The 113100-nt window shown below is 70.3% G+C and carries 94 protein-coding genes, 1 tRNA gene and 2 pseudogenes; 57 read left to right on the top strand and 40 right to left on the bottom strand.

Features of this window, described 5'->3' with window-relative positions:
* Window positions 1-94, bottom strand: a pseudogene (locus tag Q8W71_RS13645) (IS5/IS1182 family transposase); the annotation flags it as partial.
* An 882-nt stretch (window positions 95-976) separates the two neighbouring features.
* On the opposite strand from Q8W71_RS13645, the gene Q8W71_RS13655 reads away from it, so the two are divergent.
* Both Q8W71_RS13655 and Q8W71_RS13660 read left to right on the top strand, forming a co-directional pair.
* Window positions 977-2209 (top strand): MFS transporter, encoded by a 1233-nt coding sequence (locus Q8W71_RS13655; protein WP_305525926.1) that lies wholly within the window; start codon window positions 977-979, stop codon window positions 2207-2209.
* 38 nt (window positions 2210-2247) lie between these two features.
* Window positions 2248-2868, top strand: coding sequence for a glutathione S-transferase family protein (locus tag Q8W71_RS13660; RefSeq protein ID WP_305525927.1), 621 nt, complete (start codon window positions 2248-2250; stop codon window positions 2866-2868).
* A gap of 24 nt (window positions 2869-2892) precedes the next feature.
* Here the strand turns inward: Q8W71_RS13660 and Q8W71_RS13665 are convergent, their stop codons facing one another.
* The 4 genes from Q8W71_RS13665 to Q8W71_RS13680 form a co-directional block, all read right to left on the bottom strand.
* Window positions 2893-4968: a GSCFA domain-containing protein gene (locus Q8W71_RS13665; RefSeq protein ID WP_305525928.1), complete on the bottom strand. Its 2076-nt coding sequence runs from the start codon at window positions 4966-4968 to the stop codon at window positions 2893-2895.
* Between the two features lie 322 nt (window positions 4969-5290).
* Entirely contained in the window at window positions 5291-6205 is a 915-nt protein-coding gene (locus Q8W71_RS13670) for a bestrophin family protein (RefSeq protein ID WP_305525929.1), read from the bottom strand.
* Window positions 6206-6280: 75 nt separating this feature from the next.
* A complete protein-coding gene (locus tag Q8W71_RS13675) occupies window positions 6281-7198 on the bottom strand; it encodes an ROK family protein (RefSeq protein WP_305525930.1) in 918 nt (305 codons plus the stop codon).
* Window positions 7198-8580: a dicarboxylate/amino acid:cation symporter gene (locus Q8W71_RS13680; RefSeq protein WP_305525931.1), complete on the bottom strand. Its 1383-nt coding sequence runs from the start codon at window positions 8578-8580 to the stop codon at window positions 7198-7200. The genes Q8W71_RS13675 and Q8W71_RS13680 overlap by 1 nt, the downstream gene beginning before the upstream one ends.
* Window positions 8581-8835: 255 nt before the next feature.
* On the opposite strand from Q8W71_RS13680, the gene Q8W71_RS13685 reads away from it, so the two are divergent.
* A complete protein-coding gene (locus Q8W71_RS13685) occupies window positions 8836-9261 on the top strand; it encodes a L,D-transpeptidase (protein WP_305525932.1) in 426 nt (141 codons plus the stop codon).
* A 350-nt stretch (window positions 9262-9611) separates the two neighbouring features.
* On the opposite strand, the gene Q8W71_RS13690 is transcribed toward Q8W71_RS13685, so the two are convergent.
* Window positions 9612-11066, bottom strand: a complete 1455-nt coding sequence (locus Q8W71_RS13690; protein ID WP_305525933.1) for a LysM peptidoglycan-binding domain-containing protein — start codon at window positions 11064-11066, stop codon at window positions 9612-9614.
* A gap of 199 nt (window positions 11067-11265) precedes the next feature.
* On the opposite strand from Q8W71_RS13690, the gene Q8W71_RS13695 reads away from it, so the two are divergent.
* The gene (locus Q8W71_RS13695; protein ID WP_305525934.1) at window positions 11266-11856 is read left to right on the top strand and encodes an LOG family protein; all 591 of its coding nucleotides are present in this window, start codon (window positions 11266-11268) and stop codon (window positions 11854-11856) included.
* 34 nt (window positions 11857-11890) lie between these two features.
* On the opposite strand, the gene Q8W71_RS13700 is transcribed toward Q8W71_RS13695, so the two are convergent.
* Window positions 11891-13108 (bottom strand): ABC transporter substrate-binding protein, encoded by a 1218-nt coding sequence (locus Q8W71_RS13700; RefSeq protein ID WP_305525935.1) that lies wholly within the window; start codon window positions 13106-13108, stop codon window positions 11891-11893.
* A gap of 238 nt (window positions 13109-13346) precedes the next feature.
* On the opposite strand from Q8W71_RS13700, the gene hspQ reads away from it, so the two are divergent.
* The gene (hspQ, locus tag Q8W71_RS13705; RefSeq protein ID WP_305525936.1) at window positions 13347-13685 is read left to right on the top strand and encodes a heat shock protein HspQ; all 339 of its coding nucleotides are present in this window, start codon (window positions 13347-13349) and stop codon (window positions 13683-13685) included.
* A 547-nt stretch (window positions 13686-14232) separates the two neighbouring features.
* Here the strand turns inward: hspQ and Q8W71_RS13710 are convergent.
* Entirely contained in the window at window positions 14233-14577 is a 345-nt protein-coding gene (locus Q8W71_RS13710) for a hypothetical protein (RefSeq protein WP_305525937.1), read from the bottom strand.
* A 299-nt stretch (window positions 14578-14876) separates the two neighbouring features.
* Window positions 14877-15908, bottom strand: a complete 1032-nt coding sequence (locus tag Q8W71_RS13715) for an AMP-binding protein (RefSeq protein WP_305525938.1) — start codon at window positions 15906-15908, stop codon at window positions 14877-14879.
* 470 nt (window positions 15909-16378) lie between these two features.
* Here Q8W71_RS13715 and Q8W71_RS13720 point away from each other — a divergent pair, with 470 nt between their 5' ends.
* Window positions 16379-17149, top strand: coding sequence for an invasion associated locus B family protein (locus Q8W71_RS13720; RefSeq protein ID WP_305525939.1), 771 nt, complete (start codon window positions 16379-16381; stop codon window positions 17147-17149).
* Window positions 17150-17534: 385 nt separating this feature from the next.
* Here the strand turns inward: Q8W71_RS13720 and Q8W71_RS13725 are convergent, their stop codons facing one another.
* The 3 genes from Q8W71_RS13725 to Q8W71_RS13735 form a co-directional block, all read right to left on the bottom strand.
* Window positions 17535-17960: a VOC family protein gene (locus Q8W71_RS13725; RefSeq protein WP_305525940.1), complete on the bottom strand. Its 426-nt coding sequence runs from the start codon at window positions 17958-17960 to the stop codon at window positions 17535-17537.
* Window positions 17961-18055: 95 nt separating this feature from the next.
* Window positions 18056-19270, bottom strand: a complete 1215-nt coding sequence (locus tag Q8W71_RS13730; protein WP_305525941.1) for an FAD-dependent monooxygenase — start codon at window positions 19268-19270, stop codon at window positions 18056-18058.
* Between the two features lie 223 nt (window positions 19271-19493).
* Window positions 19494-19730, bottom strand: coding sequence for a hypothetical protein (locus Q8W71_RS13735; RefSeq protein ID WP_305525942.1), 237 nt, complete (start codon window positions 19728-19730; stop codon window positions 19494-19496).
* Between the two features lie 161 nt (window positions 19731-19891).
* Between Q8W71_RS13735 and Q8W71_RS13740 the strand changes: the two genes are divergently transcribed.
* Entirely contained in the window at window positions 19892-20149 is a 258-nt protein-coding gene (locus tag Q8W71_RS13740) for a hypothetical protein (protein ID WP_305525943.1), read from the top strand.
* A 67-nt stretch (window positions 20150-20216) separates the two neighbouring features.
* Here Q8W71_RS13740 and Q8W71_RS13745 read toward each other — a convergent pair whose 3' ends face one another.
* Window positions 20217-21125 carry an alpha/beta fold hydrolase gene (locus Q8W71_RS13745; protein ID WP_305525944.1) on the bottom strand — a complete coding sequence of 303 codons (909 nt, stop codon included), beginning with the start codon at window positions 21123-21125 and terminating at the stop codon, window positions 20217-20219.
* Window positions 21126-21660: 535 nt separating this feature from the next.
* On the opposite strand from Q8W71_RS13745, the gene Q8W71_RS13750 reads away from it, so the two are divergent.
* The 4 genes from Q8W71_RS13750 (at window position 21661) to Q8W71_RS13765 (ending at window position 25926) form a co-directional block, all read left to right on the top strand.
* Window positions 21661-22326, top strand: coding sequence for a Fic family protein (locus tag Q8W71_RS13750; RefSeq protein WP_305525945.1), 666 nt, complete (start codon window positions 21661-21663; stop codon window positions 22324-22326).
* 325 nt (window positions 22327-22651) lie between these two features.
* A complete protein-coding gene (recG, locus tag Q8W71_RS13755) occupies window positions 22652-24826 on the top strand; it encodes an ATP-dependent DNA helicase RecG (protein WP_305525946.1) in 2175 nt (724 codons plus the stop codon).
* A gap of 314 nt (window positions 24827-25140) precedes the next feature.
* Complete coding sequence (locus Q8W71_RS13760; protein ID WP_305525947.1) at window positions 25141-25458, top strand: hypothetical protein; 318 nt, start codon at window positions 25141-25143, stop codon at window positions 25456-25458.
* A gap of 240 nt (window positions 25459-25698) precedes the next feature.
* Window positions 25699-25926: a hypothetical protein gene (locus Q8W71_RS13765; protein WP_305525948.1), complete on the top strand. Its 228-nt coding sequence runs from the start codon at window positions 25699-25701 to the stop codon at window positions 25924-25926.
* A 30-nt stretch (window positions 25927-25956) separates the two neighbouring features.
* Here the strand turns inward: Q8W71_RS13765 and Q8W71_RS13770 are convergent, their stop codons facing one another.
* The gene (locus Q8W71_RS13770) at window positions 25957-26793 is read right to left on the bottom strand and encodes a DUF502 domain-containing protein (protein WP_305525949.1); all 837 of its coding nucleotides are present in this window, start codon (window positions 26791-26793) and stop codon (window positions 25957-25959) included.
* A 524-nt stretch (window positions 26794-27317) separates the two neighbouring features.
* Between Q8W71_RS13770 and Q8W71_RS13775 the strand changes: the two genes are divergently transcribed.
* Complete coding sequence (locus Q8W71_RS13775; RefSeq protein ID WP_370875409.1) at window positions 27318-29444, top strand: TonB-dependent siderophore receptor; 2127 nt, start codon at window positions 27318-27320, stop codon at window positions 29442-29444.
* Window positions 29445-29453: 9 nt separating this feature from the next.
* Here Q8W71_RS13775 and Q8W71_RS13780 read toward each other — a convergent pair whose 3' ends face one another.
* From Q8W71_RS13780 to Q8W71_RS13790, 3 genes are all read right to left on the bottom strand, one after another.
* Window positions 29454-30674, bottom strand: a complete 1221-nt coding sequence (locus Q8W71_RS13780) for a PepSY-associated TM helix domain-containing protein (RefSeq protein ID WP_305525951.1) — start codon at window positions 30672-30674, stop codon at window positions 29454-29456.
* 166 nt (window positions 30675-30840) lie between these two features.
* On the bottom strand, window positions 30841-31212 hold the full coding sequence (locus tag Q8W71_RS13785; protein WP_305525952.1) for a hypothetical protein: 372 nt from the start codon (window positions 31210-31212) through the stop codon (window positions 30841-30843).
* A gap of 69 nt (window positions 31213-31281) precedes the next feature.
* Window positions 31282-31458 (bottom strand): hypothetical protein, encoded by a 177-nt coding sequence (locus tag Q8W71_RS13790; protein WP_305525953.1) that lies wholly within the window; start codon window positions 31456-31458, stop codon window positions 31282-31284.
* Between the two features lie 155 nt (window positions 31459-31613).
* Here Q8W71_RS13790 and Q8W71_RS13795 point away from each other — a divergent pair, with 155 nt between their 5' ends.
* The 3 genes from Q8W71_RS13795 to Q8W71_RS13805 all read left to right on the top strand — a co-directional run bounded on the left by Q8W71_RS13795 (window position 31614) and on the right by Q8W71_RS13805 (window position 32749).
* The gene (locus Q8W71_RS13795) at window positions 31614-31994 is read left to right on the top strand and encodes an NADPH-dependent FMN reductase family protein (RefSeq protein ID WP_305525954.1); all 381 of its coding nucleotides are present in this window, start codon (window positions 31614-31616) and stop codon (window positions 31992-31994) included.
* Window positions 31995-32162: 168 nt separating this feature from the next.
* Window positions 32163-32238, top strand: a tRNA-Ile gene (locus Q8W71_RS13800).
* A gap of 61 nt (window positions 32239-32299) precedes the next feature.
* The gene (locus tag Q8W71_RS13805) at window positions 32300-32749 is read left to right on the top strand and encodes a hypothetical protein (RefSeq protein WP_305525955.1); all 450 of its coding nucleotides are present in this window, start codon (window positions 32300-32302) and stop codon (window positions 32747-32749) included.
* 1 nt (window position 32750) lies between these two features.
* Here Q8W71_RS13805 and Q8W71_RS13810 read toward each other — a convergent pair whose 3' ends face one another.
* A complete protein-coding gene (locus Q8W71_RS13810) occupies window positions 32751-33212 on the bottom strand; it encodes a hypothetical protein (RefSeq protein WP_305525956.1) in 462 nt (153 codons plus the stop codon).
* Between the two features lie 52 nt (window positions 33213-33264).
* On the opposite strand from Q8W71_RS13810, the gene Q8W71_RS13815 reads away from it, so the two are divergent.
* Window positions 33265-34116 carry a hypothetical protein gene (locus Q8W71_RS13815; protein ID WP_305525957.1) on the top strand — a complete coding sequence of 284 codons (852 nt, stop codon included), beginning with the start codon at window positions 33265-33267 and terminating at the stop codon, window positions 34114-34116.
* Between the two features lie 2 nt (window positions 34117-34118).
* Window positions 34119-34427 (top strand): phage baseplate plug family protein, encoded by a 309-nt coding sequence (locus Q8W71_RS13820; protein WP_305525958.1) that lies wholly within the window; start codon window positions 34119-34121, stop codon window positions 34425-34427.
* A 372-nt stretch (window positions 34428-34799) separates the two neighbouring features.
* Here Q8W71_RS13820 and Q8W71_RS13825 read toward each other — a convergent pair whose 3' ends face one another.
* On the bottom strand, window positions 34800-35258 hold the full coding sequence (locus tag Q8W71_RS13825) for a hypothetical protein (protein WP_305525959.1): 459 nt from the start codon (window positions 35256-35258) through the stop codon (window positions 34800-34802).
* A gap of 339 nt (window positions 35259-35597) precedes the next feature.
* On the opposite strand from Q8W71_RS13825, the gene Q8W71_RS13830 reads away from it, so the two are divergent.
* The 14 genes from Q8W71_RS13830 (at window position 35598) to Q8W71_RS13895 (ending at window position 46637) form a co-directional block, all read left to right on the top strand.
* Window positions 35598-35915, top strand: a complete 318-nt coding sequence (locus Q8W71_RS13830) for a hypothetical protein (RefSeq protein ID WP_305525960.1) — start codon at window positions 35598-35600, stop codon at window positions 35913-35915.
* A complete protein-coding gene (locus Q8W71_RS13835; RefSeq protein ID WP_305525961.1) occupies window positions 35912-36259 on the top strand; it encodes a hypothetical protein in 348 nt (115 codons plus the stop codon). The genes Q8W71_RS13830 and Q8W71_RS13835 overlap by 4 nt, the downstream gene beginning before the upstream one ends.
* Before the next feature lie 480 nt (window positions 36260-36739).
* Window positions 36740-37606 carry a baseplate hub protein gene (locus Q8W71_RS13840; RefSeq protein ID WP_305525962.1) on the top strand — a complete coding sequence of 289 codons (867 nt, stop codon included), beginning with the start codon at window positions 36740-36742 and terminating at the stop codon, window positions 37604-37606.
* Window positions 37603-38280: a hypothetical protein gene (locus Q8W71_RS13845; protein WP_305525963.1), complete on the top strand. Its 678-nt coding sequence runs from the start codon at window positions 37603-37605 to the stop codon at window positions 38278-38280. The genes Q8W71_RS13840 and Q8W71_RS13845 overlap by 4 nt, the downstream gene beginning before the upstream one ends.
* A 3-nt stretch (window positions 38281-38283) precedes the next feature.
* Complete coding sequence (locus Q8W71_RS13850; protein WP_305525964.1) at window positions 38284-38637, top strand: hypothetical protein; 354 nt, start codon at window positions 38284-38286, stop codon at window positions 38635-38637.
* Window positions 38638-38643: 6 nt separating this feature from the next.
* Complete coding sequence (locus tag Q8W71_RS13855; protein ID WP_305525965.1) at window positions 38644-40077, top strand: baseplate J/gp47 family protein; 1434 nt, start codon at window positions 38644-38646, stop codon at window positions 40075-40077.
* A 3-nt stretch (window positions 40078-40080) separates the two neighbouring features.
* On the top strand, window positions 40081-40959 hold the full coding sequence (locus Q8W71_RS13860; protein ID WP_305525966.1) for a DUF2612 domain-containing protein: 879 nt from the start codon (window positions 40081-40083) through the stop codon (window positions 40957-40959).
* A 10-nt stretch (window positions 40960-40969) separates the two neighbouring features.
* On the top strand, window positions 40970-43096 hold the full coding sequence (locus Q8W71_RS13865; RefSeq protein ID WP_305525967.1) for a glycine-rich domain-containing protein: 2127 nt from the start codon (window positions 40970-40972) through the stop codon (window positions 43094-43096).
* A complete protein-coding gene (locus Q8W71_RS13870; RefSeq protein WP_305525968.1) occupies window positions 43096-44103 on the top strand; it encodes a hypothetical protein in 1008 nt (335 codons plus the stop codon). The genes Q8W71_RS13865 and Q8W71_RS13870 overlap by 1 nt, the downstream gene beginning before the upstream one ends.
* Before the next feature lie 9 nt (window positions 44104-44112).
* Window positions 44113-44520, top strand: coding sequence for a hypothetical protein (locus Q8W71_RS13875; RefSeq protein ID WP_305525969.1), 408 nt, complete (start codon window positions 44113-44115; stop codon window positions 44518-44520).
* Window positions 44521-44600: 80 nt separating this feature from the next.
* On the top strand, window positions 44601-45152 hold the full coding sequence (locus tag Q8W71_RS13880; RefSeq protein ID WP_305525970.1) for a hypothetical protein: 552 nt from the start codon (window positions 44601-44603) through the stop codon (window positions 45150-45152).
* 5 nt (window positions 45153-45157) lie between these two features.
* Window positions 45158-45607, top strand: a complete 450-nt coding sequence (locus Q8W71_RS13885; protein WP_305525971.1) for a hypothetical protein — start codon at window positions 45158-45160, stop codon at window positions 45605-45607.
* 4 nt (window positions 45608-45611) lie between these two features.
* Window positions 45612-46349: a hypothetical protein gene (locus Q8W71_RS13890; RefSeq protein ID WP_305525972.1), complete on the top strand. Its 738-nt coding sequence runs from the start codon at window positions 45612-45614 to the stop codon at window positions 46347-46349.
* A gap of 3 nt (window positions 46350-46352) precedes the next feature.
* Window positions 46353-46637, top strand: a complete 285-nt coding sequence (locus Q8W71_RS13895; RefSeq protein ID WP_305525973.1) for a hypothetical protein — start codon at window positions 46353-46355, stop codon at window positions 46635-46637.
* 504 nt (window positions 46638-47141) lie between these two features.
* Here the strand turns inward: Q8W71_RS13895 and Q8W71_RS13900 are convergent.
* A complete protein-coding gene (locus tag Q8W71_RS13900) occupies window positions 47142-47414 on the bottom strand; it encodes a hypothetical protein (protein WP_305525974.1) in 273 nt (90 codons plus the stop codon).
* Window positions 47415-47532: 118 nt separating this feature from the next.
* Between Q8W71_RS13900 and Q8W71_RS13905 the strand changes: the two genes are divergently transcribed.
* On the top strand, window positions 47533-47769 hold the full coding sequence (locus tag Q8W71_RS13905; protein WP_305525975.1) for a helix-turn-helix domain-containing protein: 237 nt from the start codon (window positions 47533-47535) through the stop codon (window positions 47767-47769).
* Window positions 47770-48870: 1101 nt separating this feature from the next.
* Here Q8W71_RS13905 and Q8W71_RS13910 read toward each other — a convergent pair.
* Window positions 48871-50817, bottom strand: coding sequence for an OPT family oligopeptide transporter (locus tag Q8W71_RS13910; RefSeq protein ID WP_305525976.1), 1947 nt, complete (start codon window positions 50815-50817; stop codon window positions 48871-48873).
* 272 nt (window positions 50818-51089) lie between these two features.
* On the opposite strand from Q8W71_RS13910, the gene Q8W71_RS13915 reads away from it, so the two are divergent.
* The 3 genes from Q8W71_RS13915 (at window position 51090) to Q8W71_RS13925 (ending at window position 55184) form a co-directional block, all read left to right on the top strand.
* Window positions 51090-53789, top strand: coding sequence for a YadA family autotransporter adhesin (locus Q8W71_RS13915; RefSeq protein WP_305525977.1), 2700 nt, complete (start codon window positions 51090-51092; stop codon window positions 53787-53789).
* 89 nt (window positions 53790-53878) lie between these two features.
* Window positions 53879-54718 carry a hypothetical protein gene (locus Q8W71_RS13920; protein WP_305525978.1) on the top strand — a complete coding sequence of 280 codons (840 nt, stop codon included), beginning with the start codon at window positions 53879-53881 and terminating at the stop codon, window positions 54716-54718.
* Window positions 54719-54875: 157 nt separating this feature from the next.
* On the top strand, window positions 54876-55184 hold the full coding sequence (locus Q8W71_RS13925; protein WP_305525979.1) for a GCG_CRPN prefix-to-repeats domain-containing protein: 309 nt from the start codon (window positions 54876-54878) through the stop codon (window positions 55182-55184).
* 209 nt (window positions 55185-55393) lie between these two features.
* On the opposite strand, the gene Q8W71_RS13930 is transcribed toward Q8W71_RS13925, so the two are convergent.
* Entirely contained in the window at window positions 55394-55660 is a 267-nt protein-coding gene (locus Q8W71_RS13930; RefSeq protein WP_305525980.1) for a hypothetical protein, read from the bottom strand.
* Window positions 55661-55900: 240 nt separating this feature from the next.
* On the opposite strand from Q8W71_RS13930, the gene Q8W71_RS13935 reads away from it, so the two are divergent.
* Window positions 55901-56110 (top strand): hypothetical protein, encoded by a 210-nt coding sequence (locus Q8W71_RS13935; protein WP_305525981.1) that lies wholly within the window; start codon window positions 55901-55903, stop codon window positions 56108-56110.
* Window positions 56111-56156: 46 nt separating this feature from the next.
* On the opposite strand, the gene Q8W71_RS13940 is transcribed toward Q8W71_RS13935, so the two are convergent.
* Complete coding sequence (locus Q8W71_RS13940) at window positions 56157-56393, bottom strand: hypothetical protein (RefSeq protein WP_305525982.1); 237 nt, start codon at window positions 56391-56393, stop codon at window positions 56157-56159.
* Between the two features lie 171 nt (window positions 56394-56564).
* A complete protein-coding gene (locus tag Q8W71_RS13945) occupies window positions 56565-56765 on the bottom strand; it encodes a hypothetical protein (protein ID WP_305525983.1) in 201 nt (66 codons plus the stop codon).
* A gap of 629 nt (window positions 56766-57394) precedes the next feature.
* On the opposite strand from Q8W71_RS13945, the gene Q8W71_RS13950 reads away from it, so the two are divergent.
* The 5 genes and pseudogenes from Q8W71_RS13950 to Q8W71_RS13970 form a co-directional block, all read left to right on the top strand.
* Window positions 57395-58855, top strand: a complete 1461-nt coding sequence (locus Q8W71_RS13950; RefSeq protein WP_305525984.1) for an efflux RND transporter periplasmic adaptor subunit — start codon at window positions 57395-57397, stop codon at window positions 58853-58855.
* Window positions 58856-58895: 40 nt separating this feature from the next.
* Window positions 58896-62090 (top strand): efflux RND transporter permease subunit, encoded by a 3195-nt coding sequence (locus Q8W71_RS13955; RefSeq protein ID WP_305525985.1) that lies wholly within the window; start codon window positions 58896-58898, stop codon window positions 62088-62090.
* Window positions 62091-62190: 100 nt separating this feature from the next.
* Entirely contained in the window at window positions 62191-62709 is a 519-nt protein-coding gene (locus Q8W71_RS13960) for a MarR family winged helix-turn-helix transcriptional regulator (RefSeq protein ID WP_305525986.1), read from the top strand.
* Window positions 62699-63463 (top strand): DNA alkylation repair protein, encoded by a 765-nt coding sequence (locus Q8W71_RS13965; protein WP_305525987.1) that lies wholly within the window; start codon window positions 62699-62701, stop codon window positions 63461-63463. The genes Q8W71_RS13960 and Q8W71_RS13965 overlap by 11 nt, the downstream gene beginning before the upstream one ends.
* Window positions 63464-63961: 498 nt before the next feature.
* Window positions 63962-64153 (top strand): annotated as a pseudogene (locus Q8W71_RS13970) (IS630 transposase-related protein); the annotation flags it as partial.
* A gap of 154 nt (window positions 64154-64307) precedes the next feature.
* On the opposite strand, the gene Q8W71_RS13975 reads toward Q8W71_RS13970, so the two are convergent.
* Window positions 64308-65096 (bottom strand): response regulator transcription factor, encoded by a 789-nt coding sequence (locus Q8W71_RS13975; RefSeq protein WP_305525988.1) that lies wholly within the window; start codon window positions 65094-65096, stop codon window positions 64308-64310.
* Between the two features lie 1060 nt (window positions 65097-66156).
* On the opposite strand from Q8W71_RS13975, the gene Q8W71_RS13980 reads away from it, so the two are divergent.
* The 4 genes from Q8W71_RS13980 (at window position 66157) to Q8W71_RS13995 (ending at window position 73450) form a co-directional block, all read left to right on the top strand.
* Window positions 66157-67563, top strand: coding sequence for an exopolysaccharide biosynthesis polyprenyl glycosylphosphotransferase (locus Q8W71_RS13980; RefSeq protein WP_305525989.1), 1407 nt, complete (start codon window positions 66157-66159; stop codon window positions 67561-67563).
* A 179-nt stretch (window positions 67564-67742) separates the two neighbouring features.
* Window positions 67743-69017, top strand: coding sequence for a glycosyltransferase (locus tag Q8W71_RS13985; RefSeq protein ID WP_305525990.1), 1275 nt, complete (start codon window positions 67743-67745; stop codon window positions 69015-69017).
* Between the two features lie 692 nt (window positions 69018-69709).
* Complete coding sequence (locus Q8W71_RS13990; RefSeq protein ID WP_305525991.1) at window positions 69710-70066, top strand: hypothetical protein; 357 nt, start codon at window positions 69710-69712, stop codon at window positions 70064-70066.
* 588 nt (window positions 70067-70654) lie between these two features.
* Window positions 70655-73450: a glycoside hydrolase family 9 protein gene (locus Q8W71_RS13995; RefSeq protein WP_305525992.1), complete on the top strand. Its 2796-nt coding sequence runs from the start codon at window positions 70655-70657 to the stop codon at window positions 73448-73450.
* A 400-nt stretch (window positions 73451-73850) separates the two neighbouring features.
* Here Q8W71_RS13995 and Q8W71_RS14000 read toward each other — a convergent pair whose 3' ends face one another.
* Complete coding sequence (locus Q8W71_RS14000) at window positions 73851-75206, bottom strand: O-antigen ligase family protein (protein ID WP_305525993.1); 1356 nt, start codon at window positions 75204-75206, stop codon at window positions 73851-73853.
* A gap of 335 nt (window positions 75207-75541) precedes the next feature.
* On the opposite strand from Q8W71_RS14000, the gene Q8W71_RS14005 reads away from it, so the two are divergent.
* A complete protein-coding gene (locus tag Q8W71_RS14005) occupies window positions 75542-76888 on the top strand; it encodes an oligosaccharide flippase family protein (protein WP_305525994.1) in 1347 nt (448 codons plus the stop codon).
* Between the two features lie 7 nt (window positions 76889-76895).
* Window positions 76896-77897, top strand: coding sequence for a glycosyltransferase family 2 protein (locus tag Q8W71_RS14010; RefSeq protein WP_305525995.1), 1002 nt, complete (start codon window positions 76896-76898; stop codon window positions 77895-77897).
* 67 nt (window positions 77898-77964) lie between these two features.
* Here the strand turns inward: Q8W71_RS14010 and Q8W71_RS14015 are convergent, their stop codons facing one another.
* From Q8W71_RS14015 to Q8W71_RS14025, 3 genes are all read right to left on the bottom strand, one after another.
* On the bottom strand, window positions 77965-79227 hold the full coding sequence (locus Q8W71_RS14015; protein ID WP_305525996.1) for a glycosyltransferase family 4 protein: 1263 nt from the start codon (window positions 79225-79227) through the stop codon (window positions 77965-77967).
* 172 nt (window positions 79228-79399) lie between these two features.
* A complete protein-coding gene (locus Q8W71_RS14020; protein ID WP_305525997.1) occupies window positions 79400-80200 on the bottom strand; it encodes a hypothetical protein in 801 nt (266 codons plus the stop codon).
* Window positions 80201-80522: 322 nt separating this feature from the next.
* The gene (locus tag Q8W71_RS14025) at window positions 80523-81728 is read right to left on the bottom strand and encodes a glycosyltransferase family 2 protein (RefSeq protein WP_305525998.1); all 1206 of its coding nucleotides are present in this window, start codon (window positions 81726-81728) and stop codon (window positions 80523-80525) included.
* 341 nt (window positions 81729-82069) lie between these two features.
* Between Q8W71_RS14025 and Q8W71_RS14030 the strand changes: the two genes are divergently transcribed.
* Complete coding sequence (locus Q8W71_RS14030; RefSeq protein ID WP_305525999.1) at window positions 82070-82885, top strand: WecB/TagA/CpsF family glycosyltransferase; 816 nt, start codon at window positions 82070-82072, stop codon at window positions 82883-82885.
* Between the two features lie 208 nt (window positions 82886-83093).
* Window positions 83094-84326: a glycosyltransferase family 4 protein gene (locus Q8W71_RS14035; protein WP_305526000.1), complete on the top strand. Its 1233-nt coding sequence runs from the start codon at window positions 83094-83096 to the stop codon at window positions 84324-84326.
* 591 nt (window positions 84327-84917) lie between these two features.
* Here the strand turns inward: Q8W71_RS14035 and Q8W71_RS14040 are convergent.
* A complete protein-coding gene (locus Q8W71_RS14040) occupies window positions 84918-89513 on the bottom strand; it encodes a MupA/Atu3671 family FMN-dependent luciferase-like monooxygenase (protein ID WP_305526020.1) in 4596 nt (1531 codons plus the stop codon).
* Between the two features lie 304 nt (window positions 89514-89817).
* Here Q8W71_RS14040 and Q8W71_RS14045 point away from each other — a divergent pair, with 304 nt between their 5' ends.
* The 4 genes from Q8W71_RS14045 to Q8W71_RS14060 all read left to right on the top strand — a co-directional run bounded on the left by Q8W71_RS14045 (window position 89818) and on the right by Q8W71_RS14060 (window position 100778).
* Window positions 89818-96234 carry a type I polyketide synthase gene (locus tag Q8W71_RS14045; RefSeq protein ID WP_305526001.1) on the top strand — a complete coding sequence of 2139 codons (6417 nt, stop codon included), beginning with the start codon at window positions 89818-89820 and terminating at the stop codon, window positions 96232-96234.
* A 375-nt stretch (window positions 96235-96609) separates the two neighbouring features.
* The gene (locus tag Q8W71_RS14050) at window positions 96610-97908 is read left to right on the top strand and encodes a polysaccharide biosynthesis/export family protein (RefSeq protein ID WP_305526002.1); all 1299 of its coding nucleotides are present in this window, start codon (window positions 96610-96612) and stop codon (window positions 97906-97908) included.
* Window positions 97909-98063: 155 nt separating this feature from the next.
* Window positions 98064-99788, top strand: a complete 1725-nt coding sequence (locus tag Q8W71_RS14055) for a hypothetical protein (protein ID WP_305526003.1) — start codon at window positions 98064-98066, stop codon at window positions 99786-99788.
* A 165-nt stretch (window positions 99789-99953) separates the two neighbouring features.
* Complete coding sequence (locus Q8W71_RS14060; RefSeq protein WP_305526004.1) at window positions 99954-100778, top strand: polysaccharide deacetylase family protein; 825 nt, start codon at window positions 99954-99956, stop codon at window positions 100776-100778.
* Window positions 100779-101574: 796 nt separating this feature from the next.
* Here Q8W71_RS14060 and Q8W71_RS14065 read toward each other — a convergent pair.
* The 7 genes from Q8W71_RS14065 to Q8W71_RS14095 form a co-directional block, all read right to left on the bottom strand.
* Window positions 101575-101793, bottom strand: a complete 219-nt coding sequence (locus tag Q8W71_RS14065) for a DUF6894 family protein (RefSeq protein ID WP_305526005.1) — start codon at window positions 101791-101793, stop codon at window positions 101575-101577.
* 1067 nt (window positions 101794-102860) lie between these two features.
* Window positions 102861-103181, bottom strand: a complete 321-nt coding sequence (locus Q8W71_RS14070; RefSeq protein WP_305526006.1) for a hypothetical protein — start codon at window positions 103179-103181, stop codon at window positions 102861-102863.
* A gap of 337 nt (window positions 103182-103518) precedes the next feature.
* A complete protein-coding gene (locus tag Q8W71_RS14075; protein WP_305526007.1) occupies window positions 103519-104535 on the bottom strand; it encodes a CsgG/HfaB family protein in 1017 nt (338 codons plus the stop codon).
* Between the two features lie 83 nt (window positions 104536-104618).
* Complete coding sequence (locus Q8W71_RS14080) at window positions 104619-105065, bottom strand: curli assembly protein CsgF (RefSeq protein ID WP_305526008.1); 447 nt, start codon at window positions 105063-105065, stop codon at window positions 104619-104621.
* Between the two features lie 54 nt (window positions 105066-105119).
* Complete coding sequence (locus tag Q8W71_RS14085) at window positions 105120-105836, bottom strand: hypothetical protein (RefSeq protein WP_305526009.1); 717 nt, start codon at window positions 105834-105836, stop codon at window positions 105120-105122.
* A gap of 11 nt (window positions 105837-105847) precedes the next feature.
* Entirely contained in the window at window positions 105848-106276 is a 429-nt protein-coding gene (gene csgH / locus Q8W71_RS14090; protein WP_305526010.1) for a curli-like amyloid fiber formation chaperone CsgH, read from the bottom strand.
* A gap of 19 nt (window positions 106277-106295) precedes the next feature.
* Entirely contained in the window at window positions 106296-106814 is a 519-nt protein-coding gene (locus tag Q8W71_RS14095) for a helix-turn-helix transcriptional regulator (protein WP_305526011.1), read from the bottom strand.
* A 754-nt stretch (window positions 106815-107568) separates the two neighbouring features.
* On the opposite strand from Q8W71_RS14095, the gene Q8W71_RS14100 reads away from it, so the two are divergent.
* The 3 genes from Q8W71_RS14100 (at window position 107569) to Q8W71_RS14110 (ending at window position 110669) form a co-directional block, all read left to right on the top strand.
* Window positions 107569-108630: a hypothetical protein gene (locus Q8W71_RS14100; RefSeq protein ID WP_305526012.1), complete on the top strand. Its 1062-nt coding sequence runs from the start codon at window positions 107569-107571 to the stop codon at window positions 108628-108630.
* A gap of 483 nt (window positions 108631-109113) precedes the next feature.
* Window positions 109114-109575, top strand: coding sequence for a hypothetical protein (locus Q8W71_RS14105; RefSeq protein WP_305526013.1), 462 nt, complete (start codon window positions 109114-109116; stop codon window positions 109573-109575).
* Between the two features lie 236 nt (window positions 109576-109811).
* Window positions 109812-110669, top strand: a complete 858-nt coding sequence (locus tag Q8W71_RS14110) for a lytic transglycosylase domain-containing protein (RefSeq protein ID WP_370875410.1) — start codon at window positions 109812-109814, stop codon at window positions 110667-110669.
* A gap of 24 nt (window positions 110670-110693) precedes the next feature.
* On the opposite strand, the gene Q8W71_RS14115 is transcribed toward Q8W71_RS14110, so the two are convergent.
* Window positions 110694-111230 (bottom strand): hypothetical protein, encoded by a 537-nt coding sequence (locus Q8W71_RS14115; protein WP_305526015.1) that lies wholly within the window; start codon window positions 111228-111230, stop codon window positions 110694-110696.
* Between the two features lie 207 nt (window positions 111231-111437).
* On the opposite strand from Q8W71_RS14115, the gene Q8W71_RS14120 reads away from it, so the two are divergent.
* Window positions 111438-111839, top strand: coding sequence for a hypothetical protein (locus tag Q8W71_RS14120; RefSeq protein ID WP_305526016.1), 402 nt, complete (start codon window positions 111438-111440; stop codon window positions 111837-111839).
* 104 nt (window positions 111840-111943) lie between these two features.
* Here the strand turns inward: Q8W71_RS14120 and Q8W71_RS14125 are convergent, their stop codons facing one another.
* On the bottom strand, window positions 111944-112252 hold the full coding sequence (locus Q8W71_RS14125) for a hypothetical protein (RefSeq protein WP_305526017.1): 309 nt from the start codon (window positions 112250-112252) through the stop codon (window positions 111944-111946).
* A 48-nt stretch (window positions 112253-112300) separates the two neighbouring features.
* Window positions 112301-113067, bottom strand: a protein-coding gene (locus Q8W71_RS32900; RefSeq protein ID WP_370875408.1) for an IS5 family transposase whose coding sequence is annotated in 2 segments (ribosomal slippage) — window positions 112301-112719 and window positions 112719-113067 — 768 coding nt in all. Because the reading frame shifts where the segments join, the coding sequence is not laid out codon by codon here.
* Window positions 113068-113100: the final 33 nt, after the last annotated feature.

A 113100-nucleotide genomic window follows, 5' to 3' on the forward strand; every position in this document is an offset into this window, starting at 1 on the left:
ATCGTGGGCCGCGCTGCCCGGCCCGGCCGCCAGGGATCAGATCCCGCAGGCGCTCCCACTGGTCGTCGCGCAGGCCATCCGGGTCGTGGCTCATCCAGGCCGATCTCCAAAATCAGCCTTGAATCACAACCTCATGCCTCGCAAAACCCGCCCCCTCAGAAATCGTCACTACGCCCTAGAGCCGTGCACGATTGCAACGCGATCGGGAACGGCTCTAGTCGTGGTGGAAAGGCCCACCCTGCACTAACTCTCGACCCGGACCACCCCGTGGGGGCCGATCAGGACGCGACCAGCAGAAGGCACGCTGCGCCGAGCTTGAGCGCGAGGGGCCAGGGCAACGGCCCGATCACCCGCGCGACGACGTAGAGGGCCGGCAGGACGAAGATCAGGTGGATCATGGGCGGCTACATGGGCCGGTCGCCGCCCTGCGGCAAAGCCTCGGGCCGCGGTGTCCGCACGGCCCCGGCAGGCCTTTTGGAGGACCAGCCGGACGGCGGGCCGTCCGATGCTCGCCGAGGCGGCCGGGTCCCCGGGTGCGGTGGACCGGCACCGCCCCGCCGGGGAGCATGGCTCCACGTTCTTGGGCGCCCTCCGGCGACCGATTGTCCTCGACCGGCGCGCAGGCCCCGCCCCGGGTGCCGGCATTCGCGTCCGGTCGATCCCCGGCCGTGTCCGCTTCGGAGGATCGCGGCGCTCGCCCAGAGCGGCCGGGACGGCGCGTTGCGGAACGTCCGCTTGCCGGCGGCGGGTTGACTTCCGCTCTCCACACCGAGCCGAAGGTGCCGGACGGCGGGCGCGTGGCCGCGGGTGGGACGCTCTGCCGGCGCTCCGCGGGCCCGGCTCAGGGCGACGGCGCTCCCGGGAGGGGACGGGTTGCCGCACTCCGCCCCCTGCCCCTGCGCACCCGGCCGGCGCGGTGGGTCCGTCGCGATTTCATCCGGGACACAACTGGAGCCTGCACTAGGTACGGCCTCGCATGAGCACTCCCGACGCGCCGTCGCGCGGCGGCCACCGGGCCCGCGGCGGGCCGGCGGCCCTGCTGTTCGCCACGATGTTCCCGCAGACCGCCCTGTCGATGCTGAGCCTCGCCCCGCCGGTGATGGCCGGGGCAGTGGCGCGCGACTACGGACTGCCGACGGAGATCGCCGGGGCCTATTCGGGCCTCGTCTACGCCTTCGTGCTGCTCGGCAACCTCGCCGCCGCGCCGCTGATCCAGCGCTTCGGGCCCCTGCGGCTGAGCTTCGCCTGCGTGGCCGGGGGCGCGCTGGGGCTCGCCCTGTTCGGCGTCGCCGGCGTCCCCGGGCTGCTCGCGGGCGCCGTGCTGATCGGGCTGTGCTACGGGCCGCTGACCCCCGCGAGCTCGCAGGCGATGGCCCACCAGGCCGGCTCGCCCTCCTTCGTGCTGATCGTGTCGATCCGCCAGACCAGCGTGCCGCTCGGCGGGGTGCTCGCGGGCTTCGTGGTTCCGCCGCTGCTGCCGCGGCTCGGCTGGGGGGAGACCTGCGTGGCGCTGGCCGTGGGCAGCCTCGCCGCCGCCCTGGTGTTCGCGGCGGCTTCGCCCTTGGTCCGGGCCGAGCGCCCCGCGGGCGGGTCGTTCCGCGGCCGCCGGATCCTCGACCCGCTGCGGCTCATCTTCCACCGGCCGGCGCTGCTGCGGCTGGCGCTCGCCTCGGCGATCTTCGGGGCGACCCAGCTCGTGCTGAGCGCCTTCCTCGTGGTCTACCTCGTTGGCAGCGTCGGGCACGACCTCGTCACCGCCGGGGTGCTGCTCTCGGCGAGCCAGATCGCCGGCATCCTCGGGCGCCCCGCCTGGGGCTACGTCGCGGACCGGACCCAGGCGTCCCGCCGGGTGCTCGTCGGCCTCAGCCTCTGCATGGCGGGAAGCTGCCTGTTCGCCGCCGCGCTCGCGGCCGTCGGCCCCTCGCCGCTGTCGATGCTGGCGGCGGTCGTGTTCGGCGCCACCGCCACCGGCTGGAACGGCGTGTTCCTGGCCGAGATCATGGGCGCGGTCGCCCCCGCCGAGGTCGGCGCGGCCACGAGCGGCGGGCTGCTGTTCACCTATGGCGGCATCGTCGTCGGGCCGGCCCTGTTCGGGGCGCTCGCCCACGCGGCGGGCTTCCCGGCGGCGTTCGCGGTGCTCGCCCTCTGCACCCTCGGCGCGGCGGTGCTGGTCGGCGCGGGCTCCGGCCCGCGGCGGGCCGCCGGCTGAGGCCTCCCGATCCCCCCATGAAACCCGAGGAGAGCACGATGATCGACCTCTACGCCTGGGACACGCCGAACGGACGCAAGATCAGCGTCGCCCTGGAGGAGATGGGCCTGCCCTACCGGGTGCACCCCGTCGACATCACGGCGGGCGCCCAGCACGAGCCCGCCTTCCTGGCGATCAGCCCCAACAACCGCATCCCGGCGATCGTCGACCCCGACGGGCCGGACGGCGCGGCGATCTCGGTGTTCGAGTCCGGCGCCATCCTGCTCTACCTCGCCGAGAAGACCGGCCGATTCCTGCCCGCGGACCGGCGCCAGCGCGTCGCCGTGCTGGAATGGCTGATGTGGCAGATGGGCGGCTTCGGGCCGATGCCGGGGCAGGTCCACCACTTCCTCGGCGTGGCCGAGGCCGACCGCGCCTACGGGCTGGAGCGCTACACGCAGGAGACGCGCCGGCTCTACGGGGTGCTCGACCGGCGGCTGGGCGGCGCCGAGTACGTGGCGGGCGCCCTGTCGATCGCGGATTTCGCGATCCTCGGCTGGGCGTGGCGGCACGAGCGCCACCGGGTCGATCTGGCCGACTTCCCCCACGTGCGACGCTGGTACGCGGCGCTGATGGCCCGGCCCGGCGTCGCCCGCGGCTTCGCCGTCCCCTTGCGCTGAGCGTGACTTGGTGTTGAGGCGCCCTCAGCGCGCGACGGCGTCGAGGGCCTCCTCGTCGCACAGGATCTTGGCCGCGCGCGCGAACTCCGCGCGCAGGGCCGCGTCGCCCGCGTGCGGCGGACGCTCGGCCGGGCCCCCCGCCATGTAGTGCCGGCCGAACACGCGCATCACGTGGGCGACGCCGCTGTCCGACACCGAGCGCAGGTCGTCCTGGAAGTACCGCCCGCCGTTCTGCCACGTGGTGATGATCTCGTAGGACGGGAAGTAGTCCACCTCCGCGTGCGCCCGGCAGACCTCGCCGACCGCGGCCCGCAGGGCGGACTTGCTGTAGGTGGTCGAGACCAGCACGTGCCGGTTCTCGTAGGTCGCCACCAGCGGCACCGGCGAGACGGTGAGCAGCATCTTGAGGCCGGGGTTGCGGGCGCGGACGAAGGCGATGAACGCCGACAGGTCCGCCTGCACCTCGGCGGCATTCATGTTGGCGAACCGGTACGGGGCCGGGTCCGGCGGCGCCGCGACGACGCCGGGCGCCACCGGGAACACCGCCCCGTCGCGGGTCGATTCCCAGATCTCCGTCAGGCCGACGGTGAAGATGAACAGGTCGCTCTCCTCGAACATCCGCCGCACGGCGGCGAGATGGCCCGGCAGCGCCCGGACCACGTCCGCCTCCGCCGCGTAGCCCGCGGGCTCGACCTGCGGCCGGAACGGATCGACCCAGCGCCCGTCGGGCCGCAGCCACGCGGTGTCGCGGGGCTGGAACTCGCCGTAGGCGCGCCGGGCGAGCTGGAGGAGCTGCCGGGCGCTGTAGAGGTTGCCGAACCGGGCGCTGAACAGCTCCGCCCCGTCCGGGCCCGGCTCGGTCACGTGGTAGTTGAAGCCCCGATCGATCAGGGTGCGGGCGATGTGCTGCGCGAAGCAGCTCCCGGCGGTGGCGATCCGGTCCCGGGGGGCGAGCCGGAACGCGGGGGCGGCCACGGGATCGAGGTCGGCCGGCGCCACCCCGGCGACCGCCCGGCGCCAGAACTGCCGGTCCGGCAGCCGCGCGTAGGGGTTGGCGCCGCGCGGGGCGGCCTTGGCGACCAGGGTCTCGAGGTCGCGGTAGCGGTCCGCCTGCGCGGTCAGCCGGTCCGCCCGGATCTCGGAGCGGGGATGGCCGCCGTACATGGCGAAGCTCCCGGCGACGAAGCCGTCGAGGTCGAGGAAGCGGCCGGGCAGGCCCGAGGTCTTGAAGACGTAGTCGCCCGCCACGCCGAGCCGCTCGGCGATCGCCGGGTAGACCGGCCAGATCGGGCCCGACAGCAGCGGGTCGGGCAGGAACCGCTCGGGCCCGCGCACGGCCGGCGCCAGCCCCGCGGCGGCGAGGACGCCCTCGGCCACGCGGGCGACCACCGCCAGATGGGGGTGGTTGATCGTGTGGCAGAACGGGGCGCGGGCCTTGGCCTCGGCCAGCAGCGCCGCCCCGTCGAGGCCCGCCCGGTCGCAGTCCTCGACGAAGTGCGCGTCGGCGCTCGCGGCGTAGGCGAAGTAGCCGAGCCGGTCGAACACCGCCTCGTGGAACAGGCCGACCGTCTGGGCGACCGTCAGGCCGCGCAGCCAGCCGTAGAGCATCAGGGCCGAGCTGTAATCGTGGAGCGGCGTCCGCACCGGCAGCTCGCCGGCCCGGGCGTAGACGAGGTCGGGATGGAAGCCCGCATACAGGAAGGTCGGCCAGCTCCGCACCTGGCCGGCCAGCCGCGGCGGGATGATCTCCGGGTTGTCCGCCAGCCCTGAGAACTCGGTCTGGAGCAGGATCAGGTCGCTGCGCGTGGCCGGCTCGTGGCTCGACAGGCCGAGATGGACCCCGTGGACCTCGGCGTCGGGCAGCATCGCGCTCAGGCACTGCGCCAGCATCGGGGCCTGGCAATTGCCGAGCACCGTGATCCGCCGCGACGGCTCGCGCGCCGGGCCGGCCACCTGGAGCCGTCCTTCCCGCCGCCCGAAACGCTCGAAATGCAGTCGTGCCGGCGCGCCGGAAGCCTTCACATCGGGATTGGCGGTCAGATACCGCGCGTCGTCGAAATTCTCGTCGGTCGCGAGCTCGAAGGGATCGCTGGAGATCATCGCGTCGATCCGATGTGCTGCTCAAAACCCCGACGCACGGTGTAATACGATCTCGGCATCGCGGCCTGAGCCATCCGGGCTGGCGTTCTCGCAATCATGGCCGGGTCGCGGCGCGCCGAGGATTGAGAAAACACGGTTGTCATCATTGCAAGATCCAACCCACGGTGGTTCGATCCTGGGGCGGTGTTATGCGCCGCCCCGGCCTGATCTTCAAGGAGCGGGCCCGCATGGCTCCTGAGCGCGCCGCTTTAGAATCCCCGTAGGTGCCTGCGACGGCAGGAGGTTTTGGCAATGCGTGCCTTCGGCACCGGCGCCGGGCGCGCTACCGCAGCCGGTGGCGCTCCGGCGCCAGCGGGTCCGGCACCGGCTCCCCGAGCGCGGCGTGGACGACCCGGTCGACCGCCCGCACCAGCGCGTCGAGCGGCAGGTCGTTCGGCTCCAGGCCGAACGGCTCCTCCAGCTCGTCGCCGAGCGCGTCGAGGCCGAAGAAGGTGTAGGCCACGAGGCCGACGATCACCGGCGTCCCCCAGCCGAGCGCCCCCGAGAGGCCGACCGGCAGCAGCAGGCAGTAGAGCCACGCCGTGCGGTAGACGAGCAGCGAGTAGGCGAACGGCACCGGCGTGTTCTCGATGCGCTCGCACACCGTGTGCATCTCCGACAGGCGCGCGATCTTCCGCTCCAGGATCGCGAACGCCACGTCGGTCAGCGCGCCCGCCCGGGCGAGCGCGGCCAGCTCCGCGGTCGTCGCCGTGAGCGCCGATTCCATCGGGCTCGGGCAATGGGCGGGGGGCGGCCCGTCGGGCAGGCGGGCGGCCACCGCCGCGGCCTCGTCCCCGCCGCGCAGGCGCGCCCGCAGGCCGTGGGCGAAAGCGGAGACGCCCCGCAGCGCCCGCGCCCGCGCGGCGGCCTGCGCCGGGTCCGGCAGCAGCGCCGTCAGCGCCCGCGCGAGGCCCCGCGCCTCGGAGATCACCGTCCCCCAGGCTTTGCGCGCCTCCCACCAGCGGTCGTAGCAGGCGTTGTTGCGGAAGCTGGAGAAGATCGACAGCGCGACCCCCACCACCGTGAACGGCGCCACCCCCGCCGCCACCGGGAACAGCGCCGGCCAGCGCCCCTCCGCCGCCACCACGAGGCAGGACACGGCGACGATCCCGGCGAGCTTCGGCGCCACCCGCGGCAGGATCGAGCCGCGCAGGGTGAACAGCAGCGTGAACAGCCCGGGCCGCGTGCGGACGATCATGTTTTTGGGACTTGGCGTGGCGGGTCGGGAAACGTCGGGTGGGCTTCGAGGCTCTGTCGGCCGGTCCGAAAAACATCAATCCGGCGGCCACAGCCACGCCGCGCCGCGCACCCCGGAGGCGTCGCCGTGCCGGCTCAGCCGCACCGGCGTGTCGGCCGCGTCGGCGAACAGGTGCGGGCGCATCGCCCCGGGGAGCGCCTCGGCCAGCCTCGGCAGCCGCGACAGGCCGCCCCCCAGCACGATCACGTCCGGGTCGAGCAGGTTGACGACCACCGCCGCCGCCCGGCCCAGCCGGTCGAGATGGTCGGCCAGCGTTTTTTTGGACCTGTCATCGCCCACTGCGGCTGCCGCGGCGATGGCCTCCGCGGTGAGGGTGTTCCCGGTGCGCCGGGCGTGGTCGGCGGCGAGCCCGGGACCCGAGACCCAGGCCTCGACGCAGCCGTGCCGGCCGCACCAGCAGGCCGGGCCGGGCCGCTCGTCGTCGCGGGGGGCCGGCAGCGGCCCGTGCCCCCACTCCCCGGCGATGCCGTTGCGGCCGGGCCAGACCCGGCCGTCGAGGGCGAGCCCCGAGCCGACGCCGGTGCCGAGGATCACCGCCCAGACCACGCGGCAGCCCGCGCCCGCCCCGTCCGCGGCCTCGGAGACCGCGAGGCAGTCGGCGTCGTTGGCGACCCGCACCGGCCGGTCGAGCCGGCGGCCGAGATCGGCGGCGAAGGGGTGGCCGTTCAGCCAATGCGAGTTGGCGTTGCGCACGCGGCCCGTGGCCGGGGAGAGGCTGCCCGGCATGCCGACGCCGACCCGGCAGGGGCCGCCGGCCTCGGCCTCCAGGCGCTGGACCAGCCCGGCCAGCGCCTCCAGGGTGGCGGGGTAGTCCCCCCGCGGCGCCGGGATCCGGGCCTCGGCGCGCGTCCCGCCGCCGGGATCGAGCACGATCCCGGCGATCTTGGTGCCGCCGAGGTCGATCCCGAGGCGCGGGGCCCCCGCCCGCCCCACTACTCGGCCGCGGCGACCTTCGGGGCGGCCGGGTCGTCGTCCATGGTCGGCGCGTGGTCGCTGATGTCGGTGCCGATCGAGACCGGGTGCGACATCACCTCGGCGAGCTTGCGCGTGTCGAGTTCGCCCTCCCAGCGGGAGACCACCACCGTGGCGACGCCGTTGCCGATCAGGTTGGTGAGCGCCCGGCACTCGGACATGAACTTGTCGACGCCGAGCACCAGGGTCATCGCCGCCACCGGCACCGGGGTGCCGGGGATGGCGGCGAGCGTCGCGGCGAGCGTGATGAAGCCCGCGCCGGTCACCCCCGAGGCGCCCTTCGAGGTCAGCATCGCCACGAGGAAGATCGTCGCGTACTGCCCCCAGGAGAGGTCCGCGCCCACCGCCTGCGCCAGGAACAGGGTGGTGAGCGTCATGTAGATGTTGGTGCCGTCGAGGTTGAACGAGTACCCGGTCGGGATGACGAGGCCGACCACCGAATCGGAGGCGCCGAGCCGCTTCATCTTGGTCATCATGTGCGGCAGCACCGTCTCGGAGGACGACGTGCCGAGCACGATCAGGAGCTCGTCCTTGATGTAGGCCAGGAACTTGAAGATCGAGAACCCGCACACCGCCGCGATGCCGCCGAGCACCACGAAGATGAACAGCAGCGAGGTGGTGTAGAACGTGCCCACCAGCCACGCGAGGTCGATGACCTTGCCGATGCCGTACTGGCCGACCGTGAACGCCATGGCGCCGAACGCGCCGATCGGCGCGAGCTTCACGATGATGCCGATGATGCGGAAGAACACCTGCCCCGCCGCGTCGATGCCGTGGGTGATGCCCTCCCCCGCCTTGCCCATGCCGGTGAGCACGCAGCCGGTCAGGATCGAGACCAGCAGCACCTGCAGCAGGTCGCCGTCGGCCAGCGCGTGGAAGAAGCTCTTCGGGATGATCGCCAGCAGGTGGGCGACGGTCGAGTCGTTGGCCGCCATCTTGGCGTAGCCCTCGACCGCCTTGCCGTCGAGCTTGGTCGGATCCGCGCCGAAGCCGGCGCCCGGCCGGACCACCTCGCCGACGATGATGCCGATGAGCAGCGCGAAGCTCGACACCACCTCGAAGTAGATCAGCGCCTTCAGGCCGACGCGGCCGACCTTCTTCAGGTCGCCGATCGAGGCGATGCCGTGCACGATGGTGCAGAAGATGATCGGCGCGATCATCATCTTGATCAGTGCGATGAAGCCGTCGCCGAGCCACTTCATCGACTTGCCCCAGTCGGGGCTGAGGTAGCCGAGCAGGATGCCGAGCGCGATCGCGATCAGCACCTGGATGTAGAGGACCCTGTACCACGGCTCCTTGTGGGCCGCGGCGCCGGTGCCGGTCGCCTGGATCGCCTGCGCCATATCTGATTACCTTGACTTGCGCGGGTCCCCGCGCTCCTCCCATTGCGCGGGACGCTAGCGGGAAACCCGGGCCGTCTCAACGCCGGCTCAGCAGTCCGGCCCCGCTCTCGCGTGACAAAAACCTGTCGATCTCGGGACGGATGTGCTTCCTCGGGCGTGGCAGGACGGCGACGCTGTCGGGGCGGCCGAATCGTGGACGCCGCCGGACCTTGGCGTCCGCCCGACAGCCCCACGTTCAGCGTCCGGAGGCCCCAAGTGCTCCGTCTCCACCGTGCCGGGACCGCCGTCCTCGGCGGGTTCCTGGCCTGCGCCGCCGCGGCGCCCGCCGACGCCCGCGTCGTCGCGCAGATCGACCAGTCGCGCCAGCGCATGCGGGTGTTCGTCAACGGCTACCCGGCCTACGACTGGCCGGTCTCCACCGCGCGGCGGGGCTACGTCACCCCGAACGGCGCCTTCCGGGTCGGGCTGATGGCGCCGATGTGGCGCTCGCGCAAGTATCACGGCTCGCCGATGCCGCACGCCATGTTCTTCCGCGGCGGCTACGCGATCCACGGCACCTACGCCGTCGGCAGCCTCGGCCGGCGGGCGAGCCACGGCTGCGTCCGCCTCGCCCCGGGCAACGCGCGGGAGCTGTTCGGGCTGGCGCGCGCCTACGGCGGCGCCTCGGTGATCATCCGCTGAGCAGGTTTCGCCGAAGTGGTCGCGGGCTCGGCGTCCCGAGCCTGCGAGCCCTCAAGGATCCGAGCGGGCGACGCGTTGGCGTGCCCACCGGGCACGACGCGGCGAGGCCAAGGGCGTTTCCGACCCTCGACCTCATCCTGAGGTGCCCGCGTCAGCGGGCCTCGAAGGAGACCTCCAGGGATCGCGCGGCCGGCTGGAGGGCTCCTTCGAGGCCCCTTGCCGAGGCAAGGGGCACCTCAGGATGAGGGGGGGTGGTGGGATCGGCCGCCGCAGACGCCGCCGCAAACGCCGAACTGTCGTGGACCGTGTGGCGCCCCTCGGTCGCGGCGCGAGCCCCGACGCCCGAAAGATCAGCCCCGCTTCTCGGGCAGCACGAAGACCTGGCCGGGATAGATGCGGTGGGGATTGCGGATCTGGTCGTGGTTGGCGTCGTAGATCACCGTGTAGCGCTCGCCGCGGCCGTAGATCCGCTTGCTGATCTGCCACAGGCTGTCGCCGCGGATGATGCGGGCGGTGCTGATCTCGGGCACGAACACCGCCCCCGTCTGCGCCTCCGCGGCCGGGCGCGCGGCGTCGCGGTCCGCCGCTCCCGCCCCTGATGTCGCTGCTGACGCTGCCCCTGGCCCGCGATCCGCCGACGCCCGCTCCCCCGACGCCCGGTTCTCCGGGGCGGGCTCCGGACGGGCCGGCGGCGCTCCCGGCGCGGCGGTGTTCGGGCGGCCGGGCTGGGCGGCCATCCCCGCGACCCGCGGCGCCTCGGCCGGGGCGGCCACCGCCTCCGGCATCGCGAACGGGACCTCGGCCCGGCCGGTCACGCCGCCGGTGGCGGGGTCGATCAGGTCGAGCCGCACCTGGTAGCGGCCGGGCGCGACCCCGCGGCCGATGGTGAAGGTCACCCGCCCGTCCGGGCCGGCCGTGGCCGGGGCGACCGGCGTGTCGTTCAGGTAGAGCCGCACCTGCGCCCCCGGCGGCGCCGCGCCGGTGACGTAGAGCCGCCCGCCGGGCTCCGCGTCGACGCTGACGACCCGCGCCGGGCCCTCCGGCGCGCCGGGCTTGCCGCGCGCCGCCTGCGCGCGGGCGTCGGGCCTGCCGTCCGGCTTGGCCTCGGATCCGGCGGCGGACGGCGCACCCGCCCTGGCGTCGGCCCGTGCGCCCGGCCCGGCCGCGTCCGGCGCGCCGGGCTGCGACAGCACCACGGTCGGCCGGTCCGGGTCGGACAGCGCCACCAGCGGGCGGGTGTCGCGTCCCGGCGCCACCGCCACCGCCACGCTCTGCCGGGAGCGGGTCTCGCGCCCGTCCGCGGTCCGGGCGCGCAGGACGATCTCGCTGGACCCCGTCGGCAGCGCGGGCGGCACGAGCGCGAACTGGCCGTCGGGGTCGGCGAGCGCCCGCGCCACCGATCTGCCGTCCACCAGCATCTCGACCACGGTGTTGGGCGCGCCGCGGCCGGCCACCACCGCGTCGCCGTTGGGCTCGACCCGGACGATGTCAAAGCGCGGCGCCTCCGCGTCCAGCGCCGCCCCGTCGCCGGGCTTGGCCGCCTTCGGCGCGCCCGGCTTGCCCGCGCCGGGGCTTGGCGCGGCGGGGCCGGGCGATGTGAGGCCTGGCGCTGTGGAACTTGGCGCTGTGGGGCTGGGCGCACCGGATCCAGGCGCGGGCGGCGGGGCGGCCCGCGTCTCGGCCGAGGGGCGCTCGGTCGCGCGCCGCAGCGCCTCGGGGCCGCCGTACAGGGCGAGCACGAGGCCGAGGCCGGCGGCGAGGCCGGCGAGCGCCAGCACCACACTGCGCCGCACGTGACTCGCCATCCTCCGGTCTCTCCCTGCACCCTCGGGCCGCCGAAAAACCGTCGACGACCGGGGCCATAATACCGTACATGGTCCGGGCACCAAGCCGTCCCGCCCAACCCGCCGGGGAAACCCGCGCAGCTTCAGCACTTTGGCGCCCGGTCCGCCGGGCCGGGCACCCCCGGGACGGCGCCAGCGGACGCGCGAGGGAGGGTGCCGGATGGCCCCGGTGAGGACGGTCTGTGTCTATTGCGGCTCCGGCTTCGGCGGGGATCCGGCGTTCCGCGCGGCGGCGCAGACGCTCGGCACCGCGCTCGCGGGGGCCGGGATGCGCCTCGTCTACGGCGGCGGCGATGTCGGGCTGATGGGCACCGTCGCCCGGGCGGCGCTCGCGGCCGGCGGCCACGTCACCGGCATCATCCCCGACTTCCTCCAGGCCCGCGAGCACATGCTCGACGACGTGCAGGAGACGATCGTCGTGCCCGACATGCACACCCGCAAGCGGCTGATGTTCGAGCGCTCCGACGCCTTCGTGACCCTGCCCGGGGGCATCGGCACCCTGGAGGAGCTGGTGGAGCAGCTCACCTGGGCGCAGCTCGGGCGGCACCGCAAGCCCGTGGTGCTGGTCTCGGTGGCCGATTTCTGGGCGCCGCTGATCGCCCTGTTCGCCCACATGCGCGACCACGGCTTCATCCGCGAGGGGCTCGACCTCAGCTACTTCGTGGCCCCCGACGCGGAGAGCGTGGTGCCGATGCTGCGCGAGACCGGCCGCGGGACGGACGGGGCCGAGGCGGTCGTGGCGCGGATGTGACGGCGGGCCGCGCGCCTCGCGCGCGGCGCTGCCGCTACTTGGCGATCATCGGGCAGCCGCCCTCGGCCAGGGGGCGGAAGGCCTGGTCGCCGGGGATGGTCTCCAGCACCTTGTACAGGTCCCACGGGCCCTTCGATTCGGACGGCGCCTTCGCCTCGAACAGGTACATCGGGTGGATCTTGCGCCCGTCGGCGCGGATCGTGCCCTGGCCGAACAGGGGATCGTCGGTGGGGATCTCCTTCATCTTGGCGACCACCGCCGCCCCGTCGGCCGCCGATTTCAGCGCCGTCACCGCCTTCAGGTAGTGCAGCACGCTGGCGTAGACGCCGGCCTGGTACGAGGTCGGCTTCTTGCCCGGCATGCGCTGCTCGAAGCGGGCGGCGAAGGCGCGGGTCGCGTCGTTCAGGTCCCAGTAGAACGAGGCGGTGAACTGGAGGCCCTGCGCCACGTCGAGGCCGAGCGCGTGGATGTCGGTGATGGCGATGAGCAGCGCCGCGATGGTCTGGCCGCCCTGGCGGATCCCGAACTCGTGCGCCTGCTTGATCGCGTTGGCCGCGTCGAGCCCGGCATCGGCGAGCCCGATCACCTGCGATCCCGAGGCCTGCGCCTGGAGCAGGAAGGAGGAGAAGTCCGGGTTCGGGAACGGGGTGCGCACCCCGCCGACCACCCGGCCGCCGTTCTTCTCCACCACCGCCCGCGTGTCGCGCTCCAGCGCCAGCCCGAAGGCGTAGTCGGCGGTGATGAAGTACCACGTCTTGCCGCCGCGCTTCAGGATCGCCCGGCCGGTGCCGTTGGCGAGCGCCACCGTGTCGTAGGTCCAGTGCACGGTGTTGGGGGTGCAGGCCGGGCCGGTGAGGTCGGCGGTGCCGCCGCCCGAGTTCACGAACGCCTTGTTCTTCTCCTTGGTGATCTGGGCGATGGCCAGCGCCACCGAGGAGGTCGGCACGTCGAAGATCGCGTCCACCCGGTCGCGGTCGTACCATTGCCGGGCCACCGAGGCGCCGACATCGGGCTTGTTCTGGTGGTCGGCGGCCACGACCTCGACCTTCAGCCCGTGCTGCTCCGGCTTGAAGTCCTCCACCGCCATGCGGGCGGCAACCACCGCGCCCTCGCCGGTGGAATCGAAGTAGACCCCGGAGCGGTCGTTCATCACCCCGATCTTCACCGGCACGAGGTCCGCCGCGAGGGCGGTGCCCGCGGCCAGCGCCCCGAGGGCTCCGAGCGCGCGCGCGACGAGGGGGCCGACCGGCATCGTGTTCCTCCCAGGCTGTCGCCCGGCGGCGTTGCGCCGCCGCTCGGGCCGGGGCCGCGCCCCGCACCGAGCTTATGCCGAGGCGGCGGCGCGGGGAAACGCCGGCGCGCGACGGCGCCGGCGATCCGTCACGCCCGGGGCCGCGTCGGCGGATGCGGCGCCCGGGCTCGCGCACCGGTTGCGCCGGGTGACAGCGCCGGCCATCGGGCCTATCTGTCCGCCCAGGACGGATCGGACCATGACGGACGTGAGATTGCGGACCGCGAAATTCGGGATCGGGGCGGTGGTGCGCCACCGGATCTACCCGTTCCGGGGCGTCGTGTTCGACGTGGATCCGGTCTTCGACAACACCGAGGCGTGGTGGCTGGCGATCCCCGAGGACGTGCGGCCGCGCAAGGACCAGCCGTTCTACCACCTGCTCGCCGAGAACGCCGAGACCGAGTACGTCGCCTACGTCTCGGAGCAGAACCTGCTGCCCGACACCTCCGGCGAGGCCCTGCGCCACGCCGGCATCGCCGAGATGTTCGTGCGCGACGCCGCCGGCACCTACCGGATGCGCGACCGCCCCCAGAACTGAGCGCACGCCGAGCGCATCCGGCGCGAGGGCACCGCGAGGATCGGGGACCGGGCGCCGTTCGCGCGTCCCCCCGCGATTCCCCTCCCCTTGTGGGTTTGCACGTTCACACGTCCAGGGACTGCCGCCCGCCCCGTCATCCCGGGGCTCGCCTCAGGCGAGAGCCCGGGATCCAGAGCCGCCGCGCGGGTCGAATGGAACGTGGCCGGCGCACTCCGAGACCGGTCGCGGGTCTGGATCCCGGGCTCCGCTCTCGCGGCCCCGGGATGACGGGGCGCGATCCAGACCCGGCTGTGTGAATCCAATGACCCTTGTGGGTGAGGGGTAGGGGGCCGGATCGAGCGATCCGGTGCCTTTCGAACCACCCCCACCTCCGGCTCCTCCCCACGAGAGGGAGGAGAGGCCGGGAGTCACGGTCCGTAGATCGATCTGTGACGGTCGCTGCCCCGGGCCGAAGCCGCCTCGGTCATCGGTTGAGCGGATTCGAAAAAATCTGCGCGGAAGAAACGCGCGCTCGCAGGCACGCCCGCGCGCGAAGCTCCGAGCGGGATCAGAGGTCGGGCTGGGCCGCGACGTAGGCGTTGAGGCGGGTTGCGAGGTCGACCGGGCCGCCGGCGCTGCGGTCGGCCGCGTCGGTGATCAGGATCACCGGGATGCCGCGGTCGCGCATCCGGGCGCGCAGCCGGGCGGCGCGGCGGGCGTAGCCGGGGTCGCGGCGGGCGCAGGCCTGGAGCAGCACGGCCGCCGGGCGGGCGATCACGGCGAGCACGTCGTCGGCCGCCTCCAGGGACGCGGTCACGCTGGCGTAGCCGAGGCTCGCGAGTTCACCGGACAGCGAATGGTCCACGGCCCGCACGCCGTCGTCCACCACCAGCACTTGTTGCAGCGCACCCATAAGCTTGAGCGGTACCCCATCACGCGCGGCTTGGAAAGATAGCCGTGCCACATTCCGTTTCGTAACCCGCGAGCGTCCGTTCGGATCCGCAGGTTCCGTCTTGCAGGCGCGAGACTAGGGATGCCGCCTGAGCGGCCGATGAACCCGTTTGGAGCCCCCGTTCAGGCGGCCGGACTTCGCCCGGGCGGGACCGGATCCGGGGCGTGGGCCGGGATCACCGCCTCCGGCGCCCGCCGAAGACTGGCGAGGCGGTCGCGGCGCGCCGGGTGCGGTGCGCCAAGCCCGGGCGGTCCGCCGGATCAGCGCGGCCGGGTGAGCACCGCGTCCTCGCCGTGGACGACCACGTCGAGCCGGCGGGGACCGGCACCGCGGTCCGGCCCAGCGGGGGGCGCGGCGGCGCGCGCGGCGGGGGCCCGGTGGACGAGATCGAGGGCCCGCACCGTCCAGGGCAGGACGAGGCCGTCGAGCGCCGCCTCGAACGGCGCCGGCACGACGAGCCGGGTCGGGACCGGCCGCGCCAGCGCCGCGCGGAGCGCCGCCGCGTCGAACGGGATCAGGCTTTCCAGGGTGGCGCCGGCCGCGAGCGCCGCGCCGAGGCCGGTGACGAGGCCGCGCAGGTCGTGGGGCGGCAGCAGCGTCAGGAGCCGCTCGCCCCCGGCCAGCGGCACGGGATCGAGATGGGCGGCGACCGCTTCGGCCAGGGCCTCGGCCGCGCGGTGCACCGGGCGGTCGGGCGCGCCCCCGGCGAAGGTGACGAGGCCGCGGCTCGCGGCCGGCTCGGCGCCGCCGCGCTCCAGGGCCAGGGCGTCGAGGCTGATCACCCCGTCCGGCACCCCGGGGCCGAACGCGGCGAGGTAGCGCAGGCCGAAATGGCGCAGGGCGGCGACCGTCAGCTCCTCCGCCGGCCGCCGCGCACCCCGCCGGCCCTCGGTGAGCACCGCCGCGAGGTCCGCCGCCTCGACCGCGGCCGAGAGGGCCGCCGCGTCCCAGGCCGCCGGCATCGGGCAGGGCAGATGGCCGGCCGCCTCGACGGCGCAGTGGGCGAGCGCCGCCTCGGCGCCGCCGGAGAACCACAGGCCGATCCGGCTGCCGGGGGGCAGGCGCCACGCGCCGAAGCCGCGGGCGAGCCGGCCGACGATCTCGGCCGCCGCCGCGTAGGTCCAGGTGATCGCCGGGCGCCCGCACCACGCGGCCCGGTCCCCGGCGTCGCGCAGGACGACCCGCTGCGGGTGCGCCTCCGCCCCCGCCAGCAGCGCCGCGCACAGGCCCGCCGGCCGGGGAGCCGGCACCATCGCCGGCACCGCGGCCGGATTCCCGGCCCTCTGCGCCACCGCGCCCACTCGACAACCCCCGCCGTCCCGCGGCCCGGCCGCGCCCGTGAGCGCCATCGTCGGCCGGGCATGGTTAACCGCCGGTTATGGGGACGCGCGCCGGCGGCCTCGCGCGCGGCGGTCTCGCACGCGGCCTTCTTGCATGCGGCCTGCTTGCGGGCGGCCTTCTTGCTTGCGGGCGGCCGTGCGGCGGCCTATCGGGGAGCGCCGCGGGCGCGAGGGTCGCCGCCCGCGCCGTCATGCCTTCGCCGCAATGGGCGGGGAAGGAGCCGCCCGGTGCCGAGACGGGTCTCTCCGACCCGCCGGGACCGGCGGCCGGACCGATCCGTCCGGGCCCCATCGCGGCATCCGCCGCGTCGGCGGGCTCCGGATCCCCCGGCGGCCCGGTCCCGGCGTTCAGCCGAGGTCCCGAGACCGAGGCGTCCTGAGACCGAGTTCACGAGACCGTTATTTCCAAGGGGTCAGAGCCGATGTCCTTCACCCGCCACGCGCCGCTCGCGCGCGCCGCCCTCCTCGGCCTCGCGGGCCTCGGCCTCGCCGCCGGTCCGGCGCTGGCCCAGGCCAAGAAGCCCGCCGCGCCCGCCCCGGCGGCGCCGGCGCCCGCCGCCCCGGCCGCGCAGCCGAACGGCCAGACGCCCGCCGCCCAGACCGGCCCGCAGATCGTCGCGGTGAAGTCCGAGCCGAGCCAGGCCGACTGGACCAAGGTCTGCGGCAAGGACCAGGGCACCGGCACCGACATCTGCTACACCACCCGCGACTTCGTCTCCGACCAGGGCCAGCCGGTGCTCGCGGTCGCCGTCTACGAGATGAAGAACCCCGCCCAGAAGCAGGAGGTGCGCGTGGTGCGCTACCTGCTGCCGCTCGGCCTGCTGCTCCAGCCCGGCATCCGCTTCAACGTCGACAACCAGGCGGCCACGCCGGGCCGCTTCGCCGTGTGCTTCCCGAACGGCTGCTTCGCCGAGGCCGGGGGCGTCGAGGCGGGCGTGGTCGCGGCGATGAAGAAGGGCACCACCCTCAACGTCTCCGTGCAGAACCAGACCCAGCGCGAGGTCACCTTCGCCGTGCCGCTCGCCGGCTTCGGCAAGGCGTTCGACGGCCCGGCCATCGATCCGAAGGTGCTCGAGGAGCAGCAGAAGAAGCTCCAGGCCGAGCTGGAGAAGCGCAGCGAGGACATGCGCAAGAAGCTGGAGACGCAGCAGGGCGGCGCCGCCCCCGCCCCCGCCGCTCCGGGCGCCAAGTAAGGGCCGCCAAGTAAGAGTCTTCGCGTCTTCCGCCGCGCGCGCCGCGGCGGATCCGCCTTCGGGGGCCGGGCCGCGAGGTCCGGCCCTCTCGCTGTTCGATCCTCTCGCCGTTCGGCCGGATCGCGGGCGCGGGCGACCGAGCGCTTCGACGGGAGGAGGGCTCATACCGTTTCCGGGTGAATCGTTCGGTGATCCGGCCTCGCGCCGTCATCGCGAGCCGCAGGCGAAGCGACCCAGGGCAGCGCGCGCTCCCAGACCGTGGCGCTGCTGGATTGCTTCGCTCCGCTCGCAAAGACGGCGAGAGTCGATCCCGAACCCTTCAGCCGAACGTCGTATCACCCGTCCGGGGCCGGAACCCGCGGCGCGCGAATCGGAGCGGCCGGCCTCACTCCGGAAGCGTCAGGGCCCCGTCCGGCCCCAGCGCGAAGCCGGGGTTCCAGGCGACCTCCCAGAGGAAGCCGTCCGGGTTGGCGAAGTGGCCGTGATAGCCGCCCCAGAACGCCTCCTGCGCCGGGGCGGTGATCCGGCCGCCCGCCGCCGCGGCGGCGGCGAGCACCGCGTCGACCTCGGCGCGGCTGCGGGTGTTGTGGGAGAGGGTGAAGCCCTGCACCGGCCCGGCCTGCGGGGCGACGCCCGCGTCGCGGGCGAGGTCGGCCCGCGAGTAGAGGGACAGGGCCAGCGGCCCGAGCTGGAAGAAGGCGGCGCCCGCCGCGGCGCGGACCTTCCGCGGCCAGCCGAGCGCCTCGTAGAAGGCGGCGGCGCGATCGAGGTCGCTCACGCCGAGGGTGACGAGACTGAGGCGCGGCTCCATCGCCCGGCTCCCTGTGAACCCGCGCCGCCCGACACCGCGGGGCGCATGCGGCGCCAACGCCCCCCGCGGACGCGGCGGCCGGTCCCGAATTAGAATCAGCGGCGGGCGCGCATCAGCTCCGGGGCGCCGAGGCGCGGCAGCACGCCCTCGCGCATCACGATCCGCCGCAGCGGGCCGATCTGCGCCATCGCCAGCAGGCCGAGGCCGCGCAGGGCGTCGACCGGCAGCAGGTCGGCGAGCAGGCTGCGGTTGAGCAGGTCGACCGCCGCGGTGCGCGCCGCCGCGTCGAGGCGGCGGCCGCTCGCGTAGGCGTCGAGCGTCCCCCGGCCGCCGGGGTCGCGCCCGTCCCGGGCCGCGCGCACCAGCGCGTCGCGCAGGGCGGCGGCGTCGCGCAGGCCGAGGTTCAGCCCCTGCGCCCCGATCGGCGGGAAGACGTGGGCGGCCTCGCCGATCAGCGCGAGGCGGGGCGCCACCGGGCGGCCGACCGCGAGGCCGCGCATCGGCACGAGGCCGCGCGGGCCGTCGATCCGCATGGCGCCCAGCATCGCCCGGGCCTGCCGCTCCACGGCGTCGGAGAGCGCGGCGTCGTCGAGGTCGGCGAGCCGCCGCGCCGCCCCCTCCCCCGTCACCCAGACGAGGCTGGAGCGGTGGCCGCCCGCCATCGGCACCAGGGTGAACGGGCCGGAGCGGGTGTGGAATTCGGTCGAGACGTCCCGGTGCGGGCGCTCGTGCGCGAGGATCGTGGTGATCGCCGCCTGCGGGTAGGCCCAGTCGCGCACCCGGACCCCGCTCGCCGCGCGCAGGGGCGAGCGCGCCCCGTCCGCCCCGACGATCAGTTCGGCCAGGACATGGCCGCCATCCACGAGTCCCAGTCTCGAAAAACGCTCGGCGGGCTCGGCGCCGGCGGCGTCGGACTCGACCAGCGTCAGGTTCTCCTGCGCCCGGGCGCGGGCGCGCAGGGTCTCGACGAGGCGGGCGCTCTCGACGTTCCAGCCGAAGGCGTCGAGGCCGATCTCGGCGGCGCGGAACCGGGCCGGGGGCGGCCGGAACAGGCTGCCGGTGTCGTCGACGATCTGCAGCTCGCAGAGCGGGCTCGCCTGCGGCGCGATGACGGGCCACGCGCCCAGGGCGTCGAGGAAGCGCACCGAGCCGTCGAGCAGCGCCACGGTGCGCCCGTCGGCCACGGGGGCGTGGCGGCCGACCAGCGCGGTGCGGATGCCGGCCTGCGCGCTGGCGAGCGCCGCCGCGAGCCCCGCCGCGCCCGCCCCCACCACCGCGACCGCGAAATGTTTTTCGTTTTCCTCCGCCACGCCGTCCCGCTCCGTCCGTTCCCCGCACCGGCCCTGGAAAGACGCGGGCGCGCACCGCCCTATCTGCGCCTCGGGCGCCGCGCGCCAAGCCCGCTTGGCGCGGGTGCGGCGCCGCGCACGCCCCGCCTTCGAGGCCGGGCGTAGGCGCGCCGGACCGGGCGGTGGTAGTCTCGCCCGAGTCCGATCGCTCTGTCCGAACGCGCCGTCCGGTCGCTCCGTGCGCTCACCGCGTGCGCACGACGATCACGGCCGCGAGACCGATCGCCACCAGCGCGAGCGGCACCATCACGACGAAGGCGAGTACCGGATGCTCGGGCCTCAAGGCAGTCTCCGCCCAGCCGCCGACCACGGTCACGAGCATGAGAGCCGCGAACGCCGCCGCGCCGCGCCAGTCGGTGAGGCGCCTCCGGCCGGGACGAAGGACGGTGAACCACGCTCGCCGATCGCGATCCTCGTCCACGCCCGACCTCATCCACGCCCGATGCCCATAGAGCGCGCCCCGCCGAGGTGGACACCGGCCCGGCGCGAGAGCGCGCGTCGGAACGAAGGTTTGGAGCCGTGCACGATGGCAACGCGATCGGGAACGGCTCCAGCGGTCACCCCTCGCGCCGGAGGTGGGCCATGAGCCGTCCCGAGCCAAGCTCCGGGGCGCGCGATCTCCGGGCGGTCCGATCGCTCTGGAAGACGCACAGGATCTGGCTCATCCTCTGGGGCGAGTTCCAGGTCGTGGCGACCTTCCCGCTCATCATGGGGCTGTTCGGCGGCACGGACCCGGACAGGATTCCCGATCTCGTGGCCTTCTGGCTGGGGGCCGCCACGCTCTCGACCCTGCTCTTCTATCCCTGGCTCGCGCACGATCGCGTCCGGCGCGCGCCGTAGCCCGTGGGCGCTGCGCTCTCTCGCGCGCGGGCCCGGATGCGTGCAAGCGGCTCGATCGGGCGCGGGATCACCCCAGGAACGCCGACAGCTCCGCGAACACCGCGTCCGGCGCCTCCTCCTGGAGCGTGTGGCCGCACGGGAGGGCCCGGCCTGACACGTCCCGCGCCTTCTCGCGCCACGTCTCCAGCACGTCGTAGGTGCGCCCGACTACGCCCTCGGCGCCCCACAGGGCGAGCAGCGGGACCGCGATGCGCGCGTCCGCATCCACCGCGTCGTGCTCCAGGTCGATCCCCGCGGCGGCCCGGTAATCCTCGCAGATCGCGTGGCGGCAGGCGGGGTCGGCGTAGCAGCGCAGGTACTCGGCGAAGAGCGCCTCGGAGGGCGAGCCCGGGGTCTTCGACTGCGTCGTGACGTGGTGGCGCAGGAAGTATTCCGGGTCGGCGCCGATCAGCCGCTCCGGCAGGGGCTCGGGCTGGATGAAGAAGAACCACCAGAAGTAGCGCGTGGCGAAGTCCTTGTCGGTGCGCGCGTACATCGTCGCGGTCGGCGCGATGTCGAGCACCACGATCCGCGCCACCGCGTCGGGGTGATCGAGGGCGAGGCGGTGGGCGACGCGGCCGCCGCGGTCGTGGCCGACCACGGCGAACCGGTCGTGGCCGAGCGCGCGCATCACGGCGGCCGCGTCGGCGGCCATCGCGCGCTTGGCGTAATGGGCGTGGCGCTCGCCCCCCGGGGGCTTGTCGGAATCGCCGTAGCCGCGCAGGTCCATCGCCACCACGCGGCGGGACTGCGCCAGCCGCGGGGCCACCGCGTGCCACGTCGACAGCGTCTGCGGATGGCCGTGCAGCAGCAGCACCGGCGGCCCGGACCCGCCGGCGCGCGCGTGGATCGTCACCCCCGGCGCGGTCTCGATCCGGTGCCGGTCGAAGCCGGGCAGGAAGTCGGTGGTCGCAGCGCCCGTCGAACCCGTGGCCATGACGTCCCTCCCGGCGATGGCAGCGGGGCAACGTGCCGGGCGCGCTGCGGTGCCGGTAGCGCGGCGGCGGGGGGCTGTGCCGATTCGCGTCGGGCGATGCGCCGACCTTCGCTGGCCGTGGCATAAGGGCAACAGGGAAAGTCCGCCCGGCCCGCGCGGCGGCGTAGCATCGTCGCGAACCCGAGCGTAGGGTCGCACCCTGCAGCGCGAGTCCGGGGAACAGCGGCCGCATCGCATCGCTTGTGCGCTCGACCCATCTCTCAAGGAGGAGAGAACCATGGCCGCTCGGAAATCCGTCCTCAAGTCGGCTCCGCGGCGTGAGAAGCTAGAACGACTCCTGGCCGCGTCGATATCCGCCGGGGTCTCCGACGACGTGCTTCAGGAGCAGCGCGTCAGTTTCGCTTACGGCAACGCACCTGAGGGCGCCAGGATCACGAAAGACTCGGCCCGCTTAGCGTCGCACAGCATCCGTGTTACGACGGATTGATCCTTGGCGAGGAGGGCGGCTGCTCCGCGCGGGCAGCCTCGACTGCACATGCTCGTTCTCGAAGAAGAAGATCGCGAACTCTACGATCGCATTCAAGAGAAGAATCTCATCAGGCAGTACGACCTTCTGACGAACTGTATCGAGATCGGCCTCAAGCAGGGCGCGAGACAGTTCGACAAATACATGCTTTGGGATTTAAATCACGTCGCGGTCGCCAACATTTCCCAGTTCGGCGGGCGGTTCCGGGAGGAGCCGATCTACGTATCGAGTCACATCCCGCCGCACTTTCGGGATGTCCCGCATTTGATGGATCAATTCATCAGCACGGTTCATGAAAACTGGTATCTGTGGACGAGCACGGAACTCGCCGCTTATGCCCTGTGGCGCATGAACTGGATACATCCGTTCATTGAAGGGAACGGCCGCACAGCCCGAGCCGCATGTTATTACCTCCTGTGTGTCCGGTCGGGAGGGCTTCTGGGCGGCAGGAAGATCGTGCCCGAAAGGATACGTGAGGATAGGCGGCCATACTACGCCGCTCTGAAGGCGGCGGATCAAGCTTGGGATGCGGGAAATCTGGATTTTTCGGAGCTGGAAAGCTACCTCGCTCACTTGGTCGAGGAGCAGTTGGAGGATATCGGGCTGCCCTACCAGGGCGCCGAGGCGCGAGAGCCGATGGCGGACGGATTGATTGTCGCCCCCGGGAGCGACTGACCCGAGCATCGTGTGCGAATCCATTCCTCCGAGATCGAACCGAAGCGACGTGTGCGATCGTCATGGGACCTGCCGCGTTCCCGTTCGCCGGGTCGTAGCGATGCGCGTGCCGCTGAATGGGCAGGAGCGTTCGGCCTTGGAAGCCGGCCTGCCGTGATCGCGTCGCCGTCGGTGTCCGGAGTGCCGGCCGTGAACGGGGACAGAGCTTCGCCGCGACGCATCCCGCCCGGCGCCGGGGCGGCTTATGACGGCTGGAAGGTCTAAGAGCCTCGCGCGAGACGCACCCGGAGGCATTCTCTGCCACCGGACGGACACCCAGACGCCGATGACAGACGCCCCGACCCCCGACATCGCGCCCGAGGACGCCGCGCGCCCGCCGCCGCTGCGCCCGAGCCTGCTCGACCCGCTCTTCGCCCCCGCCCGCACCCTGCCGGGGGTGGGGCCGAAGATGGCGCCGCTCATCGAGAAGCTGCTCGGCACGCCGGAGCGCGCGGCGCGGGTGGTCGACCTGCTGTTCCACCTGCCGCAGGGGGGTATCGCCCGGCGCATGGTCGGCTCGGTGAGCGAGGCGCCGGTGGGCGAGCCGGTGACGCTCGGCGTCACCGTCGTCGCCCACCGCCCGCCGAACCCGGGGGCCGGGCGCCGCCCGCACCGGGTGCTGGTGGAGGACGCCACCGGCGACATCTCGCTCGTCTTCTTCGGGATGCCGCGCGCCCGGGTGGAGAAGATGCTGCCGCTCGGCGCCCACCGCTACGTCACCGGCCGGATCGACCTGTGGGACGGCACACGGCAGATGATTCACCCGTCGCGGATCGTCGACGAGGCCGGCCTCGCGGAACTGCCCGCCGTCGAGCCGATCTACGGCTCGACCGAGGGGCTGACCTCCCGGGCGATCAGCAAGCTCGCCGCCGCCGCCCTCGACCGGCTGGCGCCGCTGCCCGAGTGGCAGGACCCGGCGTGGCTGGAGCGCAACCGCCTGCCGGCCTTCGCCGAGGCCCTGCGCGCCGAGCATCGCCCGGAGGAGGCGCCGCCGAGATCCGAGGATCCGCTCCAGCCCGCCCCGAGCACGCCGGCCCGGCGGCGGCTCGCCTACGACGAGCTGCTCGCCTCGCAACTGGCGCTGGCGCTGATGCGCGCCCGCCAGCGTCGCAAGGCCGGCCGGGTCAATGCCGGCGACGGCGCCCTGGTCCGGCAGATCGAGGCCGGGCTGCCGTTCGCGCTGACCGGTGCGCAGGCGCGGGCGGTGGCCGACATCCGCGGCGATCTCGCCGCGCCGCGCCGGATGCTGCGCCTGCTCCAGGGCGATGTCGGCTCGGGCAAGACCGCGGTGGCGCTGCTCGCCACGGCCTCGGCGGTGGAGGCGGGACGGCAGGCGGCTCTGATGGCGCCCACCGAGATCCTGGCGCGCCAGCATTTCGAGCGGTTGCAGCCGCTCGCCGGCCCGTTGCGCCTGCGCCTGATGACCGGGCGCGACCGCGCCTCCGAGCGCAAGGCGACGCTGGCGGCGCTCGCGGCCGGCGAGGTCGACGTGCTGGTGGGCACCCACGCCCTGTTCCAGGAGGCGGTGGCGTTCCGCGACCTCGGGCTCGCCGTGGTCGACGAGCAGCACCGCTTCGGCGTCCACCAGCGCCTCGCGCTCGGGGCCAAGGGCGAGGCGGTGGATTTCCTCGTCATGACCGCGACGCCGATCCCGCGCACCCTGGCACTGACCTTCTTCGGCGACATGGACGTCTCGACCCTCGACGAGAAGCCCGCGGGCCGGCAGCCGATCCGCACGCTCACCCTGTCCACGGACCGCATCGACGAGGTGGTGGCGGGCTTGGGCAGAGCGATGGCCGGGGGCGAGCGGGTCTACTGGATCTGCCCGCTGGTCGACGAGTCCGAGTTCATCGACCTCGCCGCCGCGGCCGAGCGGTTCGAGGACCTGCAACGGCATTTCGGCGAGGCGGTCGGGCTGATCCACGGCAAGATGCCGGGCCCGGAGAAGGACGCGGCCATGGCCCGGTTCGCGGCCGGGGCGACCAAGCTGCTGGTCTCCACCACCGTGGTCGAGGTCGGCGTCGATGTCCCGGAGGCCACGATCATGGTGATCGAGCACGCCGAGCGCTTCGGGCTCGCCCAGCTCCACCAGCTCCGCGGCCGGGTCGGGCGCGGCTCGAAGGCCTCGTCCTGCCTGCTGCTCTACCGCGGGCCGCTGGGGCAGGTCGCCCGCGCCCGGCTGGAGATGATGCGCGACACCGAGGACGGCTTCCGCATCGCCGAGGCCGACCTGAAGCTCCGGGGCGAGGGCGAGGTGCTGGGCACCCGGCAATCGGGGATGGCGGCGTTCCGGCTCGCGCGGATCGAGACCGACGGCGACCTGCTGGAGGCCGCCCGCGACGACGCGCGGATGATCGTCGAGCGCGATCCCGGCCTGAAGGGCCCGCGGGGGGAGGCGCTGCGGGCGCTGCTCTACCTGTTCGAGCGCGACGCCGCGATCCGCCTGATCGGCGCCGGATGAACGGTTTCGTTCAGAAAGGCGCCGATCCGTTCAGGAACGCGGGCCTCCGTTCAGGAACGGCCGCGGGCCGCCGCGCACGATTGTCGCGGTCGAAGACCGTGGTCCCGACGCGACAGCGCCGCCGACCGCCTGTAATGTTCTCGATTTATCAGATACTTGGTACTCGGGCCGCGATGCCGGACCGGTGCGCACCGCCGGGCGGACCGGGCCCGGGCAGGGTCCGTCACCTTGCATCCGACACAATCCTCCCTTAACTGGAGATGAACGAATGGCCCGGTAAGCCGGGTCGTCACGGACGAATCTGGAGGACGGACATGTCGAACGGACTGTTCCAGCACCTGCCGGGCTCTCACGAGATGGCCGGCTCCTACGCGCTCCCCAACGAGCCCTGGCTGATGCCGATCTCGGATCGGGTCGCCGCCGAGATCACCGCGGACGACGTGCAGAGCGCGGTGCGCAAGGCCGCCCGCCCGTTCTGGCTCGCCGCCAACGGCCTGTGCGTCGCGCTCGGCCTCGCGCTGATGGCCCAGGCGGCGACGGGCTTCATGGCGCCGACCCCCCGCGCCACCGTCTCGGTCGCCCAGGCGACCCCGCCGACCATCGCCCCGCAGACGGCCTCGCTCCAGCGCTGATCGCACACGGCTGCTGTTCCGGGTGCTCTTCGCGAGCCGTCCCGCCCACCCGGGCGGGGCGGCTTTTTCGTGCCTGGAGCATCGTCCCGAGAGGTGGTCACCGGCTTTCGGAACAGATGATGCAAGATCAAAGGGTTTCGACCGCCTGACCGGGTTAGCCGTGCACGGGCCCGGCGGGGGCGGGCACGGAGTTCGGATCGGCGCGTTGACGACTCGGGAACCTGTATCCGGGAGTCGACGATGCCCGACCGCAGCCTCTACACTGTCTCCGCCGCCTGCGGGGACGCCGCGCGCACGGCGACGCGGCGCGAGCGCAGCAGCGCCATGGTCCTGGCCGACCGCTGGGCCGAGGACGGATGCCGGAACGTCCGGATCGCCGATTCCGCCGGGATCGTCCGGGAGCGGGAGGCGTTCCGCGCGACGCTGCCGGGCATCCGCACCCTGAGGCCGCAGCCGGTCCTGCACTGAGCGCGAGGGGGAACCCGGCCCGGGGGCCGTTCAGGCGTCCTGCGGTGCCGGCCGGCGCGGCGAGCCCGCCGGCTCGTCCGGCCGTGCGCCGGCCTGCGGGCCGGTCTGCGGATCCAGGGGGCCCGCCTGCTGCGCGGCGCGCAGCGAGGCCGCCATCGCGTTGAGGCGCCCCTGCGGGTCCTCGGGCTGGATCACCCCAGCCGACATCACGAGCTTGGCCGCGTCGTCGACGCTGATGGCGATCTCCACCACCTCCGCCCGCGGCAGGTAGAAGAAGAAGCCCGTGGTCGGATTGGGCGCGCAGGGCAGGAACACGCCGACGAGGTCGTCGGCCGCCGCCCCGCGGGCGCGCAAGGGCGCCGCCACCTCCGGCGCCGCGGGCGCCGAGAGGAACACCACCGACCACGTCCCCTTCACCGGGAACTCGACCAGCCCGACCGTGCGGAACGAGGTGCCGTTGGCCGAGAACAGGGTCTCGAAGATCTGCCGCAGGCCCTTGTAGAGGCCGGAGATCACCGGCGTGCGGGCGAGCAGCACCTCCCCGAACTCGATCACCGAGCGGCCGACGAGGTTCGCCGTGAGGAAGCCGAGCAGCGTCACCGCCAGGAACGCGATGACGAGGCCGAGCCCGGGGATCGAGAACGGCAGGTAATGGTCCGGCAGGTAGCTCGCCGGCACCAGCGGCTTCACGAAGGAATCGATCAGCGCGATGAACCACCACGTGATGTAGGTGGTGATCGCCAGCGGTCCGGCCACGATGATGCCGGTGAGGAAGTAGGTGCGCAGCCGGCCCCGCGCGCTGACGCGGGTCTTCGGCGCGGCCGGGTCCGTGTCGGGGGCTGGCGTCTGCGGGAGGCTCGGCGCCACGGATACCCTCTCGGCCGCGGCGAGTGCGGCGCTCCAGTCCGTCCGGGGCCGGGCGGTGACCGGCCCGCCCCGACCCGCAGAGGTAGCGGCTGCGCTTGCCCGTCTCAAGGGCCGTCTCTTGGGCCATCGCGCGGCCCGTCTCATCACGACCCGTCGGCGCGGACGCCGGGTTCCGGCGGCCACGAGCGGACGCGGGGGACGGCGGCGCGGCTCGCCGGAGGACGCGCGTATCTCCGGTTGTATTATCACGGAAACGTAATCTGCCGATTTGAATTGTTCAAATCACAAGATGTGGTCTTTGCAGAACAGGCGCGCCCAATCGACGGGGATCATGGATGAAGATCTGCGCCGGCATTGCCCATGTGATGGCGGCCCGCGATGACGCGGGGGCCGCGCACGCCTCGCGCGGACCGATTGTCGAGACCCGCGTGATGACGACCCGCCGCAGCAGCCCGAGACCCCCCGCCCCGCGCAGCCCGACGGCGCGCCGCGGGCGCCGTCTCCGCGCCCCGCTGCTCGGTCCGATGCTCGGTCTTGGCGGCGCCCTGGCCGTGACGGGGCCCCAGGCGCAGCCCGTCCAGGTGGACGTGATCGTGCCGGCCACCGAGACGAACATCGTGCTGGAAGAACTCAGCGTCCTCGGCACCGGCCTTCCCGTCGAGACGGCGACGAGCCCGGTGATCGGCTACCGCGCCACCCGCTCGGCCACCGCGACGCGCACCGACACGCCCCTGCGCGACTCGCCGCAGACGATCAACGTCGTCCCCCGCGAGGTGATCACCGATCAGGCGGACCTGCGCCTGACCGACGCCGTGACCAACGTCAGCAACGTCACGCCCGGCTCGACCGTCCAGGGGCGCTCGCAGAACTACATCATCCGCGGGTTCGCGACGCAGATCTTCGCGGTCGACGGCGTGCTCATCAATCCGGCGATCACCTTCTACCCGGTCGAGCGCGACCTCGTGAACGCCGAGCGGGTCGAGGTGATCAAGGGCCCGGCCTCCGTGCTCTACGGCCGCGGCGACCCCGGCGGCGTCATCAACATCGTCACCCGCCGACCGACCTTGGAGCCCACCGCCGACGCGAGCCTGCTCGGCGGCAGCTTCGGCTTCCGGCGCTTCCAAGGCTCGGTATCGAGCGCGATCCCCGCGGTCGAGGGGCTCGCTGCGCGCGTCAGCTTCGCGGCGCAGGAGGACCCGACCTTCCGCAACATCGGCGACAACAGCAATCGGCGCGTCTTCGTCGCCCCGGCGGTGAGTTGGACACCGAGTGCCGACACCCGGGTCTACGTCAATTCCGAGTTCACCAGTCAGCGCACGCAGTACGACGAGGGCTTGGTGGCTTTCCAGGGCCGCGTGCCGCTGGACAACATCAGCCGCTACTACGGCGAGCCGTTCTCGCGCTACTACGGCGCGTTCAACGCGATCACGATGCGTGCCGAGCACGATGTCAACGAGAACCTGACCCTGCGTCAGGTCATCAACGGCCAGTGGGGCGAGTTCAACCTGTTCGCGGCCCGGGCCACCGGCGTGAACGCGGCCGGCACCCTGGTCGCGCGGCGCGACAGCGCGGTCGAATCGCGCTTCGCCGCGGTCGATACGCAGACGGAGGCGATCGCGAAGTTCGACACGTTCGGCTTCGGCCACACCGTGCTGACGGGTTTCGAGTACACCAACGGTTTCCGCCACCCCCTCTCCCTGCAGGGCAGCCTCGCTTCGATCAGCTTCCTCTATCCGGTCTACGGCGCAGTACCCGGCGCCCTCGGGCTCCAGGCCGACCTGAAGCAGCGGCTGGAGCTGTTCGGCTTCTACGTGCAGGACCAGATCGTGCTGGCCCCGGGTCTCCAGCTCGTGTTGGGTGCCCGGTTCGACCTCGGCACCCAGTACTATTTCAGCCGCCAGCCGAACTCGCGTACCCAGCCTCCCGAGCAGAGCCTGTTCGGCGCCTCGCCGCGGGTCGGCCTGATCTATCGGCCGATCGAGCCGCTGACCTTCTACGCGAGCTACGCCACCTCGTTCGTGCCGCAGACCGCGAACGTGCTGAACGTCGTCAACCCGGCTCCGGAGACGGGCGAGCAAGTGGAGGTCGGCACCCGCATCGACCTCAACCCCGGCCTGACCCTGAGCGGGGCGGCGTTCCGGATCACCCGCAACAACGTCGCCGGCACCGATCCGGCCAACACGGGCTTCTCGGTCATCACCGGCCAGCAGCGCTCCGAGGGCGTCGAGGCGGATCTGGCCGGCGAGATCCTGCCGGGCTGGAAGGTGATCGGTGGCGTCGGCTACCTCGACGCGCGGATCACGAAGGACACCACCTTCGCCGTCGGCAACCGGCTGGTCGGGGTGCCGGCCTTCAGCGGCTCCGTCTGGACGACCTACGATTTCCGGGAGGGGCCGCTGCGCGGCCTCGGGCTCGGCGCCGGCGTCACCCATGTCGGGTCGCGCTTCGGCGACCTCAGCAACAGCTACCGCGTCGGGGCCTACAACCGGGTGGACGCGGCCGTGTACTACGACATCGACGCCCACTGGCGCTTCGCGGTGAACATGCGGAACCTCACCAACGCGCGCTACATCGAGCAGCCGTTCAACCAGTTCAACAACACCCCCGGCGCGCCGTTCACGGTGCTCGCGACGGTGACCGCGCGAATGTGAGCCGGGCCCTCACGCCTGGAGGCCGGGCTTCGAGAGACTGGGCCCGCCCGCGGGGCTTCGCCCCGCAGCCCCGCCGAAGGGACCCGTCCCTTCGGGATTCCGTGACCGCGGGGCTGCCCGGCCGCGGCGGGCGCGACGGCGCAGGACGTAGAGCGTGAGGCCGGTCGCCGCGAAGCCCGGCATCAGCAGGGCGGCGAGGCAGAACAGCAGGGCGGCCGCATCGCCGAAGAAGCGGCCGCGGTGGACCTCCAGCATGTTGTCGGCGATCTGCCGCCCGAGCGGCTTGTCGGCGTGGCGGTCGACCGCGTGGGGCGCCCCCGTCGCGGCGTCGAAGGTCGCGTCGTTGCGGCCGACCCCGTCGCGCGCCTGCCAGCGGATCCGGATCGGCCCGGTCTCCGGCACGGTCAGCGTCGCGAGCGCCGCCTCCCGGCCCTCCCCCGCCCGGAAGGCGGCCCAGGCCCGGTCGAGGGCGGGCGCCGGCCGGGGAGCGCCCGCCCCCCGCTCCGTCCGGGGGCCGTCAGGGCGCATCCGCGTCGTCTGGCCGGTGAGCAGCCACGTGGCGCCGGCCTTGTACGCCTCGTAGGACCACGTCAGCCCCGAGAGCACGATCACGAGGTAGACCGGCGCGAGCCACGTGCCGAGCACCGCGTGCAGCGACCACCACCGCGCCCGCCCCGGCCGGGCGAGCGCGGGCCTCAGCCAGATCCGCCACGTGTGGATCCGCGGCCAGCGCAGGTACAGGCCGGTGGCGAGGAAGGCGAGCAGCGCCAGCGCGCAGGCGCCGGTCACCGTCCGCCCCCACCCGTCTCCCCCGCCGGGGACCAGCAGCCAGCGATGCAGGTCCCGCACCGCGGAAAACCCCGCCTCCCCCCGCACCGGGCCGAGCGGCGCGCCGTCGTAGGGGTCGAGGTAGAGGGCGGGCGGGCGCGCCCCGGTCGCCGGGTCCCGGGCGAAGCGGGCGCGGGGGCTCCCCTCCGGCGCGGCGGCGAAGGTCAGGGCGTCGACCCGCAGGCCGGGCGCCGCCGCCGCGAGCCGCGCCAGCAGCGCCTCCGGCCCCAGCGGTTCCGCCGCCCGCGCGGGCACCGTCGCCCGGTCGCGGTTGGCGAGCGCGGTCAGCGCCTCCTCGTAGCTCAGGAGCGCCCCGGTCGCGCCCACCACCGCGAGCACGAGGCCGGCGGTGAGGCCGAGCGCCCAGTGCAGGCGGAACAGGATCGCGCGGAATCCGGGCATCGGGGCGTCGTTCGCGGGGGCGTCGTTCGGGGGCGGGACCGGCGAGGCCGGCCGCCACCGGTACGCACCCGGCCGGAACTTCTCAACCCCCGCCGAGGATAGACGGCATCTTGAGAACGACGGTGTCTGTATCGGGATGTATTACAATTCTCAGGTGTGCCGCGGCTCAGGCGTCGGCGATCCGCCCCCGCCCGCCGCGCCGGACGCCGAGGATCCGCATCAGGCCGGACACGCCGCCCGCCCGCGGCTCGGCGGCGTCGGGCGCGTCCGGCCCGTCATCCGCGCCCGCCCCGTCATCCGCGCCCGCCCCGGCCATCTCCCCGGCGCAGGCGCGCAGGGCCTCGTCGACCAGGGGCGGCCAGGGCTCGCCCTCCGCCCGCAGCAGCCGCGCGGCCCCGACCAGGGCGTCGACCTGCGCGTCGGGGACGGGGCGGCCCACCGTCTGGGCGTAGCGCACCCGGGCGGCCAGCGCCGCGGCGAGGCGCCGGACCTGCACCAGCTTCGTGCGGTGCGCCGCGGGGGCGCCTGCGTCCGACATCGATCGGGGCCTCCGTCGGTTCCGGAGCCCCACGGTGCCGCCTCGCGCGCCGGGGCGCAACCGGCCCCGCTACCGGCCGACCCCGCCGCGCGGTCCCGGCGCGGCCGGCGCGCCGCCGGGGTCGGGGCTCGCCGGCCGGGCGAGCGTGCGCGTCCCCCCCGGGGCCGTCCCGGGCGTGTGCCAGTGCGCGGCGGCGACGCTGGCGAGGATGAGCGCGAGAGCGGCGGGGAACGACCAGCGGATCATGCGCCGGCAACGGACCGGTCCCGCCACGGTTCCGGCGGCACGGCGCCCCGCGCCGGTCGGCGCCGGATGCTGGCGCGCGGGCGGGACCCGGGTTAGATGCCCGTCCCCGCCCCGCGCCCCGCGCCGCGGCGGTGCTCGGACCCGGAGGCTCCGCGATGCGCGTACTGCTGGTGGGCTACGAGCCGGAGGCGGTCGACTTCTCGGACCCCGCCTTTCCGCCCGGCCTCGACGCCGCGAAGATCCAGGCCGGGATCGCGGCGACCCTCGCGGACATGCGCGGCCGCGGCTGGACGGCCGAGGCCTGCCTCGTCCGCCCCGACGCCGCGGCGGCACCGGCCGTGGCGGCGCGTCTCTCCGGCGCCACCTACGACTGCCTGGTGATCGGCGCGGGCATCCGGGCCTGGCCGCGCCACCTGCCGGTCTTCGAGGCGCTGATCAACGCGGCCCGGACGGCCGCGCCGACGGTCCCGATCGCCTTCAACACCCACCCGGAGGATACCGCCGACGCGGTCGCGCGCGTGCGCGGGGCCTCCTGAGACCGGCCCGGGACCGCCTCGGGGCCGACCCGACGAAGCACCGCGCAGGGCCCCTTGCGGCCCCCTCCCCCACCGGGTACTCACAGCGGGGTTTCTGTCGCCGGTTCTGTCGTCGGACGGGCTGATCCGAGACAGTCATTGACCTAAACCACTGAGGCGAAATACCTCGGGCCTGTAGCTCAATGGTTAGAGCCGACCGCTCATAACGGTCTGGTTGCAGGTTCGAGTCCTGCCGGGCCCACCACCTGACCCCATTTCCCCTGCGAAGATCCCGCACCTGGGACAGGGTGAGGGATGCGGCGGCCTTGCTGACGACACACGCGGGCGCCATCCGCCGGCTCAAGGCGGCCGGGACGCGCGATCAAAAAATGGTGGCTTTCGAGGCTGCCTATGAGGGCGCGGGCGTCAAAGCATACGGGAGCCGTCATCGATACGCTAACGAGGCGGAGCGCGCTTTCAATGCAGATGAAGCGTCAAAGAAAAATCCCGTCTCGGCGAAGCCCTCGACAATCGACTACAAGGACTTCCTCAATCGCAGGGCGCCCGATCACATCATGCAGCTCCCGGGCCAAGCCCAAGCCGCAGCCGCATCGATTTCGAACACGGCGTCGAGCAGTACGACAAGCAACGACTTCCGGATCAATGAAGTCAATGTTCACACCAAGGCAACGGATGCGGATGGCATCGCTCGCGACTTAGGCCCCGCTATGCGCCGGACTTTCACAACCGCCCAGGCGAACTACGGGCCGGCCTAGATTACTTGGGGCGCGTGATTACGGGCGGCCGGCCATCCGTGGTGAATTTGGCTTCGTACAAGCCGCCTTGGGTCTCCGCCCGGCATTCTACTGTGCCCGGCGGCTTGTAAGGGTTTGTGAAGCGGCAGGTGCCTACGGCAGCATTCCGATCTGTCTTGCCTTTGTACGAAAAAATTATGCCGTCTACAGGCTGCACCGCTGCGTCTGGATTCGGATTAATTTGAGACGAGCCGTCTCCACTGAAGGTAATCGCGGCCCCGCCGTCTGTGACGAAGTAAAAACCAACTCGGCCGTTGTCGTAAATCGTATTCAGCAACTTTCCTGCGCAAGAAGCCGTGCGATCTTTCCCGCCAATTATGAGAACGTCACAGTGACCATTCGCAAGCGCCATTGTTGGCAGCTTGGCGGCGGTCGCTGGGGCAGCCAGGGCGGGAACGGCTGAGAGCATTAAAATGGCGCGCATCTGCACAACCTAACGGGTGGGGCTATTGCGTCGAGGTGAACGGACGTAGAACATGGCCGATCTCGTCAACGTGCCCGACGCGCCCGGGGTGCCAGCGGTTCTCTTCGCGGCCACGGCCGGGCTTCCCATAGCCCTCGCGGTCGCCGATGCCGTAGGGCTGCCATTCCTTCCGTTCACACAGCAGCAGTGGGGCCTCTTCCGGAGCGGTGCGCCCGCGGTCGTTGCCGATACCGTGCTGGGCTTCGAATACAAGAGTGACTTCCTGCTCTCGGACTACCCTCTCGAAAGGGGTGGGTTCGAAACCTACGACAAGGTCAACGCGCCAGACGGCGTCCGCCTACGGTATGTGGCAGGCGGGTCGCTCGCGAGCCGCACCGCGCTCCTCCAGTCGTGTAAGGCAGTGGTCGGCACTCTTGATATCTTCGACGCAGTCACCCCGGAGTTTGTCCACCGGTCGGTCAACGTGATCCATATGGACTACCGGCGCACGTCTCGCGACGGGCTCGGCATGCTCCAAATTGATCTCATTTGCCAAGAGGTACGGATCAGCCGAGGGCGCACGACTACGACTGACCCGAGCGCGACAGGCGAGACCGGCGATACAGCCGCGCCTTCCGGGGCGGATCAGGTCAATGGAGGGCAGGTGCAGGCAACCGACGCGACCTCTGGCCAGATCAGCACGGTCGGCACGCAGGATTTCACGGGTGGCTACAACGTAAGCGGCTACGATGTGAACGCGATCGGCGCGAACACGACTGTGACAGGCGACGTAGGCGAGCTGACTGTAGCGGATGGGCTGAGCGGTCAAGCACTCCCTGAGGGCACGGTGCCAGCCACTACGTCGAGCATCAGCGGCCTATCGCCGGCCGGCCCAGACCAACCCGTGTACTTCAACCCGCTGTAGCCGTGCAGATCATCCCGCTTCAGCCCGTTCCAAATCAAGCCGTAGCAGTCACGCTCGGCGGGCAACCTTGCCAGATCAACGTCAGGCAAACGCTGTACGGTTTGACGCTCGACCTCTACGTCCGGGAGGCGCTGATCATCGGGGGCGCCCTGGTGCTGGACCGCAACCGCGTCGTCCGCTCGGCCTATCTCGGCTTCTCGGGAGATCTGATGACGTTCGACACGCAGGGCACCGACGACCCCGTATCTACCGGCCTCGGCTCACGCTTCCTTCTGGCTTACCTCACGGCGTCGGAGGTCATCGACGGCTAGGGGGGTTAAGATCCCAAAACGGAGTCAATGAAACTCTCTATTTTGGTTGAGGTCAGAACCGCAGATTTGTACAAGTTCTGTACGCCGTATTGATTTCTAAGATAAAACGGTTCCGCGTCTTCGGTCTTCGCCAATCTAAGAACGTATGAGTTTTTGCGTCTTGGGACGACAATTCCAAATGCCGCACCTATGGCCGGGGCGGCGCCGCTTGAGCTTTCATCCTCGACGCGCTCGACTTGAAGGCCGCGCCCATTAAGATGGGCAACATAAATATCATCGCCTCTTGATCTCCAAGTAAGGGACCCAGACTGCGTCAGCTCAATGAGCTTAGACACGAACTGAGCGTACTTGTCGTCGAGATCGGATGCCATGCTACGCTCCAAAGCGCTGATCTTCTGCGAGCCGGTTCATTTGCTCAATGAGCACAGTGATTGAGATGTAGATCGTGCGTGCCGCACTAGCATCAAGTTCCTTGCGAGAGCCAAACCAAGGGACAGCCTCAAAGCTTTGGATCTGCTTCGCAACGGACTTGGCTTTAGCTTTCGTCGGCCCCGCTGTTTTGTTCTCAATTGTCCTAACGTTCACTAGGCTTCTTGAGATAATTAGCTCAATATCGTTCTTGTTTTTCTGAAAATCCGCAAGAAGGTCCGATAAGTTTGAAGCTTCCTGCGTTAGCAAGTCAATGTAGCGGGGCAACATTGCCTTGCTAATAAGTTCGGCCCGGACATTTCTAAGCGTAATGTACGTGTACCCAGAAACGAAGAACGTTAGAACTGACAGCCAATCACCTAGAGTTGATACCCATCCGTTAAGCCATTGCAGGAATTCCATCCCCGTTCACTTCTTCCGAGCCGCCACTGTTTGTCTAAGATTGATCAACAGGTCGGTGCCCTAAATCGGTAAGGGCCATGACTAAAAGCTCGCGGATGGCTTGCGAGCGCGAAGGCTGGTCGGTTTGAGAGAGCCGCCAATCGTCTAGGGCGTCGAGCTGCGCTTGGTTAAGCCGCATCGGCAGAGGGATCGGGTACTGCTGCCCCTTCGGGCGCCCGCGCCTTTTCTTCTCTACCTGAGTTGACACGATGAGCATCGTTCCGGTATAGACGAAAAACGGGCCGAGGGGAAGGTGGCACTTCCGCAACGGCCCTGACCGGAACCACGGAGAGCAATCCGATGGCACAGGCTACTTGCGCCTATAGCACACCCGCGCCCGCACCGCTCTACCCCGTTTCGCGCTGGATCCCCGGCGCCCGTGCTCTCACCCGACAGGAAGCCGAGGGCTTGGTTGAGGCCCTGATCGGCCTTTTTGACCGTCACGACGGCGACGCGGATCTTGAGCCATCACTGGGCTCACTCGACGCCACCACCCACAGCGACTTCTCGGATCAGGAGGAATGGGCGGCGGGCGCTGACCGTGATTGCGAAGCCGGCGATGACAACGGGATCGCCGATGCGGAGGGCATGGACTGGGTCGCGCGGAGGGCCGCATGACTGAGTCATCTAACCGCCGCGGCTTCCTCCGCGGCCTCACAACGCTTCCGCTCATCGGGGGCGGCGTGACGCTCATCGGCAGCCCAACTGGGGCCGCCACCACCGGCACGACCGAGTGTCTGAAAACGTACATAACGTGGCTGCACTATGAGCAGCGCGCGGTGCACGACTACCTGTGGCCCGAAGCGGCAGGACGGGGGCAGTACATTCCCTTGGATAACCCCGGCGCGTCCTTCCATTTCCACGACTTGGCGGGCTTGAGAGACTGGCCGCGCGTCGGTCAGGAGGCGGCCTTCCGAGCCCCTGTAGTGCTCAGCACTGTCGGCTGCGACTGGCGAAAGTAGGCGCGGCCGCTCGGGTTCGGGCCGAAGTCGAGACGGACTCAACATCATTCAGAGATCCGGCGAGGTTCGCCGGTAGCGCGAGGCATCGTCCCGCGCGTGACCCGCCCGGCCAAGGCGGCAAGACGCGATCATCCTGGTTTCCGCTCTTCAGTGGCGCCCGGTGATCGTCTTTTCGATCCCCCGTCCTTCGCGTCCGGGTCTTGGCCGGCCGGGACGCCACTGGAGGCTATCATGGCTGCCAAAGGCGAGTCTGGGTCAGGCAGGCCTGGTTTGATCTGACATGGGTTAGGCACGGTTCGGCCAGGCGTGGCGAGGCAGGCAAGGCGGCGTAAGTCGTGATTTGGACTGTCCTGTTACGGCGAAGCATGCTCTGGCCGGCATGATGCGGCTTCGCACGGCGGGGCCCGACATGTCGTGGTGCGGCTGTTTCAAAAGGCGGGGGCATAGATTGTTGCCCCCGCCGCCTCTTGTGAGGCGCGGATGTCTCTCACGCAAAAACTTCTTAGAGTTGATATTTCTCTAGCTTCTGGCAACTTCCAGGGCGGTGGGAATAGCGCCAGCCTTACAGGGCTGCGAACGATCGCAAAAATAGTGAAGGCTGGGGGTGCCAGCATGGGCGGCGCTCAGATCACAGTCTTCGGCATGACCCTGAGCAAAATGAACCAGCTAACGCAGTACGGGTTAGCTGAGACGTTGATCGGCAAAAACACTGTGACCGTATTTGCAGGTGAAGACCCCAACGCGATGTCCATGGTCTTCAAGGGGACCATTTTAACGGCCTTTATGGACGGCAACTCGGCGCCACAGGTCGGCTTTCGGATAAATGCCGCTGCCGGCTTATTTGAGGCAGCTAAGCCCGCTGAACCAACAAGCATGAAGGGCAGTGCCGACGCCGCGCAGATGATGGAGCGGCAAGCAAAGGCGATGGGCCTTCAGTTTGAAAACAGCGGGATAGATACCAAATTGCAGAACCCCTACTTTTGGGGAGCGGCGCGGCATCAGGCGAAGTGCATCGCTAAAGCAGCGGGTATGGAGTGGATCATTGATTGCGACAAGCTCGCAATCTGGAAGCCGGGGCAGCCGCGAGAAGGGGACACTATAGAATATGCGCCGGGGAAAGGGCTGGTCGGCTACCCAACCTTCAACTCTAAGGGCGTTGTTTTGACGACCGAGTTTAACCCTACGCTCAAGTATGGCAGCAAGATCAAGGTTAAAAGTGACATCACGCCGGCCTGCGGCGAATGGGTGGTGTATCGCCTAGAGTATGACCTTGCCTCAATGCTCCCTAGGGGCCCGTGGTTTTGCGTCATTGATGCAGCCAGACCAGGACAGGTGCCGGTCGCATGAGCGATGAAGACGATCGGAATGGCTATGCCGGGCAACAGGGTCTTACGTCCGACAACTCTGAGCACAACCAGAACACGTTTATCTCGGAGCAGACGCTGGGCGAAGCGCGGTTCCACTTCGCTGCGAAGATAGTAGCTGTTCACGGTGGCGGCCTTGAAGGCTCGCCGACCGTCGATATCCAACCCCTCGTCAAGCAGATGGACGGTGTCGGTAAGGCGCAAAGCCATGGGACAATCTACGGGGTGAAGGTCCCCCGGGTCATGGCCGGCGACTCCATGATTATCGCCGATCCAGCCGCGGACGATGTGTGCTGGTTTTCAGTGGCGTGCCGCGATCACTCATCGGTGGCAGAGAACGACTGGAAAGAGGGCAACCCCGGGTCATTCCGGCGCAACAGCATGTCAGATGCCGTCTATCACGGCACGATGCACCCGAAACGCGTGAAGCCCAAGCAGTGGGTGATGTTCACCAAGGACGGGATGCAGTTTCAGGACCGCAACAGCAACAAGCTCGTCGGGTCCAAGGACGGCTGGAACATGAACGGTGTCGTTATTACCGACAAGGGCGAGATCAAGGCGCCGGGCAACGTCACCGCTGGGCAAGGGACAGCCGATCAAGTCACCTTGCAGGGGCACGCGCACGGGACCAGCGGCCCCCCCACCCCGGGGAGTTAGGCAATGGCGTCCACGCTCTTGCTCGACCAAGTTGGCTGGGACTTGTGCTTGGACGTGGCCGGGAACATCGCGTTGGCGACGGAGCCGTATGCCACCGCCCAAGACGCGGCGGCTTCCGTGCGCACATTCCAAGGTGAAGTGTACTACGATGTCGGCCGAGGCATCCCTTACTTCGATCAAATCCTAGGCCACCTCCCGCCGCTTTCCCTCGTGAAGGCATACGTCGAGGCGGCGGCGGCTTTGACCCCGAACGTCGTCGCGGCCCGCGCCTTCATCACCGGCTTCAAGGGCCGGAAGCTGACCGGGCAGGTTCAGATCACGGACACCGCCGGTCGGCTCACCGCCGCGGGCTTCTGAGGCAGCATGGCATCATCATCCGTGCCGGCGCCGTCCTTCGGGTCGGCGGGCTTTGTCGCACCACTGGAAAGCGAAATCCTCGCCGGCCGGCTTGCCGATTTCGTTAATGTATTCGGATCAAACCTCAATCTTGATCTGACGACGCCGCAAGGCCAACTTGCGACTTCAGAGACTGCCATCATTGGTGCGGTGCTAAATTTATTTTTGTATTACACAAGCCAAGTCGATCCCGCGTTCGCTCAAGGTCGGATGCAGGACGGCATCGGCCGCATCTACTTCATTGAGCGCAACCCCGCGCAGCCCACCGTCGTCACCTGCACGGTGATCGGGGCGCAGGGTGTCACCATCCCGGTCGGGGCCCAGGCGCAGGACCAGAGCGGCAACACCTACATCTGCACGCAGGCTGGAACCTTCGACGCCACCGGCACGATGAGTCTCACCTTCGCCAACACGCAGGTGGGCCCGATCCCCTGCCCCGCCGGCACGCTGGCGACGATCTATCAGGCCATCCCCGGCTGGGACACGATCACCAACCCGGGCAACGGGGCGCTGGGCAACCTCGTGGAGAGCCGGACGGATTTCGAGGCGCGACGGCGTCTCGCGGTCGCGCAGAACAGCCTGGGGTCAATCCCTTCGGTCCTCGGCGCGGTGCTGACCGTCTCCGGCGTCCTCGACGCCTTCGTGACCGACAACTCGTCCAACAACCCGCAGACGGTCGGTGGCGTCACGATCCCGCCGAATAACCTCTACGTGGCGGTGGCGGGCGGTGCGGCAGCCGACATCGGGCGCGCGATCTGGACCCGGAAGATGCCGGGCGCCCCCACCTACGGCAACACCAACGTACAGGTGCAGGATACCCAGAGCGGGTATGTCCCGCCCTATCCGACCTATTCGGTCAGCTTCACCAGACCGACCCCGGTCAGCATTTACTTCTCAGTGGTGATCGCCAACAGCTTGTTGGTGCCGGCCGACGCGGCGATCCAGATCCAGAACGCGATCATCGGTGCTTTCGCCGGGCTTGATGGAGGCCCCCGCGCTCGCATCGGCAGCACCGTGTTTGCCTCGCGCTTCTACGCGCCGATCATGGCGCTGGGCCGCTGGGCTAAGATCGTGGACGTGCTGATCGGCTCCGTGAACGCGCCGAGCGCGAGCTTCGTCGGCTCCATCGCCGGCAACGTGCTCACGGTCGCCTCAGCCACATCCGGCACGCTCGCGGTCGGGCAGTTCATTGACGACGCGACGGGCGCCATTGTCGAGGGTACGTCCATCATCGCGCTCGGCACCGGCGCGGGTGGAGCGGGAACCTACACCGTTTCATCCAACCAGACGGTCGGCACGGAGGCGATGATGTCGGCTGTGCCGAGCCTGTTCAAGGTGCCGGTGCAGATCAATCAGATCCCCGTCGTGGCGGCGGCCGACATCGCGGTTTCGCTCGCCTAAGCCATGAGCGGCGACACGAATAACTGGCCGTACCCGGCGCCTCCCGGCCCCGGGTCGAACGCCATCGGCGTCGGTGCGATCGGCGTCGCCCCGGTCGGCACGCTCCCCGCCTTCGATTGGCGCAAGACGATCCTCAGTCAGTACGCGGACAGCGACCGCATCACGGGTCTGATTGAGACGTTCTTTCAGGCGGTTGACCAGACCGCCAACTTCGACGCCTTCTACGACAACATCTGGAACCTACCGAGCGCGCAAGGCTACGGGCTGGATTGCTGGGGCCGCATCGTCGGCATCAACCGCGTCCTTCAGGTCACGACCGTTGCATGGTTCGGCTTCTCGGAGGCGCTGCCCGGGTCGCTCTCGTTCGGAGATGCGCGTTTCGCGGGCTACACGCCTTCGCTCGGATTTGCGGAGGCCGGCGATCAGCGCAGTTTCGATGAGGGCACTTTCGCTTTCCGAAAGCAATTCCAAGGTGTTGATCCGAACGCGGGCGCGGGGCCACTTTATCCGGGCGGGCAACTCACCAGCAACTACCGCCTATCCGACAAAGAGTATCTACGGATGATCTACGCCAAGGCGCGGGCCAACATCACAAACGGCTCAATCCCGGCGGTCAACCAGATCCTTATCAGTCTCTACCCCGGGCGCGGCAACGTCTACGTCCAAGAGGGTACGCCGCCGACGTTCTTCGGGTTCGCCGAGGCGCAGAACACGGCGCCTTTCGGCCAAGCCGTCTTCTACAACGGCCAGACTATCCCCTCAATGCAGTATCAGATCGTCTTCAAGTTTCAGCCATCGCCGGTTGATCTGGCGATCGTGCAGAACTCCGGCGTGCTGCCGAAGCCGACTGGCATAGCCGCCTCCATCTCCATCCAAGCTTGAGCTGAGAACGATGCAGGCCAGCCAACTCCCGGCGAAGCTGACGATTCCGTTCGCGAACGCGGCGGGTGCGGGCTTCATTCGCTCCGTGCCGACTGCCTCGCAGATCGGCATCAACAGCGGTGCGGCATCTTACACGGACGGATTCCCCCCAGTATGCTTTTCGCCCGTAGGGTCCGGCGGCATTCCGCCCGCTGGGCAGGACTTCAACGGGGTCCTTAACGCCATTACTGCTTGGACCCGCTGGCAAGCGGCCGGTGGCACTGTCCCCTTCGACTCCGCCTTTGCTCTCGCTGTGGGCGGCTATCCTAAGGGCGCCATCGTTCAGTCTACGGCCTCGGGTGTCCTCTGGCTCAACACCGCGGATGGGAACAGCACAGATCCGGACGGCGGCGGCGCGGCGAACTGGGTTCGGATCGCATCCACGACGACGGGTCGCCTCAACACCATCGTCCCCTTTACAACTGCCGGCACCTTCAGTTGGACGTGCCCCACGGGCGTCACGCTCGTCCGCGTGCGGTGCATTGGCGGCGGCGGCGGTTCCGGGACGACCGGCGGCGCCGGTGGCGCGGGTGGCAGGCGCTCTGAGGCTCACATGATACGACGCCTACTTGCAACGCTGCTCATCGCGGCGTTGCCGACGCTTGCCGTCGCACAGTCAGCCCCGAGCTGGATCAGCTACGGCTACGTCCCGACTGCGGGTGAGTTGCGGGCGGCATTCGCATCCAAGCAGGACACGCTCACCATAACGCCGCTCGCCCTGTCGGGCGGCACGATGCGCGGCAAGCTCACGACGGCGGCCCCCACTGTCAACGGAGCCATGTTCGCTCTTCTGCCGGGGATTGCTCCGACGACGCCGAACAATGGCGACGTGTGGGCGACTTCGGCGGCGTTCTTCGGCCAGATCAATGGGCAGACGATCCAGTTCGCCAGTCAAGGCAGCGTTGCGGCCGAGACGGCTCGCGCCCAGGCGGCTGAGAGCGCCAACGCAACTGCCATCTCCAATGAGGTGACGCGGGCGACGGGCGCCGAGGCGCTTCTTGTCCCGAAGTCGCGCCAGATCTTAGCGGGTACGGGTCTCGCCGGAGGCGGGGACCTCTCTGCGGATCGGACCGTCTCGCTCGGCTCCATCGCCTCCAGCACGATCCTCGCGAACCTGACCGGATCCAGCGCTGCCCCTGTCGGCAATACCCTCTCGGCCATCCTAGACAATGCGCTGGGCTCCGCACAGGGCACAGTCGCCTATCGAGGATCTACGGGATGGGCCGGGCTCGCTCCTGGCACCTCTGGGCAGGTGCTGACCACGGGCGGCACGGGCGCGAACCCATCCTGGGCGGCGACGAGCACCGGCAGCACGGCGCAGCCTGCGACCCGACAGACCGTCTCCACAGGGCCGGCTTCCTCAGGCCTCCCGTCGTTCCTGCCCGCTTCCTCCGGAAGCCTGTCGCTGACAGCGCAGAACGTGTCGTCCACGACGCCTCTGATCGCCACCGCGGCCCAAGGCTTCGGCTCGACCCCGAACGTCTCCTACACTTACACGTCCAATCCGACGTGGTCGTCTCTTGCCGCGTCCTCGACGGTCTACCTCTACGTCAACGCCTCCACCGGGGCGACGGGCTCGACCACCCTTCAGCCGATCTATCAGTACGGCGGAACGCCCTCGACCACGTCCGGTCAGTTCACGTTCGACTACTCACCCGGCGCGATGCAGGGGTATATGGGCAACGGCACCGCGGCCGTCGCCGCGCCGCTCGTCTTCGTGGGCGAGGCCACGACCAGCGCATCTGCCGTCACGGCGACCGTCGCCTACGCGTATAACGGCTACTACGACAGCGGGTACACCAACACCCTGGCGGCGAGCGCCACGCGCAACCACAACATTGGCCTCCCGCCGGACACCACAAAGTACATTGTCAAAAACATTACCGCCGACGTGGGTTGCTCGCCCGGTCAAGTCGTCGCCAATGGTATCGGGACAGCGAACGGCAACTTCACGCTGATCTCGATCTACACGACACGCACGGCTCTCAGCATCCCCAATCTCACAAATTGGCAAATCGTGAATGCGAGTAGTGGCGCGGTCGTCAATATGACGGCGGCGAACTGGGCCTACCGCTTCGTCGCTCAGAGAGGCTGGTGATGCGCGCGATCACCTTCCTCGCCGCCCTGCTGCTGGCCTCGCCCGTGGTGGCGCAGACGCAGGCTCAGCCGCCGGCCTTCGTGCCGGACTGGCAGCCGTCAATACAAGGCACCGGCATCCCAGGGCTTTCAGGCCAACCGATCATGCTGTTCACGCGGCCCGCGGACGGTCGGGCGGCGCTTCAGCCGACGCTCTGGCTGTTCCGGGACACCGGGGGCTTCAGCGGCGGAACGCCCTGGTACACCTACCCGACCCTCTGGGCGCTCTCGGTCTCGGGGAAGGATGTGTCCGGCTTCGAGTGGACGATCAAGGGCGAGCAGCACAACAAGTCCCGGTTGAGCCTCAGCGCGCAGAACGTCGCTGTCAACGGCACGATCTGGCGGGAGCCGACCGGCACCGGCGAGGCCACGGGGCCTTCGTGGGCCTTGAACGGCAACTGCGTGGACAAGACCGGCGAGAGCCCGCCCACGGGCGCCTGCATCGCGGCGGAATTGGATATCGGCGGCGCAGTCGGCCCCGACCCGAACCGGCAGCGGGTGATCGCGCATGGCGCGGCGAGCGGTCAGCCCGGTTCCCACGTCGGCTACGGCTACATGGTCTCCGGCACAGCCGACGTGACGATCGACCGGGCGTTCTCGACGGCGAACGTCGGGGCGAAGTTCGGGATCGGGCTCGATCTCGCGGGCGGTGTGTTCGGCGGCCCCGCCATCGCGCTCGCCAAGGGCCAGTGGCTCGCCTTTGATGCCGACGCGGACGGGCGCTTCGGTCGCTTCCTCGGCATGAACCCGGCGGACGGCATGTTCACCTACATGACGCCCGGGGGACCCATGCTGCGGTTCGCCGACGACGGTGCCGCCTACGTCGGTCGGCTGATCGAGACCATCCCGCACACCCCGACCGCGTCGACCGACCCGTGCGTGCCGGGCGAGCGGGCCTGGAACGCCGCTTTCGAGTTCCGCTGCATCGCCCCGAACCGCTGGCGCCGCGCTGCCTTAAGCGATTGGTGAGGCTGTCCCGTGGCGATCACCGCATCTTCTCCGGACGCCTTCTTCGAGAGCGACCCGTGGTCTTGGGACTTCACGGTCACGCAGGCTGACGGGACCACGCCGCTTGACCTGACAGGGCTTCGACTCCTCGCGCGGTTCTGCGATCAAGCCGAGAACGCGGTTGCCGTGTGCGACAGCGCTGCCGCCAACGGCACCCTCGTGATCCCGACGCCCTCCAACGGCGGATGCACCTTCACCATCCCCGTCGCGGGTCGGACCTACAAGGTGCCGCGGCTCAATCAGTTCACGTTCAACGACAGCTACAAGCCGCAGATCATCGGCGTGCTGCGGTGCTTCAATGCACAAGGCGTCGAACTGCCCGCCATCTGTGAGATCACCTTCACGGTGAGGGCCACGCCTGGATACGTGCCCACATGAGCGGCGGCATCCTTCCCCGCTACACCGTCACCGCACGTCAGCGCCCACAGGTGTCCGTGGCTGCGCTAGGACGGCCCGTGGTGGCGTCCGTGATGGTTCAGGGGCAACAGGGGCCTCCGGGGCCACAAGGCCTCCAGGGGATTCCCGGCTACGCCAAGCGCTTCGGCACGGTCGATTACACCGACAACGACGCCGGGACGCCCCTCGCGCTGCCGGCCGGGGTGTGGATGCGCCTGATCCGCAACCTCACCCCCTCTCCGGCGAACTTCAACCTGCCGTCCGGTCCGTTCGAGGGCTTCGCGTTCTGGGACAATGCCGCCGGCCTCTTGCGCGCCCGCGCCCGCGGCGATGCCCTGCTGATGAAGTTCACCTTCACGGTGGTGCCGGACCAGCAGGCGGGCGGCCTGCGGTTCGCGGTGCGCCCAGGCGACGATCCCGCCTTCGACTTCGGGCCAGAGCCCATCGTGCTCACCACCGATGCTGGCGAGGCGCAGACCGGCTCGGAAACCTTCTTCGTCCAGTGCCGCCCCCGTTTCGTGGACCAGGGCGCTCAGATCTACATCATGGCGACCACCGGGGGCACGCTGATGCAGTTCTCTCCCGAGATCACGCCGCTGGACTTCGCGGTGTAGCCCCCATGCCGAAGCCGATCGGGTTTCACGCCGCGACGGGCACGCTCGTCATCATGGAGAACGGTGAGTTCCCCGCGGGCTCGCTGATCGCGCACGTGCACGAGACTTGGACCGATCGGATCCAGATCGACACCATCGCAGGCCGGGGTGCTCAGACGGTCCTATGGCAGGACGTGACCAGCCTTGACGGCATGTTCACTCCGGCCAGCATGGCCGACGCGCTCGCCTACCTTAGGGGCGAGTTCGCGAAGCGGCCGGCGCTCAGACCGATCCTCGCACCCTATCCCCTGGCCGGGGCCGCCAGCTTCGCCATCAACCATGGCCTCCCCTACGCGCCGAGCACGACAGTCGTCAGTTCGGATGGCGCTGAAGTCGATACCGATGTCGCGCACGCACCGGGCCTCACGACCCTGACCTTCGCTCAGCCCTTCACCGGCACCCTCTACCTCGGATGAGCCCATGACCCGGAAAATCGGCAACGGTCTCGACCTTCAGAACCAGCGCATCCAGAACCTCGGCACGGGCTCTCAGCCGACAGATGCCGTCAACCTCGCGCAGCTTCAGAGCGCGTTGGCGGGGCTATCCTGGCACGGAGCCGCCCGAGCGGCTTCTACCGGCAACATCAGCGTCTCGGCACCCGGCGCGTCCATTGATGGCGTGACGCTGGCGGTCGGCAACCGCGTCCTGCTGAAGAACCAGACGACTGGATCCGAGAACGGCATCTATGTCTGGAACGGTGCCTCGTCTCCGCTCACGCGGGCGACTGATGGCACGACCGGCAACCTGAACGCGGGCGCCGCCTTCTACGTGGATGAAGGTACGGTCAACGCGGACACGGCCTACACCGTCACCACCGACGACCCGATCACGGTCGGCACGACTGCCATCGTCTTCGCCAAGTTCGGGGCCGGCATCGCCTACACGGCCGGCACGGGCCTCACCCTGACCGGCACGCAGTTCGCGATCGACACCGCGGTGGTGGCCCGCAAGTTCGCGACCAACGTCGGCGACGGGTCTTCGACCACGATCACGGTCTCGCACAACCTCGGCACGCTGGACGTGACGGCGCAGCTCTACCTCGCGAGCACGGGGGAGACCGTGGAGACCGACACGGTTCGGTCCAGCACGAGCGCCGTGGCCTTCACCTTCGCGACTGCCCCGGCGGCCGGCGCCTACCGCGCGGTCATCACGGGCTGAGCCATGGCCCGCAAGTTTGCCGGCAAGGCAGCGGCTGCCGCCACGGACCTGATGACCCGGGCAGACGTGCTGGCGCTCGCAGGGCGCCACGTCAAATTTACCGGCACGACCACGACGGCCTTTGCCATCAACCTCGGCGCCACGCAGGCGATGACGTTGACGGTCGCGCCTGTCACCCCAGGCGATGTCCTCGCTGCCGGGGAAGACATCAACGCCCAGCCAGTCGCGGCTCTTCCCAACGGCGTCAATATCGCCTGGGCCTACGTCTCGGCGAACAACCGGTGCTGATCGGCTTCACGTCGTCGGCGCTGATCCCCGTCGCGCAGACCGTGAGCTGGCGCGTCACCGCCTTCCGGTAGCCCCCCCTCCCACCCCGGATCCCCTATGACCGCAGCCGCATCGGCCGCGCCCTCCCGCGCGGGCGCCTTCGCCAACCTCGACCGCAAGGCGTTCTTCGCCGCGATCCGGCCGACGTTCGGATCCCTGGCCGCCGCGCAGGTGTCGGGCGCCGAGCGCCTGATCGACGCCTTCTTGGCGCACGCGGTGATCCTCGATCGCCGGCACCTCGCCTACACGCTCGGGACCAGCTTCCACGAGACTGGCCGCCGCATGCAGCCGGTCCGCGAGGCCTACGGCACGTCCACCGAGGACACGATCGCTGATAGGGGTCGTCGTCAGCCCGACGCGCGATGCCCGCGGACGGATGGGCGAGCATCATCCCCGCGGCGGCGGCCAAGCCGGCAAGGCCGATGCCGTAGGGACCGAGGCCTCGCGGATGGGGGCCGGCGACCATCAGGCGGCCCTCGCTTCGGCGCGCAAGGCGTCCCACTCGCGGCAGTCGGCCGCCCAGCGGGCGCGTCCGGTCTCGGACACGATCTTGATGGCGAACAGCGCCAGCGGCTTGCGTGGGTCGTAATCGACCGACCCGTCTTCGTGGACGGGTGCGATGCCCATGAAGCTCCCGGTCGGAATGATCTCGGCCAGCCCATCTGCTTCGAGCTTGCGGGCTCGATGGCCCAAGAACTTCGAAAACACGCTTTCGATCAGGGGCTCGCGCTGGGGCATCGTGGCTCTCCGGTTGACCTTGTTAGCTCTAAAGGCTAACGAATGAGGCGTCAACGCTGACTTAGCTTTTGAGGCTAATTTGCTCGCCCGTAGGCCTCAGGCCGTGTACGAAACGGCCATGATCGACGCCGCTCAGATGCGGGCGGCCCGCGGGCTGCTGAACTGGACGCAGAAGGAGCTTGCCGAGCGCTCGGGGGCTTCACTGGCGACGATCAAGAATGTCGAGGCCGCGGTGCGCGACACGCGAGGCAGCACCCTCCGCGCCATCCAAGAGGCCTTCGAAGCGGCCGGCGTCGTCTTCATGGAACCGGGCGACATGCGAACCGGAGGGAAGGGCGTCCGGCTGAAGGGGTAGCCCCACGCCTCCCCCGCCCCCTCCCGCAAACCCAAGCCTCCAACCCCAGACACCCCGTAATCCGGGGAGAGATCCCCTCCCCTGCCCTCTTTTGGGTGCGGGCGACGCTGAAAATTACTCAATCGCATCAGCGGGCACCCTTATCCCGCACCTGCGATCTAAGTGGCTGATCTTCCTCGGCAGGTTTCACTTCTGCCGGGCCCACCACCCTCTTCCCGCGACAGACCGCCTCGACCCGGCTCATCTCGCGCGAGCGCCGCGGGTCCAGCACACCCGAATCGGGCGCGCGCGTCGTGACACCGATCATGCCGAAAGATCGTCCGCGTCCGGGGGATCGCGCGCCGTTCCCGCCATGTTCGGGGGCGCCGCGCGGAAATTCTGCACTCCGTGCGCGGAACGGGATAGCGGGTGCGCGGAATGAGACGACAGACGGTCTCCGGGATTGCACCAACGCGGTTGTGAAGAGCTGAATGTACAACCGGCCTTCACCGAAACGGGCCGCCGCCGGACCGGCTGCGGCACGCTGAAGGACAGATCGGGCGTCGGGCCCGGCGACGGTGACGGATGCATGGCCCCTCCCATGCATCCGGCGCTGCCGTCGGATCCGTCGACCCGATCGTTCGTTCCGGGCCCGGCTGTCCCGCGGCGCCCGCAAAGCCCCCGCGCCCCCGCGAAATCCACGCTCGCCGCCGCGGCCCGTCCGGGAACGACGCCGCCGGACCGGCGCCCGTTGCGGGCGGCGCCGCGGATCGGCCCGACGGGTGCGCTCCCGCCGGAGCCGGTGCGCAGGCTGGCCCCGGGGGAGGTCCGGGCGCGCCGTCGCCCGCGCGAACCGGGCCCGGACGGCCCGTGTGTGGCCCCGTCGCGACAGGGGGCGCAATCCCGCTGTGGATGACGCCGCTTGCCCCCAAACCATCAAGGTTCGGGCGCGAACCTGGCTGGACCGCACCCGATACCGGCCGCCATGCTCGCTCTCCCCCACGCCCTCGTCCTCCGGCACCGCGAAGGCTTCGCCGTGCTCGCCTCCTCCGCCCTGTTCCTGGCCGGGGCGCTGACCCTCCTCGCCTTGACCGGCGGCTGAGACCGGCCGCGCCGCGTCCCTCACGCCGCGGCGCGGCGCGCGGCGCCGTAGAGGGCGGCGGCCAGCCCCGCGAACAGCACCAGGCCGCCGATCAGCGCGGGCCCCCGGACGCCGTCGCCCGCCAGCGCGAGCGGCGCGTCGGAGCCGGTGAGGTAGACGATCACCGCGAAGGCGACGCCCCACAGGCTCTCGCCGACGATCAGGCCGGTGGCGGTGAGCGTGCCCATCCGCAGGGCCCGCTCGGGATCGGCCCGGCGGCGGGCCCAGCGGGCGTAGAGCGTGCCGACCAGCGCGCCGGCCACCACCGGCAGCACCGCCTTCATCGGAAGGTAGATCCCGAGCGCGACGCCGAGCGGCGGCAGGCGCAGCCGCCCGAGCCGGCCGAGGGTCTCGTCCAGCGCGATCAGCGCGAGCGCCGCCCCCGCCCCCCAGCCCAGCATCCGCCAGTTGGCCTCCCCCGAGACGACGCCCCGGGCGAGCGCCGAGATCAGCCCCGCCTGCGGCGCGGCGAGCGCGTTCGGGCCCGCCCCGGGGGCGCCGACGAAGCCGAGCCCGCTGCCCAGCACGTCGAGCACCGGTGGCACGATGGCCGAGCCGAACAGCACGCCGATCACCAGCGCCGCCTGCTGCTTCCACGGGGTCGCGCCGACGAGCTGCCCGGTCTTGAGGTCCTGCATGTTGTCGTTGGCGATGGTGGCGACGCCGAACACGATCCCGGTCACGATCAGCGCGTAGGCCACCAGCGCCTGGGCGGTGCCCGCCTCCACCCCGCGGCCGAACAGGCCGACGAGCAGCGCCGCGCTCGCCAGCACCGACAGGATGCCGATGCCCGACACCGGCGAGTTGGACGAGCCGATCAGCCCGGCCATGTAGCCGGTCACCGCCGCCACGATCAGCCCGATCACCAGCACGAACAGCAGCGCGCCGATCACGAGCGCGACGCCGTGGCGCTCCAGCCCGGTGCCGGCGATCACGCTCCACAGCAGCCACGCGATCGGCGCGAGCATCGCGAGGGAGACGCCGACCACCGCGCCGAGCGGCAGGTCGCGCTCCTCCACCGCCAGCGCCGCGCCGGCCCGGCGCGCCCGCCCCGCCGCGAGCGCCGAGCGGATCCCGCCGAGCACGGGCCCCGCGATCCGCCCCAGCGTCCACAGGGCCGCGACGCCGATCACCCCGGCGCCGAAGAAGCGCACGTCGCCCGAGAACACCGCCCCGGCCCAGGCCTCGGCGCCGAGCTCCGGCCGGGGCTGCGCCGCGGAGAGCAGCGGCACCAGCCCGGCCCACGCGATCGCGAGCCCGAGCGCCATCGCCGCCCCGACCGAGGGGCCGACGAGGTGGCCGACGCCGAGCAGCGCGAAGGACAGGTTGCCGGAGATCCCCGTGGCGCCCCCGCCGACCCGGAACCAGAGCGCGGCGCTGTCGAGCACGATCCGGGTCTGCGCCAGCGCCGCGAAGCCGGCCGAGGCGAGGCCGTTCCACACGAGGATGCGCAGGCCCCGCGCGCTGTCCGCCTCGCCCGCCCGGCTGCCCGAGCCGAGCGCCAGCACCTCCGCCGCGGCGTGGCCCTCGGGATAGGGCAGGTCCGTGTCCACCACGAGGGCGCGGCGCAGGGGCACCGAGAACATCACGCCCAGGATCCCGCCGGTGGCGGTGATCCCGGCGGTGGTGAGCCACGGGAAGCCGTGCCACCAGCCGATCATCACCAGCCCCGGCAGCACGAAGATGATGGCGGCCAGCGTGCCCGCGGCGGAGGCGATCGTCTGGACGATGTTGTTCTCCAGCACCGTGGCACCGGGCAGGCGGCGCAGCACCGCCATGGAGATCACCGCGGCCGGGATCGAGGTCGCGAAGGTGAGGCCGACCTTGAGGCCGAGATAGACGTTGGCGGCGGTGAACAGCAGCGTGATCGCGCCGCCGAGCGCGACGGCGCGCAGCGTCAGCTCGGCGGGTCCGGGGGCGCTGGGCATGCGTGTCGCGCTCGGGCGGGAGGGCGGGGATCGGCCGGGGCCGGTCCGGCCCTAACGCGCCGGGGCGCCGACCGCCAGCGCCGCGCGCGCCCTCCCGCGCGGCGCCCGGGCTCCGGGCGCTCGCCCCGTTCCGTGCGGGGCGGGATGCCGGTCCGGGCGCCGGGGCCGCCACGACGCGTCCGTCCAACACCCCCCGCCCGACACCGCCCGTTAACCTTAACAGATCTACTCAATCACGGGTGGCACTTCGAACGGGTCCGTGCATGTCCGGCGTGAACAGGCGATCCCGCGACGGACGCATCCGGCGCCTCCTGACGGCGGGCATCTCGACGACGGTCGTCCTGGCCCATCTCGGGCCGCAGGCGGTCCGGGCGCAGGTCGCGCCGGTGGTCGTGACGGCGCCGACCCCGGTCACCCCGGGCGCGAGCCAGACGACGGACACCGCCCGGGCGACCTGCGCGCAGCAGCTCGAGAACCACGCGATCAACACGGCGCGCACCGGCGTGAACGGACAGATCACCGGCCTCGCGGCCTCGGGGACCGCGCTGGGCGCCCAGGGCCTGTCCCTGGTCGCGGCCGGCACCGCGCTGAAGAACGGACAAACCGGCACGGCCGGGGACGACCTCATCGTCGCGGGCGGCACCGCGGCCGCCAACGCCCTCGGCATCGTCGCGCAGAGCGCCGGGCTCGGCAACGCCCTCACCGCGCTCGACATCCGGGCGCGGCAGGCGGCCCTGCCCTCGTGCGAGCAGACCTTCACCGGCACCGTCACGGTCCAGGCCGGGGGCGCCGACATCACCGGGAACTCGGTGTTCCGCGACAACCTCGGCGTGACCCAGAACCTGAGCGTCCTCGGCACCACCCGCACGACCGGCCTCGACGTCGTCGACCCGGCCCGGATCGCCAACGTCACGGTCGGCGGGACGGACCTCGGCATCTCGCTCGGCGGCGGCGTCCTCTCGGGCGCCGGCGCCGTCCTCAAGGCCACGACCGGCGACGTGAACGCGGTCGCCATCGGCAACGGCGCGGTGGCGACGACCGGCACCTCGACCGCGATGGGCACCGCGGCCGCCGCGACCCAGGCGGGCGCCAGCGCGTTCGGCGCGAACGCCGCGGCCAATGCGGTGAACGCCACGGCGCTCGGCGCCGCCTCCGCCGCCTCGGGGATCAACGCCAGCGCCGTCGGGCAGAGCGCGGTGGCCTCCGGCGCCAACGCGAGCGCGCTCGGGCAGGCCGCGTCCGCGACCGGCCCGAACAGCACCGCCCTCGGGCAGCTCTCGGTGGCCTCGGCCGCCAACGCCAGCGCCGTGGGGCAGGCCGCCGCGGCCACCGGCGTCAACAGCAGCGCGCTGGGGCAGCTCTCGGTCGCGTCGGGGATCAACGCGAGCGCGGTCGGTCAGGCGGCCACCGCCTCCGGGGCGAATGCCAGCGCGCTGGGGCAGCTCTCGGTCGCGTCCGGACCCAACGCGAGCGCGGTCGGCCAGGGGGCCACCGCCACCGCCGCCAACACCCTCGCGCTCGGGCAGGCGGCCACCGCCTCCGGCGTGAACGCCAGCGCCCTGGGGCAACTCGCCGTCGCCTCGGGGACCAACGCGAGCGCGCTGGGCCAGAACGCCCTCGCCTCCGGGGCGAACGCGAGCGCGCTGGGCCAGGGCGCGCTGGCCTCCGCGTCCAGCGCGACCGCCCTCGGGCAGGGTGCGGCCGCCACCGGCACGAACGGCAGCGCGCTCGGCCAGGGCGCGCTCGCCTCCGGCGCCAACGCGACCGCCGCCGGCCAGGGCGCGGCGGCGAGCGGGACCAACGGCACGGCGCTCGGGCAGGCCGCCCGCGCGTCCGGCGCCAACGCGACCGCCACCGGCACCGCCGCCCAGGCCGCCGGCGACGCGAGCAGCGCGTTCGGACAATCCGCCGTGGCCGCGGGCGCCTATTCGAGCGCGCTCGGCGCGCAGGCCGAGGCGGTCGCGCTGTTCGCCACCGCCACCGGCGCGCAGGCCCGGGCGGTCAGCGTCGCCGCCACCGCCGGCGGGCAGGCCGCCGCCGCGGCCGGCGCCTACAGCAGCGCCTACGGCCAGAGCGCCTACGCCGCCGGCCGGAACAGCACGGCGCTCGGCCAGAACGCGGCGGCGCTCGCCGACGACGCCACGGCGCTCGGCCAGGGGGCGCGGGCCCTGTCGGTGGCCGCGACCGCGGGCGGCCGGGGGGCCACGGCGACGGGGACGGCGTCGAGCGCCTACGGCACGGAGGCCCTGGCCGGCGGCCCCGGGGCGACGGTGGTCGGCGCGCGGGCGACGGGCTACGGCTTCGACACGGCGATCGGCTACAACGCCACCGCGACGGCCGACTACGCGGTGGCGGTCGGCGTCGGGACGACGGTCTCGGCACCCCTTGGCGCGGCGATCGGCGCGGGGGCGAGCGTGCTGGCCGCCGAGGGCGTGGCGCTCGGCGCGAGCAGCCGCGCCGTCGCGCCCGGCTCGGTGGCGCTGGGCGCCAATTCCGTCGCGGGCGCCGCCAACGGCGGCTGGGCCGGCTTCGTGATCGGCCGCACCGCCATGACCAACACCGCCGAGGCGAGCGCCGTGGTGTCGGTCGGCGGCGGCCCGGGCAGCGCCACCCCCTACCGCCAGATCACCAACGTCGCCGACGGCGCGGTCACCCCCACCTCGACGGATGCCGTCAACGGCTCGCAGCTCTTCAAGACCGTGGCCGCCCTGAACGGGCAGATCCTCACGGCGCAGCGCGAGGCGCGCCGCGGGATCGCCGCCGCGGCGGCCACGGCGCCGACCCTGATGCCGTCCGCTCCGGGCAAGACGACGCTGACCGCCAAGGCCTCGGCCTACAAGGGCGAGTACGGCGCCGGCTTCACCATGGCCCACCGGCTCGACACCAACATGCCGACGATGATCTTCGGCAGCTACTCGAACGGCGGGGGCATCGACCACGTCGTGTCCGGCGGCGCCGGGATCGAGTTCTGACGCACCACCCCGCCTGTCCAGGCGGCCGACGCCCGGTTCCGGGCCCGGGAGGCCCGGCGGTGGCGCCGGCTCCATCGGAGGATCGAACGATGCACGACTCCCGTCCCGGCCGGGGCCCGATGCCCGCTCCGGGAACCCTCGCCGGGCTGATCGGGTACGGCGTGCTCGCCAGCCTCGTCGGCGGTCTCGTCGGGGGCTTCGCGCCCTGGCAGTCCCTGCCGGCGCGCGCCGTGACGGGTTCGGCCGCCCAGATCCCGGCCATCCAGATCCCTGCCGCCCAGACGCCTGCCGCCCACTCCCCGGCCACCGAGGTCTCGGTCGCCCAGATCCCGGCCGTCCAAGCCCCTGTCGTCCAAGTGCCAGCCGTCCAAGCTCCTGCCCTGCAAGTCCCGGCGCCAGCCGTCGCGGCGGTGCCCGTCGCGGCGGAGCGCGCCGAGGCCGTGCGCCCGGCGGTCCCGCCGGCGCCCCGGGCCCCGACGGCCGAGGCCGGCGCCGCCGTGAACGCCTTCGAGCCCGTCATCCACGCGCGCAAGGCGGGGATCGGGACCTGCATGGGCAGCGTCGTCGCCCAGTCGCGGCGGGTGATCGACGCCCAGCACGCCGCCCTCTCGATCTGGAACACGCGGGAGCCGGATCGCGGCACCTTCCAGTCCATCCTGGCGCTGCGCTACGAGAACGCGCTCGCGCCGAACGGGGCGGCGATCCTCACCGCCGCGCCGGACGGGGCGAGCCGGTGCGGCGGCACCGTCGTCCAGGTCTACCCGACGGCCCGCTCCTGCGGCGCGATCCAGGCCGAGCTGGTCAAGTCCGGCACCACGGCCGCCGCCCTTCTGGACCTGCCGCTGCTCGCCGCCGCCGACGGCACGCGGGAATTGCTGCTGCCGACCGCGGGCGGCGGCTGCGTGATCGTCGCCACCAGCCTGGAGTGAGGCCGATCTGGCGCGAGGCCGGCTCGACAGCGAGGCCGGGGCACCCCGCGCCCGTCGATCGGCTGAAGGGCGCCCTCAGCACCGGTTCAGCGCGCCGGCCGCATCCTCCCCGCATCGGTCCGGCGCAGCGGGCCGCGGGACCTGAGGAGATCGTGTCATGGTGCGCATCACGGTGTTCGGCGCGGCCGCGGTGATCGCGGCGGGATTTGCGGCCACGGCGGCGAGCGCCGCCCCGTTCGGCCCCGGCCCGGCCCCGGCGGGCGCCCGCGTCGAGCGCGTCGCGGGCGGCTGCGGCCCCGGCTTCCACCCCAATCCCTGGGGCCATTGCCGGCCGAACGCGCGGGGCTGGGGCTACGGCTGGGGCGGCCCGCGCGGTCCATACGGCGGGCGGCCCGATCACGGCTACGGCCCCGAGCGGGGCCCCGGCGGCTACGACGGCCCGCGCCGGTTCCACGGCGGGTACTGAGTCCCGCGGCGGCGATCCCGCACGCGCCGGACGCCGCCGCGGCGCGGGGCCGGGGCGGCGTCTCGGATGGGAAAGCGGCCCGGTTCCCGCCGGGCCGCCGCTACGGCCCCAGCAGCACGCCGGCCGAGCCGACCGCCGCGACCGCGACCCCGACCGCCAGGGCGGCGATCATCGCGTAGGAGAGGCTTTTCAGCTTCACGGTGCTCGCCTCAGCAGCGGTTGCCGCCGGCGGTCTGGCCGTACTGCTTGACCGGGAAGTTCTGCTGGCGGGCGTTGCCCTCGGCGGCCGAGCTCATCGGGCAGGTCGCCGGGTTGCGGTCGGACAGCCCGCCGAACGGAGCACCGAACGAGCCGGTGGTCTCGACGTCGTAGGGGCCGTAGCCCGTCCAGGCGGGACCGGTGAAGGCCATGGCGGACGAGATCGGGGCGACACCGAGGACGAGGGCGGTGACGACGGCGGCGATACGGGTCTTCATGGTCTGGTCCTCACTCCTTCGCAGTACAGTCCGGGTCGTTCGGCCTGTCTCCTCTTGCGTGACCTTAATATGGGCGCTCATGTCCGGCCGTGACGTGATGCTCCGCACGCGGCAGGCGGGATTAAAGCGGGCGGCGGAGTCGGCGCGCGGCCGGCGGGCGCGGCGCCGCCTGAAAAGCGTTGAGGCCGCGCCCCGTCCGGGCTACGGACCGTGTCTCAGGGGACAGGCGCAGCCGCACGGATGACCGATGACGTATCTGCCCTGCTCCTCGCGCTGGCGACCGAGAACGCCGAACTGCGCGAGCAGCTCGCCTCCGCCCAGGACATGCTGATGGAGACGGCGATCGACGCGGGGCACCTGCACGCCCGGATCGGGGCGCTGGAGGCCGAGCGCGACGCGTGGAAGGTCGAGGCCGAGCGGCTGGCGGGGCCGGCGTCCCGGATCGCCTGACAGGTCTTCCCGATCGGAGCGGGGCGCGTACCGGCCGGCCCGCGCGTCAGCGGAGCCGCTCCAGTCCGGACGGCGGGGCGGGGAGATGGTGGCGCGACGACCAGACGATGCCGCGCACGGCGCTGGTCAGGACCGCCACGCCGGGATGGCCGCCGAGGAAGCGCGCGGTCAGCTCGGTCGCGTGCGCGACGGCCGCCTTGACCGAGGGCGCGTCGAACCGGTCGAGGCTCGTATCCATGCCCCCTCGCGGCCGGCGCCGGGCGATCCGCAGGGTGTAGTCCATCGTGTCGGGCCGGGGCCGGAGTAGAACGCGCGCTCTTTGCGGGGAACAGGTCCGCAGCGCCATGCGGCATGACTGCCGACGCCTCGGTTTCGCGTTGGAAAGATCCTGGGGATGTTCAGGGGACGGCCCGAACGGCGCGCCGGTATCCCGGAACGACGCTGGCCCGGCCCGTCAGGCCGCGGGCCGCCCGGCGCGCTCCCGCTCCGCCTCCTCCGCCGTCACCGCCTCGACGGCGGCGATGGCGTTCTCCAGTTCGGCGATCTGGCGGATGGTGCTGTGGGCCGGCAGGGCGTCGACCCGGGCGGCTTCGAGGATGAGGTCGCGCTGGCGCGCCTTGAGACGGTTCAGGAGGATGTCGAGGGTGTCGGTCATGGCGCGTCTGTAGTCGCGGGCGGGCACGCCCGGCAACCGACCGGCGCCGCGCCGCCCCGGCCGCCGCTGTCGCAGGTCGTCCTCGGGCGGGGCGCGGAAACCGGGCGCGCGGCAGGCCGGTCGATCGTCCCCGGCCTCGAGCCCGGGCTCGGCCAAGACCGGAGCGTCTTCCGGCCGCCGCGACCGAGTGTTGTCGGATGCGCACGCCCGAAGAGTTCCGCATTGATCAGCGGCGGCCGGCGCTTCTTTCGTGTCGAAAACCTGCCTAGGATGGCAGGGGCAGATTCGGCGCAGTCGCCCGGCGGGTCGGCGGCGTCGGTGCTGATCTCGCGGTCTCGGGTCATTCTCTGCCCTGGAGGCGAGACTTGATCCTTCGTCAGGGGGGCACGGCTTGGTCTTGGGGGGCGACTTGATGAGGCCGGTGCTCGCGCGTCCCCTGATCGCGCGTCCCCGCGCCGTGACGCTCTCCGCCGGGACTCGCCGCATCGTCGTCTCGTCCGATGCCGGCCGCCGCGCCGCCCCGCCGCCGGTCGGCGATCCGGGCGCGGCCAGGCCCGCGCCCGCCTGAGCGGGCCGCCGGACCCGCCGCTCCTTCCGCCCGTGCGCCTCCTTCCAGCTCAGGCCCGTCCATGCCCTTCCCACGACGCGTCGACGCCGGGCTCCCCGGCCTGCCGCTGCGCCCCGCGCGCCCCGGGGCCGATCTCCCCGCGGTCCCGGCCGCGCTCTTCGCCGCCCCTCTGGCCGCCCCTCTGGCCGCCCCTCTCGCCGCCGCCCTGCTCGCCGTCCTGGCCGGGTGCGGCGAGAAGAACGCCTACGTCCCGCCCCCGCCGCCGACCGTCTCGGTGGCCCAGCCGCTCGTGCAGCCGGTCACCCGCTATTTCGAGCTGACCGGCAACACCAAGGCCTTCGCCGCCGTCGATCTCGAAGCGCGGGTCCAGGGCTTCCTGGAGGGCATCACCTACCGGGACGGCTCGGCGGTGACGAAGGGCACGCCGCTCTTCTCGATCCAGCGCAACACCTACCAGGCGCAACTCGAGCAGGCCCAGGGCGCCCTGGAGGCCCAGGAGGCGGCCCGCACCAACGCCCAGACCGAGTACGGGCGCCAGTCCACCCTGGGGAAGCAGGAATTCGCCTCGCAGGCCCGCGTGGACGACGCCAAGACGAAGCTCGATCAGGCGACCGCCGCGGTGACGGAGGCGCAGGCCAACCTCGACCTGGCCAAGATCAACCTCGGCTACACGACGGTGCTCGCGCCCTTCGACGGCATCGTGACCAACCACCTCGCCGATGTCGGCGCGCTGGTGGGCACCGGCGGGCCGACCAAGCTCGCCTCGATCGTGCAGCTCAACCCGATCTACGTCTACTTCAACATCAGCGAGCAGCAGGTGCTGGAGGTCAAGCGGAGCCTCGCCGAGCACGGGGCCACGCTCGGCAACCTCTCGCAGATCCCGGTCGAGATCGGGCTCCAGAGCGAGACCGGCTACCCGCACCGGGGCAAGCTCGACTACGTGGCGCCGCAGGTCGATCCGGCGACCGGGACGCTGATGGTCCGGGGGATCTTCGAGAACGGCACCCGGGCGCTGCTGCCCGGCCTGTTCGTGCGCGTGCGCGTGCCGGTGGCCCGCCCGGCCCAGGGGCTGCTGGTGCGCGACGAGGCAATCGGCACCAACCAGCAGGGCCACTACGTCCTCGTCGTCGGCGCCGACAACGTGGTCGCCCAGCGCCGCGTCACGCCGGGCCAGCGCCAGGGGCGCTACCGGGTGATCGAGGCCGGCCTCCAGCCCGGCGAGTGGGTGGTGACCGACGGCGTCCAGCGCGCGATCCCGGGGGCGAAGGTCGCCCCGAACAGGACCGCGCCGGAGCCGGATGCCCCCACCGCGGCGGCGGCGGCCGCGTCGCCCGCCGCCCCGTCCGCGGCCCCGGCGCCCGCCGCCCCGTCCGCGGCTCCGGCCCCCGCGACTCCGGCCCCCGCGACTCCGACCCCCGCGACCCCGGCGCCTCAGGCCGCCCCCGCGGCGCCGACGGCCGCCCCGGCGCCGCCGGCCGACCCCCGCCACAGGACGCACGCGAAGCCGGCCGGACAGCACTGAGCCCGCCTCGCCCCGCCGCGCCCGAACCTCCAGGCCCGCCATGATCTCGCGCTTCTTCATCGAGCGGCCCGTCCTGGCCAACGTGCTCGCGCTCGTCATGGTGCTGATCGGCGCCGTGGCGCTGTACGGCCTGCCGGTGGCGCAGTACCCGAACGTCGTGCCGCCGACCGTGCAGGTCACGACCCGCTATCCGGGCGCCAGCGCGCGCACCGTCATCGACACCGTCGCCCTGCCGATCGAGCAGCAGGTCAACGGCGTCGAGAACATGCTCTACATGCAGTCGACGAGCGCCAGCGACGGCACCTACACCCTCACGGTCACCTTCGCGATCGGCACCGACGGCGACCAGGCGCAGGTGCTGGTCCAGAACCGCGTCGCCATCGCGATGTCCTCGCTGCCGCAGGCGGTGCAGGTCCAGGGCGTGACCACGCAGAAGAAGTCGACCGCGATCCTGCAATTCGTGACGCTGTCCTCGCCGGACTCGCGCTACGACAGCCTGTTCCTGTCGAACTTCGCGGTCATCAACATCCAGAACGAGCTCGCCCGGCTGAACGGCGTCGGCAACGTCAACGTGTTCGGCGCCGGGCAGTACGCGATGCGGATCTGGCTCGACCCGGACCTGTTGCAGGCGCGCGGGCTCACGCCCTCGGACGTGATCAACATCGTCCAGCAGCAGAGCCAGGAGGTCACCGCGGGCGCGGTCGGCATGCCGCCGGTGCCGAAGGGGCAGGCGTTCCAGTACACGCTCAACGTCAACGGCCGGCTCAACGACCCGTCGGAGTTCGAGCGGATCATCGTCAAGGCCGAGGGGCAGGACGGCGGCCGGATCACGCGGCTGTCCGACGTCGGCCGGGTCGAGCTCGGCGCGCAGACCTACAGCCAGTCCTTCACCCTGAACGGCCGGCCGGCGGCGGGCATCGGCATCTACCAGTTGCCGGAGGCGAACGCGATCTCGGTGGCCGAGGAGGTCCGCGCGCGCATGGCGGAGCTCGCCAAGAGCTTCCCCGAGGGCCTCGTCTACACCGTCCCGTTCGACACCACGGAGTTCGTGCAGGCCTCGATCCACGAGGTCTACATGACCCTGTTCGAGGCGGCGATCCTGGTGCTGATCGTGATCCTCGTCTTCCTCCAGGACTGGCGGGCGATGCTGGTGCCGGCCACCACCGTGCCGGTGACGATCATCGGCGCCTTCGCGGCGATGGCCGCCCTCGGCTTCACCGTGAACCTCTCGACGCTGTTCGCGATCGTGCTCGCCATCGGCATCGTGGTCGACGACGCGATCGTGATCGTCGAGGGCGTGGCCCACCACATCGAGCGCGGCCTCAGCCCGCGGGCGGCGGCCGAGAAGGCGATGGAGGAATTGTTCGGGCCGATCATCGGCATCACCCTGGTCCTGATGTCGGTGTTCATCCCCGCCGCCTTCCTGCCGGGCCTGACCGGGCAGCTCTACAAGCAGTTCGCCCTGGTGATCGCCGCCACCGCCCTGATCAGCGCGATCAACGCCGCCACCCTGAAGCCGACGCAGTGCGCCCTGTGGCTGCGCCGGCCGGTGCCGCCGGAGAAGCGCAACGTCTTCTACCGCGGCTTCAACCGGGTCTACGACGCGGCCGAGCGGCTCTACGCCCGGCTGATCGCCCGGATGGTCCACGTCAGCGGCCTGATGGTGGGCGTCGCGCTGGTGCTGATCGGCCTCGCCGGCTGGGGGCTGACCCGCCTGCCGACCGCCTTCCTGCCCACCGAGGACCAGGGCTACGTGCTGATCGGTGCGCAGCTCCCCGACGGCGCCTCGAAGGAGCGCACCGACGCGGTGCTCCAGCGGATCGTCGCGATGGCCAAGGCCACGCCGGGGGTCGACAACGTGCTGGCGATCAGCGGCATCTCGGTCCTCGACAACAGCGCGACGCTGCCCAATGCCGGCGTCGCCTACGTGGTGCTCAAGAACTGGGACCAGCGCAGCGCGTCGAACGGCGAGGATCTGCGCAGCCTCTACAACCGCTTCAACCAGAGCCTCAAGGCCATCGAGGAGGCCGACACCTACGTGCTGGTGCCGCCGCCGATCCAGGGCATCGGCAACGCCAGCGGCTTCACCATGCAGATCGAGCTGCGCAACGGCGATTTCGACTACCCGCTGCTCGAGAGCCTCGCCCGCACCATCGTGGCCAACGGCAACGCCCAGTCCGGCCTCCAGCGGCTCGACACCTCGTTCCGCTCCGGCGTGCCGCAGCTCTCGGTCGTCATCGACCGCATCAAGGCCGAGGCGCTCGGCGTGACCGTGGGGCAGGTGTTCTCGACGCTCTCGGACTACGTCGGCTCGTCCTACGTGACGCAGTTCAACAAGTTCGGCCGTACCTTCCAGGTCTACGTGCAGGCGGCGTCCGACTTCCGGGTGCGCCCGCAGGACATCGAGAACCTGATGGTCAAGGCGGGCAACGGCACCATGGTGCCGCTCGGCACGCTGGTCGACATCAAGAGCGCGGTCGGCCCGTCGCTGATCAGCCTCTACAACCTCTACCCGACGGCCACGATCGTCGGCGGGCCGGCGCCCGGCTTCAGCTCGGGGCAGGCGCTGGACCTGATGCAGCAGATCGCCGCCAAGGTGCTGCCGCCCGGCACCGGCTACGACTGGACGGCGATGTCCTACCAGGAGAAGGCGGTCGGCACGCAGATCTACCTCGTGTTCGCGCTGGCGATCGTGCTGGTCTACTTCGTGCTCGCCGGCCAGTACGAGAGCTGGATCCTGCCGCTGGCGGTGCTGCTCGGCGTGCCGCTGGCGCTGCTCGGCACGGTCTCCGCCCTGCTGGCGCTCGGGGTGGCCAACAACCTCTACACGCAGATCGGCCTGATCCTGCTCATCGCCCTGGCGAGCAAGAACGCGATCCTGATCGTCGAGGTGGCCCGCGAGCGGCGGGCGGAGGGCATGGCGATCCTCGACGCGGCGGTCGAGGCGGCGCGCCTGCGCTTCCGCCCGATCCTGATGACCTCCTTCGCCTTCATCCTCGGCGTGCTGCCGCTGGTGACCGCCTCGGGCGCGGGGGCGGCGGCGCGCAAGTCGATCGGCATCGCGGTGTTCAGCGGCATGCTCGCCTCGACCTGCCTGGCCGTGCTGTTCGTGCCCTCGTTCTACGTGGTGCTCCAGCGGCTGGAGGAGTGGCGCTCGGGCCGGAACCGGGCCGCCGGGTCACCGTCGGCCGGGTCGCCGTCGGCCGAGTCGTCCTCCGCCGCGGGCCCCGCCTGACCGCACGCCGCGCCTGACCGCGCGAGGCGGCACTCCGGCCCGGGATCGGCCCGCCCGACCCCGTTGATCGATCATGAGCTGCCATATAGTATGGCGCCTCATGATTGCGCTCGCCCAGAAATACGACGCGCTGCTGGCCCGATCGGGCGAGCAGCCGCGGGGCGTCGCCGAGGGCATGCGCACCTGTTTCGAGGTGCTCTCGCTGGCCGCGGCCATCGACCGGGACTGCGCCGCGCGCCTGGGCGAGCACGATCTGTCGGAAGGGAAGTTCGTCCTCCTGGTCCTGCTCGACGAGGCCCGGGACGGCCTGTCGCCGCATGAGCTGGCCGCGCGGGCGGGCGTGACGCGCGGCACCGTCACCGGGCTGCTCGACGGGCTGGTGCGATCGGGGCTCGTCCGGCGCATCGCGAACGCCGTCGACCGGCGCACGCTGACGGTGCGGCCGACCGCCAGCGGCACCGCGCTGACGCGGCAGCTCGTGGGCGCGCATGGCCGCTGGATCGGCGCGCTGTTCTCCGACCTGTCGGCGGCCGATCGCGACGCGCTGCGGAGCCTGCTCGCCAAGGTCTTCGCCCGCACCGGCGCCGGGACGCGGAGGGCGGTGCCGGATGACGCGTGAGCGCGAAGGCCGCCGCGCGGCGATCGATGCCGGCGCGATCGAGACCCGCACGCTCGCCGAGATCCTGGCGGTCGACTTCGGCACCTTGCTCGGGCAGGTCGTCCCCGCCCAGGCCGGCCTGGGCGATGGCGACCTCGTGCGGCTCGGCGCTCTCGGCATCTCGGCCCGCATGGCCGCCGTCGGGCGGATCCTGCTGGACCGGCTCGGGCCGCGAGCGATCGATGCGCTGGGCCGGCACCGGAGCGACACGGTGCGCGGCTGGGCGTGCTTCATGATCGGCGCCCGGGACTTGCCGTTGCCCGATCGGCTGGCGGCGATCCGTCCGTATGCCGACGACGACCATTTCGGCGTCCGGGAATGGGCGTGGCTCGCGGTCCGCCCCGCGGTCGCCGCCCGGATCGATGCGGCGATGCCGCTGCTCGGCGACTGGACGGCCGACCCGTCCGACCGCGTCCGCCGCTTCGCCTCCGAGGCGACCCGGCCGCGGGGCGTCTGGTGCGCGCACATCGCGGCCCTGAAGGCCGATCCGTCGCCGGGCCTCCCGCTGCTCGAACCCCTCCGCGCCGATCCATCCGCCTATGTCCAGGATTCGGTCGGGAACTGGCTCAACGACGCCGCGAAATCGCGGCCGGACTGGGTGCGCGGCCTCGTCGCGGCGTGGTGCGCGGGCGATCCGCCGCCCTCGACGAGACGGATCGCCCGGCGCGCGCTGCGCTCGATCGACGGATCCACCGCCGAGAAAGCGCGGACCTGACGCCCATGCGCCGCGAACGCGATGTGCCGGAACCCGCCCGACCGCCTCTCGAAGCCGGCGCACGCGCGGCGTCGCTCGCGGGCGTCGGCGGAGGACGGGGTGCCGTGACGGGCCCGGCATCGAACCGATCCCGCTCGGCGACGCCGGTCCCGGGATCGTGGACGGCACCGAGCAGCGTCGCGGGACCGGCGACAGGCGGAGCCGAGCATCCGGCCCGACGCGCGCGGTAGTCGGTGTTCGACGGAGCGGTGACCTGCGCGGCTTCACCGTCGCATCGAAGAGACGAAGCGAGGGCGTTCACACGCTCAGAGCGAGCGAGACTGAAAACGTCGGGCGAATGGAGCGGCCGCTCAACCCAGCCCTCATGCCGTGCCGGGTCGTCCAGATCGTCCACATCACCGGAGCTTCAGAGCGGCGACCGTTCGGGTTGGAGTCGAATTGTGGGTTCCCGCGGGCGCGGTGTCGTGATTCTCTGGGCGGCTTTCGCAGGAGAGCCGGATGCCCTCAGCCCTGTCGATCGATCTGCGTGAGCGCGTGGTGGCTGCGATCGAGGTGGGGACCTCGCGGCGTGCGGCGGCCAAGCGCTTCGGGGTGGGCGCCGCCAGTGCGATCCGCTGGCACGAGAAGGTCCGGGAGGGAGGGCGTATCGCGCCCAGGCCGATGGGCGGCGACCAGCGCTCACGGGCGATCGGCGAGGCCGACGGCCCCGGCAGGCGCCTCAGCCAACCGACCGCTCAGACCCGTCCACGGAGCGAGTCGATCGGGCGCAGCTCTGTGTTTGTATTCCTAGATTAAAATCTAATTCGAAACCTCAGATGCCGCACCTTTTCAACGCGGTCCCGGGTCAATCGCTGGAGAAATACTTGTTTGTCAGGTAAGCCACTTCGGTTCGATTCTTCGCCTTTAATTTCTTCATGATATTGCGCACATGAACCTTCACCGTGCTCTCGCACATGTTCAGCTCGTAGGCGATGATCTTGTTCGGCGTCCCCTTGCGCAAGGCCCGTGCGACACTCAACTGACGCGGAGAGAAAAATTCATCCTGCGCAGGCTCTTCGGTGACCTGGACGGCCGGTTTGACCAGAGCATTGAGCATGCAATTGGCCGGCATGTAGGTTCCGCCGGCGCTGATCAGGCGCAAAGCCTGGACAACGACGTTGAGCGAACTCGTCGTCGGTATGTAGCCGCGAACGCCGAGCTGAAAAACTTTCAAGATATACGTCGCATTCTCACTGTCGGCCATGACAATGATGGATACGCTGCCGATCCGCGTCCGAAGGGTATGGATATCGCGCTTGATCTGCTCCAGCTCTGAATTGTGCAAATGGCAATCGGCATACGAGAGCACGATCGTCGACGTTTCCGGGACGACGGTGGCCGATAAGACATGCTCAACACTGGGATAAACCAAAAACTTCGAAGTTCTGTCCGCCGACTGAAGTGACGCGATGACGCACTGGCCGATGAGAGGTCGGCGATCGATCAATATGGTCGTGCCCGCATCGTTGTCCGCCGACACGGGGGCTTCTTGACGTGTCACGTCGTTCGAAGCGTCGTCTGATCTTGAGCGAGCATCTAAGATATACTTGCTGTCCGGCAAAATACGTCCGCTCGCCTGCAACCCGTTCATCATTAGACGACACCCCTCCGTCGATCGTGACGCGGCGTTGGATCGGTTGTGCACCCCGTTACTAATTTGGGTTAATTACTGGCTAGGTCCACTGTCCTGCCGCCGCCCACCAGCAAGGGAGGTATTTTGTTAACCAAAAATTAACGATTTGCAAAGGGGAGCCGCTACCTCTTTCGGGTTAATCTGTTTGTCGGACACGTCCATCGCGAAACCAGGCCCGATCGATCTTTGAAATATGCGGGCGTCGGTTCGAGTGCTGTTCTCAATAAATGCCATCATCGAAAAAGTCATTCAACGTCAATGCGGCGCGCGCTCGCTCAAGTTGCCAACCTCAATGCCGAAAATTGATAGTGCTGGACATGGAAGCTATAGATGGCATCTTGAGGCCTATTTGATGTCTTATTCTCAGGTGGTGAAGCTGCGGGATATTTCGGGCGGCGAGGCAGGTGAAGCACGCGACGGCGCCCCCCAGGCAACCGCGCGGAACCGGCAGGTGCCACCGCGTGTCGGCGCCGGGTGACGAGCGCTTCTTCGGTCGATCGCGTCGGAGCCGATCGCACCGCCTATGTCCCGAGGGCGAATGGTGAGGACCCGCGGGCCGGAAGCCTTCGGCACCCGCCGCTCGCCTCGAAGGACGGCCGGACACGGGACGGCACCGATGGCGCCGCCCGACACGGACCGCTCGACGGTACCATCGGGGTCCTTGCGGGGACTTCGCACGCGGGGCGCCGCGGTCCACACGACGTGCCGGCGGCACCGGAGGGCATCCTCACGGCGAAGGTCGAGCCCGACGCCCGTACCCGCCCGCGGGCGTCGCTCGGTCCTACTGTGTAGAGCCGTTCCCGATCGCGTTGCCATCGTGCACGGCTCCCAGCCCTTGTTCTGACGCGCGCGCTCGCGCCGAGCCGGTGTCCACCTCGGCGGAGCGCGCTCCAGCAGATCCTGGTCTTGTTCGCCCATGCATATCGACGGATCCCATCTCAGGAGTACTCAATTTAGCTGAATTTACTGGTCGGTGCCGCGATCGACACTTGAAGGCGACCCAGCGTTCAGACAAGCGGCCATGACCCAGGAACTCACCGCCCCGCATCCGATCGTGGTCTTCTCGAACACGTCGAGGACGATCTCCTACGATCATCTCGGACTCTGCGCGATGGCCCTCGACATCGCGACGCTGATGCTCGGGGGGGCGCTCTGCCTCGGCCTGGCCGGTCCGGACGGCGCGGTGCCGGACGCAACGGTCGTCCAGATCTCCGCCATGTCGGTCCTCGGGAGCGTGCTGCTGATCGGCATGGTCGCAGCCGGCTTCTACCGACCGGATGCGGCCATGAGACCGTCCGGGCCCGCCTGGCGGATCCTGCTCCTCTGGGCGGCGGCGGCGGCGCTTCTGTGGTGCGCCCGTCGAGGGCTCGGGCTGATCGAGGGTATCGACCCGTCCGCGCTGATCGCGTTTGCCGCGACGGGCTCGGCGGCTCTGACGGCACAGCGCTTCGCGTTCGCCCGTCTCGCGTTTCACGCCATCCGGAAGGGCCGGATCCGCCCGCGTGCCATCGTCACGATATCCGCAGGCCCCCTCGATCGCGATTTCGGGCCCTGCTCCCAGGTGACCGGGATCACGATCGACTCCCTGCGCGACATGGATCCGGCCACGCGGGACTACGTCGTCGAGCGCGTTCGGAAGATCCGACCGGACGAGATCCGCATCGTCGATCGTGAGATCGCCGCCATCGATTGCAGCGACCTGTTACGTGCGCTCCGCAACGTCCCGTGCACGGTGCGCCTGGAGGCCGATCAGACGCTGGCGCGGCTGCTGCGCTACCCCGTTAGCCACGTCGGGGGCTCCTACGCGTTCGAGCTGCAGCGCGCGCCGCTCACCGTCGGTGACCGGGCCCTGAAGCGCGCCTTCGACTTGGCCGTGGGTGCCGCGCTCTGCCTGTGCGCGGCGCCGCTCATGATCCTCGTCGGCATCGCCGTGCGGCTCACCTCGCCGGGGCCGGCGATCTTCCGGCAGACCCGGAACGGGATCGATGGCAAGCCCTTCGAGATCTACAAGTTCAGAACGATGACCGTCCAGGAGGACGGCGCGTGCGTGGTGCAGGCCAAGCGCGGCGACCCGCGCGTGACGCCTCTGGGCCGCATGCTGCGCCGGACCAGCCTCGACGAATTGCCCCAGCTCCTCAACGTCCTCAAGGGCGACATGTCGCTCATCGGCCCGCGCCCGCACGCGTGTACCCACGACCGGGACTTCGCGCTGCAGATCGCCGACTACGCGATCCGCCAGCACGTCAAGCCCGGAATGACGGGTTGGGCGCAGGTGAACGGCTTCCGCGGCGAGACGCGGACCGCCGACGCGATCGTCCGCCGCGTCGAATTCGACCTGCGGTACGTCGAGCGGTGGAGCCTGTGGTTTGATCTGTGGATCTTGCTGCGGACGCTCCACGTCGTGCTCGTCCCGAGGAACGCCTACTGACGCACCCCGGTGCGCCCTCGGCGCGCACCCGGCACGTGAGGCTGTCCGCGCCGCCGTGCCCTGCTGCGAGCGCCCGTCTCCGCGCCGCCCGGTGCACCCGCGATGCTCCGCCCAGGATCACCCTCATGACGCGCTCCTCACCGATCGCTGCGATGATCTCCGCCACGGCCCCGGATGCGATGGACGCTCCTCGCGGCCGCGTCGAGCCCCTGGATTGTCCGCCCAACAGCCTCCTCCTGGTCACGCATGTACCCCTGCGGCGCGCGCAGGGCGCGCTCTACCTCGACGACCAGACGTGCCAGGGGCTGGAGCGTTGGAGCCAGAGCTTCGAGACGATCACGTTCATGGGACTCGAAGAGGACCCGGACCCGAAACGTGCCGACGGTGCGGGGGCTACGACCGCGTGGCGCTGCGTCGAGACGTTGCGCTGCGCGTCGAGGCTGTCCGTGCGGGCGCTGCCCAACGCGTACCGGGTCCGTCCCTTCGCGAGCCACTACCTGCGAACCCGGCGCGTGCTCGCCCACGCCGTGAGAACCCATCGCTACCTGTGCTTCACCCTGGGATCGCTGGTGGGCGATTGGGGCGGGATCGCGGCCCTTGAATCCGCGCGGCAGAACCGCGCCCACGCGGTCTGGTTCGACCGCGTCGAGCACGAGGTCATCCGACGGACGTCCCAGGGGGCACGCCTGCGGCGGCGCATCAAGAACACGCTCGTCCTGCCCCTGATGATCGGCTATCACCGGCGTCTCATCGCGCGCAGCACACTCGGCCTGTTCCAGGGACAGGATACCTTCGGCACCTACGCCCCCTATTCCCGGCTTCCCTGCTGCGTCTACGACACGCACACGACGCGCGAGGACGGGATCAGCCCCGCCGCGCTCGAGGACAAGTGCGCCGCGATCCGGCGGAACGAGCCTCTGCGCGTGGTCTATGTCGGCCGCGCCACGGCCATGAAGGGGGCGCTCGACTGGGTCGACGCCCTGCACGCGGCCCGGCACCGCGGGGCGCGGTTCACCGCGACGTGGTGGGGTGACGGCCCGCAATGGGCCGCCATGCGGGAACGCGTGGCGGAGCTGGATCTGGCCGACTGCGTCGAGCTGCCCGGGTTCGAGGACGATCGGGCGCGCCTGCTGGCTGCCGTCAGGGAAGCCGACCTCTTCGTGTTCTGCCACCGCACGCCGGAGTCGCCGCGCTGCCTCATCGAAGCCCTGGTGTGCGGGGCACCGATCGTGGGCTACGGCAGCCGTTACGCCGAGGATCTCGTCGCGCGGGATGGCGGCGGACGACTCTGCCCCGCGGACGATCCGAGCGCCCTCGCCGATCTCATCGTCGAGGTCGACCGGCACCGCGATCGCCTGTGCAACCTCGTCCGCGCCGCGGCCCGAACAGGTGACCGCTTCGATGAAGAGACGGTCTACCGGGAGCGCGCCCATCTCCTGCGTCGACACCTCTGATATCGACCCGGGATAACGATCCGGCGACGCGGCTCGGACGTCCGGCGGTGCCTCGCCGAAGCTGATGCGTCCGGAGGATGTCCTGCCGCGGGCGTTCCTCGCGGCAGCGCCAGCAGGCCGCTGCGCCCGCCCGCGGGGACGCGGGACCGCCCGAGCCTCGGCCGCTCGGTCCCGAGCCATCGTCGGCGACGGCACCGCATCGACGGGCGTCGGGAGCCCGATCAATCCGGGATGGCCATGTCGGTCCGATCGCGGTCCCGGTGCCGGCCCGCGCGTTCCCGCCGTCGTCCGACCGAGACGTTCGGCCCCGCCCGCTCGCACTTCCGAGTCCTCCCGCATCCAAACGAGGCCGTCGGGGCCGGACGGCGCGCCTGCCCGAACGCAGGTGCCGGCGTGGGCCGGAGGCCGCGGCATCACGCCGACTTGGGACGTCCGGCGAAGCGACCGGAGCCGGCATGGCGGCCGCGACGTGCGCGATGACGCGGGGAACGGCGCGGCCGGCAGCCATCCCGCTACACCCTTCGTATGATCGGGGTTCGCCGTCAGGACAGGTTGTGGGCGATCCATGCCGCCCGGGAACGCTCGGCTTCATGCCCGAACGGCCGATTATGCGAGCGGTGCGAGACCTCTATTGTTCGAATCCAGGTCACATCGATCCACGGCCGGATTCGAGCGACGGAGGCTTGGCGGCAATGTCGGACGTGATCTTTCGATCGATCAAGGAAACGGTCAAACGCGCGCTTCCGAGACAGGAGATCGAACGGGCGAAGCGTCTGATCTGGGCGAGGCAGATCCAGGAGGCGCGTCACGCTCTGAACTGCGCATCGTCCGATCGGCCGTGGCTGACGGAGCCCGAGCTGGACGCGTTGTGCCGAACCTATCCGGTCAAGAAAGAATGGACGCAGACCGAGGGCAGGCCCGACTTCGCGCGCGCCCGCAGCGCGCTGCGGGCTCTGGGAGGTCGGAACGGTCCCCAGACCAACCTCGATGTCGGGGGCAGCCCCGGTTACGTGGCTCGGGCCGCTGCGCTGATGGGGCACAAGCTCTGATGTGCCGACATCCTGGACGAACTCGATCCTGGGGCGCAATCGGCCGGGGTGACGAGCCTCATCGCGGATGCGTGCGCACTTCCGAGCCGCGAGAACGCGTTCGATGGTCCGTGGTCGTACAACTCCTTTCTGCCAGCACCTCTGGCCCGACGACGTGATACGTTCGCAGGTGTCCAGCGAGGATCTATGGGGCTTGAACCGGTGGAGTCTTGCCCAGTACAGGCACTTATGGAAGAAATTCGACAATAAATTAGCGACCGATAGGTATTCGAAATAATCAGATTTTCAGGTGTTGGAGCTCATCCGCAGGTATCCGGGATGCCTCGCGAAAGTGAGCTGGGATCTCGAAGATTTCATGATCTTAAAGATCATCGTCACGTTCAACGTCATCAAGCCGCTGAGCTGACCGGTGGTCTGGGAGGGCTGGGCGGCGTGACCTTGATGCTCGTAACTGCGGCCCGCTCATCCGGGGATCCCGCTCCGCTGTCTCGATGGGGCGCCCGCGGGCTCCTGATCGTCTGCGCGCTCGCGTGGGCGACCGGCCCCGCCGCGCTCGCCGCGCCGGCCGCAGAGAGCGGGGAGCGCAGCGTGCATGTGGCGGAGGTGACGATCGCCACCCCCGATACGCTGGCCGTCGAGATTCGCGACCCGCCCTTCGTCCCGGGCGGTATCCTGGCCCTCGATGCGCCCCGCCCCGAGGAACCGGGGACCTGGATCCGGCATGCGGAGGGCTGGGCGGAGGTCATCGGTCCCGGGCGGGATCACCTGCGCCTCGACGACATCCCGCCCGCCGCGTCTCTCGATCGGAAGGCTGTCGACACGGTCGCCGGATATGGAACCATCGGCACGCGGCGCGTCATCGCGGTCTACCGCAAGTCGACGCCCTACGATTCCGGCCTCCGCCGCGGCGACGACGGTAAAGGCCGAACCGAGGCGAGCTTCCGGCACCAGGTCTACCTGCGCCTCGATGGCCCCGTGCCGCGCGGGAACCACACGATCCGATGGCCGAACGGCGTGCTGCCGCCGACGGCCATCGCCTACGACGAGATGTCGACGCGCGCGACCGCCCTGCGGGGTACGCAGCTCGGCCACACCCCCACGGACACCGCCAAGATCGCCTACCTGGCGCTCTGGCTGCCCGGGGGACCGGACGGGGGAGCCGTCGATTTCCGGAGCTACGGCCTGAAGCGCTTCTCCGTACTGGACGAGCGCGGCGAGACCGTCTTCACCGGCGACATCCGGCTGCGGAAGGCGCCGGACGAGCCGGAACTCGGCAACGGCCTGCCGGCGCCGACGACCGATCTCGCCGACGCGGCCGCGACGCCGCGGCCGATCAGGATGTTCCGTGCGGCAAGCGCGCGGGTGATGTCGCCGGGCCACGGCTTCTCCGAGGGCCAGCGCGTCGTCCTGCGCAACCTGCCCGGTGCATCGAACGCGGGCACCGTCTTCGCGACGGCGACGGACGTCAGGACGGACAGCTTCACGGCCGCGCACGCGAACGCGCCTCTCCCGGCCCAGGACGGGGCCGGCGGTACCGCGGCGGCCGCGCGCGTCGCGAACCGGTCCGGAACCTTCGTGCTCGAGCTCGACTACTCCGCGTGGACGCCGCGCCGGTCCGGGACGTATCGGCTCCATGTCCCGGGCCTCGGCGTATCGGATCCGTTCGCCATCGATCCCGACGTCTGGCTGACGGCCGCGCGGACCGCGATCGGCGGGCTGTACAACCATCGCAGCGGCATCGCTCTCGACGGCCGCTTCGGCTACCGGCGACCGGCGGCGTTCAGGCCGACGGAGCAGCGACCGATCCGCATGACCCGCCTGCCTCTCTCGTGGTCGAGCGAGGGGACCGGAGGATTCGTTCCGTTCCCGGTCGGGGCCGAGGCGCCGTGGCTGCGCGACGGCAACGCGCCGCCGAGCTTCTGGGGCGGCTACATGGATGCCGGCGACTGGGACAGGCGCATCAACCACGTCCAGATCGCCACACTTCTCCTCGAACTTTATCGGAGCGCCCCCGCACGCCTCAGAACGTTCGATTACGGTCTGCCGAAATCGAGCGAAGTCTTGACGGAAGCCGCCTATTCACGGGCGGACGACATCCCGAACCTGCTGCATGAGCCGATCTGGCTGCTGGATTTCTTCCGCCGCCTGCAATCGAGCGATGGCGGCGTCAGCGGCGGCATCGAGAGCGCGGGCCACCCGCTGGCCGGCGAGCCGAGTTTCCTCGAACATCAGACGGTCTTCGCCTACGCGCCCGACCCCATCGCCTCCTACCTGTACGCCGGCGCCGCGATGAAGCTCGCCGGCGTGCTCTCCTATGTCGGCCAGGCCGAACTGGCCGGGCTGTTCACGGAGAGCGCGGAACGGGCCTGGCGCTTCGCCGAAGCGGGCTTCGCCGACCCGGACGCCGCGTACGCCGACGCCGTCGCGGTCGGCCAGCGCACGGGCCTGTTCGCCCCGGTCTCCTGGGCGGACCGCAGGGCGGCCATCCAGCAGACGACCCGGGACGCCCGGATCGCGGCGGCGGCGGCCTTCTTCCGATCGGGACGGGGCCGGAGCTTCGGAACCGTCGTCGAGGAGGCTTGGCGCACCGGTCCCGGGATCGACGAGCGGCGGATCGAGGCGGCCTGGGATTATCTCAAAGCCCCCGGAGCCGATCCGGACCTGAGCGCGCAGATCGCGGCGGCGATCGTGCAGGCGGCCGGCTCGGTCGTGGCCGCCCAACGCACCGCGACCTATCCCAGCATCAAGCACCCCTACGCGCCGGCAGGGTGGGGGCAGGGGACCGTGCCGAGCGACGGCATGATCCGCATCGTCATGCACGCCCATACGATCGGCCGGGATCCGGACCTGCTGCGCCTGATGGAGAGGACCGCCCTGTCCCTGCTCGGCGCCAATCAGGTCGGCATGAGCCTCACCACCGGCCTCGGCCTGCGCCAGATCCGGCACCCGCTCCACGAGGACCATCGGGCCATGGGCGTTTCCGTTCCGGCAGGCATCACGATCTACGGCTTCGCGCCGCAGGCCGCGTTCTCGCCGGACTGGCTCTTCGGACCGTCCTGGGCCTATCTCCCCGAGGTGGGCATCCCCCCGCATGACCGCCGACGCATCGAACCGGATCGGGCGGCGTTTCCGTATTTCGAGTTCCTGATCGAACATCCCCTCGTGGTCATCCAGCAGGAATACACGGTACATCAGACCATATCCACGACCGCAGCGCTCTGGATGTACATCGCCTCGCGGGGCGAGGGGGATGGAGACTGCCGGACCCGAAGGGCCGCGGAGCGCTCCGCCGTCCCGCCGTCGGGCGCGAGGCCTCTCGGGCCGGCCGGCCAGCCACGGCGCGTCTCGCGACAGGCCGATTGTGGGGCCGTCGACGGTGGCTGAACACCGCGAACGGGTGGCGTGGTGCCCCTGACGGACCGCGGGTGCGCGGCCGCCTGGACCGATCGGGATCCGAAGCGATCGGTCCGGCCCGCCTCATCGCGCCCTCCTCCGCCGCGCCGGCGCGCCTCGAGATCGGGAAGTCCTCCATCTCGTCTTCCGAACCGGACGTGCGCTTCGAGTGCGAGGCGGGGCGTCCGGGACCAACGCGAGCGGACGTGAAGGCGGCCTCCGGGCCGAACACGGATCCGTCCGGCCGCCGCGCCGATCGAGGATCGAACGCTCCTCCGGGGCCACCCCGCTCGCGGCGTCGGATCAAGCGGGCGGAGCGCCCGACGCCGCCGGGCCACCTCGATCCTCGCCCCCGGCCTGATTCATCGGAACCGGTCGACGCACCGCCGCATCAACGCGCCGCTGCGGGGGCCGTGTCGACGAGCCCAGCTCCTGCCGGCTCGGCGGTCGCGGCCGGAGCGACCCCGCTGCGGCTCCGAACCTGGCTCGCCATGCCGTAGATGAGACCGGCGCTGATCGCGAACAGGTATTCGCACTCCCGGGACAGCAGGATGTATTCCAGGGAACTGTGCAGGCAGACCATCAGCAACCCGACGGACAGACCGCAGAGCATGTCCGCGGGCATGCCGGGCCAGACCGACCAGCCCGCGCGGACCGCGACGACGAGCGGATGCGCGAGCACCAGCACCAGCGCGATCAAACCCAGCCAGCCGGTTTCCGAAGCGGTCAGCAGGTAGGCGTTGTGGACCAGGTTGTTGCGGTTTCCCGTGTCGTTCACGACACCGGCCTTTTCCGAGTATCCATAGTTCTTGGCGACGTGCACATAATGATTTGCGCCGATTCCGAGCGGATTGTCCGCGAGGATGTACCGCGCCGCGCGTGAGAACGCCGCCCGTTCGTCGTATTCCTCCTCGTTGATCGGCGCCTGCTCGAACCGCTTCGCGAAGGAGTCGATCGCCGCGGGAGCCATCGCCAGGACGAGGAGGCAGCCGCAGATGCCGAGCACGCTCTTGCGCACCGTCAGGTGCCTCAGGATCGACAGGGTGTAGATCAACACCAAGCCGAGACAGGTGAAGAGCAGGGCGGCGCGCGAGGCTGTGAGGACGACGACGGCGACGCCGGCCAGCGGAACCACGATCGTCGTCCAGTTCCGGTGCCCCGCGAGCAGCAGCGCCACCTGCGGAAAGATCGCGAAGTGCAGCACCATCCCGAGCGTGTTCTGGTGCGGGAAGGTCCCGGCCGTCTGCACGACGCCGAGGCCGAAGCGTTGCCAGATCGTGACGGCACATTCCAGCAATACGCCGAGCGCGATTCCATCGATCAGGCGTGCTGACACGGTCGCGTCGCTGGCGGCGCGCGCGACGATCACCAGCAGGAGGCCGACGCGGCAGATCTGGAAGAGGTAGAACGTGGCTGCGGTGGGTTCCGCCGCCTGGAGCGTCGAGAGGCCGACCGCGACGAGGTACAGGGCGAGGATCGGGCCGTAGCCCGAGCGTACCCTCGGATAGGCCAGGCCGAGATAGATTCCCACGCACACTACGTCGAGGGCGGTCACTTCGAGGCCCGTGACCAGACCGGGCCAGCCGGTCCCCCAACTGATGAACGCGAGATCGAGCTGCGGGAAGGCCGGCTGCAGGAACGGCAGGAGGCCGATCAGCGTCCAGATCCGCTTGTCGACCGCATTGCCGCCGCGAAGCCAGAGGGTGAACGGTACGACGGCACCGAGGGCGATGGCGAGGAGAAGCATACGTAGCAAGGCTTGGCCCCCGAGCCCCGAACCGCTCGGACATGACTACGGCGCGGCGGTCCGCGCATCCTCGTCCCATCGGGCGCGGGCCACTCCGTCAAAAGGGGTAGGGCCCCCGTTCGATCATGCGGGAGGCGGCCCGAGTACCGCCAAGGACGATGTCACATCCTCGGCGTGCCGACCTCTAGCTGAACCGAGCGTTCGTCGAGAGGAGCCTGGAGCTTGCACCGAGAGCCGTTCGGAACCGCCGGGTCGACGCACACCGATCGCCACTGCCGAACGATCGCCGCCGCGCTCCGGCGTCGGCCGCGGTCCGTCGCCGGGCCGGCACGGCCATGACGGCGCTCGGGTTTCGTCGCGGGCTCATACTGAGCGGCAGCGCCTGGACCATCGGCACCTATGCCGCGTCCGTGGTCATGCGATTCGGTTCCAACGTGATCCTCACGAAGCTCGTCGCGCCGGACGTCTTCGGTATGTCCCTGGTCATCACGACGATCAAGATAGGGGCGGATCTGCTGTCGGATGTCGGCATAAGTCAGAATATCGTATCCAACAAATCCGGTCATGAACCGAGATTTTACAACACCGCGTGGACCATCCAGCTCGTCAGGGGGCTCGGACTGTGCGCGGTGTGCTTCGCGCTGTCGGGCTATCTGGCTGAGACCTACAAGGTCCCGGCCGCCGCGATTCAGCTCGGAGCGATCGCGCTGGCTGTCCAGGGGGCGGTGTCGACGTCCATCCCCTTGCTCCAGAAGGACGTGCGCATCGCGTCCCTGATGCTCTTCGACCTTACGATCGATCTGATAGGGACCCTATCGGTCCTCCTGCTCGTCGCATGGAGCCCGACGATCTGGGCGATCCTGTGTGGACATCTGGTCGCGACGCTCGCGCGCGTCGTGGGCAGCTTCCTCCTGGCGGGCAGCGGCAATCGCCTCTGCTTCGATCGCGCCTACGCAGCTCAGATCCTGTCGTTCGGGAAATGGATCTTTCTCTACTCGCTGATCGGATTCATGAGCGTCAACTTCGATCGCCTCTACATCGGCAGCATCGCACCCCTCGCCGTGCTCGGGGTCTACGGGATCGCGCGGTCGATCGCCGACCTGCCCGCGGTCCTGGTGGGACGTCTCGCCTACTCGCTGATCTTTCCCATCGTCGCGGCCGCGGGACAGATCCCGCACGCGCAGTTGCGACGCGAGATCGGCACGCCCCGCCTCCTCTTCCTCGTGGCCGCGGCGGTCGCGCTGGGATGCGCCACCGCTTGCGCGGACCTCGCCGTGCGGACGATCTACGACGCGCGTTACGAGCAGGCTGCCTTCATGCTGCCTCTGCTCTTGGTCGGGACATGGGCGACCATCCTCTGCACGATCAACGAGTATGTTCTCATCGGTCGCGGAAAGCCCCAGTACGCGACCGTCGCGACGAGCATCAAGCTGGTCTACCTCCTGATCGGTCTGCCCCTCGCTTTCCGGGCCAGCGGCCTGATGGGGGCGATCGCCGTCCTCATCTGTGCGGACGTGGTCCGCTACACGGTGCTCGTATCGGCGCAGGCGCGGGCGCGCATCAGCTTCGGCGCGCAGGATCTCCTGGCCACCGCGTGCCTGCTGATGACGCTCCTCGCGATCTCGTGGGTCAGGGCGCTGATCGGGCTCGGGACCGCCTTCGACGGACTCCATCACCTGTGAGAGGCCGATGAGCGAGCGCGACGCCCACGAACCGAGGCCGCGGGTTGCGGGTGCGGTCGTCATCGGCCGGAACGAGGGGGAACGCCTGCGCGCGTGCCTCGCCGCCCTGGACCCGTCGACGCTCAGGGTCGTCTACGTCGATTCCGGATCGACCGACGGGAGCGTCGCCCACGCCGCCCGGGCCGGGATGCGTGTCGTCCAGCTCGACATGACCGCACCGTTCACCGCCGCGCGGGCTCGCAACGCCGGTTTCGACGCGCTGCGACGGATCGATCCCGCCGTCGAATGGGTGCAGTTCCTCGACGGCGATTGCGAGCTGAACACCGGATGGCTGCTCGCGGCGACCGCGTTCCTCGAAAGCCATCCGTCCGCTGCCCTCGTCTGCGGCCGCAGGCGCGAGCGTTTTCCCGAACGCACGCCCTTCAACCGGCTATGCGATCTGGAGTGGAATGCGCCCGTTGGCGAGATCACCGAGTGCGGCGGCGACTTCCTGGTGCGGGCGGACGCCTTCGCGCAGGTCGGCGGATTCAATCCGGGCCTGATTGCGGGCGAGGAGCCGGAACTGTGCGTTCGGCTGCGCGCGCAGGGCTGGCGTCTGTGGCGGATTCCCCGCGAGATGACCCTGCACGACGCGGATATGAGATCGCTGCGCCAATGGTGGCTCCGCACCGTGCGCAGCGGTCACGCGTTCGCGCAAGTGTCGCTCCTCCATCGCGGTTCCGCGTACAGGATCTGGGGCGGGACGGTTCCACGGGCCGTGATCTGGTGCGGTATCCTGCCCGCATCGCTGCTGGCAGGCGTCGCGATCGATCCCTGGATGATGCTCGCGCTGGTCGTCTATCCCGTGCAGATCGCGCGCATCGCTGCGCGCCGGGACATCAGATCGAAGGCCTCCTGGCTGTACGCCTATTTCGCACTCGCAGGGAAGCTGCCCGAAGCGGTCGGGATGGCGCGGTTCTACCTGCGGGCGATGCTCGGGCGGTCGCAGGTGCTCATCGAGTACAAGTGACGCGCCCGGCGCGGATCGTTCGAACGATGCCGCGCGCCCGCGTCCGGGCGACCCGCCGGAGCGGTCTTCAGACGGCTGCCTTCGCGCTCGGGTACCCGTCCAGCCACGCCCGGGACAGACTCGACCAGCGCCAGTTCTCGGCCGTCTGGCGCGCGCGGATCGATATGTCCTCCGCAAGACCACAGTTTCCGGCAAGTGTATCGAGCGACTCGGCCAGTTGGGAGATGATCTGCTCCTCATCGTGGGGCGGGATCAGGAAGCCGGTCCTGCCGTGCTCGATGAGGAGCGCCGGACCGCCCCAGTCCAGGCAGATCGGCGGCAATCCCAGCGCCATCGCCTCCTGGACGACGATGCCGTTGGAATCCTCGATGCTCGGCAGAATCATCCCGCGGTAATTCGCCAGAATGTCCAGCAGCTCGTCGTGATCGTGCCAATCCAGGAAATTGACCCTGTCTTGGAGCCCGTGAGCCCTGACCAGTCTTTGGCACTCGGACAGCTCGGGTCCCCGGCCGATGACGTCGAGATGGACCGGCATGTGCGTCTTGGTCAGGCTCCTGATCGCGAGGGCGGTGCCCTTCTGGAACACGAGCCTGCCGAAATGGACGAAGCGCAGGTTCGGGGTTCGATGCGTTATCCTCGGTCTCGCGAGGATCTGGTCCTTCACCCCACAGTCCAGGGTCGCCTTCAGGATCGTCCGCCGGCATCCCGCAGCGCGGAGAGACGAAGACGTCCGGTCGCCGCCGGCGACGAGGATCTGCTGCGCGGCCTTCAAGCCTCTGGGCAGGAACCGATTGAGTCTCTGGATGTGAAGATGGAAGACCCTTCGCGTCCTTGTTCTCAGACTCTCGAATTTCCGAAAATATTCTGGATAGTATATATTGCCATTGATCGGTCCGATAACGTTGATGTACTTATTTGAAAGCGAGCGTGGAAGAACCGGGGAGTTAGGTCCGGTCTGGTGAATGATGACATCTCCGATGTGATCCTCCGGGACGAGCCGATGAGCAAGTCGGATCGCCTGCCGCATAAACCAGTAATCCAAGAGCCATCGGCCGACGACACTGCGCCAAAGACATATCATGATGAAATCATCATGGACAAAATACACGCTATTCAGCTTAAGTCTTTCAGCTTCCGCGACGTTCCTGCCGTGCGTGATCTGTATGACATTCGGATTGAGGTTCTTTAGATCCTGAAATATCTGAAGCGATTTTATCGCTTCGCCGCCCATCTGCCCGGACACGTTGGGGGCGACCAGGATGATCCACCGATCGGGGATCGTCTCCTCGGGTCGAAGTGTGGGCGACTCATCGTACCCGGTCGTGGTCATCTGTTCCGAGACTCCGGCTTCGTCGCATGTGATCGCGGTTCCCGGGATCGACGGGGACGAGAACCCGCGCGTCGGAAGCGGCGTGAGACGGTGCCGGCGCCCGGTGCGGGGTCGCAGGGCCGCGTCGTCCGACCGCTTCGCGCCGCGCACCCAGCGCATGGGCCGAGCGGCCTCACGGCCGACCGAGCGCCGTTCCCGGGGATACCGCGGCCCGCGCGTCGGGCACGGGGCCCGCGGCCGGGTATGGCGACCAAGCCGGATCCCGCCAGAGCATCCAGCGCCAATTCACGACCTGGCGCAGGTATTCGATGCGGCCGCCGACCAGGCCGCGGTCCCGACGGAAGGCGGCCCGTTCCATGTACGGCCACAGGACCTCCGTGGCCGCGCTGCGCAGCGTCGCCGTGCAGGCATCGAGGTCGGGCTCCGGCTCCCGCGCCGTCTCGGCCGCCACTCGATCCGCCAGCGCCTGGAGCCTTGCAGCGAGGTCGGGGGCGATCTCCTCCGGTGCCCAGGCCCCGATCGGGCTGCGGCCGGCGATCACGGCGTGCGTGACGAGCGCCAGGACGTAGCTGGCGAGCCGCGTCGGATGGACATCGTCCTCGAAGAGGAGCGCGATGGCTGCCGCCGGGTCCGATCGCGCGCCGTCCAGGCGCAGGCCGAGGTCCCCCGCCTGCGCCACCAGCGAGGCGAGCGCGCTCGCCGCCGGGACGATCCTGATGCGGTTTCCGGCCCGGGAGGCGCGCGACATCCGGTTGGCGGCCGCGACGATGCAGCGCCAGTGCGGTGCGGCCGCCGCCTCGTAGGCGATCCAGCGTCTCGGGTCGCGCCGGTCGTCGACGGACATCCAGGGGACGTAGAAGTACGACGCGCCGTGCGGGTTCGAGGCGGTGTAGCAATCGTGCAGCGCGGCCAGTTGCGCGATCGTGTCGTTCCACAGGTACGCGCCGAGCAGGTCGTGACGTTCGGTCGCCACGAGAAGGTCATAGGCTCGACCGGAGCCCCCCGCGCGCCCGGCAGACGCGTCCGTGACGGGAAGATCCCCGTGCACACAGGCGCGCTGGCGCAACGTGGCCCCCGACCCGTGGCGACGCACCCAATCGAGAGGATCACCGAGGCTCCCGGCGATCCGCGCGAGGTCGTCCGCGACCGGCCGGTCGATCAGGCTGTGGCCGGAGATGTAGACGGTCCTGACGGCCGGCGAACCGCCCGCATCCGACCGCGCCTCCCGCACCTCCGCTTGCGCCGTCATCGCGAGGAGACAGGCGATCCCGGGGCCGATGCGCCTGGCCAGAAGGTCACGGCGTCCCACTGCGCTCGGTCCTGATCCAGGTGGTGCGTGCCCGGGACATCAGGCGGGGATACAGCGCGACGCTTCCGGCGGCGTAGGCGGTGAAGGCGAGAAGGCTCATACCGGTCTCCCTCCCGCGGCCGGCCAGCCGCGCGGCGGCCCCGACGGCCAGTGCCAGGCATGCGCAGGATGTCGCGGACACCGCCAGCGGGACGAGCGAGGCGCCCGCGAGGGCCGCGACCGCGCCGACCGATACCGCCGCGGCATTGCCGAGCGCGAGCAGGATCACAGGGGGCACCATCAGATCGAGCGTTTGCGCCAGGAGGGGGAGGTCGCGGCGGCTCACGGCGAACGCGAGCGGGCGCAACGCCCACCGGATCTGGCGCAGATGCCCCCTTTGCCAGCGCTCCCGTTGCGTTGTGGCGACCTGCCGCGACAGCGGGAAATCGGTCGTGATCAGGGCTTCGTCGCACAGGACCGGCGGAACGCCGATGAGGGCGCAGTCGAGGCCGAGCTTGAGGTCCTCGACGATCTCCCCGCTCGCGAGATCGGCCACCACGATGACGGACCAGGGAAAGGCCATGCCGCTCCCGGTCAACTGGCAGGGCAGGCCGAGGGCTGCGAGCCCGCGCGGCCGGATCTCGTTCTTGAGCCTGTAAGCGAACTCGGAGATCTTGAGGGCAGGCGCGGCACCTCGGGGGGCGAAGCTCAGGAAAAGGGCTTGGGCAGGCCTGTGCCGCGCGCACGCCAGGGCGGCCAGAGCGTCGAGCGTGCCGTCGCCGAGGCGGCAATCCGCATCGACGAACACGACCACCTTGGGCGGCGCCGTCCGGAGGTGCCGGATCCCGGCGTCCATCGCGTAGCCCTTGCCGCGCCTGCCCGGATCGACGCAGACGACCACCTCGCAGCCGGCCCGGGCGGCGATCTCCGCGGTGCGGTCCGAGCAATTGTGGGCGACGACGACGAGCCTGTCGGCGGGCCGCATCTGGGCGTGCACGCTCCGCAGCGTCGCGCCCAGGGTCTGCTCCTCGTCATGGGCGGGGACGACGACGGCGAGCGGTGGGCGGTCGATCGGCGCGCCCTTCGACCGCGACGGCGAGGGCCGTCGTGTCCAGGCCGCCGCGATCTCGATGCATAGGACGGCGACGGGCATCGCCAGCAACACCGTCAGCGAGACGCACAGCACGATGACCAGGTCGAGGAGCAGCGGCATTGGATCACCGGCAGAGTCGGATGCGGACCGTGCTCGGAAGGCACGCCCTTCCGCCGGTCCGATCATCCGCCGCCGCGCGCCGCCCGCGCCTCTGCCGAAAGTGTGAGGGACCCTACCGAAATCGTTGGAGGGGATCCCCCGAGACGCCGCTGCTTCGGGGCGACATCCACCTATCGGGTAGCCCCTCCGGCCGAAAGATCCGACCGGCCGGGTCTCTCTTTGTACAAGATCGCCCGCATCGTCATATGCAACTTGCTGTAATTCCCCTCACAAATCTGATGTCTGTTCCTCAAATACTGTCCGTGCAGGCTTCGCCCACGCCTTGATCGAGGGTCGAAGTGATGCTGACCACGCTGACGGATGCCACGCATGTTCGGAAATTATTCTTAAACGCGCCGTTCGATGCGATCACGCGGCCACAGCTCATCGAGATGCTCGCGCAGCGGTCGACGACCAAGCCGCTGCACTACCTCGTGACGCCGAATGTCGATCATGTGGTGCGTCTCGGCGAGGAACCGGCTCTCAAGCCCTATTACGAGGCCGCCTGGGTCTCGGTCTGCGACAGCAAGCCCATCGCCGTCCTGGCGCGCCTCCTGAGATGCGAGGGCTTGCTGCACCTGCCCGGTTCAACGCTCACCGAGCTCCTGTTCCGCACGGTCATCCGCGCCGGAGACCGCGTCGCGCTCGTCGTCGCAGATGCCGAGATCGCCGAGGCCATGCGGGCCGCGTTCCCGGACGTCGCCTTCGAGATCCTGGTCGCCGAGCCGAACATCGATCGCGATCCCGCCGCTCTCGCTGCCTGCGCGGCCTTCGTCGCGCGAAGCCGGGCCCGCTTCACCTTCATCGCGATCGGCGCGCCGCGATCCGAGCGGATCGCCTACCATGCCTCGCTCGAACCGGGCGCCAGCGGGGTCGCCCTGTGCGTGGGGGCGTCGCTGGAGTTCCTGACGGGGCGCAAGCGCAGGGCGCCCGTCTGGATGCGCGAGCTCGGGATCGAGTGGCTTCATCGCCTGAGCAGCGAGCCCCGGCGCCTGTGGCGCCGCTATCTCCTGGGTGTCGGCCCCCTCGCCCGCCTCGCGCTGCGCGAGGCCGCCGCGAACATCGCCGCGCGGCGATCCGCGTCCGATCGCCGGTTGAGTCCCGTGCCCCCCCGCTGATGCCCAACGTGCCCGGCCGGATCCCTTCGGGATGGCGGATCCGGGTCCCGCTCCCGGGCCCCGCGGCCTCGGCCGCTACGCGCCACGCCTCGATCGAGCGGCGGCCGTGTCGAACCGTCGAGCCGATGGCCGCGCTCGGCCAGGGTGCCGGCGGGACACCGTGCCGCGCTCTGCCCCCTACCCCGTCCGCCCCACGGATCTGATTTCGATGAAGATCGCATACCTGATGAACACATATCCGCTGCCGAGCACGACGTTCATCCGGCGCGAGATCGAGGCGATCGAGGCTCGGGGCCACGGGATCAGGCGCTTCGCGGTGCGGGCTTGGCCGCAGACGCTCGTGGACCCGCGCGATACCTCGGAGCGGCGGCTGACGCACTACATCCTCAGCGGAAACCTCCGCGGCCTCCTGCTCGCCCCCGTGCGCGAGATCGCCGTCAACCCGCGCGGGCTCCTGCGGGCGCTCAAGCCGTGGTTCACCCTGAGCCGCAAGGCGCGCGACGGGTTCGTCCGCCCGGTCGCCTACCTTCTGGAGGCCATCTATTTCCGGCAGCGCGCGGCTGCCGAGCAGATCGATCACGTCCACGTTCACTTCGCGACCAACGCGGCGACGGTCGCGATGCTCGCCCGGCTGATGGGCGGCCCGAGATACAGCTTCACCGTTCATGGACCGGACGAGTTCGTGCGGCCCGAGCGTCTCGGCTTCGACGAGAAGATCGCCCACGCCCAATTCGCGGTCGCCATCTCGCAATATTGTCGCGCTCGTCTCTCGAGCCTCGGCCGCCCGGAGGACGACCGGAAGATCAAGGTCGCGCGGTGCGGGCTTGCCCTCGAGGATTTCGCCGCCGTGCGGGCGCGTTCCCCCGACACCGCGACGCTGGTCTGCGTCGGGCGCCTCTGCTCGGCCAAGGGACAGGTGCTGATACCGGCAGCGGTGGCGGGCCTGCGCGACCGCTTCCCGGACCTCAAGGTCGTCCTGGTCGGGGACGGGGAGAACCGGGAAGAGATCGCCGCGGCGTGCCGGCTCCACGGCGTCGCGGACCGGGTCGTCTTCCACGGATGGGCCTCCAACGCGCAAGTCAGAGATCTCATCGCCTCCAGCCGCGCCCTCCTGCTTCCGAGCTTTGCCGAGGGCCTCCCGATCGTGATCATGGAGGCGTTCGCGCTGGCACGGCCGGTCATCTCGACGCGCGTGGCCGGCATTCCCGAACTCCTGGACGACACGTGCGGTTGGCTGATCCAGCCCGGCGATGCCGCCGATCTGGCACGCGCCATCGAGGAGGTGCTGCTCGCGACCCCCGCCCAGCTCGAGGCCAAGGGCGCGGTCGGCCGCGCCAGGGTCATGCGCCTGCACGATCGGCGCACCCTCGCCCGGACCCTGTGCCAGCTCTTCGGGGCGACGGCGGCCAACCCGGTCGAGGCGCGGGGACATGCGTCCTGACACGGCTGGTGGTCCCGGCGCCGCGCCGTAGCGCGGGTTCGCTGGCCGTCGTCGCGCGGCGCCCCGGGCTGTCCGCGACCTCATGCCGAGCGGCGCCGGCGTGAGCCGGTCCGATCACCGGCCCCCTGCGTCCGGCCGGCGCCGGGACCGGACCCGCCATCGCCGCCGTGATGCGGGACGGAGATTCCCGCCGACGGACCCGCGGTCCGCCGCGAGTGAGCCGTGATCGCCCGACGCGCCGTATCCCGACGACGTCCCGCAACCAAACAGCTAAGCAGGTTCGCGTTGGCACGCCCCACGGTAAACGACGCGGCGAGCCGAGGGGCGTTTCCGACCCTCTACCTCATCCTGAGGTGCCCGCGAGAGCGGGCCTCGAAGGAGACCTCCAGGGATCGCGCGGCTGGCTGGAGGGCTCCTTCGAGGCCCCTTGCAGAGGCAAGGGGCACCTCAGGATGAGGGGGTTGGTGGGATCGGCCGACGTAAACTCCAATCTGTCGTGTACCGTGGGTACGCCAACGCTTTACCCGCTTAGATCCTTAAGGGATCGCAGGTTTTCGGCGCCGAGCCGGCGACCATTTCGGCGAAACCTGCTTAGGCTGTCCCGCGGATCCCCTGCCGGGCGGTCCCGCGGGCACGGAAGGTCTCGCGCCGGGCCGCCGCGCGATCGGTCACGCCGACGAGAGCGGGGGGCGCGGTCGTTCCGGCCGCCACGTGTCGGGCGAGCATGCGGGCCGTGGGGAAGCGGAACAGGTCCGTGATCCGAAGCGTCCCCGACACCTGGGATCTCAGATCCTGATGCGCCTGCACGGCGAGGAGGGAGTGGCCGCCCATCTGGAAGAAGTTGTCGTCGGGACCGAGGCGCTCGACGCCCAGGACGCGGCCGAGGAGTTCGGCGATCGTGGTCTCCAGGGGCGTGCCGGGCTCCGACGGCCGGCCGGACGGCAGGTGCGCGGGCGAAGCCGCGACCGTCAGGGCCTTGCGGTCGAGCTTGCCGTTGGGCGTCAGGGGCAGGCTGTCGAGGCGCGCGAACTGAGCCGGCACCATCACGTCCGGCAGCGTCCGGCCGAGTTCGGCGCGCAGGTCGTCGTCGCTCGGCGGCGCGGCAGGATCGTCCGGGACCACGCAGGCGACGAGGCGCTGGTCGCCGCGCGCATCCGTGTGGATGAGGACCGCGGCTCTCCGCACGCCGGGGTGCTTGAGCAGCATCGCCTCGATCTCGCCGAGTTCGATCCGATGGCCGCGAAGCTTCACTTGGTCGTCGACGCGGCCGAGGAAGCGCAGCGTTCCGTCCCGGTCGAAGCGGACGAGATCTCCGGTCCTGTAGAGGCGCCCGCCCCCCGCGAACGGATCGTCGAGGAACCGCTCTGCCGTCAGGTCCGGACGGTTCAGGTAGCCCCGGGCGACCCCGGCCCCGCCGATATAGAGCTCCCCCGCACAGCCCGGCGGAACGGGGCGCAACTGCGGGTCGAGCGCGTAGAAGCGGGTGTTGGCGATCGGTCGCCCGAGCGGCACGGTCTCCGAGGAAGGGAGCGCGGGCTGCGTGGAGGACCAGATCGTCGTCTCCGTGGGGCCGTACATGTTGATCACATCCGCGACACCCGCCGCGCGCAGGTCGGCGACCAGGGCGCCGGGCAGCGCCTCTCCGCCGAGGTGGAGGTGGGCCAGGCCTGCGAGCGCCGCCCGCTCGCCGGGATCGGCCAGCATCAGGGCGGCAAGGGACGGCGTGCACTGCATGTGCGTCACCGCGTGGCGACGGATCAGGCTGCCGATGCCGTCCTCCCGCTCCGCCTCCGGCGCGCGCGGCGCGCAGCGGGCCGCGGCGGCGGCGAGCGACTTCAGGCCGTCGAGGACCGCGTCCGTCGGCAGGCCGAAATCGATCAGGCACGCGATCTCGTCCACCCCGATCGCCTTCAGGGCGTCGACGCGGGTCAGCGCGTCGTCCACGGTCCCGAAGAGGCCGCTGTCCTCGAAATACCGGTCGAAGGCGAAATCGAGGATCGCGTCCATCTCCTCCGCGCCGACGGCCCGGAGGTCGATGGCCGCCGGTTGCGTGGCGCCGGCGGGTCGCTTGAAGGCGGGAAAGTCCCAGGCGTACTGCTTGATCAGACCGGCGGCGCTGCGCAGGTAGTCCCGCATCGGTTCGCGTGCCTGGGCGCGCACCGCGTCGCGGTTCCGGCCCAGCAGGGTGTGGAGCATCACCGTCACGGTGTGCGCCGCGGGGTCGCGGCCGGTCTCGACCAGCGCGGCCCGATAGGCGGCGATCTTGGCGGCCAGATCCGCGATCGACTGCCCGAGGAGGTGCGTCAGGACGTTCGCGCCGAGACGCGCCGCCTCCCGGAAGGTCTCCGGGTTGCCCGCCGTCGTGATCCAGACCGGCAGCTCCCGCTGGATCGGACGCGGCTGCGTGCACACGTCGAGCGTGCGCCCGCCCGGGGCTGGGAACGCCACGGCCTCGCCGCGCCACAGGCGCCGCACCGTCTCCACGTCGCGCAGGAGCGCGTCCTTGTTGTGGGGCGGGGCGTTCTCCGGCCGGAGCAGGAAGTCCTCCGGCATCCAGCCCGATGCGAAGGCCACGCCGACGCGGCCGCCGCTCAGGTTGTCCACCACCGCCCACTCCTCGGCGACCCGGGCCGGATGATGCAGCGGCAGGACGCAACTGCCGGCCCGGATCGCCACCCGGCTGGTCACCGCGGCGACGGCGGCGCCCGTCACCGCCGGGTTCGGGTATGCCCCGCCGAAGTCGTTGAAGTGGCGCTCGGGCGTCCACACGGCCGCGAAGCCGTTCGCGTCGGCGAAGCGGGCGCTCTCCAGCAGCAGCCGGTAGGCCTGATCGTCCGTGCGCGCCGCCTGTCCCCAGTGGAACAGGCTGAACGCCATCGGTCCGGCCGACGATCGCCGGTGCGGCGCCGGAGGACCGGACACCACGACCGTGATCCCGCGGGACAGCGTCCAGAACAGTTCGAGGACCGCGATGTCGAAGGACAGGCTCGTCACCGCCAGCCACACGGGCTCGACCCCGCCGTCCCGCGCGACCCGCTCGTCCATTCCGGTGAAGAAGTTGGCGACGTTGCGATGCTCGACGACGACGCCCTTGGGCCGGCCGGTCGAGCCCGAGGTGTAGATGACGTAGGCCGCATCCGCCGCGCGGACTCCGCTCGACGGGCGCTCGCAGGGCGCATCGGAGGCCAGCGCCCGCTCGATGCGGACGACGTGCCGCGGGTCGCCGGGGACGGTCTCGGCCAGCGCGTCCTGAGTCAGGACGAGCGACAGGCCGCTGTCGGCGACCATGAAGGCCAGGCGCTCCGCGGGGTAGTGCGGATCGAGGGGAACGTAGGCCCCGCCGGCCTTCTGGATCGCGAGCGCCCCGATCACGAGGTCGAGGCCCCGGTCGATGTAGAGGCCCACCGGCTGGTCCGGTCCCACGCCGAGTCCGCGCAGGACATGCGCGGCCCGGTTGGCACGGGCATCGAGTTCGCGATAGCTGAGCCGGCCGTCTCCGCACACGAGGGCGATCGCGTCCGGCGTGCGGTCGACCTGCCGCTCGATCAGCGTGTGGACGCAGGCCGCGGCGTCGAAGGCCCGCTCCGTATCGTTGAACGCCTCGAGCATCCACGCCCGGGTCTCCGGCGTCATCAGCGGCAGGTCGGCCACAGGCGCGTCGCCGCCCTCGACGAACGCCCGCGCCAGGACGGCGATCCGTTCGCCCATGGCCTCCGCGTCCGTCGGCGACAGCCGGTCGGGATCGTAGACCAGGCAGAGGCTCCCCCCTTCGGACGCCGCGACGAGCGTGACGGCGCAGCCCGGGATCGCGTGATCCGCCGACGGCTCGGCCGCCAGCGCGAACCCGAGCGGGTAGGCGGGCGCGGCGATCCCGGGGAATCGCCGCGGCAGATCGCTCATATGCGTGCCGCGGGCCCGCAGGTCGGCGAGGTCGGCGGCCACCGCCCGTTCGAGGTCCGACACCGTCGCCTCCGCGGCGGGCAGCCGCAGCGGCAGTGCGGCCGCGAACAGACCCGGGTAGGCCCGGCCGGCGGCGCCGACGGTCGCGTCGGAATAGGCGACGTCCCCGGGACCGGCCGCGCAGGTCCGGACCGCGTAGGCGGCGAGCGCGCCGATCGCCCGGTCGCCGGCGAGCGGCTGCGGGAGGGCGATCGAGAGGCTGCGCAGGTCGCGACCCTGCGGAGCCGACATGCGGAGCTCGGGCAGTTGCAGCGGTGACAGCCGGGCGAGACGGTCCAACGCCCACGCCTCGTGGCGGACCGTCTCCGCGACGCGTTGGTCGAGGCGATGCAGGTCGACCGCTGCCGGCCGCGGCAGGACGGAACCGGGGCGAACGAGCCCGACGGGCGAGACGGTCGCGCCGTCCGTCCCGGTCAATCCCTCGATGCGCACGGCCAAGTCGCGGGCGGCGACGGTGAGGCCGGCCGCGTCGACCTGCAGCACCGTGCCCGGCTCCGACACGGTCGCCTCCCCCAGCCGGGTCAGGGTGCCGACGCCGTAGGCGCACCCGTCGATCCATATCTTCGGCAAGAGCAGGGGATTGGCGTAGCCGGGGCCGAAATCGAGTGCGCGGACGAGACAGTCCAGCTCGAAGGCGGGGCGGTCGAAGCGCAGGAGGCCGGCATCGGCCGGGCGGCGATGGCGGCCGAATGACCGCAGGGCGTCGGGATCCTGATTCCGCCCCGGGACGGGGCCAGCCTCGATCCTCTCGATCATCTCCCGGAACCCGTCGAGGCCTTCCGCCATGCAGCGCGCGTTCAGGCTGAAGGCCGTCTCGTCCGGATCGAGCTCGAACGCGCGCTCGACGTAGATCGCACCCCCGTCGACCGTGTCGGTCAGGGCGTGCCACGTGATCCCGTGCGCCGTCTCGCCGTTGAGGATCGCCCAGGCCGGGACGTTCAGCCCGGCGTAGCGCGGCAGCGGCCCGTCGTGGAAGTTCGCCGCTCCCCGCGCGGCCCTGCCCCAGACGGCGCGCGGCACGATGCGCAGGTTCGCGACGCTGAAGAACCAGTCGTAGTCCAAGTCGGCCAGATCGGCGGCGAGATCGCTGCCGGCGGCGTGGAGGCGCAGGCCGAGGCCGACCGCCCACGCGGCGATCGCGGCGTCGTCGCTCACGACCGCGCAGACGGAGTGACCGCGCCGCAGCACGACCTCCGCGCACTGCATCAGCAGCGTGCCGTCTCCCATGAGCACGCAGCGTGTATCCGCGCTCGACATCGGCATCCTCGTCCCGCGCCACCCCGCGGGCCATCGGGCCCGCGGCCGGACGACGCGTCGATGCGAGTGGGGTCTTCCTCCGTGCGCGCCGCCACTCGTCCAATCGAGGGACGCTACCTCTTGTGGATGAGCCCCCGGATCCGGATCGCCCCTTTTGGTGAGGCACGGGCCGACGCGTCCGGCGCTATCAGATGGGTTCGAACAGTCGAGCTACCTCCTGGCCGCGACGTCGGTGTCGAGGCCGTGGGAGGCAACGCTCACGTTGGAGCGCCGCATGGCCGACCTCGCGCACGCTTCGTCTGAGACCGTCCCCGCCACGGACATCGCTGTCATCGGCATGGCGCTGCGGATCCCCGGGGCCCGCGACACGACCGCGTTCTGGGACAACCTGCGCGACGGCGTGACCTCGATCCGCACCCTCTCGACGGCGGAGCTCGACGCGGCGGGCGAATCACCGGCCCGCTACGGCCTGCCCAACTACGTGCCTCGCGCGGCCGACCTGCCCGACATGGAGATGTTCGACGCGGGCTTCTTCGGGATGAGCCCGAAGGAAGCGGCCATCATGGATCCCCAGCATCGCCAGTTCCTGGAATGCGCCTGGGAGGCTTTGGAGAGCGCCGCTAGGCCTCCGGAGCGTGAACCGGGCCCGGTCGGCGTGTTCGCAGGGTGCGGGATGGGGAACTACCTCTACGACAACGTGTGCAGCCATCGCGACCTCGTCGAGCGGACGGGGATGTTCCTGCTGCGGCATACCGGGAACGACAAAGATTTCCTGGCCACCCGCGCCTCGTTCCTGTTCGACCTGAGGGGGCCGAGCGTCGCCGTGCAGACCGCGTGCTCGACCTCCCTGGTGGCGGTCCACGCGGCCTGCCAGAGCCTGCTGACCAGCGAGTGCGACATGGCGCTGGCGGGCGGCGTGAGCATCGAGCTGCCCCATCGCCGCGGCTACCTGCATCAGGAGGGCGAGATCCTGTCCCCCGACGGCGTCTGCCGCGCCTTCGATCACCGCGCGGCCGGCACGGTGTTCGGCAGCGGCGTCGGCGTGGTGGTGCTGCGCAGGCTCGCCGACGCCCTACGTGACGGCGACCCCGTGCAGTGCGTGATCAAGGCGACGGCGATCAACAACGACGGCGCGGGCAAGTCGGGCTATCTCGCTCCCAGCGTCGACGGGCAGGCGCGGGCGATCGTCGAGGCCCAGGGCCTCGCGGGCGTGCCTGCCGACTCGATCCAGTACGTGGAATGCCACGGCACCGGAACCCGGCTCGGAGACCCCATCGAGGTCGCGGCGCTCACGCAGGCGTTCCGGCGCGGCACCGAGCGCGTCGGCTTCTGCCGGATCGGATCGGTCAAGACGAATGTCGGCCATCTCGACACCGCCGCCGGCGTGGTCGGCCTCATCAAGGTGGCCCTCGCCCTGCAGAACCGGCAGATCCCGCCGAGCCTCGGCTACGAGGCGCCGAACCCGGCGCTCGATCTCGACCACAGCCCGTTCGTCGTCGCCGACCGGCTCGTGCCATGGCCGCGCGGCGCGGAGCCGCGCCGCGCGGCCGTGAACGCCCTCGGGGTCGGCGGGACCAACGCGCACGCCATCCTGGAGGAGGCGCCCGTCCCGGTTCCGAGCCGTCGCCCGGCGGCCGGATCGTCCCCGGAACTCCTCCTGCTCAGCGCCAAGAGCCCGGGGGCCCTGGACGGCGCGGCGCGCGCCCTGGCCGGCGCGATCGCGCGCCGTCCGGACCTCGCGTTGCCCGACATCGGCTACACGCTGCTCACCGGGCGACGCCATTTCGAGCGCCGCCGCGTCCTGGCGGCCTCCGACGGCGCCGAGGCCCGCGCGCTCCTCGAGAGGGGCGACGGGGCGGTCTTCGATCACACCGTGATCCCGGATGCCTCGGCCGTGTACCTGTTCCCCGGCGGCGGCTCGCAGCATCCCGGCATGGCCCGCGCGCTCTACGGGGCGGAGCCGACCTTCCGGGCCTGGGTGGACGAGGGCCTGGGCTACCTGCCGCGGTCGGCGGCGGCGGAGATCCGCGCCGCGTGGCTCGACGAGCCGTCGCGGTGCGAGGGCGGCCACGCGCTGAGCCGCCCGTCGTGCCAGTTGCCCGCCATCCTCATCCTGGAGGTCGCGCTGGCGCGGCACTGGTCCGCCCACGGCCTCGCGCCCGCAATCCTGCTGGGTCATTCGATGGGTGAGAACGCGGCCGCCTGCGTCGCGGGCGTCCTGACGTTCCGGGAGGCCGTCGGCCTCGTGCGCCTGCGCGGCGAGCTGTTCGAGGCGGTGTCGGGCGGGCGCATGCTGAGCGTCGGCCTGGATGCGCGGGCCCTGCGGGACCGCCTCCCGGCCGGGCTCGACCTCGCGTCGGTCAACGCCCCGGACCTGTGCACGGTGTCGGGGCCGGCGGAAGAGGTCGCGGCGTTCGGCGCGCGCCTCGCCGCCGACGGGATCGAGACGGCCCCCATCGCCATCGACGTCGCCGCCCATTCCCGGATGCTCGACCCGATCCTGCCGCGCTTCGAAGCCTATCTCCGGACCGTGGACCTGCGCGCCCCGGCGATCCCGATCGTCTCGAACGTGACGGGGGCGCTCCTCACGGACGCGCAGGCCCGCGATCCCCTGTACTGGGTGAACCACCTGCGTGCGCCGGTCCGCTTCGCCGACGGCCTGGCGACGCTGGCGGCGGACCCGAGGCGGGTCTACATCGAGGTCGGCCCCGGCCGCACGCTGTCCTCGCTCGCCAAGGCGCAGGGGACGATTCCGTCGAACGCCGTCATCAACACCCTGCCCCATCCTGAGCAGGCGATCGACGCGCGGACGGCGTTCCTGACCGCGTTCGGCCGCGCCTGGGCGACCGGCCTGCCCGTCGACCCGGACCATCTCTGGTCCGACCGCGATGGCAGGCGCGTCGCGCTGCCGACCTACGCCTTCGCGCGCGAGCGCCACTTCCTCGAAGCCTTGGCGCCGGCCGCGCTCCGGGCCGACGCCGCCCCCGAGAAGCGCGCCGACATCGCCGCCTGGGGGTACCGGCCGATCTGGCGCCAGTCCGCGGCTCCCCTGGAGGCCGACGGGGCGGGCGCGGTCCACGACTGGCTCGTCTTCCGGAACGGGGACGGGATCGACGCCGAGCTCGTCGCGCGACTGCGCGCGGCGGGCCATCGCGTCACGGAGGTTCTGCCGGGCGATCAGTTCCACCGCCGGGACGCGGACCGCTACGTCCTCTGCGCGGAACTGGGGCTGCCCCAGTACGAAGCCCTCGTCCGGGCCTTATCCGCGGACGGGCGCGTTCCGGACCGCGTCCTGCACCTCTGGCTCCTGCCGGCGGCGGGGCGCGTCCGGCCCGGTTCGAGCGCCTTCCATGAGACGCTGGAGCGCGGCCTCTGCAGCCTGCTCTGGCTCGTTCGGGCGCTCTGCGAGCCGACAGCGATGCACGTCACGGTCGTGACGAGCGGCATGCAGCGCGTCGCCGACCGGGCTCTGACCGACCCCGGCAAGGCCACCGTCCTCGGCGCCGCCCTGGTCATCCCGAGAGAGTTCGAGGGCGTCACGGTCCGCACCATCGACCTGGCCCCCGCAACGCCCGGCCAGGACGCGGCGACGGTGTTCGGACGGGCGCGGCGCAGGGTCTCGAACGCCGCCGGAGGTGACCGGATCGGCGACCTCGACCGTCTCTGGGACGATCTCCTCGCCGAGCCCGGGACCGAGACCGTCGCCTATCACCGCAATCGGCGCTGGTCGCAGAGCTACGCGCCCCTGACGCTCGATGCGGCGGAGGCGGGGGAGGCCCGCTTCCGCGAGCGCGGCGTCTACCTCGTGACGGGCGGGTTCGGCGACTTGGCCGGCGTCGTGTGCGAAGCGCTCGCGCGACGCTATCGCGCCCGCCTGATCCTGATCGGTCGGACGCCCCTGCCCGAGCGGCGGGTCTGGGACGGCTATCTGGGCGCGCGGGGAGCGGCCGAACGGATCGGCCAGTCGATCGAGACCGTCCGGCGCCTCGAACGTCTCGGTGCCGACGTGTTCTACGGCTGCGCGGACATCAGCAATCCGGACGAGCTGGGCGCCGTCGTCGCCGAAGCCCGCGCCGCGTTCGGGGCGATCAACGGGGTCATCCACACGGCTGGCCTCGTGCGCGACGGCCTGATCGCGGCGAAATCCCCCGAGGACATCGAGGCCGTGCTCGCGCCGAAGGTCCAGGGCACCATCAACCTGCGCGCGCTCCTGCGCGACGATCCGCTCGACGTGTTCGTCCTGTTCTCCTCGACGAGCACGGACATCGCTCCGGCGGGCCAAGCCGACTACGTGGCGGCCAACGCCTACCTGAACGCCGTCGCCGAGGCCGAGACCGGATGGGCCGATTGCCGGACGGTGGCGATCCACTGGGGAATCTGGAATCAGATCGGCCTCGCGGCCCGGGCCACGGGCCGTCATCGGCCGGCACCGGTGGGCGAGGCCCCGCGCGGCCCCCTCTTCACGGCCTGGGTCGAGGACGGCGCGGGCGGTCACGGCCTCGAAGGCCGCTGGCGCGCGGCCGACCTGTGGGTCCTCGACGAGCATCGGACCCGGTCCGGCGCGGCGATCTGGCCCGGGACGGGCTACATCGAGATCGCCGCGCAGGTTCTCCGGGAGCACGGTCTCACGGGCCCGTTCGAGATCGAGGATCTCGTGTTCCTGCGGCCCCTGCGCGTGCCCGACGGCGAGACCTGCCGGGTGCGGGCATACCTGATCCCCGGGCGGGAGGCCTACCGCTTCGAGGTGCACAGCGTCGTGACCGAGGGCGGCCGACAGGGGACGCGCTGCCACGCGCGGGGACGGATCAGGCTGCGCAACGGGCCGCTCGCCGCCGCCGGATCGCTCGCCGCGCTGCCCTGGGACGGGCCGGCGTTGCCCTCGGCGCAGGAGGCGCAGCTCCGCTTCGGTCCGCGCTGGCGCGTGCTGCGCGCCGCGGCGATCACGGACGGCGAGGCGCGCGCGAGCCTCGCCCTCGACCCCGCGTATCGGGCCGATCTCGGCGCGGGCTACATCCTGCATCCCGCGCTCACCGACATCGCCACCGGCTTCGCGATGGCGCTCGTTCCCGGCTACGACCCCGATGCCGCGCTCTGGGTCCCGGCCGCTTACGGCCGGATCCGCGTCGACGGCCCGATGCCGGCCGTCGTCGCGAGCCGGATCCGGCTGAGCCCGGCAGGCCAGGAGGCGGGCCTGGCGAGCTTCGACGTCGACATCACGGATGCCGAGGGCGTCCCGGTGATGCGGGTCGAAGGCCTGACGGTGAAGCGGCTCGACGGGGCGGGTCCGGCCTACGGCGAGGGCCGGGACGGGATCGACGCCTCGGTCCAGCCCCTCCCAGCCGCGCCGCCGGCCCCCGACGCGCGCCTCGCCGCCCTGGTCGACCGGGGCATCCGACCGGACGAGGGGGTCGAGGCCCTGTTCCGGGCGATCGGCACCGGTCTGCGGCAGGTCGTCGTCAGCTCCATGGACCTGGACGCCCTGCGGCAGCGCGCCGCCGCCCCGCCGTCCCGCGAGCGCCGCGAGGACGGGGGCGCGCCGGGCGAGGATCGCGGCGCCTTCGTCGCCCCGCGGACGGAGATGGAGCGCACGCTGGCGGCCTACTGGAGCGACCTGCTCGGCGTCGCGCGCGTCGGGATCGACGACGACTTCTTCGACCTGGGCGGGCACTCGCTCATCGCCGTGCGCCTCGTGCGCAAGATCAAGGAGCGCTACGCGACCGATCTGCCGATCTCGGTCCTGTTCGAGGCCCCGACGATCGCCGCGTGCGCCGCCCTCCTGGGCGACCGCGGGGACGAGAGCCCGGCCGGAGACGGTCAGGACCGCCCGCCGGCGCAACCCGCCGAGGCCCGGCTGCACGTGGTGCCGATGCAGGTGGGCGGAGGCGCGGCGCGCACGCCCTTCTTCCTCTGCGCGGGCATGTTCGGCAACCTGCTCAACCTGCGCCACCTCGCCCTCCACCTGGGCGCGGAGCGGCCGGTCTACGGACTGCAGGCGCGGGGCCTGTTCGGCGAGCATGCGCCGCACGAGACCTTCGAGGAGATGGCGCGCGACTACTGCGCCGAGATCCGAAGCGTACAACCCAACGGACCCTATCTCCTCGGCGGCTTCTCCGGCGGCGGTCTCGCGGCCTACGCGATGGCCCAGCGCCTGCGCGCCGAAGGTGAGGACGTCCCGCTCGTGGTGCTCCTCGACACGCCGGTCCCGCAGCACGTCAGCCTGTCGCTGGGTGATCGTCTCGCGATGAAGGCGCAGGATCTGCAGGTGCAGGGCTTGGGGTTCCTGCCGGCCTGGACGAAGCGGCGCATCCTCTGGCAGGTCGGTCGGGTGCGTGACCGACTGGCCGCGCGGAAGCCCACGACGGTCGAACGGTTCCACAACGACGAGATCGAGGCGGCCTTCCGCCGCGCCCTCAACCGGTTGACGCTCGAGGCCTACGCCGGCCGCGTCGTGCTGTTCAAGCCCGAGGTCCAGGTCGTGCACCGGCTCTCGGGCGGTCGGCGTCTCGACGCGAACCGCTCCCTCATCCTGGACGACAACGGATGGGAACCGTACGCGCTCGACCTCACGATGCTCAGCGTCTCCGGGGATCACGACAACATGGTCCTGGAGCCGAACGTGCGCGATCTCGCGAATCGATTGAAGCGCCTGCTCGCGGAGGCGGAAGCGGCCTCCGGGCCGCGCCGAGCCTGAGCCCCCTGCCCGCTCGGCACGCGGCTCGGTGAGCCCTGTCGATCGACGGCCAGCCCGAACCCGGATCGTCGGCGCCCGGCGACGGGCCTGACCGTCGGGCGGCTCGCCCGTTCGGCGCGGCCCGCATCCGGTTCCGGGGCAGCCGGTCGGCCGGCCGGGCCACTGTGCGGGAACCGATCACGACGGCCACGCAGCCCGTCCGGTCGAAACGAGGGCGATCCGCTACCTCAAAATCGGTAGGTCCTGCCCAGAACCACCCATCTTCGGATGAGTGGAGGGGTCGAAAGGCCGAAGATCGAGGCGAGTCGGCGGTGGCTATCGTGGCGTGGACGGTATCGCGGCAGCGAGACGGCCCACGATGGGGAAGACCTCACCATGACGCAGCAAGCCTCGCGGCTCTTGTTCGGTCTACCGCTGCCCACCGGCCTTCTCCTGCTCGGTGCGCTCAGCCTCGCATGCACCGGTAGAGCTGCGGCGACGGAGAGCCAGTACAGTCTCGGGCCTCAGGATAGGGTAAAGATCCACGTCTACGAGTGGCCCGCACTGACGGGCGAGTTCACGATCAGCTCGGAAGGCAGCGTCTCCCTGCCGCTCATCGGGGATATAACGGCCGCGGGCCTCCAGACCACGCAACTCGCAAATCTGGTGTCGAGCCGGCTTAAGGACAAAGCGGGCTTGACCGAACCACCCAGCACGGCGATCGGCGTCGTGCAATACAGGCCTTTCTACATCATCGGCGGTGTCGAGCGGGCGGGGGAGTACAGCTATCGCCCGGGCATGCTGGTCCTGAACGCGATGAGCATCGCCGGAGGATTGTATCGCCGGCCGGAAACGTCCACGTGGACCGCCTCCCAGGATCGCCTGCGGGCGGAAGGCGAGGCGCAAGCCCTGCGCGCGCGGCGGAGCGATCTGCTGGCTCGGCAGGCGCGCTTGCAGGCCGAGCTCGCGCAACAGACGAAGCCGGCGACCAACCCGAAGACCTCGGAACCGGCGGGTGGCGCGATCAGCGAGGGCGAGCGGTCGATGCTCAACGCGCAGCGCGACCGCCAGCAGAACGAGGTGCGCGCCCTTCAGCAGTCGGTCACGCTCCTCAAGGAGGAAATCGTCTCGCTCAAAGCCCAGTACGACGCCGCTGAAAAACAGCGGCTGGCCGTGCAGCGCGAGGTCACCGACACGAGGGACTACATCGGTCGGGGCCTGGCACCCACCAACAGATTGATGCCTCTGGAACGCACGGTCGCTCAGATCGAGCGGGAGCAGAAGGAGATGGACACGCAGGTCCTGCGGGCGAAACAGCAGATCAACGCTGCCGAGCGAACGATGTCGTCCCTGGCCGATGAGAGGACCGTCGTGATCATCCGGGACCTCTTGGAGGTCCAGACGACGATTCACGAGATGGACAAGCGCATCTTGAGCGCCGAGCGGATCATCCAGGCGCACTCGGCCTATGCCGGCGAAGCGGCTCGATCATCGAGCGATGCAGCGATGCGGATCTCCTACACGATCGTTCGCACCGAGAATTCGCAGCCCCGCGAGTTCGATGCCGAAGAAACCACGCCGATGAAGCCGGGCGATATCCTGAAGGTCCAACTGCTCCGTGACGATACGGGCATCAACGACGGCAGAAACCTTCGTCTGTCCCAGATCCGAAGCAAGCTATCTCAAGATCGATAGAGCGCTCTGCGCCGAAGGGGATGCCGGTTCGGCGAAACAGAGCGCGTCAGAACAAGGACTTGGAGTCGAGCACGATTGCAACGCGATCGGGAACGGCTCTCGCGATCCTGGTGCAGGTGCGATCGGGTGCGCGTCATCGAGAGGATTCAGGCGTCATGGTCGATGCGACGAGACCGGCGAATAGCTACGACGCGCGTTCGCTCGGCCGCGGGTCGGGCGAGGATGCGATCGACTGGCTCTGGATGCTGGGTGCCATCCGGCAGAAGCTGCGCACCATCGTCGTTCTCATCCTCATCTTTTCCGCGACCGGCGCCGCCTTCGTTCTCCTGCGAGGCGCGCACTACACGGCGCAGACACAATTGTTGCTCACCAATCTGCGCCTCACCTTCAGCAGGGACGACGCCCTCTTCGCCGAGTCCGTCCCCGACCCGTCTTTCCTCGAGACGCAGATGCAGATCATGCGGTCGGACAAGATCGCACTCGTCGTCGTCGATCGCCTGAACCTGGCCAACAAGGCCGGCGACGAGGACGCGAACACGACCCCCGTGTCCACCCTTCTGCGCTTCCTGGACCCGTGGGGGCAGCGTGTATGGGATGGGATCTCCGCCTACACGGCCGACCTTATGGCCGATGGAAGCGCCTCGTCCTCCGACGCTGACCAGGCCACCGCCCCGCGCGGCACCGCATCCGAGAAGGATGGCCGCAGGTTTCGAGCTCTGAAGGAGCTGCAGCGCAGCACGACCGTCGAACGCGTCGGGATGAGCAATATCGTGGCGGTGCGCTACACCACGCGCAACGCCGAGGAGGCCGCCGTCGTCGCGAACGAGATCGCCCGGGCTTACGTCGATGACCAAGTGGTCGGCCGGGTCGAGTCGGCCCAATCCGCCAGCATCTGGCTCCGGGAACGGTTGCGGGACGTCGGGCCCAAGACGCGGATCATCGCCTACGCGATCGCACCCACCGAGAAGAGCGATCTGCGCGGCATCCTGATCATCGCCCTCAGTGCAGGTATCGGCGCCGCCCTCGGGGTGACATACGCGCTGATCGCGCGACTGGTCGACCGGACCGTCAGCATCCCGGAACAGGTGATCGATGCGACGGGCGTTGAGTGTCTCGGGGTGATCCCGCGGCTGCGGCGGCGGGACAAGCGGGCGTCCCGTGTCAGTCTCATCAAGGCGGTCGTTCCCAACCAGATCGTCTTCACCGAAGCGGTGGCCCAGTCGCGCTCGCCCGTCGGTCGTGCGATGGGCCATGCCAAGGCGGCCATCGATACGGCTCTGCACGGGCGGAAGGCCCCCTGCATCGGCGTCACGTCTGCCTCCCTGGGAGAAGGCAAGACCACGGTGGCCCACAACCTCGCGATGCTGATCGCGGATTGGGGCCACCGTGTCCTGGTGATCAGGTGCAGGAGCCGGGACGAGCCTTCGCCGGCCGCGCTGAAGGCCGAGGATGCAGCCGCACCCGGAACCGGCGTCCCTGCGCTGTCCTCGACCTCAACCCATATCATTCAGGACGCGCTCGATCGGCAGATCATCGAGGTCGGCGGACGCCGGAACGACGTCTCGTACTGCGAGATCGACCTGCTGGGGACGGATGCCGGCGAGCTGATACAGTGCCTCAAGCTGTCGTTCGACTACATAATCTGCGATCTCGCGCCGCTGGACGCGGTCGGTGACGTACGGTGCGCTCTCAAGCATCTCGACGGGGTGATTCTCGTGGTCGAGTGGCGCGCAGTCCACCTCGATCACCTGCGCGCGGCGATCCGTTCGTTCACCGAACTGAGGACCAAGCTGGTCGGCACGGTCCTGAACAAGGTGGATCTCGCCACGATGCAACGATCGAGTTCGCCGCTCGGCCGGTTCTTCGTCAGGTACAGTTAGACAATCATCGATCCGTCCCACGATGATTGAGCCCTGGATGATGCCCCGTCTCTCGATAGCGCCGCACCCGCAGCTCCTCCGCACGCCATCTCGGCGGCGATGGCTGGTGAGGGCGCTCGTGATGCGTCCCTCGGCCCGCGGCAACCGTGCGGCCGGGCGGACGCGATGACGCGCGCGAACGCCGTCGCAACGGACCGGGATGCGAGAGACAGCATCTCTCTCCCAGGGAAGTTCTCCAACCTGCTGGCTCGCCACTACCGGGAGGCCACGATCCAGATCCCTTCGAACGCGACGATGGTGAGTTTCACGTTCGACGACATTCCCGAATGCGCGGCCACGATCGGCGCCGCGTTGCTCGAAGAGCACGGCTATCGAGGAACCTTCTACATCTCATCGGGCTTGGCAGGCACCCGGAATACCTATTGGACGCATGCCGATCACAGGTGCATCGCGGAACTGGCAAGGCGTGGACACGAGATCGGCTGTCACACCCTCGATCATCCCATCATGACGGGTCTGTCGTCGGAGGCCGCATCGCGCGCGATAGAGACAAACCGGCACGCATTGAGAGATCGTGCCGGCATCGAAAAGCTTGAAACGTTCGCCTATCCGTTCGGCTACGCCTCGGTCGGCGTCAAGCGCATCGTCGGCAGGAATTTCTTGGTGGGCCGCGGCGTGCATTGCGGCATCAACAGGGGCGCGTCGGACCGGTGCCTGCTCAGGGCTGTGCCGCTGACCGTGCAATCATTCGACGACTCAACGGTATCGAGATCGCTCTCGAACCTGGCGATGGGTGGGGGATGGCTGATCTTCTATACCCATGATGTACGCACAAACCCGAGCCCGTACGGCTGCACGCCCGAGATGCTCGACCGGACGATCGAAGCGATCCGGAGCCTGCGGATATCCTGCAAACCCGTCGTCCGGGCATTGGCCGACTGGGCACCGGACCGGTCGCACCGCAATCCGCTGCCAGATCTCGCCTCCTGACGCATCATCGGTTGGCCACGCCTGCGCGACCGACAGACGGTCGATCGTGTGTAAGCGCTCGCCGCCGTCCCATGACCCACATTGAAGCTGACTCAGCGGCTTTGCGCCACGGCCCCCTTGCGTGATTCGCCGCTGCGCGTCTGATCCCTGGGGGACGAGGTGCGCCACGAATCCTGCCTCGCAGCGTTGGTGGGCGGACGAACGCGCCGGCGGCACGTTCAACGACGCCCGCCTGGGACAGAGGCTGCACCGCCGCGTCATGAGCGAACCGCTTGCCCGGCACCTGGCCCATCGTCCCGCGCACGCGCCGGTCGCCCACGTCCGGCGTTAGCGTCGAGGGGCTTCCAGCGCCGTCAAGCTGGCGAAGCGGCGGTCAGCCACGGCGTTCTGTCTGACGCCGATGCCACGCTCGTTCTTGCCCGCGGTGCGCACTTGGTACGGGGGGCAGGCCCAAGGCGCGGGCTCAAGGCGCCGGCCCGAGGCGCCGGCCTTATCGAGCAGCACCTCGCGCGGCAGGCCGCCGAAGGCCTGGAAGGCGTTCTCCAGGCCGGCGAATCAGTCCGCCTGCCGCTCGTGTGACCGGGCGCGCACGTGCGGCCACCGCGCGTGGCCGAGCGTCCCTACGAGCGCCTGACCCGGGTCGGCACGCCGGCGATCGCGATCCGCGGCTCGCCACAGTCGATCTGCCTCTGCCCGCTCGACCGTGCGCAGGCCGATGTGGAGGCCCTTTCCGGCGGCCAGAGACCGGTCACCGAGCGGCCGTGGCAACCGGCGCCCCATAGCCCGCCTGCACGGGCTACACCACCGGAAGACGCCCGACGATCTCCCCCACCGCGTCGCGCACGACCAGCGTCCAGCGCCCCCTCGGATCCGCGGAGGCCACCTCGCCAGCCATCTCCGCGATGATCTCCTGAGCCGCTTCCAGCGCGTCCTCCGGCCCGTCGGCCTCAACGCCCTCCCCATCCCGGATGGTCTCTTGGCCGTCTTCTAAGTCGAAGTAGAAGCGCTGCGACACACACGGCTCCTGAGCGACGGCCCTCGGGCGGGCCAGGGATTACCTACGCAGTGCGACAGATCGCGCTGAGCTACATAATGGAACAAAAATTAACAAGTCCCAAAGGCGCATAAGCAGTCCGCGTTGCAATAATATCGAGACATCGGCGCAACACTCCTTTATAGGTATGCCCTACGCCCCACCACATCACTGTGGCGAAAAGCGGGGCGTCCATTTGCCGGGGCACCCATCATGTCTGCCTGCCGCAAGTTGTCAGATTTCGTCGGCGCGAATCAGAACGTGGACAACAAAGACAAGCTCAGAGAGCATGTCCGCGGCGTACTTCGTCAGCTTCTCAAGCCGGTCGCTCGATAGTCGATCGCGCCCCTGTACCGTGCGCCAGACCTCATCCCGGTTGCCCGCGCCATGCGGGGCCGCGCGCGCGGGTCACCGGCAGCCGATCTCAGCAGACCTTCGATGCTTCGCCGCCGCTCGCCACACGGCCCGTGTGTCGGCGCGCACGCGTCCTTCTGCGGTGGCAGGCACCGCGCCGGAACCGCGTGCGCCAACTCACTGCGGCGCGCCACCTGCCGTGTTCCTCTCGTGCCAGGTCGAGAGGAGGCAAACAATGACTCAAGGCAAGCGAAACGAGGGGCACGCTCAGCAGGCCGCACCAGCCGATCTCACGCGCGCGGACCGCACGGCGATCGTCGCGAACGTCTGGCGTCGAGCGCTGCAAACGGTCCGGGAGCGCCGTCGAGCACGAGCCCTATCCGAGGCTTGCGGCAGGGCACCAGGATGATCGGGAGAGCGGGATCGACGTTCGTCCCTCACAGTCCTGGAGGTGGGGACGGGGAGGCCGCGCCTCGGGCACAGACCGTGCGGGTGACGCCCGGGCGCGACATCCGACCGGTGCTCCCTGCCTGCGTCCTTGACGCGGCCGGGCTGTCCCCGGGGGCCAGCACCGTCCCTGCGACCGGATCAGGTCTTCGACGGCAGCCGGGCGTCCGGGGATCCGCTCCGATCGCGATGACGCGATGCGCGCACGATGCCCGTGCCGACGGCTGTCGAAGGCCGCGCCATCGCGTTCAATAGGGAACGCAGAGGTAGGCTCCCCCGAGTGCCTGCACACCGCCCCAAGCGCCCGAGGGGTTGCTGATGAAGAGATGCGTTGCACCCCGTGCCGCGACCTGACGCAGCACCTCGGCCTCGTAACGCTCGTAGCCCGCATAGGCCCGATCGCCGAGCGACGTTCGGGGCGGCGCGACCGGCCCGATGAACTTGCATCCGGCTACGTCGGACAGATCGTGGACGACGTTTACGGTTTGCCCGGGCCGCGACGTCACACAGCCGGACACGGCGAGGCAGGCCAAGGCACCCAGAGCAAGCCTCGGAAAAGTGATCGACATACAACGAGCCTCGTCGAGAAGGCGGCGCCCCGCTCCACACGGCCGCCGCCGGATCGTCTTTCAGGCGGAGTCTACCGGCACGCGAGAACAGAAACCCGAAGGCGCACGTGTGCCGAGCCCGGTTGGACACCTGCTCAAACCGTGCTGCACGCTCACGAAAACCGCAGCGCTCCTCGGAACCCGGCGCGGCACGATGCTTCTTGGGAAGCAGGCCTCCATATCTTGGTCTCAAACGCTGGAGCTGTTCCCGACCGCGTTGCGATCGTCCACAGCGCGAAGTCCTTGTTTCGACGCGCTCTCTTTCGCCGAACCGGCATCCCCTTCGGCGGCGCGCGCCCTAGTGATGTCGGCTCGACGCTGCCAAGCGTTCCCGCCCGGATGAGCCGGCGGCAGGAGCGCTGCCGTCCGGCGCCGGACTCTCTCGCCGCTCACGCTGCTCCGACGGCGGGTCGCCCGATACGATCGTCGCCGTTTCGACCGGTTCGGGGAGGCCGGCCATGGAATTGAGAACCGGCGGCTTCCGATAGCGTGAGATGAGTTGCTCGGAAGCCGTTGGGCTCTTGAACTTCCACAGCTTGCGCTCGGCGCCCTCGATGATGAGCGAGTATACGGCGAGCTCGATAGCCTCGCGGACCGCGAACTGCGTCGGCTCGTTCCGCGTGAGACCGGCCTCGCTCTCGACGATCCGGTCAAGGGCCACGAACCTGTAGAGCCCTCCCTGGATGGAGACGGAGAAGATCGTCTTGGTCGTGGTCACGCTCAGCAGCACTTGACCGCTCTGCACCGAGACGAGGCGCATCGCCACCGTGACGATGTCGCGGCGATACTTCGTGTCGAGGCCGATGCCGAGGTAGCGCGCACCGATGCCACCGGTGACGTTGTTGCTGTCGTAGGCGACGATGCCGCCCTCGACGAGCAGGCCGGCAAAACGCAGGGGCGGCAGGGGCTTGGCGTTGGCACCCTCGAATTCCTGCCGGGTCGCCCGGATGAGCTGTCGTTCCTGCAGGAGCGATTGCAAGCCGCCGCGCTCGATGACGTTGAACCACCGGCCGCCGCCCGCCCGGCGCAGGGCGTCGGTGGCGAAGGCGGAGCCGCCCTGCGTGACCGCGCGCGAGAACTCGGCGAAGTTGTCGCTGGGTTTGTTCTGGCCTGTCAGATCGGGAAACGCGTAGATCGCCACGTCGACGGCCCGCTCGGGTGGCGGCAGCGTCTCCAGGCCGAGCCCGGTCGGGGAGACGGGCGTGATCTGCGGCGCCTCCGTGAACGGATCGCGCAGGCCCGGCACGACGGTGCACCCGGCGAGGCCCAGACCGCAGAGCGCGGTGGCGAGAAGGCGTGAGGCGATCGTCGTCATTCCGACACCGCAGGGATTCGGCGGCCATGGAACGGGCGCGAGCGTGGCGGCTGCGCCCTGCGGGAGCGGCTTGCAGGCCGCGTTCAGAGGCCGGTCGGGACCACGACGGTCGACGTGGTGGTCCCGTCGTTGACGGTGATCTGAACGTTGGCGCCCAATTGCTGGAAGCTGATCGTCGTACCCTGCACGACGAAGACGCCGCTCTGCTGGGCGTTCTCCCCGAAGATCGAATTCGTGATGCGGTCAGCCACGGCGGCCAGGAGCCGCGAGTTGATGATGTTGGAGAAGCTCGCCGCACCGGAGGAGTTCTGCTGCTGTTGCTGCTGTTGTTCGAGGCGCTGGATCATCTGATCCGCGAGCTGCCGCTTCCGGGTGAAGATGTTCTGGGATGTCGCCTGGGACAGGAGCCAGGGACCGTTGAGCGGCGAGCCCCCGAAGGACGGGTTGACCGGCTGATAGGTGAGCTGGCCGGCGCAGGCCGGAACCGTCAGTCCGAGAGCGGCGAGTACGCAGAAGAGGGATCGAGACACGACATCCACCCTGAATAATCACGGTCCCGAATGCCCGCCATATGCAGGCTTCGATCAGCGACCGGTTGCCGATACTGTCGCACCCCGTGTGCCTGTAGACAATCCCGTAGAAAACCCAAAGTTCGCCGCCGCGCTATTTCGCTGGTCGACCGTGATGATTTTATCACTTGCTGTCGTCGAGTTGACAGTCAATCCGTAGGAGAGACCAGATCCGACCTGGGTGGTGTTAACACTATATCCAGACCCGGAGAGGTCGACGGCCGTGCTGTTTCCGATGCCGATCTGGCTGGTCGTGATCGCGTTGGCGTTCCCGGCGATGCCGATGGCGGACCGGTTCGACGACCCGTCCTGGGTCTGCGAGGTGACGTTGTTGTTGCCCATCACCGTCGCGGTCGCGACGTTGTTGAAGCCGGTCTGCGCGATGGTGCCGAGGTTGCCCGAGCCGGCCTGATTGATCACCGCGATGTTGTTCGTCATGCCCGCGCCGAGCGACCCGGCCTGCCCCGCCGCGGTGACGGCGCCCTGCAGGCCCGAGCCGTTCGCGGGCAGGAAGGAGGGCTGGGACGGCAGGACCGGCGACCCGCTCGCGCTGTACACGATCCCGTCGCCCGCCGCCTGCCCGTTGCCGCGCGCCGTGCGGGCCACGCCCGGGTTGACCCCCTGAGCGACCTGCGGATCGATCTGGCCGATATAGACGCTCTGCTGGGCGGTCGCCGCGGTGACGACGGCGCAGGCGAGCAGGGATGCGGGCAACACGCGGGCGAGCGGCATCGAAACGCTCCTCATAGATCCAGGGTCGAGCTGCGGACGGCCGCGCAGGCGATCCGTTGCCCGTCCACTTCGAGAACCAACTGCGCCTCGAAACTGGACGAGGCTTCCAGGGAAATGCTGACGTCGCCGAGCGTGGCCTGGGCCCGCGGATCGGCCGCGAAGCGTCCCCCTTGCGAGATCTGCGAGCTGCCTGCGGGCCCGTGCTTGAGGATGCGCATCTGGTAGGTCCCGCTGGCCGGGACGACGCTCGTCACCACGCCGTGGAGGGTCAGGACGCTGCCCTGCCGGTTCTGTTCGATCCGGCAGCGGACGCGCCCGTCGGACAGGTCGGATTCCGGCATCGCCAAGGCTCCCTGCGGCGCGAGCGGGCTCAGGCCGCAGAGCAGGCCGAGGAGCGCCGCGAACGACCCCCGCCTTCGAACGCCCCGCCGCATCAGCATGGCACGACCCTCCGGCGCCTCACGGGAACATCGCCACGCGGGTGAGGAGCACCGCGAGTTCCGCCTGCCGCCGCGTCTCCGTCTTGGTGAACAGGGACGAGAGCTGAGTGCGCAGCGTCGCGTTGCTGACGCCGCCCCGTTGCGAGATCTCGGACAAGGTCTGGCCGCTGGCGATCTCCACCGCCAAGCGCGCCTCCGCCGGGGTCAGGTCGAAGAGCTTCTGGAGCGTCGAGACGCTCGGGCGCGGATTGCGGCGCAGATCGACCAGCACCACCACCGCCGCGGCGTCCGGATCGTCCCCCGCCAGCGGGATGGCGTGGAGCACCAGCGGCGTGCCGCCGGGGCTGGCGACGATCGCCCAGGATTCCCGGATGATCGGCAGCGCCACACCGGCCTGCCCGAGCAGTTCCGCAAGGCCGCGCTCGCCCGCGAGGCCCCCGTCCGGGCCGCGCCGATCCTGGCGCAGGATGCCCGCGGCCGTCACGTTGATCTCGGTCAGAGCTCCAGAAAACCCGAGCAGGAGGCCACCTGAATTCATCCGGTCCAGGACCTGCAACAATGGTCGGGTGTTTGTCACAAACCCCTCGCTGGCCGAACTCAATGATCGATCGTTCAAAGCAGATTTGATTGCAATCTGCAATACTTACATCTAGGGGTTGCGTGCTGAGACGGCTTCTTGAAACGCCTATCGCCTTAAAGGCGCGCATACGGCGACTGAAGTGTCTTTTGGTCGTACGTCGACCCTGTCCGTAAGACGTAGCCAAGGCCGCCGGGCGACCGCCCGAAAGGGATCGCACGGCCGTCCATCCGCACCGCCCGGCCCGCTGCCCGGGCACCGCGTGCCGTCGACGCCGCGGGCCGGCATGACGACGTGCCGGCTCGTCGCGGGTCGGTACGCCACATCCGATGGCGCCGACGCGTCCAAGATGAGTCCTGAGCCCCCGCATCGGCTCGCCTCTAAAAAAATTTACCGAACGAGTGTGGCATTATACCGACATTTTACATCACATCGGCCAGCGCGCTATCATCTATTCAGATGATGTTCGCAGCCAGGATTCGCCCTGATCCGGCCATATTCAGGGAACAGCGCCCAACTCAGTTCTTGCCCGCACCGGAATTTCATTCAATCGAATGATGCGCGCCTTTCCGGATTGAAGTACCTAACAAATCGTTAAGAGCCCCAGCCGGATAGAAGCCGATGCTGGATCTCTCAACAGAACGCGGCAGGAAGCCGCGACCGGATCAATATAGGGAAGGGAACGCAGTCTCTTCCCAAGCAGGGGACCGCATCAATGCATAAGCATCTTCTCGCCCTGTCGATGGGCGTGGCCTCGCTCGCTCTGTCGACAGCCGCCTTCGCCGACAGTAACAGGATTGACCTCCGGCAGGTTGGCAATAACAACAACATCGACTCCATTCAAAGCGGCAACAATGGAACCATTGGTGACATTGATGGACCGTACAACAAGGCCAATCAGTATGGGGATGGAAATAAGCTGACAATTCGTCAGGGTGGTAATAGTAATACGATCGGGGGCAGAGATGTCGGCCCCGCCAATCAGCAGTATCAGGGTTTCGCCAACGTTTCCGATCAGGTTGGCAATGCGAACGAGCTTTTTATCTCTCAGGAAGGATCTTCTAACACGACCAAGTATCGTCAGAATGGCGATAACAATGATCGCCGAGGTGGCTGGAACACCATTTATCAGTCTGGAAGTTCCAGCTTGGTCGATTTCAAGCAGGACTCAACGTCGCGTGCTGGGATTGGTAACGGTATCTATGTCGATCAGAGCGCCAACAATTCTTACATTCTGCTGGATCAGAAGAGCGGAAATGGGCGCAACGAAGCCTATTTCATTCAGCAGGGTGACAGGAACACTGCTAACGTGAAGCAGACTCATACGTTGGGTGATCGAACCAACTCTGGAACGTTCAAGCAGTACGGTGGAGACAGCGACCTCAAGGCGGTCCAGACCGGCGGCGGCAACGTCATGGAGACTTATCAGGTTGGTTCTTATAACGCTCGCAACAGCATTGATGCAAATCAGTCCGGGGAGCGCAATAGCCTGAACGCTTATCAATCCGGTTTCGGTCTCAACCTGATTTCGACCCAGACTGGAAATGATAACACCGTGATTTCCATTCAGACTGGCGCCTACAACACAGGCAATGTGAGCCAGAACGGCAACAGCAACTACGCATATTTGAATCAGGAAGGCAGCTACAATACTGCAAACATCACCCAGATCAGCAATGGCAACACGGCGTATGCCTATCAGGGTGGCTCTTATAATTACATCAACTCGTACCAGAACGGCACCGGAAACGTCGCGATGATCCGGCAGAACCGCTAAGCCTAATCGTCGCGCCTCCCGGGCGCGGCGCTTGGCGAAACGACGGGCCCGCCCCCTGGGGCGGGCCTTTATATTGCTAAATTGCCACAGCCGACCGAGAACCGTGTACTGATTGGCTTTTAAAAGACTCTGTTGTCATATAATTCCAACGTCGGCAGTGTCTTTCTACCTACGAGGCTGGACCGGCCTTCCCAACGGCAGTCTTGCGGAGGATAGGTCGTGCGATCCCGGATCAGAGGACGACGCAGCGGACGGCGTTCTCTTCATCGGAAGAGTCTCATATCTGGAATTCTCGGGGTCGTCGTCGTGCTCGGCAGCGCGTCTGTCCTGTACACCGTCGACCGGGCGCGCTCCCAGCCGGCCAGGACTGCTCCGACGGCCGCCCCGCAGCCGCCGGCGCCCCAACCGGGGGCGCCCGCTCCGGACGGGCCCGGCCCAGCTGCGGCGGCGCCCCTGTGCGACTCGAAGTGCGTCGTCGCCAACATGGACCGTGCGGTCCAGGCCTGCGCGCCGCGGATCGAGGCGCTGGCGCCCAACGATTTTGAGTGGATGCGACGGCCGGTGGGCGGCATCTTCCAGGAGGCCGAAACGCCCGAGTCGCCGACCTCCGCGGTGGTGCGCTACCAGGGCGACTCGATCCGTTTCCTCAGCCCGCAGCGCGAGTGGGCCCGGATCATCTATGAATGCCGTTGGGATGCCGCGGCCGGTCAGGTCGTCGCGGTCAACGTCCGCCTCGGGATCCTCGGCAAGCCGAACGCGATCGTGACCTCCCCGGCGGGGGGCGCCCGGCCGCCGGCCCCGCCCCCTCCGCCCCCCCCGGCCGCCACCGCACCGCCGCCCAAGCCGGTGCCCGCACCCGAGGCAACGCTCGACAAGAAGCGCGTCGGCGAGGTGAGTTCCACGGAGCTGTTCCAGGTCAAGCCGAAGCCGGGAACCACCCGATAAGGCGCTCGCGACGACCGGGCTGTTCCGCCCGCCGCCGATCGCCGCGCCGGGACGGATGCGGCGCGGGGAACGGATCGGCAGGGCAGGCCGAGAAGCACCCGGCACGGGGCTCGGGTCTCAACGACACAAGGACGGCAGGCGCGTCGCGCTCGACCGATCGGAGCACGCGCCGCCTCGGGCGGCGATCCAAGGGGGCGGCGGCGATGGCATGGCGCGGGAGCGCGATCTTGGGTGCGGTGTTCGCCGCCCTGTCCGGAGGCGCCGCCTGCGCCGCGAGCCTCCTCGAGGCCGCGCCGCCGGCCCGCAGCGAGGCGGATCTGCTGCGGCAGATGCGCGAGGCGGCGCAGGCACCTCCGCCCGCCGTCCTCCGGCAAGCCGGGGGATCGGTCTTCTCCGTGCCCGGCACCGGCTTGCCCCGCGGCAACCCGGTCCTCCGGCAGAGCTTCGAGCCGCTGGCCGAGGCTGCCGCCTTTCAGCACGGGATCGGCACTACGTTCTTCAAACGCCTGATCCGCCAGGAGAGCGGGTACAATCCCGCGGCGGTCAGCCGGGCCGGCGCGCAGGGGATCGCGCAGTTCATGCCGGGCACGGCGGCGATGATGGGGCTCGACGACCCCTTCGATCCCGGCAAGGCGCTGCCCAAGGCCGCCGAGCTGCTCGCGCTGCTCCACCGGCGGCTCGGGAACGAGGGCTTGGCGGCGGCGGCCTACAACGCCGGCGAGGGGCGCATCCGGGCCTGGCTCGCAGGCCGGAGCGCACTGCCCCTCGAAACCGAGCTCTATGTCCGCGCGATCACCGGCCGCGAGGCCCAGGACTGGGCGCCCGCCGGGACGCCGACGCTCCTGCGCACCGCGCTGCCGCCGGCGCGCGCGGCGGCGGGCCGCTCGGTGTTCGGGCGGATGTCCCCCGAATGGGCCTTCGCGCTCACGCTTCTGCCGAAGGCCGCGCCGGGTGCGGTCCCGAACCCGGCGCGCTCCGCCGCCCTTCCGCCGTCCCCGAGCGCGCCTCGCGCCGCCGCAGCCCCTGCGCTGCGCGGGGAAGCCTCCCTGTGCCAGAGCCTCGGCCGCGGCTGCATCGTCGCCGCGGTCTACTGACTGCGGGCCTCGCGGGCCGGCGGCTCAGCGCTGGACGAGGCGCATCAGGTTGCCCTGCCCGCTCTGCGCCGCCACGACGGTGCCGTTCAGACCGGACTGGATCACGAGCATCGTGTTGCTCGCGCCCGCCTGCTCCAGGCGCAGCACATTGCCCATCCCGGTCACGCGCGCATCGACGGTGTTGTCGTGCCCGGTCTGATCGACGAGGATCGTGTTCTCCCAGCCGCCGCCATCGATGTGCCGCGTGTTGGCCTTCGCGCCGCGCGAGGCGGGATCGGTGCCGGCCGATCCGCTCCGGCTCGCGTCGTACGGGCTGCCCGCGGGCGGGCTGGTCGTCCTGGACGCAGTCTCCGGCCCGCGCGGCGAGGCCGGGAGACGCGAGAGGCTCGCCTGCGCGAGCGTCGCGGAGCCTTGCGCGGAGCGAGCCTGATCCCCGCGCCGGGCGATCGTGCTCGACGCACTCACCTGACCGACCCAGACCTCGTCGGCCCTGACAGCGGACCGGACCGGTGCGACGCACGAGAGAACGGCGAATGCGAAACCAAACCCCTGCCTGAGCACCTGTCGCTCCGGATCGTCGAGACCGATGTCCGGAAGCTGTTCACACGGTGATGGAGAATCGCTTAACCTGACTGGCCACCCTGCGTCGAAGTCTCGGCGTCGGACCCGACCTGGAGCATCGTCCCGAACGGTGGTCGCCGGCTCTCGGAAAAGATGATGCCAAAACGATGCGCTAGCTCACGCCTCCGCCACCTCAGGCTCGATACGATGACGCTCCGTCTCCTCCTGACCCTGATGCTGACCTGCGCCTCCGGTCACACGTGCTGGTCCCAAGCCGCTCCGGCCAACGTCAACGACTGTACGCTCATTCAAGAGCCGACCGAGTTGCGGAACTGCATCCTCCGCTCCCAGGGCGAGCGGCAGCCCCTGCCGACCATGATCGAGTCGAGCAACCCCAACGCTCCGCCGTCCCCGGCCGGGGACGGCGAGAAGGATCGGCCCGCGGCATCCAAGCTCCGGGGGCCGACGGAGGCTTCGGACAAGCGGAAAATCCGGCTCCTCAAGAAGCCGGAGACAGTCATGAGTGAACACCGGGACCCCGTCGAACGACCGCGCCCGTCGATCAGCGAGGTGTGGGTCGACCAGATCGTCCTTCCCCCCAAACGCTAGAGCCGTTCCCGATCGCGTTGCCATCGTGCACGGCGCCAAGCCTTTGTTTCGACGCGCTCTCGCGCGCCGAGCCGGTGTCCACCTCGGCGGAGAGCGCTCGAATCCTACTGCGCCGACGCGAGGTTGGCTTGATCGATGTGGACCAACCACCGGAGATGCGCAGCCCCTGAGCTGAGGATCATGACGGCTACCTCCAAGGGCGGCTGGTTCGGCTCTTCCTGGCCTTGCCCGTGGCGGTAGAACTGCGCCGATGCCACCCAGTCGGTGAAACCCTGCACCAGCTTCTCGGCGGCCTGCTGCGCCGGTCGGTCAGCAGCATAGTGCTGCGCTACGAATGGCGCGAGATGCTGCCCGAGCTGTGGTGCTGCAAGCCGATGCGCGGCCGGGAACACCAACGTGACGGTGACCTCCACCGCCTCGAACTGAGCGGAGGCGGGACGCAGCTAGGGCTTAGTGACGATTTAGGCGAGACTGATGGCGATAGCGGCGAGGAGGACGAAGCCGCGGAAGTTGGCCAAGAGCTTGTCGTATCGGGTTGCGACGCGGCGGAACTGCTTGAGCTTGGCAAAGAAGCGCTCGATGCGGTTGCGCTCTGTGTAGAGATGGCGGTCGTAGGCGTGCGGCCGGCGGCGGTGACGCCGGGGCGGGATCACCGGCTCGGCGCCTGCGTCCAGGATGGCGTCGTGCAGCGGATCGGCGCCGTAGCCCTTGTCGGCGATGACGGCCTTGGGCGACAGGCCCTCGATCAGGGCGTGGGCCTGGGCCATGTCGTTCTGCTGGCCCGGGCCGAGCAGCAGGCGCACGGGGTCGCCGAGCGCGTCGCAGGCGACGTGGATCTTGGTGCTCAGGCCGCCGCGGGAGCGGCCCAGGCCCTGGGCATGCGCCCCCCTTTTGACAGGCGCGCGCCGGCGGCGTGCTGGTGGGCGCGCACGATGGTGGAGTCGATCAACAGCCACTCCAGATCGGCCTCGGCGCTCAAGGCGGCCAGGACCCCGTCCAGCACGCCGCGCTCGATCCAGCGATAGTAGCGCCGCTTGACCGCCTGATGATCGCCCAGGCGCTCAGGCAAGTCGCGCCAGCGCCCGCCCGAGCGGGCCATCCACAGCAGCGCTTCGACGAAGCGGCGGTTGTCGCATCGTGGGCCGCGCTGCCCGGCCCGGCCGCCAGGGATCAGATCCCGCAGGCGCTCCCACTGGTCGTCGCGCAGGCCATCCGGGTCGTGGCTCATCCAGGCCGATCTCCAAAATCAGCCTTGAATCAC

Source organism: Methylobacterium amylolyticum (assembly GCF_030700245.1).
In the GTDB taxonomy this organism is placed as follows: domain Bacteria; phylum Pseudomonadota; class Alphaproteobacteria; order Rhizobiales; family Beijerinckiaceae; genus Methylobacterium.

Bases quoted from the DNA above. Each gene is read 5' to 3' on its own strand.
- Q8W71_RS14015 (WP_305525996.1), bottom strand. From the start codon at position 79,227: ATGACCACGACCGGGTACGATGAGTCGCCCACACTTCGACCCGAGGAG.
- Q8W71_RS13750 (WP_305525945.1), top strand. From the start codon at position 21,661: ATGCTCGTTCTCGAAGAAGAAGATCGCGAACTCTACGATCGCATTCAA.
- Q8W71_RS14010 (WP_305525995.1), top strand. From the start codon at position 76,896: ATGAGCGAGCGCGACGCCCACGAACCGAGGCCGCGGGTTGCGGGTGCG.
- Q8W71_RS13690 (WP_305525933.1), bottom strand. From the start codon at position 11,066: ATGGCGAGTCACGTGCGGCGCAGTGTGGTGCTGGCGCTCGCCGGCCTC.
- Q8W71_RS13985 (WP_305525990.1), top strand. From the start codon at position 67,743: ATGGACGCTCCTCGCGGCCGCGTCGAGCCCCTGGATTGTCCGCCCAAC.
- Q8W71_RS13785 (WP_305525952.1), bottom strand. From the start codon at position 31,212: ATGTCGGACGCAGGCGCCCCCGCGGCGCACCGCACGAAGCTGGTGCAG.
- Q8W71_RS13925 (WP_305525979.1), top strand. From the start codon at position 54,876: ATGGTGCGCATCACGGTGTTCGGCGCGGCCGCGGTGATCGCGGCGGGA.
- Q8W71_RS13895 (WP_305525973.1), top strand. From the start codon at position 46,353: ATGGCCCGCAAGTTTGCCGGCAAGGCAGCGGCTGCCGCCACGGACCTG.
- Q8W71_RS13835 (WP_305525961.1), top strand. From the start codon at position 35,912: ATGACTGAGTCATCTAACCGCCGCGGCTTCCTCCGCGGCCTCACAACG.
- Q8W71_RS13700 (WP_305525935.1), bottom strand. From the start codon at position 13,108: ATGCCGGTCGGCCCCCTCGTCGCGCGCGCGCTCGGAGCCCTCGGGGCG.
- Q8W71_RS14070 (WP_305526006.1), bottom strand. From the start codon at position 103,181: ATGTCGATCACTTTTCCGAGGCTTGCTCTGGGTGCCTTGGCCTGCCTC.
- Q8W71_RS13725 (WP_305525940.1), bottom strand. From the start codon at position 17,960: ATGGAGCCGCGCCTCAGTCTCGTCACCCTCGGCGTGAGCGACCTCGAT.
- Q8W71_RS13920 (WP_305525978.1), top strand. From the start codon at position 53,879: ATGCACGACTCCCGTCCCGGCCGGGGCCCGATGCCCGCTCCGGGAACC.
- Q8W71_RS14100 (WP_305526012.1), top strand. From the start codon at position 107,569: ATGCATAAGCATCTTCTCGCCCTGTCGATGGGCGTGGCCTCGCTCGCT.
- Q8W71_RS14095 (WP_305526011.1), bottom strand. From the start codon at position 106,814: ATGAATTCAGGTGGCCTCCTGCTCGGGTTTTCTGGAGCTCTGACCGAG.
- Q8W71_RS13655 (WP_305525926.1), top strand. From the start codon at position 977: ATGAGCACTCCCGACGCGCCGTCGCGCGGCGGCCACCGGGCCCGCGGC.
- Q8W71_RS13830 (WP_305525960.1), top strand. From the start codon at position 35,598: ATGGCACAGGCTACTTGCGCCTATAGCACACCCGCGCCCGCACCGCTC.
- Q8W71_RS13930 (WP_305525980.1), bottom strand. From the start codon at position 55,660: ATGAAGACCCGTATCGCCGCCGTCGTCACCGCCCTCGTCCTCGGTGTC.
- Q8W71_RS14045 (WP_305526001.1), top strand. From the start codon at position 89,818: ATGGCCGACCTCGCGCACGCTTCGTCTGAGACCGTCCCCGCCACGGAC.
- Q8W71_RS14035 (WP_305526000.1), top strand. From the start codon at position 83,094: ATGAAGATCGCATACCTGATGAACACATATCCGCTGCCGAGCACGACG.
- Q8W71_RS13810 (WP_305525956.1), bottom strand. From the start codon at position 33,212: ATGCGCGCCATTTTAATGCTCTCAGCCGTTCCCGCCCTGGCTGCCCCA.
- Q8W71_RS13865 (WP_305525967.1), top strand. From the start codon at position 40,970: ATGCAGGCCAGCCAACTCCCGGCGAAGCTGACGATTCCGTTCGCGAAC.
- hspQ (WP_305525936.1), top strand. From the start codon at position 13,347: ATGACGGACGTGAGATTGCGGACCGCGAAATTCGGGATCGGGGCGGTG.
- Q8W71_RS13965 (WP_305525987.1), top strand. From the start codon at position 62,699: ATGACGCGTGAGCGCGAAGGCCGCCGCGCGGCGATCGATGCCGGCGCG.
- Q8W71_RS14030 (WP_305525999.1), top strand. From the start codon at position 82,070: ATGCTGACCACGCTGACGGATGCCACGCATGTTCGGAAATTATTCTTA.
- Q8W71_RS13775 (WP_370875409.1), top strand. From the start codon at position 27,318: ATGCTCGGTCTTGGCGGCGCCCTGGCCGTGACGGGGCCCCAGGCGCAG.
- Q8W71_RS13740 (WP_305525943.1), top strand. From the start codon at position 19,892: ATGAGCCGTCCCGAGCCAAGCTCCGGGGCGCGCGATCTCCGGGCGGTC.
- Q8W71_RS14040 (WP_305526020.1), bottom strand. From the start codon at position 89,513: ATGGGAGACGGCACGCTGCTGATGCAGTGCGCGGAGGTCGTGCTGCGG.
- Q8W71_RS13845 (WP_305525963.1), top strand. From the start codon at position 37,603: ATGAGCGATGAAGACGATCGGAATGGCTATGCCGGGCAACAGGGTCTT.
- Q8W71_RS13710 (WP_305525937.1), bottom strand. From the start codon at position 14,577: ATGGGTGCGCTGCAACAAGTGCTGGTGGTGGACGACGGCGTGCGGGCC.
- Q8W71_RS14120 (WP_305526016.1), top strand. From the start codon at position 111,438: ATGACGCTCCGTCTCCTCCTGACCCTGATGCTGACCTGCGCCTCCGGT.
- Q8W71_RS14005 (WP_305525994.1), top strand. From the start codon at position 75,542: ATGACGGCGCTCGGGTTTCGTCGCGGGCTCATACTGAGCGGCAGCGCC.
- Q8W71_RS14075 (WP_305526007.1), bottom strand. From the start codon at position 104,535: ATGACGACGATCGCCTCACGCCTTCTCGCCACCGCGCTCTGCGGTCTG.
- Q8W71_RS13975 (WP_305525988.1), bottom strand. From the start codon at position 65,096: ATGATGAACGGGTTGCAGGCGAGCGGACGTATTTTGCCGGACAGCAAG.
- Q8W71_RS13955 (WP_305525985.1), top strand. From the start codon at position 58,896: ATGATCTCGCGCTTCTTCATCGAGCGGCCCGTCCTGGCCAACGTGCTC.
- Q8W71_RS13960 (WP_305525986.1), top strand. From the start codon at position 62,191: ATGATTGCGCTCGCCCAGAAATACGACGCGCTGCTGGCCCGATCGGGC.
- Q8W71_RS13780 (WP_305525951.1), bottom strand. From the start codon at position 30,674: ATGCCCGGATTCCGCGCGATCCTGTTCCGCCTGCACTGGGCGCTCGGC.
- Q8W71_RS13680 (WP_305525931.1), bottom strand. From the start codon at position 8,580: ATGGCGCAGGCGATCCAGGCGACCGGCACCGGCGCCGCGGCCCACAAG.
- Q8W71_RS13950 (WP_305525984.1), top strand. From the start codon at position 57,395: ATGCCCTTCCCACGACGCGTCGACGCCGGGCTCCCCGGCCTGCCGCTG.
- Q8W71_RS13990 (WP_305525991.1), top strand. From the start codon at position 69,710: ATGTCGGACGTGATCTTTCGATCGATCAAGGAAACGGTCAAACGCGCG.
- Q8W71_RS13790 (WP_305525953.1), bottom strand. From the start codon at position 31,458: ATGATCCGCTGGTCGTTCCCCGCCGCTCTCGCGCTCATCCTCGCCAGC.
- Q8W71_RS13935 (WP_305525981.1), top strand. From the start codon at position 55,901: ATGACCGATGACGTATCTGCCCTGCTCCTCGCGCTGGCGACCGAGAAC.
- recG (WP_305525946.1), top strand. From the start codon at position 22,652: ATGACAGACGCCCCGACCCCCGACATCGCGCCCGAGGACGCCGCGCGC.
- Q8W71_RS13670 (WP_305525929.1), bottom strand. From the start codon at position 6,205: ATGATCGTCCGCACGCGGCCCGGGCTGTTCACGCTGCTGTTCACCCTG.
- Q8W71_RS13760 (WP_305525947.1), top strand. From the start codon at position 25,141: ATGTCGAACGGACTGTTCCAGCACCTGCCGGGCTCTCACGAGATGGCC.
- Q8W71_RS13855 (WP_305525965.1), top strand. From the start codon at position 38,644: ATGGCATCATCATCCGTGCCGGCGCCGTCCTTCGGGTCGGCGGGCTTT.
- Q8W71_RS13890 (WP_305525972.1), top strand. From the start codon at position 45,612: ATGACCCGGAAAATCGGCAACGGTCTCGACCTTCAGAACCAGCGCATC.
- Q8W71_RS13900 (WP_305525974.1), bottom strand. From the start codon at position 47,414: ATGCCCCAGCGCGAGCCCCTGATCGAAAGCGTGTTTTCGAAGTTCTTG.
- Q8W71_RS13860 (WP_305525966.1), top strand. From the start codon at position 40,081: ATGAGCGGCGACACGAATAACTGGCCGTACCCGGCGCCTCCCGGCCCC.
- Q8W71_RS13795 (WP_305525954.1), top strand. From the start codon at position 31,614: ATGCGCGTACTGCTGGTGGGCTACGAGCCGGAGGCGGTCGACTTCTCG.
- Q8W71_RS13945 (WP_305525983.1), bottom strand. From the start codon at position 56,765: ATGACCGACACCCTCGACATCCTCCTGAACCGTCTCAAGGCGCGCCAG.
- Q8W71_RS13905 (WP_305525975.1), top strand. From the start codon at position 47,533: ATGATCGACGCCGCTCAGATGCGGGCGGCCCGCGGGCTGCTGAACTGG.
- Q8W71_RS14105 (WP_305526013.1), top strand. From the start codon at position 109,114: ATGGACCGTGCGGTCCAGGCCTGCGCGCCGCGGATCGAGGCGCTGGCG.
- Q8W71_RS14050 (WP_305526002.1), top strand. From the start codon at position 96,610: ATGACGCAGCAAGCCTCGCGGCTCTTGTTCGGTCTACCGCTGCCCACC.
- Q8W71_RS14000 (WP_305525993.1), bottom strand. From the start codon at position 75,206: ATGCTTCTCCTCGCCATCGCCCTCGGTGCCGTCGTACCGTTCACCCTC.
- Q8W71_RS14060 (WP_305526004.1), top strand. From the start codon at position 99,954: ATGACGCGCGCGAACGCCGTCGCAACGGACCGGGATGCGAGAGACAGC.
- Q8W71_RS13885 (WP_305525971.1), top strand. From the start codon at position 45,158: ATGCCGAAGCCGATCGGGTTTCACGCCGCGACGGGCACGCTCGTCATC.
- Q8W71_RS13765 (WP_305525948.1), top strand. From the start codon at position 25,699: ATGCCCGACCGCAGCCTCTACACTGTCTCCGCCGCCTGCGGGGACGCC.
- Q8W71_RS13840 (WP_305525962.1), top strand. From the start codon at position 36,740: ATGTCTCTCACGCAAAAACTTCTTAGAGTTGATATTTCTCTAGCTTCT.
- Q8W71_RS13825 (WP_305525959.1), bottom strand. From the start codon at position 35,258: ATGGAATTCCTGCAATGGCTTAACGGATGGGTATCAACTCTAGGTGAT.
- Q8W71_RS13870 (WP_305525968.1), top strand. From the start codon at position 43,096: ATGCGCGCGATCACCTTCCTCGCCGCCCTGCTGCTGGCCTCGCCCGTG.
- Q8W71_RS13940 (WP_305525982.1), bottom strand. From the start codon at position 56,393: ATGGACTACACCCTGCGGATCGCCCGGCGCCGGCCGCGAGGGGGCATG.
- Q8W71_RS14085 (WP_305526009.1), bottom strand. From the start codon at position 105,836: ATGCCGCTCGCCCGCGTGTTGCCCGCATCCCTGCTCGCCTGCGCCGTC.
- Q8W71_RS13745 (WP_305525944.1), bottom strand. From the start codon at position 21,125: ATGGCCACGGGTTCGACGGGCGCTGCGACCACCGACTTCCTGCCCGGC.
- Q8W71_RS14055 (WP_305526003.1), top strand. From the start codon at position 98,064: ATGGTCGATGCGACGAGACCGGCGAATAGCTACGACGCGCGTTCGCTC.
- Q8W71_RS13910 (WP_305525976.1), bottom strand. From the start codon at position 50,817: ATGCCCAGCGCCCCCGGACCCGCCGAGCTGACGCTGCGCGCCGTCGCG.
- Q8W71_RS13815 (WP_305525957.1), top strand. From the start codon at position 33,265: ATGGCCGATCTCGTCAACGTGCCCGACGCGCCCGGGGTGCCAGCGGTT.
- Q8W71_RS13720 (WP_305525939.1), top strand. From the start codon at position 16,379: ATGTCCTTCACCCGCCACGCGCCGCTCGCGCGCGCCGCCCTCCTCGGC.
- csgH (WP_305526010.1), bottom strand. From the start codon at position 106,276: ATGCTGATGCGGCGGGGCGTTCGAAGGCGGGGGTCGTTCGCGGCGCTC.
- Q8W71_RS13665 (WP_305525928.1), bottom strand. From the start codon at position 4,968: ATGATCTCCAGCGATCCCTTCGAGCTCGCGACCGACGAGAATTTCGAC.
- Q8W71_RS14025 (WP_305525998.1), bottom strand. From the start codon at position 81,728: ATGCCGCTGCTCCTCGACCTGGTCATCGTGCTGTGCGTCTCGCTGACG.
- Q8W71_RS13980 (WP_305525989.1), top strand. From the start codon at position 66,157: ATGACCCAGGAACTCACCGCCCCGCATCCGATCGTGGTCTTCTCGAAC.
- Q8W71_RS13695 (WP_305525934.1), top strand. From the start codon at position 11,266: ATGGCCCCGGTGAGGACGGTCTGTGTCTATTGCGGCTCCGGCTTCGGC.
- Q8W71_RS13660 (WP_305525927.1), top strand. From the start codon at position 2,248: ATGATCGACCTCTACGCCTGGGACACGCCGAACGGACGCAAGATCAGC.
- Q8W71_RS13850 (WP_305525964.1), top strand. From the start codon at position 38,284: ATGGCGTCCACGCTCTTGCTCGACCAAGTTGGCTGGGACTTGTGCTTG.